The 82732-nt window shown below is 34.4% G+C and carries 74 protein-coding genes and 3 pseudogenes; 40 read left to right on the top strand and 37 right to left on the bottom strand.

From position 1 onward, the window contains the following. Positions 1–105: 105 nt before the first annotated feature. On the bottom strand, positions 106–3174 hold the full coding sequence (gene secD / locus CW751_RS12420; RefSeq protein WP_101335347.1) for a protein translocase subunit SecD: 3069 nt from the start codon (positions 3172–3174) through the stop codon (positions 106–108). A gap of 259 nt (positions 3175–3433) precedes the next feature. Between secD and CW751_RS12415 the strand changes: the two genes are divergently transcribed. After that, positions 3434–5590, top strand: coding sequence for a S46 family peptidase (locus CW751_RS12415; RefSeq protein ID WP_101335346.1), 2157 nt, complete (start codon positions 3434–3436; stop codon positions 5588–5590). A gap of 145 nt (positions 5591–5735) precedes the next feature. Here CW751_RS12415 and CW751_RS12410 read toward each other — a convergent pair whose 3' ends face one another. The 4 genes from CW751_RS12410 to CW751_RS12395 all read right to left on the bottom strand — a co-directional run bounded on the left by CW751_RS12410 (position 5736) and on the right by CW751_RS12395 (position 10400). Then, positions 5736–6962, bottom strand: a complete 1227-nt coding sequence (locus CW751_RS12410) for a DEAD/DEAH box helicase (RefSeq protein WP_101335345.1) — start codon at positions 6960–6962, stop codon at positions 5736–5738. Between the two features lie 233 nt (positions 6963–7195). After that, entirely contained in the window at positions 7196–8164 is a 969-nt protein-coding gene (locus tag CW751_RS12405; protein ID WP_101335344.1) for a deoxyhypusine synthase family protein, read from the bottom strand. Then, entirely contained in the window at positions 8164–9009 is an 846-nt protein-coding gene (speB, locus tag CW751_RS12400) for an agmatinase (protein ID WP_101335343.1), read from the bottom strand. The genes CW751_RS12405 and speB overlap by 1 nt, the downstream gene beginning before the upstream one ends. Beyond that, positions 9009–10400, bottom strand: a complete 1392-nt coding sequence (locus CW751_RS12395; protein WP_101335342.1) for a type III PLP-dependent enzyme domain-containing protein — start codon at positions 10398–10400, stop codon at positions 9009–9011. Before CW751_RS12395 ends, speB begins: the two co-directional genes overlap by 1 nt. A gap of 158 nt (positions 10401–10558) precedes the next feature. Here CW751_RS12395 and CW751_RS12390 point away from each other — a divergent pair, with 158 nt between their 5' ends. From CW751_RS12390 to CW751_RS12350, 9 genes are all read left to right on the top strand, one after another. Further along, on the top strand, positions 10559–11011 hold the full coding sequence (locus CW751_RS12390; RefSeq protein WP_101335341.1) for an Lrp/AsnC family transcriptional regulator: 453 nt from the start codon (positions 10559–10561) through the stop codon (positions 11009–11011). Positions 11012–11457: 446 nt separating this feature from the next. Beyond that, entirely contained in the window at positions 11458–11835 is a 378-nt protein-coding gene (locus tag CW751_RS12385) for a GxxExxY protein (protein WP_101335340.1), read from the top strand. Positions 11836–12691: 856 nt separating this feature from the next. Beyond that, positions 12692–13840, top strand: a complete 1149-nt coding sequence (dinB, locus tag CW751_RS12380) for a DNA polymerase IV (RefSeq protein ID WP_101335339.1) — start codon at positions 12692–12694, stop codon at positions 13838–13840. 163 nt (positions 13841–14003) lie between these two features. Next, entirely contained in the window at positions 14004–16961 is a 2958-nt protein-coding gene (locus CW751_RS12375; RefSeq protein WP_101335353.1) for a DNA polymerase III subunit alpha, read from the top strand. Between the two features lie 132 nt (positions 16962–17093). Beyond that, positions 17094–18368: a T9SS type A sorting domain-containing protein gene (locus CW751_RS12370; RefSeq protein ID WP_101335338.1), complete on the top strand. Its 1275-nt coding sequence runs from the start codon at positions 17094–17096 to the stop codon at positions 18366–18368. A gap of 243 nt (positions 18369–18611) precedes the next feature. Continuing rightward, complete coding sequence (locus CW751_RS12365) at positions 18612–19499, top strand: T9SS type A sorting domain-containing protein (RefSeq protein WP_101335337.1); 888 nt, start codon at positions 18612–18614, stop codon at positions 19497–19499. 190 nt (positions 19500–19689) lie between these two features. Then, a complete protein-coding gene (locus CW751_RS12360; protein WP_101335336.1) occupies positions 19690–19914 on the top strand; it encodes a YtxH domain-containing protein in 225 nt (74 codons plus the stop codon). Positions 19915–19946: 32 nt separating this feature from the next. Beyond that, positions 19947–20291: a hypothetical protein gene (locus CW751_RS12355; RefSeq protein ID WP_101335335.1), complete on the top strand. Its 345-nt coding sequence runs from the start codon at positions 19947–19949 to the stop codon at positions 20289–20291. Further along, positions 20284–20685 (top strand): hypothetical protein, encoded by a 402-nt coding sequence (locus CW751_RS12350; RefSeq protein ID WP_101335334.1) that lies wholly within the window; start codon positions 20284–20286, stop codon positions 20683–20685. Before CW751_RS12355 ends, CW751_RS12350 begins: the two co-directional genes overlap by 8 nt. A gap of 44 nt (positions 20686–20729) precedes the next feature. On the opposite strand, the gene rimO is transcribed toward CW751_RS12350, so the two are convergent. Next, the gene (gene rimO, locus CW751_RS12345) at positions 20730–22049 is read right to left on the bottom strand and encodes a 30S ribosomal protein S12 methylthiotransferase RimO (RefSeq protein WP_101335333.1); all 1320 of its coding nucleotides are present in this window, start codon (positions 22047–22049) and stop codon (positions 20730–20732) included. 144 nt (positions 22050–22193) lie between these two features. On the opposite strand from rimO, the gene CW751_RS12340 reads away from it, so the two are divergent. The 3 genes from CW751_RS12340 to CW751_RS12330 all read left to right on the top strand — a co-directional run bounded on the left by CW751_RS12340 (position 22194) and on the right by CW751_RS12330 (position 24756). Beyond that, positions 22194–23438: a DUF1015 domain-containing protein gene (locus CW751_RS12340; protein WP_101335332.1), complete on the top strand. Its 1245-nt coding sequence runs from the start codon at positions 22194–22196 to the stop codon at positions 23436–23438. Next, positions 23435–24097, top strand: a complete 663-nt coding sequence (locus tag CW751_RS12335; RefSeq protein ID WP_101335331.1) for a YggS family pyridoxal phosphate-dependent enzyme — start codon at positions 23435–23437, stop codon at positions 24095–24097. The genes CW751_RS12340 and CW751_RS12335 overlap by 4 nt, the downstream gene beginning before the upstream one ends. A gap of 65 nt (positions 24098–24162) precedes the next feature. Continuing rightward, positions 24163–24756 carry a DUF1684 domain-containing protein gene (locus CW751_RS12330; RefSeq protein ID WP_101335330.1) on the top strand — a complete coding sequence of 198 codons (594 nt, stop codon included), beginning with the start codon at positions 24163–24165 and terminating at the stop codon, positions 24754–24756. Positions 24757–24768: 12 nt separating this feature from the next. On the opposite strand, the gene CW751_RS12325 is transcribed toward CW751_RS12330, so the two are convergent. The 4 genes and pseudogenes from CW751_RS12325 to porX form a co-directional block, all read right to left on the bottom strand. Further along, positions 24769–25464: a hypothetical protein gene (locus tag CW751_RS12325; RefSeq protein ID WP_205677828.1), complete on the bottom strand. Its 696-nt coding sequence runs from the start codon at positions 25462–25464 to the stop codon at positions 24769–24771. A 35-nt stretch (positions 25465–25499) separates the two neighbouring features. Then, positions 25500–26720: an alanine dehydrogenase gene (locus CW751_RS12320; protein WP_101335328.1), complete on the bottom strand. Its 1221-nt coding sequence runs from the start codon at positions 26718–26720 to the stop codon at positions 25500–25502. Beyond that, positions 26717–27049: pseudogene (gene tsaE, locus CW751_RS12315) on the bottom strand (tRNA (adenosine(37)-N6)-threonylcarbamoyltransferase complex ATPase subunit type 1 TsaE); the annotation flags it as partial. The gene CW751_RS12320 and the pseudogene tsaE, both read right to left, overlap by 4 nt. Positions 27050–27167: 118 nt before the next feature. Further along, positions 27168–28712, bottom strand: a complete 1545-nt coding sequence (gene porX / locus CW751_RS12310; RefSeq protein WP_101335326.1) for a T9SS response regulator signal transducer PorX — start codon at positions 28710–28712, stop codon at positions 27168–27170. Positions 28713–28757: 45 nt separating this feature from the next. On the opposite strand from porX, the gene CW751_RS12305 reads away from it, so the two are divergent. From CW751_RS12305 to rlmD, 5 genes are all read left to right on the top strand, one after another. Next, on the top strand, positions 28758–30008 hold the full coding sequence (locus CW751_RS12305; RefSeq protein ID WP_101335325.1) for an HD domain-containing protein: 1251 nt from the start codon (positions 28758–28760) through the stop codon (positions 30006–30008). 160 nt (positions 30009–30168) lie between these two features. Further along, on the top strand, positions 30169–31197 hold the full coding sequence (gene lpxD, locus CW751_RS12300) for a UDP-3-O-(3-hydroxymyristoyl)glucosamine N-acyltransferase (protein WP_101335324.1): 1029 nt from the start codon (positions 30169–30171) through the stop codon (positions 31195–31197). Positions 31198–31226: 29 nt separating this feature from the next. Then, positions 31227–32636: a bifunctional UDP-3-O-[3-hydroxymyristoyl] N-acetylglucosamine deacetylase/3-hydroxyacyl-ACP dehydratase gene (locus tag CW751_RS12295; RefSeq protein ID WP_101335323.1), complete on the top strand. Its 1410-nt coding sequence runs from the start codon at positions 31227–31229 to the stop codon at positions 32634–32636. After that, positions 32629–33405 carry an acyl-ACP--UDP-N-acetylglucosamine O-acyltransferase gene (gene lpxA / locus CW751_RS12290; protein ID WP_101335322.1) on the top strand — a complete coding sequence of 259 codons (777 nt, stop codon included), beginning with the start codon at positions 32629–32631 and terminating at the stop codon, positions 33403–33405. Before CW751_RS12295 ends, lpxA begins: the two co-directional genes overlap by 8 nt. A gap of 41 nt (positions 33406–33446) precedes the next feature. After that, positions 33447–34877 carry a 23S rRNA (uracil(1939)-C(5))-methyltransferase RlmD gene (gene rlmD / locus CW751_RS12285; RefSeq protein WP_101335321.1) on the top strand — a complete coding sequence of 477 codons (1431 nt, stop codon included), beginning with the start codon at positions 33447–33449 and terminating at the stop codon, positions 34875–34877. 116 nt (positions 34878–34993) lie between these two features. Here the strand turns inward: rlmD and CW751_RS12280 are convergent, their stop codons facing one another. The 7 genes from CW751_RS12280 to CW751_RS12250 form a co-directional block, all read right to left on the bottom strand. Then, a complete protein-coding gene (locus tag CW751_RS12280; RefSeq protein WP_101335320.1) occupies positions 34994–35866 on the bottom strand; it encodes a patatin-like phospholipase family protein in 873 nt (290 codons plus the stop codon). A gap of 54 nt (positions 35867–35920) precedes the next feature. Then, on the bottom strand, positions 35921–36832 hold the full coding sequence (locus CW751_RS12275; RefSeq protein ID WP_101335319.1) for a M23 family metallopeptidase: 912 nt from the start codon (positions 36830–36832) through the stop codon (positions 35921–35923). 98 nt (positions 36833–36930) lie between these two features. Then, positions 36931–37371, bottom strand: a complete 441-nt coding sequence (locus CW751_RS12270; protein ID WP_101335318.1) for a hypothetical protein — start codon at positions 37369–37371, stop codon at positions 36931–36933. Positions 37372–37405: 34 nt separating this feature from the next. Further along, positions 37406–38071 (bottom strand): metal-dependent transcriptional regulator, encoded by a 666-nt coding sequence (locus CW751_RS12265; RefSeq protein ID WP_317045817.1) that lies wholly within the window; start codon positions 38069–38071, stop codon positions 37406–37408. Between the two features lie 102 nt (positions 38072–38173). Next, the gene (locus CW751_RS12260; RefSeq protein ID WP_101335317.1) at positions 38174–40867 is read right to left on the bottom strand and encodes a T9SS type B sorting domain-containing protein; all 2694 of its coding nucleotides are present in this window, start codon (positions 40865–40867) and stop codon (positions 38174–38176) included. A 71-nt stretch (positions 40868–40938) separates the two neighbouring features. Continuing rightward, complete coding sequence (locus CW751_RS12255) at positions 40939–41841, bottom strand: alpha/beta hydrolase (RefSeq protein ID WP_101335316.1); 903 nt, start codon at positions 41839–41841, stop codon at positions 40939–40941. 10 nt (positions 41842–41851) lie between these two features. Next, entirely contained in the window at positions 41852–42574 is a 723-nt protein-coding gene (locus CW751_RS12250) for a hypothetical protein (RefSeq protein WP_101335315.1), read from the bottom strand. 136 nt (positions 42575–42710) lie between these two features. Between CW751_RS12250 and CW751_RS12245 the strand changes: the two genes are divergently transcribed. The 5 genes from CW751_RS12245 (at position 42711) to CW751_RS12225 (ending at position 45565) form a co-directional block, all read left to right on the top strand. Further along, on the top strand, positions 42711–43718 hold the full coding sequence (locus CW751_RS12245) for an amidohydrolase family protein (protein WP_205677827.1): 1008 nt from the start codon (positions 42711–42713) through the stop codon (positions 43716–43718). Between the two features lie 16 nt (positions 43719–43734). Then, positions 43735–44292 carry a hypothetical protein gene (locus CW751_RS12240; RefSeq protein WP_101335314.1) on the top strand — a complete coding sequence of 186 codons (558 nt, stop codon included), beginning with the start codon at positions 43735–43737 and terminating at the stop codon, positions 44290–44292. Next, positions 44289–44516, top strand: a complete 228-nt coding sequence (locus CW751_RS12235) for an META domain-containing protein (RefSeq protein WP_101335313.1) — start codon at positions 44289–44291, stop codon at positions 44514–44516. Before CW751_RS12240 ends, CW751_RS12235 begins: the two co-directional genes overlap by 4 nt. Then, on the top strand, positions 44516–45073 hold the full coding sequence (locus tag CW751_RS12230; RefSeq protein WP_101335312.1) for a hypothetical protein: 558 nt from the start codon (positions 44516–44518) through the stop codon (positions 45071–45073). The genes CW751_RS12235 and CW751_RS12230 overlap by 1 nt, the downstream gene beginning before the upstream one ends. A gap of 309 nt (positions 45074–45382) precedes the next feature. Continuing rightward, a complete protein-coding gene (locus CW751_RS12225) occupies positions 45383–45565 on the top strand; it encodes a hypothetical protein (protein ID WP_101335311.1) in 183 nt (60 codons plus the stop codon). A gap of 1 nt (position 45566) precedes the next feature. Here the strand turns inward: CW751_RS12225 and CW751_RS12220 are convergent, their stop codons facing one another. The 5 genes from CW751_RS12220 to CW751_RS12200 all read right to left on the bottom strand — a co-directional run bounded on the left by CW751_RS12220 (position 45567) and on the right by CW751_RS12200 (position 49851). Continuing rightward, positions 45567–46244 carry a KdsC family phosphatase gene (locus tag CW751_RS12220; protein ID WP_101335310.1) on the bottom strand — a complete coding sequence of 226 codons (678 nt, stop codon included), beginning with the start codon at positions 46242–46244 and terminating at the stop codon, positions 45567–45569. Then, positions 46244–47242, bottom strand: a complete 999-nt coding sequence (aroF, locus tag CW751_RS12215) for a 3-deoxy-7-phosphoheptulonate synthase (protein ID WP_101335309.1) — start codon at positions 47240–47242, stop codon at positions 46244–46246. The genes CW751_RS12220 and aroF overlap by 1 nt, the downstream gene beginning before the upstream one ends. Continuing rightward, positions 47239–48240: a CBS domain-containing protein gene (locus tag CW751_RS12210; RefSeq protein ID WP_101335308.1), complete on the bottom strand. Its 1002-nt coding sequence runs from the start codon at positions 48238–48240 to the stop codon at positions 47239–47241. Before CW751_RS12210 ends, aroF begins: the two co-directional genes overlap by 4 nt. Positions 48241–48242: 2 nt before the next feature. Further along, a complete protein-coding gene (locus CW751_RS12205; protein ID WP_133122212.1) occupies positions 48243–48623 on the bottom strand; it encodes a hypothetical protein in 381 nt (126 codons plus the stop codon). A 160-nt stretch (positions 48624–48783) separates the two neighbouring features. Further along, entirely contained in the window at positions 48784–49851 is a 1068-nt protein-coding gene (locus tag CW751_RS12200; RefSeq protein WP_101335306.1) for a branched-chain amino acid aminotransferase, read from the bottom strand. Between the two features lie 152 nt (positions 49852–50003). Between CW751_RS12200 and CW751_RS12195 the strand changes: the two genes are divergently transcribed. Then, positions 50004–51890 carry a RecQ family ATP-dependent DNA helicase gene (locus tag CW751_RS12195; protein WP_101335305.1) on the top strand — a complete coding sequence of 629 codons (1887 nt, stop codon included), beginning with the start codon at positions 50004–50006 and terminating at the stop codon, positions 51888–51890. A 199-nt stretch (positions 51891–52089) separates the two neighbouring features. Here the strand turns inward: CW751_RS12195 and CW751_RS12190 are convergent, their stop codons facing one another. From CW751_RS12190 to surE, 4 genes are read right to left on the bottom strand one after another with little or no spacing between them, the layout of a single operon-like run. Beyond that, complete coding sequence (locus CW751_RS12190; protein ID WP_101335304.1) at positions 52090–53274, bottom strand: SpoIID/LytB domain-containing protein; 1185 nt, start codon at positions 53272–53274, stop codon at positions 52090–52092. A gap of 28 nt (positions 53275–53302) precedes the next feature. Then, positions 53303–54442, bottom strand: a complete 1140-nt coding sequence (lpxB, locus tag CW751_RS12185) for a lipid-A-disaccharide synthase (RefSeq protein WP_262484533.1) — start codon at positions 54440–54442, stop codon at positions 53303–53305. Next, positions 54436–54744, bottom strand: a complete 309-nt coding sequence (locus CW751_RS15330) for a hypothetical protein (RefSeq protein ID WP_133122211.1) — start codon at positions 54742–54744, stop codon at positions 54436–54438. The genes lpxB and CW751_RS15330 overlap by 7 nt, the downstream gene beginning before the upstream one ends. A gap of 30 nt (positions 54745–54774) precedes the next feature. Continuing rightward, positions 54775–55545, bottom strand: a complete 771-nt coding sequence (surE, locus tag CW751_RS12180; RefSeq protein WP_101335349.1) for a 5'/3'-nucleotidase SurE — start codon at positions 55543–55545, stop codon at positions 54775–54777. A 475-nt stretch (positions 55546–56020) separates the two neighbouring features. Between surE and CW751_RS12170 the strand changes: the two genes are divergently transcribed. The 9 genes and pseudogenes from CW751_RS12170 to CW751_RS12125 all read left to right on the top strand — a co-directional run bounded on the left by CW751_RS12170 (position 56021) and on the right by CW751_RS12125 (position 64664). Further along, positions 56021–56605, top strand: coding sequence for a response regulator (locus tag CW751_RS12170; RefSeq protein ID WP_101335302.1), 585 nt, complete (start codon positions 56021–56023; stop codon positions 56603–56605). Then, complete coding sequence (locus CW751_RS12165) at positions 56562–57632, top strand: histidine kinase (protein WP_240612579.1); 1071 nt, start codon at positions 56562–56564, stop codon at positions 57630–57632. Before CW751_RS12170 ends, CW751_RS12165 begins: the two co-directional genes overlap by 44 nt. Positions 57633–57966: 334 nt before the next feature. Next, positions 57967–58428: pseudogene (locus tag CW751_RS12155) on the top strand (transposase); the annotation flags it as partial. A gap of 86 nt (positions 58429–58514) precedes the next feature. Then, positions 58515–59294 (top strand): hypothetical protein, encoded by a 780-nt coding sequence (locus CW751_RS12150; RefSeq protein ID WP_101335300.1) that lies wholly within the window; start codon positions 58515–58517, stop codon positions 59292–59294. 296 nt (positions 59295–59590) lie between these two features. Next, positions 59591–60067, top strand: coding sequence for a hypothetical protein (locus CW751_RS12145; protein WP_101335299.1), 477 nt, complete (start codon positions 59591–59593; stop codon positions 60065–60067). Positions 60068–60412: 345 nt separating this feature from the next. Then, on the top strand, positions 60413–62299 hold the full coding sequence (htpG, locus tag CW751_RS12140) for a molecular chaperone HtpG (RefSeq protein WP_101335298.1): 1887 nt from the start codon (positions 60413–60415) through the stop codon (positions 62297–62299). Positions 62300–62358: 59 nt separating this feature from the next. Beyond that, positions 62359–63156 (top strand): TerB family tellurite resistance protein, encoded by a 798-nt coding sequence (locus tag CW751_RS12135; protein ID WP_101335297.1) that lies wholly within the window; start codon positions 62359–62361, stop codon positions 63154–63156. A gap of 463 nt (positions 63157–63619) precedes the next feature. Continuing rightward, positions 63620–64228: a hypothetical protein gene (locus CW751_RS12130; RefSeq protein WP_101335296.1), complete on the top strand. Its 609-nt coding sequence runs from the start codon at positions 63620–63622 to the stop codon at positions 64226–64228. Between the two features lie 16 nt (positions 64229–64244). After that, complete coding sequence (locus CW751_RS12125; protein ID WP_101335295.1) at positions 64245–64664, top strand: hypothetical protein; 420 nt, start codon at positions 64245–64247, stop codon at positions 64662–64664. 11 nt (positions 64665–64675) lie between these two features. On the opposite strand, the gene bshC is transcribed toward CW751_RS12125, so the two are convergent. Beyond that, positions 64676–66259, bottom strand: coding sequence for a bacillithiol biosynthesis cysteine-adding enzyme BshC (gene bshC, locus CW751_RS12120; protein ID WP_101335294.1), 1584 nt, complete (start codon positions 66257–66259; stop codon positions 64676–64678). A 446-nt stretch (positions 66260–66705) separates the two neighbouring features. Between bshC and CW751_RS12115 the strand changes: the two genes are divergently transcribed. Next, positions 66706–67137, top strand: a complete 432-nt coding sequence (locus CW751_RS12115) for a peptidylprolyl isomerase (RefSeq protein ID WP_101335293.1) — start codon at positions 66706–66708, stop codon at positions 67135–67137. 281 nt (positions 67138–67418) lie between these two features. Beyond that, complete coding sequence (locus CW751_RS12110) at positions 67419–67766, top strand: DUF4190 domain-containing protein (protein ID WP_101335292.1); 348 nt, start codon at positions 67419–67421, stop codon at positions 67764–67766. A 910-nt stretch (positions 67767–68676) separates the two neighbouring features. On the opposite strand, the gene CW751_RS12105 is transcribed toward CW751_RS12110, so the two are convergent. The 9 genes from CW751_RS12105 to CW751_RS12065 form a co-directional block, all read right to left on the bottom strand. Beyond that, the gene (locus CW751_RS12105; protein WP_101335291.1) at positions 68677–69612 is read right to left on the bottom strand and encodes a 1-aminocyclopropane-1-carboxylate deaminase/D-cysteine desulfhydrase; all 936 of its coding nucleotides are present in this window, start codon (positions 69610–69612) and stop codon (positions 68677–68679) included. Between the two features lie 72 nt (positions 69613–69684). Next, on the bottom strand, positions 69685–71130 hold the full coding sequence (locus CW751_RS12100) for an FKBP-type peptidyl-prolyl cis-trans isomerase (RefSeq protein ID WP_101335290.1): 1446 nt from the start codon (positions 71128–71130) through the stop codon (positions 69685–69687). A gap of 73 nt (positions 71131–71203) precedes the next feature. Next, positions 71204–72160 carry a signal recognition particle-docking protein FtsY gene (gene ftsY / locus CW751_RS12095; RefSeq protein WP_101335289.1) on the bottom strand — a complete coding sequence of 319 codons (957 nt, stop codon included), beginning with the start codon at positions 72158–72160 and terminating at the stop codon, positions 71204–71206. A 76-nt stretch (positions 72161–72236) separates the two neighbouring features. Continuing rightward, a complete protein-coding gene (locus tag CW751_RS12090) occupies positions 72237–72392 on the bottom strand; it encodes a DUF4295 domain-containing protein (protein ID WP_101335288.1) in 156 nt (51 codons plus the stop codon). Between the two features lie 7 nt (positions 72393–72399). Then, positions 72400–72582, bottom strand: coding sequence for a 50S ribosomal protein L33 (rpmG, locus tag CW751_RS12085; RefSeq protein WP_101335287.1), 183 nt, complete (start codon positions 72580–72582; stop codon positions 72400–72402). Between the two features lie 43 nt (positions 72583–72625). Then, positions 72626–72862, bottom strand: coding sequence for a 50S ribosomal protein L28 (gene rpmB, locus CW751_RS12080; RefSeq protein ID WP_101335286.1), 237 nt, complete (start codon positions 72860–72862; stop codon positions 72626–72628). 363 nt (positions 72863–73225) lie between these two features. After that, complete coding sequence (locus tag CW751_RS12075; protein ID WP_133122210.1) at positions 73226–73894, bottom strand: hypothetical protein; 669 nt, start codon at positions 73892–73894, stop codon at positions 73226–73228. A 7-nt stretch (positions 73895–73901) separates the two neighbouring features. Continuing rightward, the gene (locus CW751_RS12070; RefSeq protein ID WP_101335284.1) at positions 73902–74705 is read right to left on the bottom strand and encodes a toxin-antitoxin system YwqK family antitoxin; all 804 of its coding nucleotides are present in this window, start codon (positions 74703–74705) and stop codon (positions 73902–73904) included. A gap of 141 nt (positions 74706–74846) precedes the next feature. Beyond that, positions 74847–75794 carry a glycosyltransferase family 2 protein gene (locus CW751_RS12065; RefSeq protein ID WP_101335348.1) on the bottom strand — a complete coding sequence of 316 codons (948 nt, stop codon included), beginning with the start codon at positions 75792–75794 and terminating at the stop codon, positions 74847–74849. 313 nt (positions 75795–76107) lie between these two features. Here CW751_RS12065 and CW751_RS12060 point away from each other — a divergent pair, with 313 nt between their 5' ends. The 5 genes and pseudogenes from CW751_RS12060 to CW751_RS12045 all read left to right on the top strand — a co-directional run bounded on the left by CW751_RS12060 (position 76108) and on the right by CW751_RS12045 (position 82086). After that, the gene (locus tag CW751_RS12060) at positions 76108–76383 is read left to right on the top strand and encodes a hypothetical protein (RefSeq protein WP_133122209.1); all 276 of its coding nucleotides are present in this window, start codon (positions 76108–76110) and stop codon (positions 76381–76383) included. A gap of 143 nt (positions 76384–76526) precedes the next feature. Further along, a pseudogene (locus tag CW751_RS16130) lies at positions 76527–77273 on the top strand (S8 family serine peptidase); the annotation flags it as partial. 3 nt (positions 77274–77276) lie between these two features. Further along, a complete protein-coding gene (locus CW751_RS12055; protein ID WP_449495007.1) occupies positions 77277–79583 on the top strand; it encodes a PA domain-containing protein in 2307 nt (768 codons plus the stop codon). Positions 79584–79932: 349 nt separating this feature from the next. After that, positions 79933–80802, top strand: a complete 870-nt coding sequence (gene sucD / locus CW751_RS12050) for a succinate--CoA ligase subunit alpha (RefSeq protein ID WP_101335281.1) — start codon at positions 79933–79935, stop codon at positions 80800–80802. Positions 80803–81381: 579 nt separating this feature from the next. Beyond that, positions 81382–82086 carry an SDR family oxidoreductase gene (locus CW751_RS12045; protein WP_101335280.1) on the top strand — a complete coding sequence of 235 codons (705 nt, stop codon included), beginning with the start codon at positions 81382–81384 and terminating at the stop codon, positions 82084–82086. A 91-nt stretch (positions 82087–82177) separates the two neighbouring features. Here the strand turns inward: CW751_RS12045 and CW751_RS12040 are convergent, their stop codons facing one another. Further along, on the bottom strand, positions 82178–82543 hold the full coding sequence (locus CW751_RS12040) for a prealbumin-like fold domain-containing protein (RefSeq protein ID WP_133122208.1): 366 nt from the start codon (positions 82541–82543) through the stop codon (positions 82178–82180). Positions 82544–82732 lie beyond the last annotated feature (189 nt).

Below are 82732 nucleotides of genomic sequence, written 5' to 3'. Positions count from 1 at the left end.
CCCCCACAGTGGACTTTCACCACCTAGTTAATTACCATGCACGGCACACAAACAAAAGTCCCGACAAATTGCCGGGACTTTTAAAAATAAATATATTCATTTTAATTATGCTTCATCAATCTTAGACTTGTCTTTCTTTAATAAATCAGCAACAATTGGTGTTGCAATACAAACTGAAGAATATGTACCCACAATAATACCAATCATCAAGGCAAATACAAACCCTTTAATTGCACCACCATCAAATAAGAAGATAGTTAACAATACAATAAATGTAGATAAAGAGGTATTGATTGTACGTCCTAAAGTTGAATTGATTGCACTGTTAATAATTTCATTCTGTTCCTTTCTGCGGTACTTTTTCAAGAATTCTCTAATTCTATCAAATACGACCACGGTATCGTTAATCGAATAACCAACAACGGTCAATATTGCAGCAATGAAAGCTTGATCTACTTCCATATCGAAAGGAAGAACTCCGTGCAATAAAGCAAATAACCCAAGAACGATAGTAACATCGTGCGCCATTGCTATAATAGCACCTAAACCATATTGCCATTTACCGAATCTAATCAGGATATAAACAAATATGATGATCAAAGAAAGAATAATTGCAATTGTTGAAGATCTTTGTAATTCTTCAGAAATAGATGGTGAAACAGAACGACTATTCTCAATTGTAGCCACACCATATTCACTTTCTACTGTGCTCAAAGCAGCTAATAAATCCTCTCTTACTGTTGCTTCCGAATTAGGTACATTTTGTAAATAATCAGTAGCAATTTCAACTCGATAATCTGAATTTCTAATTTTAACTTCTACAGAAGCTTTAGATTCATCAGTAATTAAAGCATTTCTAAGCACATCTGTTAAGCCTTCAACATCTTGACCAACTGGCTTATCAAAAACAGTTTCATAAGTTCTACCCCCAGCAAATTCAACTGAAGGTTTCAATCCACGTGTTGAAATAGCGATGATACCACCCAAAACAACTATTGCAGAGATTATATAAAATTTCTTGCGATTTTTTATAAACTTTAAATTGATTTTAGTAAATGAATTCTTAGTTAATGGTGTGGAGAAAGCGAATCCTTTGTTTTTTGAAACTTGCGATTCAAAAATCAACCTTGTAATTACTACTGCTGCAAAAACAGAAGTAAAGATACCAATGATTAAAGTTGTTGCGAAACTCTCAATTGGTCCTGTACCAAAAGTCTTTAGCACAATTGCAACTAATAAAGTAGTCACGTTTGCATCTATAATAGAAGAAAGTGCATTTCCGTAACCATCTTTAATGGCCAATTTCATTCCCTTCCCTTCTCTAATTTCTTCACGAACACGCTCGAATATAAGAACGTTCGCATCCACAGACATACCAATCGTTAGTACAATACCTGCAATACCTGCTAAAGTTAACACAGCTCCAAAAGCGGCTAAGAAACCAACAATTAAAACAATGTTCATTACTAATGCAATATCAGCAACTAGACCAGCACGACCATAATAGAAGACCATATAAATAAGAACAAGTGCTAAAGCAAAAGCAAAAGATATTAAACCTGAACGAGAATTTTCTTCTCCAATTGTTGGTCCGACAACAGCTTCATCGACAATAACACACGGTGCGGGTAATGCACCTGCATTAAGTAAATTGGTTAAATTTTGCGCTTCTGCAACTGTGAAATCACCAGAAATCAATGTTTGTCCGCCAGTAATAGGTCCGTTTATTACGGGTGCACTATATACTTTCTCGTCCATGGTAATCGCAATAAAATTACCTACATTTTCTGAAGTCATCTTTGCCCATTCTTCAGCACCTCTATCACTCATATCAATACTCACGCCCCTTCCAGATTGATTTGGATCAATTGACAAACGTGCATTTTCAATGTCCGTCCCACCTACTCTAGCTTTTAAGTCTTCTGGAATTTTTAAAGCATATAAGGTATAATATAATGTATCTTGAATACCGAAATCTTCATTTTTTGCACCCCAAACGAACTTTACATTCTCCATCATAAGCTCTTCTGTCTTCTCGGCTAAAATTTCATTAACTTTAGAAGTATCACTGGCTTTAGAGAATCCTAAACGTGGACTATCCATAAATCGATTGTCTTGATCTAAATTAACTTGGAACATTCTTCCAAAAGAAGAAAGTTGGAATGATGTATCTGCATCTGAAGCTTCCTCTTCCATGGCTAACTCCTCTTCTAAACTTATGCTAGATGTATCTGCTTCTTCAGCTAAAGTAGTGTCAATATCAGTTTCTTCCTCCTCATCGCTAAATAAGTCTTCTAATTCATCGTCACTTACTTCATCGGATTTTTCAATAAGTAATTCATTAAAGAAACCACCTAATTCTTGACCTTTAAATGCTAGGTAGAACTCTAGGTTTGCAGTACTTTGCAAACGTTGACGAACAGTAGCTTGATCTTTTACACCAGGTAGTTCAATATATAGACGGTTAACGTTATTATCTTTTGTAATATTTGGCTGAGCAACCCCAAATTGATTAATACGATTCTCCATAATTGTTTCAACACCATCTAACGCTCCATCAGATAGGCTTCTCAAATATGCTTTTGTCTCTTCGTCTGTTGCCTTATTAGAAATTTTAGACACAACATCCTCAGTAGAAAATTCTCTAATCAATAAACGATCTGGATACATTTCTTGGTGCTTAGCAACAAAAAGATCTATAAAATCTCCTCCTTCAGAATTATACGTTTCCAATGCGCTTTCGTATGGTTTAACAAAATGTAAATCCCTTGGATTCAAAGCTGCGTTTTTCACAAGATCAGACATTGAAAGCTCAAGAGTAACTGACATTCCCCCCTCTAAATCTAGTCCTAAAGAAACACTTTTGTTTTTTACATCGCTAAATGTATTCCCTAGAAAAACCTCTTCGTCGTTTTTTTCTTTCAAAAGTTCGTTGATGTATGCTGCTTTCGCTAAAGCATACGCTTCTCTGTCTGTTTCAAAATTCACATAAGTTCCGTTAGGTAACTTTACCGAATCTCCCTCAGCACTGGCTTTAAGCTCTTCTACTTTCTCAATAGCTCTCTGCTCCGCTTCATTTTCAATATTGCTTCCTATGAAGGAAAATGAGATTTGATATATACTTACTACCAAAAGCAAGATGGTGAAAAACCAAAAAAATCCTTTATTACGCATAGTTAAAGTGTCGTTTATTATTTAATAGCTGGCAAATATAGAATTATCATTTATTAAACACAACCTAAAGTTAAGTTGATATTCATTTTTTTTTGACATTTCAAAAATTTCGTCGTGTTATTTTTGCATTGGTCGAAGCAAAAACCCCAATTATACATGTTCTTAAATAGAGTTTAGTTTATGGTTAAAAATATACTTTAATTATATTATTTTTGCACGTGACTTCATTGGAGTCGTTCAATACTTTAATAAAAACAATATGAAAAAACAGACAATCGCATTTTTATTCTTATTTACCATTCTGTTCTCTGGTGCTGCTAAAGCTGATGAGGGAATGTGGCTACCTTTTTTATTAGGTAGAAATTATGAAGATATGAAAAAACATGGGTTAAATTTAACCCAAGAAGAAATTTACAGCATTAATAATTCCTCCATTAAAGACGCCATTGTATCTTTTGGTGGATTTTGTACTGCTGAAGTAATCTCACAAAAAGGTTTATTGCTCACCAATCATCACTGTGGTTACGATGCTATTGCAGAAGCTTCAACTGAAGAGAACAACCACTTAGATAATGGGTTTTGGGCAAAATCACTAGACCAAGAGATTGCAATTCCAGGATTAACCGCCACTTTTGTAATATCTATTGCCGACGTTACAGAACAAATCACAAACAATCTTACTCCTGAGATGACGGAGGAAGAGCGCGCTATTAAAATTAAAGAGATCTCTGCAGACTTAACAGCAGAGGCTGTTGGTGAATCTGGACATAAAGCATTTGTTCGTGACTTTTTTGAAGGTAATGAATTTTATTTGTTTGTAACGGAAACCTACCAAGATGTGCGCTTAGCTGGTACGCCTCCAGAATCTATTGGGAAATTTGGTCATGATTCTGATAACTGGATGTACCCAAGACACACGGGTGACTTTTCACTATTCAGAATTTACGCAGGAAAGGACAACTCACCTGCTCCGTTCAGCAAAGAAAACAAACCATACAACCCCAAACATTCTCTCCCTGTTTCAATTAAAGGTTATGAAAAAGGAGATTTTGCAATGGTTTTTGGATTCCCTGGATCTACTGATCGCTATTTATCTTCATTTGGTGTGGAGCAAGCCGTAAATTTAGAACAACCAAAACGTGTTGAAATTAGAAAGGCGAAACTTGACATCATGAAGAAATACATGAAAGAAAGTACATCTGTTAGACTTAATTATGCCTCTAAACATGCACAAGTTGCCAATTACTGGAAGTATTTCATCGGTCAATCTGAACAATTGAAAAACAATAAAGTTGCAGATAAAAAGCGTAAATTAGAAGCTAGGTTCACAGCATTTGCTGAAAAGAATCCTGAGTATAAGAATGTTTTAAATACAATAGAAAAAACGTATAAAATTAAGGAAAAGAGTGTTTATTTTGATGTCTATCAAAGTGAATTTATCTACTCCGTTGATTTAAACCTTAATGTTTTTCGCTTTTCGTTTATAGAAGAGTACGAGGAGCAAGGAATGGGAATGATGGCCTATGCTAGTTTCAAAGAAAGAATGATGGATTTTTATGAAACAGCGAATTTAGATTTGGAATTTGAAACGGTTGCTACTGTTTTGAAAATGTATTACAATGACATTCCCAAAGATATGCTTCCTGAAGCAATAAGAGTAGCTGGAGAAAAAGGAAAGCTTGATAAACTCGTGGAAAAGGCACGAAAAAAGTCACTTTTTGCTTCTCAAAAGAAGTTTGAAAAATTCGATAAACTAGTAAAGAAATCAGGGGAAAAATCAAAAGGATTTCCAATTGATAAATTAAAGAAAGACCCTTTCTTCCAGTTGGTCGTTTCCATAAATGATGCTTACACAAAAATTACGGAAAAAGAAGAATATGTAAAAGCAATGAACGACATTAAGCGCGCAAACCGATTATTTGTAAAAGGTTACAGAGAAATGGACAAAGACAAAACGTTCTATCCTAATGCCAATAGTACTTTACGTTTGACATATGGTTCAATTTTACCCTACTCACCAAAAGAAGGTGTCGAATACGATATTTACACAACATTGGAAGAAGGTTTGAAAAAAGAAGATCCTGATAATCCCGAATTTCATGTTTCGGATAAATTAAAAGAGTTGCATAAGAACAAAGATTACGGTCGTTATGCCAATGAAAAAGGAGAAATGGTAGTGAATTTCATTAGTAACAATGATATCACTGGCGGTAACTCTGGCTCTCCAGTTTTAAATGCTGATGGACACCTCATCGGAACAGCATTCGATGGTAACTGGGAAGCTATGTCTGGAGATATTTTCTTTGAAAAAGATATTCAACGTACGATTTCATGTGATATAAGATACGTGTTATTCGTTATTGAAAAATACGGTGAAGCACACAACTTAATCGAGGAAATGGAGATTGTAGAATAGGGATATAATAATTAGGAATTACGAATGATTTAATTACGAATTACGAATGATTTAATTAGGAATTACGAATGATTTAATTACGAATTACGAATTGTCACATTCGTAATTCGTAATTCGTAATTTCTATCCTAACTCGTAATTTCCTTTACCACTCATTCTCTTTACCAGTCCTCTCATTCTCTTCTTCAATCAGCTGTTTCCAATTATCCGTTCCGTCTTCAGAATCTTCTAATATGGCTTTGTAATCTTGTTTTGTTAAATCAAAAACAGCGATTTCGGTTCCATTGTAAGCTTCAATTGCGGAAAGTAAAATCTTTTCATCTTCGCTACAAAATGAAATGGCCACGCCTTTTTCTTTTCCACGACCTGTACGACCAACTCTGTGCGTATAATTCTCTGGTTCTTCAGGTAAATCGTAATTAATTACCGCGCCAATGCCTGGAATATCAATTCCTCGGGCTGCAACATCTGTTGCGATCAAGACGGACACTTCATTGTTTTTAAATTGATTTAGGACTTTAAATCGGTCTTCTTGCTCTACATCTCCGTGAATAGTTACGGCTTGAATGTTGACACGTTCCATGGCTTTTTTGACACGTTCTGCTCTTACTTTTGTTCGCACAAATACCATGATTTTTAAATCATCATTTTCTTTAATGATGTTCTCCAAAAAGAAACGCTTGTCATCCATTTCAACGAAAGTCACCGCATGTTCGATGTTTTTAGCCACAGGATCTTTCGGAGAGATTTGAATACGAATGGCATTTCGTACCAAGTTATAGGCAATTTTCTTAATTTTCTTATCAATCGTTGCCGAAAAGAACAAAGTCTGACGTTTTTGAGGAATATGACGCATCAAGTCCTCTATGTCTTTAATAAAACCTAAGTCCAGCATATGATCTGCCTCATCGAGAACAAGCGTTTGCAAGCGGTCAACCTTTAAAACTCCTTGAGAAATTAAATCAAACATTCTTCCAGGAGTAGAAATCACTACATCCACCCCATTGTCTAGGTCTTCTATTTGATCATCTTGCGAAACACCTCCCATTAAGGAGCGAGAACGAACTTGAACGCCCTTCCCTACTTCAATAAAAACTTGTTCAACTTGTTCAGCCAACTCTCGTGTTGGTACCATAACCAAGGCACGAACATAATGCTCATCTTTCTTCTCAAGCTGATTATGAATTTGATTTAAAATAGGAATCACAAAACTGGCTGTTTTTCCAGTTCCTGTTTGTGCAATAGCTAAAACATCCTCTCCATTGAGAATCGGTTGAATGGCTTTAAACTGAATATCTGTAGGTCTTGACCAACCTAAATTCTTGATTTCAGTCTTTATTACTTTTGCTATTTTATAATCTTCAAATTTCATGGTGTAAAATTACGGTTTATAGTTGGGATTGGGATTAGATGATAATAATAATTACCCATGCGCTGTATTGGAACGCGGATGACGCGGATGCAAGCAGCGCGGATTATAACGGATTTAAAAAAAACAGCAAAAATCAGCGTTCGTAGATCCGCGTCATCTGCGTTCCATCACTCCCAAAAAAAATAACGCAGAACCTAAGTCCCACGCTATCCTAAAAATATAAATCCTCTTTCCTACTGATCCAGCAAGTAAGCAAACACCAACGGCGCTACAATCGTTGCATCCGATTCAATAATGAATTTCGGAGTATCGATGCTCAATTTCCCCCAAGTAATTTTTTCATTTGGAACTGCTCCAGAATAGGAACCATAACTAGTTGTTGAATCTGAAATCTGACAGAAATAACTCCAGAATGGTGTGTCTTCACGTTCTAAATCTTGCGCTAACATGGGTACAACACAGATTGGAAAATCTCCTGAAATTCCTCCACCGATTTGGAAGAAACCAATTCCTTCCTCTCCAGCGTTGTTTGTGTAGTAATCTGCCAACCACATCATGTACTCAATTCCTGACTTCATCGTGGAAGCTTTCAATTCTCCTTTAATACAATATGAAGCGAAAATATTTCCTAAGGTTGAATCTTCCCAACCTGGGACAACAATCGGTAGGTTTTTCTCCGCTGCTGCAAGCATCCAAGAGTTTTTAGGGTCAATTTCATAGTATTGCTCTAAAACTCCTGAGTTAATCAATTTATACAAAAATTCATGCGGAAACATACGTTCTCCTTTATCTTCTGCATCTTTCCATACTTTGAAGACATGATCTTGCAAACGACGGAACGCTTCCTCTTCAGGAATACATGTATCAGTTACACGATTCAAGTGATTCTCCAATAAATCCCACTCGTCTTGTGGTGTCAAATCACGGTAATTTGGAATACGCTTATAACTTTTATGCGCAACCAAATTCATTAAATCTTCCTCCAAGTTTGCACCTGTTGTTGAAATCATATGAATTTTGTCTTGACGAATCATTTCTGCCAAAGAAATCCCTAATTCGGCCGTACTCATCGCACCAGCAAGTGAAACCAACATTTTCTTTCCTTCGTCAAGGTGTTTTTCGTATCCTTTCGCAGCATCTACAAGTGCTGCAGCGTTAAAATGTCTGTAATTGTATTCAATAAATTCTCTAACTTTTCCCATTATGAATTAAATTTATAAGTTAATATTTTATATAATAATTTTGCTGCCATGAAATCTGGCGCTGGAACTCCTTCTACTGGAGCCAATTCAACAATATCAAAACCAACTAAGGTTTTTTCTTCTACTACTCTTCTCACCAAAGTAATTACGTCGTACCAATACAATCCGCCTGGCTCTGGTGTCCCTGTGGATGGCATAATTGAAGGGTCAAAAACATCCAAATCAATTGTCAAATACACTTCTTCACCTAATTGATTAATTACCTCATCCATCCAGCTTGAAGATGAATTAATGCGGTACATATCAAAGAAGTTGTCTTCGTTTACGAATGGTAATTCTACTGAATCCATACTGCGAATTCCAACTTGAACTAAATTCGTGTTTTTTGAAGCTGCATGCATTGCACAAGCATGATTACAGGCCGAACCGTGAAAGTCTGGACGCAAATCTGAGTGCGCATCCAACTGTAAAACAGAAAGATTCTCGTATTTCTTTTTGAATGAACGAATCGCTCCAATTGAAATCGAATGTTCACCTCCAAAAAGACTTACAAATTTCCCTGTCTCTAAATATTTATCAGTAGTTTTTTCTACTGCGTCGCACATTAATTCTGGTGATTTGTCCTCTTTAACTGCTGGAGCAACGAAAATTCCTTTTTCATACACCTCAGAATTTGTTTCAATGTCGTACAATTCCATATTTTCTGAAGCGTCCATTAAAGCTTCAAATCCTTTGTCGGCACCTTTCCCGTAGGTTGAAGTTCCGTCATAAGGTACAGGGATAATTACTACCGCTGCGTTTTCTAATTTCCCTAATTCTTCTGGGATTCCGGCAAATGTTCTCATTAGTATCCTAAAATTTTAAGCATTTCTTCACTTGTTTGCTGTGGAGCAAATAGTTCATCTACTAATTCTCCGTTTTCATCATGACTCAATAAAATGTGTTTTGGACTTGGAATCAAACAGTGCTTAATTCCTCCATATCCTGAAATTGATTCTTGATACGCTCCACAATTAAAAAAACCTACATGCATTGGTTTCTTTTTATTCCAAACTGGCAAATAAATTGCATTGACGTGTTGTTCTGAGTTATAATAATCATCGCTATCGCATGTTAAACCACCTAAAAACACCCGTTCATATTTTTCATTCCATCGGTTAATTGGCAGCATAATAAAACGCTTGTTAATTGCCCATGAATCTGGAAGAGTTGTCATGAAAGAGCTATTAATCATGTTCCATTTCTCTCTATCGTTCTGTTTCTTTTGGTCGAGAATAGTATACACCATTCCCCCTGCTTCTGCTACTGTGAAAGAGCCAAACTCTGTAAAAATATCTGGGTGAATTGCTCCTACGTGGTCTGCCGACATTTTTATTTGTCCTATAATTTCATCCACTAAATATTCATAATCAAAATCAAATGCCAAAGAGTTTTTCACAGGGAATCCACCACCTACATTTAAGTAAGTAATATCTGCATCATTCTTAATCAAATTCTCATAAACACTTAAGAATTTATGCAATTCATTCCAATAATATGCATTGTCTCGAATTCCAGTATTTACAAAGAAATGAAGCATTGACAGTTTAAATTTCTTGTGGTCTTTTAGTTTCCAGTTATAAAACGATACCACATCTTTATATCCAATTCCTAAACGAGAAGTATAGAACTCGAACTTTGGATCTTCCTCTGAGGCGATACGAATACCGATTTCCAGTTTTTGGTCAATTTGTTCATCTAGAATATCAAATTCTTGGAAGTTATCAATTACAGGAATCACTTTCGTAAAGCCCAATTCCAATAATTCTTTGATTTTCTTAATATAAACTTCTGTCTTATATCCGTTGCACAAAACATAAGTGTCTTTATCTAGCTTTCCTTTTTTGTGTAAAGCAATTAAAATATCGATATCAAAAGCTGAACTCGTTTCAATATTGGTTTTGTGCTTTGTACACTCTTCCAACACGAAGTTAAAGTGTGAACTTTTCGTACAGTAACAGTATTCATATTTTCCTTTGTAATCTTGCTTCTTCATACTTGAATGAAACCAATTACGACAACGTTCAATCTGCTTTCCAATTACAGGAAGATAAGTAAAACGAAAAGGAGTTCCATACTTTTCAATCAACGCATTCATGTCAATTCCTCTGTAGGACAATTCACCATTTTCAACACTAAACTCCTCTTGAGGAAAGTCAAATGTTTGTTCTATTAAATCTTGATATTTGTTTTTCATTTTTTATTTCAAAAAAAAAAATTGGTTAAAAAAATCTCACCTAATTAAAAGATTAAATCGCTGCAAATTTGCCCTAAAAAAGTGATATAAAATACTATTAAATAAAAATTAGTATATTTTACTGTTTATGAGTATATTTGAAGTTAAAACAACTAAACATGGATAATATTGATCAAAGAATCCTTGAAATTCTCCAAACGGACTGTTTAAAAACGGCAAAAGAAATGGCATCTGAGCTCTCTTTAACCACCACTCCGATCTATGAAAGGATAAAAAAGCTGGAAAAAGCAGGATATATAAAAGAATATGTCGCTTTATTAGATGCAGATTTACTTGGAAAATCGATTGTTGTTTTCCTCAACCTAACTGTAAAGGACCATCACGCCTCCAAACGAACAGAATTTGTTCAACAAATGGAGTCTTTAGCTTCAATCACTGAATTTTACCACATCTCTGGTTCTTATGATTTCTTGGCCAAGGCTAGGTTTTCAAATATTAAGGAATACCGTGACTTTTTAGTGAATGACGTGGCCTCGATTTCTAACATTAGTGATATTGAATCTCAGATTGTGTTGGAGGAGTTGAAGTATTCTACTCGAGTGGTTATTTAGGTTTTTATCGTAGAAGTTTTTACCGCAGAGGTTCGCAGAGGTTTTTATCGCAGCGGTTCGCGGAGGTTTTTACCGCAGAGGACGTGGAGAGTTCGTGGAGATTGCAAGAGGTTTATCGTAGAAGGTTTTACCGCAGAGGTTCGCGGAGATTTTTACCGCAGAGATTTGCGGAGGTTTTTATCGCAGAGGTTCACGGAGATAGCGGAGGTTTAAAAAAAACAAAGGTTGTGGAGTTTATTCTGTGGATATTCAAATTCTTTGGGAGTCTTCAAATCTCTGCACCCCTTTGCGAAAGCTTTGCGTCCTCTGCGGTTAACATCCACTTCGGTTAAAATTGTTAAAGCTATCTTTCTCCTCAATGCACTTCTTAAACTCATATATTTCATTATCTTAATTTAAAGTCGACCGTTTTAAAATCTAAATATCAACCTTAATCACCATAAATTATGTCAGAAAATGAAATAGCAACCAAAGTAATTGGATGTGCAATTGAAGTTCATCGAGCGTTAGGTCCAGGATTACTAGAAAGCACCTATCAACAATGCTTATTTTATAAGTTAAAAAAGGAAGGATTACGAGTAGTAAAAGAAAAACCCATCCCGTTAATCTTTGAAGAAGTACAACTCGAATGTGGTTACAGAATCGATTTATTAGTAGAGAACAAAGTAGTAATTGAGTTAAAAAGCGTTGATGCTTTACATGATCTCCACATGGCGCAAACAATCACTTATTTAAAACTGGGAAATTATAAACTGGGGTTATTGATTAATTTTAATGTGCTTTTACTAAAAAAAGGAATTCGGCGGATTGTGAATAAGCTGTAGTTCAAATGCAGAAATAGTTTTTTCTACCGTAGAGGTTTTTATCGAAGAGTTTCGCGGAGGTTTCGTGGAGATTGCAAGAGGTTTATCGTAGAAATTTTTACCGCAGAGGTTCGCGGAGATTTTTACCGCAGAGGTTTGCGGAGGTTTTTATCGCAGAGGACGTGGAGATTTCGTGGAGATTGCAAGAGGTTTATCGTAGAAGTTTTTACCGCAGAGTTTCGCGGAGGTTTTTATCGAAGAATTTTGCAGAGGTTTTTATCGCAGAGGTTCGCGGAGATAGCGGAGTTTTAAAAAAACAAATTTTGTGGAGGTGTTGTGGAATTAATTGAATGGATATTCAAATTCCTTACCCTCAATCTCTGCACCCTTTGCGAAAGCTTTGCGTTCACTGCGGTTTCTTCCTCTCTGCGGTTAATTTAAAGAACGACCCACCAAACCAACATTTACCAAAAGTGAATTCTTTGCGCCCTCAAATCTCTTCACCCTTTGCGAAACCTCTGCGCTCTCCGCGGTTTCTTTCTCTCTGCGGTTAACCTACAGTTAGTTTAAACTTAAACCTTTTCTTCAAGAATATATATTGATTATATTTTAACCAAAATAAAGATTATTATATAAACATTTATTACATTTGTGCCTGTAGTTTCTTGGTAAAAATACAAGTTTCTATTCCTCAAAACGATATGCAGTTTTATTGATTTATTTAAGAATAATTGAAGTGTTTGAATTATAAAGTTCAATAGCAAGGCGCACTTTTTTTGAAATCCAAGGAGTTGACTTTTGTCAATGACTGCTTTCAAGATAAAGTGCAACGCAGATATTGGGCTTTATAATTCAAACACAGTAAAACTGAAAAACAATGCAACAACAACACCGTGCAATCGTCCACATGGATCTGGACACATTTTTTGTTTCTTGCGAGCGACTCACAGACAGTCGTTTGATAGGCAAACCCATTTTAGTTGGCGGACCATCCGACCGAGGTGTAGTAGCTGCGTGCAGTTATGAAGCCCGTGAATTTGGAATTCATTCTGCGATGCCAATGAAACTTGCCATGAGACGCTGTCCCGAAGCAATTGTTGTTTCTGGGAATTCGGAAACATACAGCAAATATTCTCGAATGATTACCGACATCGTGAAAGAGGCTGCTCCTGTTTATGAAAAGAGTTCAATTGATGAATTTTACATGGATTTTTCGGGAATGGACAAATTTTTTGGCTGTTTACAATACGCTAAAGAATTGCGAGAACGCATCATTCGAGAATCGGGTTTGCCGATTTCTTTTGGCTTGTCGGAAAACAAAACGGTTTCTAAAATTGCAACAGGAGAAGCCAAACCGAATAACGCCATTAATGTTGATTACGGTACAGAGCGCCATTTTCTCGCGCCTTTATCCATTCGTAAAATTCCTTCGGTGGGATTAAAAACCTACCAGACATTCTGTGGCTTAGGCGTAAAGAAAATTCAAACGCTGCAAGAAATGCCCGTAGAATTGTTGGAACAAGTTTTTGGGAAATCAGGAAAAACGATTTGGAAAAAAGCACATGGAATCGATAACTCTCCTGTTGTTCAGTACAGCGAAAGAAAATCAATGTCGGCAGAACATACTTTTGAAAAAGACAGTATAGATGTTCACCAAATGCGTTCGCTTCTCTGTGCCATGGGCGAAAAATTGACTTATAAATTACGCATCAGTAATAAAGTAACAGCTTGCGTTGCGGTAAAAATCCGCTATTCTGATTTCCAGACGAAAACTTTACAACGCAAAATTCATTACACGGCTGCAGATCATGAAATTATTCCACTGATTGTAGCATTATTCGAACAACTCTACCAACGCCGAGTTAGGATTCGTTTAGTGGGAGTTCGCTTGAGTCACCTTGTGCAAGGCGGACAACAAATCAGCCTATTTACAGATGATGGGAAATATTCAAACCTCTATCAAGCGATGGACAAGATTCGAAATCGCTTTGGAAAGGAAAGTGTGATGTATGCGAGGTCGAAATAATCTGCTGACTTCGACCCATTCGACAAGCTCAGGGATCGCAGTCAGCGGGTTACTCCACTTATCAGCGTTAAGCTTTTTTCGGCGACTGAGCCTGTCGAAGGCACACGAAAAAAGCAGTAAAAGAATCGAAGACACACAAAAAAAAGACATTAAACCTTCAAAAATGCATATCCACACAAAATACAGCATAGGCTACGGCGTAAAATCCCCTGAAGCAACAATTCAGTGGGCTAAGGATTGTGGTTTTCCATTTTTGGCGATTACCGACATCAATTCTACAACAGCAGTTTTAAGCAGTTTGAAATATGCACAAGAAATCAACTTTCCTATTGCCGCAGGTGTAGATGTACGTAACGAAATGCATCACTGCTACCTCATCATTGCGCAAAACAACAGAGGTTTTCATGAAATGAATGCCTTTTTAACACAACATTTACATGAGCAACTCGATTTCCCTAAAATTGCTCCGTATCTGGCCAATTGCAAAGTCATTTATCCACTAAATCAGCAACCCAAGACTTTACGACCGAATGAATTTGTCGGGATTCAACCGCATGAAGTCAACAAAGTAGCTTTTATTAAAAATATATCTAAGGAAAAACTGCTGGCCGCTCCCATCATGACTTTTCAGACCAAACGAGAATACAACACCCATCGTTTGCTGCGTGCTATTGATCAAAACACTTTACTTTCTCAGTTGCCCGAAAGTCAGCAAGCACCAAAAACGGAGCAGTTTTACACTTTAGAAGAACTCAAATCAAAATATGCCAAGGTTGAATTTGTCTTGCAGCAAACTTTTGACATCTTAGCACAATGTCATGTTCATTTTGGTTTTAATGATAACGCTGAACCACAAAACATAAAAACTTATACAGGAACACATCAAGAAGACAAAACGCTGATTGAATCTTTATGTTTGGAAGGTCGAAAAAAGCGTTATCCTTGGGCCGATTTTTCCACCGAAAACGATACCGCCAAAGAAATTACCGACCGTATTGAAAGAGAAATAAGTGTCATTGAACAAAAAGGTTACATGGCTTATTTTCTTGTGACTTGGGACATTATTCATTACGCCAAATCTCAAACTTACTTTCATGTTGGACGAGGAAGTGGCGCCAACAGTATCGTCGCTTATTTATTAGGCATTACAGATGTTGATCCTTTAGAACTAGACCTTTATTTTGAACGCTTCATCAATCTGCATCGGAAAAACCCACCCGATTTTGATATTGATTTTTCTTGGCGAGAACGCGATGATGTACTCCAATATATTTTCAATCGTTTCCCTAATACGGCTTTAATTTGTACTTACAACACCTTTAAATATAGAAGTTGTGTACGTGAGCTTGGAAAGGTCTTGGGTTTACCAAAATCGGAAATTGATAAATTGTCCAAAGGAAAGTTTAAAATGAGCGAACTCGATGAAATGAATCGTTTGGTTTTAAAATACAGTCAATACATCGAAGGACTTCCCTCCCATTTGAGTATTCATGCGGGCGGCGTCATCATTAGCGAAAAACCAACTTCTTGGCTCAGTCCGACTTTTATGCCGCCCAAAGGATTTCCAACGGTTCAATTTTCTATGCTTGAAGCAGAAGATGTAGGTTTGTACAAATTCGATATTTTGAGTCAGCGTGGGTTAAGTAAGATTCGTGAAAGCTTGGACATTATTGCTTACAATCAGCCTGAAACGAAAATGCACGACATTCATGATTTGGTTTTCTTTAAGCAAGACAAGAAAATTCAATCTTTATTGAAAAACGGAGAAGCCATGGGATGTTTTTATGTTGAATCTCCTGCCATGCGCATGTTAATGAAGAAACTCAAAACGACAACTTACCTTGATTTAGTGGCTGCGAGTTCTATTATTCGTCCAGGTGTTTCTAGTTCTGGAATGATGAAAGAATACATCTTGCGACATAAAAACAAGGAACGCAGAAAAGAAGGTCATCCGCTCTTGCTCTCCATAATGCCCGAAACGTACGGAATTATGGTTTATCAGGAAGATGTAATAAAAGTGGCGCATCATTTTGCAGGACTTACTTTAGACGAGGCCGATATTTTACGTCGCGGAATGTCAGGGAAATACCGTTCTCGCAGCGAATTTACCGCCATTCAAGATCAATTCTTTTCTAATTGTAAAGAGAAAGGCTATCCGGATCAACTCACTCAAACCATTTGGAAACAGATTGAAAGTTTTGCCGGTTATGCTTTTTCTAAAGGACATTCTGCTTCTTACGCTGTGGAAAGTTTCCAAAGTCTATATTTAAAAGCTTATTTTCCTTTAGAATATATGGTTGCCACGATTAATAACTTTGGTGGTTATTATACCACAGAGTTTTATATTCATGAAGCGAGAAGATTAGGCGCGATTATCGAACCGCCTTGCATTCAAAATAGTCGGTGGGAAACTACGATCAAAGGAAAGACCATTTACCTCGGATTTCAACTCATTCTGGGCATTGACAGCAAAGAAATCGTTCGTTTATTGCATTTTCGAGAAGAAAATGGGAATTTCAAATCTTTAGATCATTATTTGAGAATGTTACATCCTTCTTTGGAGAACCTTTTATTATTGATTCGCGTTAATGCATTTCGTTTACTATCCGTCAACAAGCAAGCTTTGAAGTGGCAAGCGCATTTATTCTACAAGAAATCTAAAGCAGTAAAACACCAAGAACTTTTATTTCAACAAGAAACCAAGCAATATGAATTACCCACTTTACAGCTTGATGAATTAGAGCAATCTTTTGAAGAATTGGAATTGTTGGGTTTTCCGTTGTGCAATCCTTTTGATTTATTAGCAGCGCCGATTCAAAATCAAATTTCCGTTAAAGATTTAAAACAGTACCATGGTCAGTTTATTACACTTTACGGTTATTTAGTGACTGTAAAAACAACCCGCACCAAACGTGGCGATTTAATGAATTTCGGTACATTTCAAGATCACACGGGAGAAGTTTTCGACACCGTTCACTTTCCACCAAGTATAAAATCCTATCCATTTCGGGGAAGAGGTATTTATCAATTGCGCGGAAAAGTAACTCAGGAATTTGATTATTATAGTTTGGAAGTAATGCAGCAAGTAAAATTGAAGGAGGTGGATGATCAACGCATGTAAAAAACCTCCGTAACAATTACTTAAAAAAAAACATTTAACATACATTTAAAGAAACATTAAATCTAAGATAATATAATTAGCTAAAAAGATAATTTTTAGTATATTTGACTGAATCAAAAATATATAAATACTATGAAAAAAATTTACTTATCGGCATTAGCACTGGTTTTAGGTGTTGGAATTAATGCTCAGGTCTCAAATCCTAGTTTTGAGAATTGGACGACTGGAACACCAGATGATTGGACAACTCTAAATGCAGTTACGGGTATTGGTACTGTAACGGATGAAAACTCTGATCCAGTAACGCCAGCTTTGGAAGTTACAACAGGAGCTACAGATGGAAATAGTTTTATTACACTTACTTCTTTTAATTTAGCTGGATCATCCAATACACAAGTTCCTGATGGAGATTATGGGTCGATAGCAACTCAAGACATTAACTCAACAGATAAATACGAAGATTTTTCAGTAGATGTGATGTATGACATAAAAGCGAACGATACAGCTGTTATTACTTTGCAAGCTTATGATGCAAGCGACAACTTAGTTGGTGTTGGAATTGAAGTTTTTGCGGGAACACAAGCTACTTTTACTACAGTTACTATACCTATGCAATACATTGGTACAGTTGCATCCTACACAATGTTTATTGCAAGTAGTGAAGGGCAAATATTTCAGCAGTCTGCGAATTCAACGATTGGAGTTGGCTCTAAATTATCTGTTGATAACATTGTATTAGGTACAGTTTTATCTGAAGCTGATCCAGCAACAAACATTGTAGCGTCTGACATCTCTGACAACGGTGATGGATCTGACTTGCAAGTAACATTTGATGCAGCAGCTGATGAAAGTACTGTTTCTGAGTACAGAGTTATTGTAATGGAACAAGGTGTGGCATTAACTGATTGGAGTGCAGTACCGGCACAACTATATACAGCGGTTGCACCAGATGGTTCTGCTAACTACTCCGTGACATTGACATCTGCAGACCAATACCTTGCAAGTGCTGGCGGTAATAGTGTTGCTCCACAAGCAATTGTAGAAGATGAGGCAATGGATGTTTATATATATTCTATAGCTGATGGTACAAATGCAACGACAAACCAAATTGCTGGTCCATCAAATACGATAACATTGACGTCTGCAACTTCTTCGCTTTTAAGTTTAACAAAAACTATCAATGTTTACCCTAACCCAGCAACTAACGTTGTTAACTTTAAAGTTGATGGTTTAGAAAATGGTAAAATTGTTATTAACTCAATTACTGGACAAGAGGTTGTAAATACAACAATCAGCAACAGTAAACAAGTTGATGTAAGCAATTTAAACAATGGTGTTTACATTTATACTGTAAGTAATGTAAATGGTGAAGTTGTTAAAACCAACAAATTGGTTATTAGCAAATAGTAAATTCAATCAAAATTAAATAAAAAAGACTGTTCGTAAGAACGGTCTTTTTTTTTGAGAAATAATTTCATTCACAATAAAATGATATCATTATGTTTCAACAATGCATCTCGCAATGGTGTATCACACAAAGTAAAAATCATAAAGTATTTTGATTAAAATCAACAAAAACAACTGTTAAATAAGTAAGATCTTGATTTCTCACAAAAAACAGTTAATTTTTTATCAACCAAATTTATTACTATGAAGAAAATTTACACTTTTACATTATTAGGGCTTTTATCATTAAATACCAATGCACAAATTGCAAATCCTGGATTTGAAGAATGGAATTCAGCGTTGGTAAATGACTGGAGTAGTTATTTTGATTACCAATTTCATGGAGATCTATTTGATGAAAATAATAACCCTATTCTACCCATTGAAAAAATGAGTGATTCACCTACGGAGGGTGAATATTATGTCAAACTCAACTCTTTCAAATTAAATTCCTCCACATCACCAGCTCATCCTGATGGAAATTACGGATCTATTATTAGACAGGTCGTTAGTACCAATTTAATCTTTGAAGAGTTAAGAATGGATGTCAAATACGACGTAAAGCCAGGAGATGCAGCGTTGATATTAATTCAATCCATTGATGTCAATAACAACATATTGAGTAATGGGTCGTTAAAATTAACAGGAACCCAATCTGAATTTTCTTCTGTAACCGTCAATTTAACTACGTTCAATCAAGGTACACCTGAAGAGTATATTATCTCTATCAGTAGTAGTGCTGCCGAAGGAATTGTTAATGCTACAGAACCAATTGAACCTGGATCAACAATAAGCATAGATAATATAGAGATCGGTAACAATTTAGGAACTAAAAAAGAGAAGTATGATCAAGAAAAAATCGTCATGTATCCCAATCCTGCTAAAAATGTCATTAACTTTTTTGTAGAAAAAGAGCAAAGCGGGAAAATAATCATTCAATCACTTCTCGGTAAGCAGGTCATTAATACCACCTTCGAAAATCACAGTCGAAAGATCAATATTAATAAACTAGAAAAAGGAGTTTACTTTTATTCAATTTATGATAGCAAAGGAGTCCTATTAAATAGGCGTCAGTTTATAGTTGAGCATTAAATCTATACCTGAGATGTGTCAAGTATATAATATGATTTATATCCATTCTAACAAAACGATTTTGAGGCTGTATCAATTTTGGCAGTAATACTAAATTTTAATCTTTTTTAAGACTCTAAATTATGCTAAAGCGAGAATTATCAGTATATTGGTGAAAACGAATTATTAACAATAAAAATTATTTAAAATTATGAATGACACATCGAAAGTAGTATTAGCAGCATTAGCAGGAGCAACAGTTGGAGCAGGAGTAGCATTATTATTTGCACCCCAAAGTGGTAAAGAAACACGAGGAATGATTTCTGATAAGGTGGGAGACGCCAAAGATGCAACGATAAACGCACTTGGAAATGCAAAAGACGCAATCGTTGACAAAGGTGATGAATTGCTTAAAAAAGCGACTAATAAATCATAACCACCTATTAAATTCAACACCTTAAAGAAAGAATGAGAGAGCGTAATACAACCAAAAAAGGAATTGATGATGCTAAGGAATTAGCAAACTCATACTTCGAATTAATCAAAGTTCGAGGAATAAAAAAAACAGCAAGTGTTTTTACAAAAGTTTCGTATAACTTATTAAACACAATTTTACTGAAAATGGGCATTTCCTTTTTTGGTTTTGCTTTGGCGCTTTATTTAGGAAGTTTATTAGAATCATATCCTTTGGGCTTTTTAATAGTTGGTGCAATTCCATTTCTGGCGATTTTGCTCATGCGAATATTCAACAGACAAACCCTGCAAGCACTTCTTAATTTTTTCACCCGAATAATGACAAAGGATCATGAGTAAAATAGAAAGTTACAAAGATTTATTATTAGAAGAAGAACGAATTGAAAAGGAAATTGCCCTGAGGCGTTTAAGTTTGGAGACAAATATAAAGTCATACCTTTCTCCTGCCAACCTATATGGTTATTTTGAAGAAGAGTTAGGTAAAAATTTTGGTCATGAATTTACAGGTAAATTTGATTTACAAAAGTATTTAATAAACCTATCCTTAGACTTTCTATATGAAAAAGTTTCTTATCAATTATTGAAAGGTTCAGTAGAAAAAAGTAATGGTTTAGATTGGCGAATTATTGCTAGATCATTTGTTGATCGATTGTATAGTAATAATAAACCGTATTTAACCGAGATTATATCCGCTTACGTTGATAAGTATATTGAAAAATGGACTAACAAGTAGTCCATTTTTTTATGATTTAAATTTAGTTCTTAGCACTTAGAACTTCAATCTGCCAATTTACCATACAAATCGTAATGGTCTGCTGAAGTAATATAAATCGGTGCGAAATCGCCTATTCTTACATAATTGTCTGCCGCTTTAATTAAAACTTCATTATCCACTTCAGGAGAATCAAACTCAGTTCTTCCGATAAAATAATCTCCTTCCGCTCTATCAAATAAGACTTTTCTTACTTGACCTATATGTTTTTGATTCAAATCATAACTGATTCCAGATTGTAATTCCATGATTGTATCCGCTCTTTCTTTCTTAAGTTCAGCAGGAACATCATCTTCAAAATTGTAAGCATGTGTATTTTCTTCATGGGAATAAGTAAAAATCCCTAACCTTTCAAAGCGAGAACGTTCTACCCAATCATACATTTCTTGAAAATCTTCCTCTGTTTCTCCAGGATATCCTGCGATTAATGTTGTTCGGATTGCAATATCAGGAACTTTGTTTCTAATTTCTTCTATCAGTCTTTCTGTTTTTTCACGCGTCGTTCCTCTTCGCATTGCTTTTAGCATTCGAGTAGAACCGTGCTGTAATGGCATATCCAAATAATTACAAACATTACTTCTGTTTTTCATTACATCTAAAACATCCATAGGAAAACCTGTTGGAAAAGCATAGTGTAATTTAATCCATTCGATTCCCTCAACATCTGCTAATCGATCTACTAATTCAGCTAAAGCGCGTTTCTTGTACAAGTCCAAACCGTAATAAGTTAAATCTTGGGCTATCAACATCAACTCTTTAACGCCTTTAGCAGCAAGACTCTCTGCTTGTTTCACCAAATCCTCAATCGGAGTAGATTTATGTCCACCACGCATTATAGGAATCGCACAAAAAGAACACGGTCGATCACAACCTTCAGCAATTTTAAAATAAGCAAAGTGCGAAGGAGTAGTTAATAACCGCTCCCCTACCAATTCATGTTTATAATCTGCCTTTAATGTTTTGAGCATTCTCGGCAATTCACGTGTTCCGAAATATGCATCTACTTCTGGTATTTCCTTTTCTAAATCATCTTTATATCGTTGAGAGAGACACCCCGTAACGTAAACTTTATCTACTTGTCCTTCCTTTTTTGCATCTGCAAAACGCAATATGGTGTCAATTGATTCTTGTTTGGCATTATCAATAAAGCCACATGTGTTAATGATTACAATTTCAGAATCATCTTGCTTTGCTTCATGCTCTACCTCAAACTTATTGGCTTTCAGTTGAGCCATTAATACTTCTGAGTCAAAAATATTCTTTGAACATCCTAAGGTAACAACATTTACCTTATTTTTTTCAATGTTTTCGTCTTCATGATGCAAAGTTACAGCTTAAATAAGATTTTCATGCACTCTCTATAAAAAAGTATTAAAATCAATAGAAAATGATTGTGCGTATTCGGTATCAAACAAATTTATATCTTTGTAAAAGCTGCTTACTATACAATAAAATGAAATATAAAGACGATGACAAAAATTAAAGCTTTTAAAGCTATACGGCCTGTTAGAAGTAAGGCACAATTAGTAGCCTCTAGAGCAGTTGCTGCATATAAAAACTCAATTCTTGAAGCAAAGTTAGAATCTAATCCATACACCTTTATACACATTATTCATCCAGAATTTTTTGAAAATGATGAAACACGCACTGCGCCCAATTCAGAAGAACGTTTTTTAAAAGTAAAAAGCAAGTACGAAGAATTTATTGAACGTGGTATTCTTGCTCAAGATGAAGAAGAATCATTGTATGTTTATCGTCAGACCACTCCAAACCACACTTATCTTGGTGTAATTGGCGGAGCGAGTGTACAAGAATATAAAAATAATCAAATTAAAAAACACGAGGCCACGTTAGCATCAAGAGAAGAAATGTTTACAAAATACTTGGATGTAGTAGGTATGAATGCTGAACCGGTTTTATTAAGTCATAAAAAAAGTGATCAACTAGACAAAATTCTAGCTAAAATCGTTGAGAAGCGTGCTGAATATGAATTTACAACAACAGACCAAATAACACATGAAATGTGGATTGCTAATGCGACTGAGGTGGAAAACATTCAAGCAGCTTATGAAGAAATTGATACTTGCTATATTGCAGATGGACATCACAGATCCGCATCCTCTGTTCGACTAAAGGATTTAATATCAGGTCGTGGAAATTATGATGAACACAAGAACTACAATTCTTTTTTAAGCTTTTTCATCGATGAAGAACGCTTGAACATATTACCTTTTAATCGTTTATGTAAGTCTTTAAACGGACATTCTAAAGAGACGTTACTTTCCTTAACTAAAAAACATTTCTCTATTAAAGCCTTAGACAGACCTTATCCTCCAGTGCAATTGCATGATATTCACATGTTTGTTGACAGGTCGTGGTATAGATTGCGTTTAGATATTGAAAAGCACACTAAACTTGACGCTGTTTCTAGTATTGATGCTGAAATTTTAACACGTTACATTTTATCCCCAATTTTAGGAGTTCATGACTTAACAACTGACCCTAATGTTTCTTTTTTAAGTGGAGAAAATGAAATACTCAATATCGAACATTCGGTGAATTCAGGAAAAAATGAAGTTGGATTTTTGCTCTATCCTGTAACCATGGAACAACTTAAGGCTGTTGCTGATGAAAATGCAATAATGCCACCAAAATCAACATGGATTGAACCAAAAATGCGCAGTGGATTAACCATTTATAAAATAAACGAATGATTAAAGAGAATTTAACCAAGATAAAGAATGAATTACCTGAAGATGTTGAGTTAGTAGCTGTTTCAAAGACTAAACCTAATGAAGATATATTGGCAGCTTACAAAGTAGGTCAACGTATTTTTGGAGAAAATAGAGTTCAAGAATTGGTCGATAAACAAGCCTCACTTCCAAAAGATATTCAATGGCACATGATTGGTCATTTGCAAAGAAAAAAAGTGAAGTATATTGCCCCTTTCGTAAGCTTAATTCATGGTGTAGACAGCTTCAAACTGTTAATCGAAATTAATAAAAGAGCTAAAAACGAAGGACGTACAATTGATGTTCTTATTCAATTTCATATTGCTCAAGAGGATAGCAAATTCGGTTTTTCATTTGAAGAAGCAAAAGAAATGTTTGAAAGCAATGAATTTGTAGAATTACAAAATATTAATGTAAAAGGCGTTATGGGAATGGCAACCTTTACAGAAAACAAGGAAAAAGTTAGAGACGAATTTCGAACTTTAAATAATTATTTTGAGGTTTTTAGAAGTCATTTCTTTAAATTTAAAGACGATTTTTCCATTATATCTATGGGGATGAGTGGCGATTATAAAATAGCCATTGAAGAAGGTAGCAATATGGTGAGAATTGGAAGTACTATTTTTGGTGCTAGAAATTAACTTTAGGTTTGAAAACTTTTGAAATGCCGTAACGAACTATGTTATTCACATAATAATAAATAATTATGAATATAAAAACACTATTTCTTGCAGTTTTAATTCCAATAGGTTCCTTTTTTGCTCAAGATAATTACCTTGATGAAATAAAAAAAGAAAGGTCAGATTTTGAACAAAAATTACTTCATACTGATTCAATTCTTAACACGGATGAACAGAAAAAAATTAACAAACTAAATTACTTCCCAATAGATTCCACATGGGTTTTGACCGCTAAATTTAAAAAGAAGAAAGGAAAAACATTTGGAATGCCCACAACTACAGGCAGAACTCCCAAATACAAACGCATTGGTTACTTACATTTTAAGCGGAACAAAGAAAAGTTCAAATTAGCCGTTTACAAAAACCTAGGCCTTTTTGGAGACGATTATAAAAACCTTGTTTTCGTTCCTTTTAAAGATGCCAATGCGCCAGAAGTAACCTATGGTGGAGGTCGGTATTTAGATTTAGAAATTGAAAATGGGGTAAAACATGTTCGCGTTGATTTCAACAAAGCGTATAATCCATATTGTGTTTACTCATACAGGTATTCTTGCCCAATCACACCCGAGGAAAACCATATTGATGTAAAGATAAATGCAGGAGTTAAGAATCCAAACTAAATCATTTTATCTTTATTCACAGTCTAATTCATAATCCCAATAGAAGTCTTTAAAGGTTATGCGAGATTCAAGCCAGATTGTTTCTGCATTGACAGTTAAGGTGTCGTTTTGTAAAAATTGAATCCGTTGCGTTGCCTTTGTAAGCATTAAATTACTATTTGAAAAATCAACTTTTCCTGTTTCCTTCATGGCAGTGATAATATCTCCTTGCTCTGATGATGCTAGACCTCGTGCTTTACATTGAGTATAATTAGATTTATCTATAAAAACTAAAGCTGAATCCTTCGGCAGACGAGCCATTACGCCAAAACCTTCTAATTGCTCATAACGTTGCGGAGATTCTTCTTGATCAAGCACATGAACAATGCTTATAAAACTATCTTCATAAAGCGAGAATTGCAGTTTTTTGTTTATGGAATCATTTTCTTCGATAATATACACTTTGGGAAAACGATCTTTTAAGCTATTAGAGAAATCTACATCACCATGTACAAGAAATTTATAAATATTAGATTTATTTATTCCTAATTGCTCCAATTTCTTTAATTGATTCTCTGGGAACACAATAATTTTATCTTGAATTGAGTTTTTTACACGGTTTGTTGGCGTCCATGAACACCCTCTGTCTTTAAATAAAATACTCACGAAAACTGTTCCAATCAGGAAGCCAATTAAATAATACCTAAACCTTCTCCAAATTCCTTGCATAGCCATAATATTAAAGCACAAAAATAGGAGTTAAGTTACATCCCCATCAATAAAAGTTCAATTTCTTTATAATCCAAATCAAAAATTTTACCGAGCACTTCACTTGTTAATGTTCCGTTATACATATAAACACCGCTTCTAAAGCCATAATTATGTTTAATCAGCCCCTTACTTCCTCCTTTCTCTCCCATTTCAATCAACACTGGAGCGAAGATATTTGATATAGCAAAAGATGCTGTTCTCGAAACACGAGATGCAATGTTAGGTACACAAAAATGAGTAACCCCATATTTATCAAAGGTTGGTGATTTGTGATTGGTTATTTCTGAAGTTTCAAAGCATCCACCTTGATCAATACTAACATCAATAATAATTGCGCCCTCCTTCATATTGCTAACCATTTCACTTGAAACAACACATGGCGTTTTACCAAAAGAAGAGCGTATTGCACCAATTACAACATCTGCTCTCATCAGTGCTTTGCTCAATACCTTTGGCTGAATAATAGAAGTGTAAATACGATTTCCAACTCCTGTCTGTAATCGTCTCAACTTCCCCAAAGAATTATCAAACACCTTTACTGAACATCCTAATCCAAGAGCTGATCTTGCTGCAAACTCACCTACAGTTCCCGCACCCAAAATTACTACCTCTGTAGGTTGAACTCCAGCGATTCCACCCAACATTACCCCTTTACCGTTCTTAAAAGCATTTAAAAGCTCTGCTGCAATATGAATAGAGGTGTTTCCTGCAATTTCTCCCATAGCACTAACAACAGGAAAGTGACCGTCATTATCGCGCATGTAATCCCATGCAATTGCAGTAATCTTTTTTTCTTTCATCTTTTGCAAGATCATCTCGGGCTGCAAGTTGATCTGTAGAGCTGAAATTAAAGTTTGACCAACTTTCATCATTTCAACCTCTTCTTCTATTGGCGGAGAAACTTTAAATACAATATCACACTGAAAAACTGCTTTCCGATCGTAAACAATTTCTGCTCCTGCCTCAGAATAGGCTTGATCTGAAAAGCTTGCATTTTCACCTGCCTTGGTTTCAATAAGAATTTCATGACCGTTGGCAACGAGTAAAGAAACTGCTTCTGGAACTAAAGCAACGCGTCTTTCTTGGTAGGTATTTTCTTTAGGTACGCCAATTTTTAAGCTCCCTTTTTTACGGGCAATTTCAAGCATTTCCTCTTGTGGAAGTAAACGGCCTTCCTTCATTAGGCTTTTCATTATTTCTGGATCTGTTTTCATAGCTCTACTTCAATCTCACGATCATCTTGATCAATTTTTGTAATATTTATCCATACGCAATCTTCGGGCAAAAGGTTCTGAATATTTTCAGCCCATTCTATAAAAACAATTTCATCTCCATAAATATACTCCTCTATACCAATGTCATACGCCTCCTCTTCCTGTTCAATTCTATATAAATCAAAGTGAAATACTGTTCCATAAAACGGACTCTGATATTCATTCACGTAACCGTATGTTGGAGAACTCACATCGTCTTCAATTCCCATTGCTTTAGCAAGATAAGAAATAAAAGTGGTTTTACCCGAACCCATATCTCCCTTAAAAGCGAAAACGGTATGATCTCCTTTTTTTCAAGTATCTTGGTGCTAACTGCAATCAAATCTGATTCTTTGCGAACGTAAAATTTAAGCATACATCTTTTATTTAATAAATTAAACTTAAAGCTTACTTCTTTCCTCTCATTTCAACATAGGGAATCAAAATCTCTTCCATGGATATCCCACCATGCTGGAATGTATCCATATAATGCTTTGCAAAATGATTGTAATTATTTGGGTAAACAAAAAAGTCATTGTTCCGACTAAAGATATACACATCCGAAATGTTTTCTTTGGGTAAAAACGCCTCGTTGGGATCTTTAACTTCAAATACTTGTTTCTCCTTGTAGTTCAGGTTTTTACCGATTTTATACCTTAAATTTGTGTTGGTTTCTTTTGGACCAATCACCTTTATCGCATTATCCACTTTTACGGTACCATGATCTGTTGTGAGGACGACTTTTGCTCCTGTTTTAGAAATTTCTTTTAAAATATCTTGCAAAGGAGAGTGTTCAAACCAACTTGCTGTTAGTGATCGATAAGCTGCTTCGTCATCTGCCAGTTCTTTTATAACCTTCATGTCCGTTCTTGCATGAGAAAGCATATCAACAAAATTATATACAATCACATTCAAATCGTTATTTTTCAATTGACTTAAATTATCAGCCAATTTCTTTCCAGCTTCAAGATTTGTAACTTTTCTGTATCCAATTTTTTTATCTGCTCCGAGACGTTCCAATTGCTTCTGAAGCAACTCCTCTTCATGGTTATTTTTACCTCCATCGTCTTCTTCTCTTACCCACAAGTTCGGATAACGTTTTTGTATCTCACTTGGTAACAGGCCTGCAAAAAATGAGTTACGTGCATATTGAGTCGCTGTCGGTAAAATTGAAAAGACAATATCTTCATCTTCAAATGAAAAATATTTACTTAAAACAGGACGCAGAACTTGATACTGATCGTATCTTAAATTATCAATAACAATTAAGTAAACTTGCTCTTCTAAGTGTTCAGCAATTCTATTCTTGAACAGCGTGTGAATAAACTGTGGCCCCTCTTCTACTCCATTCAACCAATCTAAATAATTATTCTCTATAAATTTCGTAAATGAACTATTCGCTTCTTTCAACTGCATGTCAAAAACCTCTTGCATACCTTGGTCCTCCATTTTTGAAAACTCCAAGTCCCAATTCACAAGTCTTTTATACATACTCTTCCATTCATCAACAGATAAGCTATCTCCTAGCTCCATTCCGATCTGTCGAAACTCCCTTTGGTAATTGGTATTTACCTGTTCCGAAACTAATTTTGTTTGATCTAAATTTCTCTTTAAACTCAATAAGATCTGATTAGGATTAACGGGTTTTATCAAATAATCCGCTATTTTTCCACCAATCGCCTCCTCCATTATGCTTTCTTCTTCACTTTTGGTGATCATCACCACAGGAACAAGCGGTTTAAGCTCTTTAATTTTAGACAAAGCATCAAGGCCAGAAATTCCAGGCATATTTTCATCAAGAAAAACGATATCATAAGATTCTTCTTCACATTTTTCTATGGCTTCTCCTCCACTTCGAACCGTCTCTACCTCGTATCCTTTCTGAGTTAAGAATAAAATATGCGGTTTTAATAAATCTATTTCGTCATCTGCCCAAAGAATTTTTACCTGCATTGTCTGATTATTTTTAATTTTACGTAATAATATAAAAGTAAAGATTTGCGTCCAAACCTCAACATAAATAATAAAAAGAAAATTATAAACGACCCAGTTTACGGTTTTATTTCCTTACCTAAGGATATAATTTTCGATTTAATAGAACATCCATTCTATCAACGCTTACGAAGAATCAAACAATTGGGAATGTCTCACCTTGTTTACCCAGGAGCTTTACACACACGTTTTCATCACGCCTTAGGAGCAACACACTTGATGACAAAAGCAATTCAGGCTTTACGCTATAAAGGTATTCCTATCACAGAAGAAGAAGAAACCGCTGTGTTAATCGCTATTCTTCTTCATGATATTGGACATGGTCCATTTAGCCATACCTTAGAACACGATATCGTAAGCGGTGTAAGTCATGAAGAAATCTCCTTACTTTTTATGCGCAGACTATCCATTGAATTTGATGGAAAATTAGACCTTGCGATTCAAATATTTGAAGATAAATACAAGAAAAGTTTTTTACACCAGCTTGTTTCTAGTCAATTAGACATGGACAGAATGGATTATCTCAATCGCGATAGTTTTTATACTGGAGTTTCAGAAGGTGTAATTGGTAGCGATAGAATTATTGCCATGCTAGATGTCGTGGACAATCAATTGGTTGTTGAACAAAAAGGTGTTTATTCAATTGAGAAATTTCTCGTAGCTCGCCGATTGATGTATTGGCAGGTTTATATGCATAAAACAGTTGTATCTTCAGAGGTTATGCTGACTTTCATTCTGAAAAGAGCAAAATACTTAACACAATCAGGTACTGAATTATTTGCGAGTCCTGCTTTTAAAATGTTCCTAGCACAAGAACCTTCTTTATCTGACTTTCAAGATAACGCCGACTTACTTCATCAATTCGCTCTGCTAGATGACTTTGATATAATGGGCGCTGTGAAAGTATGGCAATTTAGTGAAGATAAAGTTCTTTCGTTGTTGGCTACGCAGTTAATCAATCGAAAATTGTTTAAAATTGAAATTGCAACACAGCGATTTTCCGACAAGAGAATTCAATATGAATTAGATTTGGTTCAAAAAAACTTCAATCTTTCTGAAGAAGAAGCGCAATTTTTCGTTCATACAGATGCGCTGCGCAATAATGCCTACAACGAAAAAAAAGAAAACATAAACCTTTTAATGAAGGATGGATCGGTAAAAGATGTGAGCCAAGCAGCTGATAATCTAAACATTCATGCTTTATCTGAGCCTGTAGAAAAGTACTTTTTATGCTACCCTTCACATTTTGTGACATAAAAATAAAACCACGAAAAATGGGCTTTATGATAGTACTTTAAGAAACTAAAATTGTTTTTCTTTCACAACTTTAGATATAAAGGTAGATTTGTGAATAGCTTTGTGGAAAAATAAAGCAAATCGAGCGTCCTAGAATAAACTCTTTTTATATTTTTGAAGAATGGAATTTTCAGCAGAACAAATTGCAGGCATCCTAGAAGGTGATGTTCAAGGTGATAAAGACGTAAAAGTGTCTGGACTTTCAAAAATTGAAGAAGGTCAACCCAATACCTTAACTTTTTTAGCGAATAATAAATATGAATCATATATTTATGAAACATCTGCATCTATAGCTATAGTTGCAAAAAGTTTTAAACCAAGTAAAACACTTCCATCAAGTTTAACATTAGTAAAAGTAGAAGATCCTTACAGCTGTTTTGCTAAATTACTTGAGGTTTATGATCAAATGCGTCAAAAATCGCCAAAAATTGAGAAAAATGTTCACATCGCTGATTCTGCTAAGATAGGCAAAGAGGTTTATATTGGTGCGAATGCATACATTGGTGAAGACGCTGAAATTGGTGACCATGCAAAAATTTACCCCAACACATTTATTGGTGACAATGTAAAAGTTGGAGAAAATACAACAATTCATGCCAATGTTTCAATTTATCATGATTGTGTAATAGGTAAATCTTGTCTGATTCATGCTGGAGCAGTTATCGGATCAGATGGATTTGGATTTGCTCCCAATGAAAAAGGAGAGTTTCAAAAAGTTCCCCAAATTGGAAAAGTCATTTTAGAAGATCATGTTGATATTGGTGCGAATGCCACCATTGACAGAGCTACTTTAGGGGCTACAATCTTGCGAAAAGGAGTTAAGATTGACAACTTGGTGCAGGTCGCTCATAATGTTGAAGTCGGTACAAATTCTGCAATGGCTGCTCAAGCAGGAGTGGCTGGATCTACAAAAATAGGTCAAAATGTACTCATTGGAGGGCAAGTTGGCGTAAGTGGTCACATTAAAATTGCAGACCGAACACAAATTGTGGCTCAATCTGGAATTCCTGGTAGCGTTAAAAAACCTGATACAACTTTAATGGGATCTCCTGGAATTCCCATCGATGATTTTAAAAGATCTTACGTAGGATTTAGACGTCTACCACAAATTTTAAAACGTTTACAAGAAATAGAACAAAAACTTAAATAATTTCCGTTATTGTCGGATATTTTATAGATATGATCGAACATCAAAGAACATTAAAAAACACGGTAAAGCTACTTGGAATTGGCTTACACACAGGAGAAAAAGTAACTATCGAATTATGTCCAGCTCCAGATAATCATGGATATAAATTCCAACGTACTGACCTAGAAGGAGAGCCTATTATTGAAGCAGATGCTGATCTAGTTGTTTCTACAGAAAGAGGAACAACTTTGGAAAAAAATGGTACCAAAGTGTATACTACAGAGCATGTTTTAGCAGCCCTTTATGGAATGCAAGTAGACAACGCCCTTATTAAAATTTCAGGTCCAGAAATTCCAATTATGGATGGAAGTTCGCGTCCTTTTGTTGACGCTATTGAATCTGTAGGCTTCGAAGACCAAAAAGCAATTCGAGAATATTTGGAGTTAGATGAAGTTATTCCATGGGAAGACGAAGAAAAAGGTATCGAATTTTTGGCTGTTCCTGATAGTGTTTATCGATTAACCGTAATGGTAGATTACAATTCACCTGTTTTAGGAACACAACACGCTACTATTTACAAAATTGATGAGTTTAAAGATGAAATATCGGCATGTAAAACATTTGTTTTTTTACGTGAATTAGAATTCTTAGCAAAAAACGGATTAATAAAAGGAGGCGACATTGACAATGCCATAATTTTAGTGGAACGTGATGATGTAAAACAAGAAGAATTAGATCATTTAGCCAAAATATTAGACAAAGAAAAGCTTCAAGTTGAATACAAAGGAATTGGTACTTTGAACAACTATGAAATGAAGTTTCAAAATGAGCCAGCACGTCATAAATTACTAGATATTGTTGGAGATTTAGCCCTCGTAGGAAAACCAATTAAGGCGCATATATTAGCTGCTCGACCAGGACATTCTGGAAATACACGGTTTGCTAAGGTTTTAAAAGAACAAATTAAAAAACAGAAGAATAAACCAAGGTATTTTGATTTAGAAAAAGATCCGCTTTACACCATTAACGATATTGAAAAAATGTTACCGCACCGTTATCCATTTTTATTGGTGGACAAGGTGATGGAAATCACAGAAGATAGTATCATTGGGGTTAAAAACATTACCATGAATGAACCTCAGTTTACAGGTCATTTCCCAGGTAATCCTGTTTTTCCTGGTGTTCTTCAAATCGAAGCAATGGCACAATGTGGAGGTATTTTCGCACTAAGTAAAGTAGATGATGCCCACCTCTACTCAACATACTTCATGAAAATTGACAATGTTAAATTTAAAATGAAGATTGTTCCAGGTGACACTGTCGTATTTGAGTTAAAACTTTTATCTCCAATGCGTAGAGGTTTAGTAAATATGGGAGGAAAAGGTTATATTAACGGAAAATTAGCTGTTGAAGCTGAGATGTTAGCACAAGTTATTAAAGACAAAGTAGAAAATGATTAATCCCCTTGCTTCTGTATCTTCAAATGCCAAAATTGGAGAAAATGTTACTATCGAGGCTTTTACATCAATTTATGAAGATGTGAAAATCGGAGACGGAACCCATATTGGACCCAATGTTACCATTTATCCGGGTACACGAATTGGTGAAAATTGCAAAATTTTTCCAGGTGCAGTTATTGGTGCTGTTCCTCAAGATTTAAAATTTGGAGGAGAATATACTACTGTTGAAATTGGAAGCAATACAACTATTAGAGAGTGTGTCACTATCCATCGAGGAACCACTGATAAAATGAAAACATCTGTTGGTGACAATTGTTTACTGATGGGATATGTGCACGTCGCTCACGACTGCCAACTAGGAAACAATGTTATTTTAGCAAATTATGTAGGATTATCAGGACATGTTACCATTGATGATTATGCCATAATTGAAGGTAAAGCCGCAGCACAACAGTTTGTTCACATTGGCGCACATTCTTTTGTTGCTGGAGCAAGTTTAATTCGTAAAAACATCCCACCATTCGTTCGTGCAGCTCGAGAACCTTTGAGTTATGCAGGTATTAATGCAGTTGGGTTAAGACGTAGAAATTTCATTGAGGAAGACATAAAAACCATTGAAGATATTTATAGAATTTTATTTGTTCAAAACAATAATATTTCAAATGGACTACAGGCGCTAGAAAACGAATTACCGAAGAGCGAACTTAAGAAACAGGTAACACAATTCGTAAAAAACAGCGAAAAAGGAATCATTCGCGGATTAATGTAAGCCAATTACATTTTATTTACTCATTCTAAAAGCATTTTCAATTGATTAAAAGAGGTCAAATTATTGAATTAGACATAGAAGATTTAGCCTTTGGCGGAAAAGGTATCGCAAGAATAAATACCGAAAATGGCGCATATGTACTTTTCGTTCAAAATACTTTTCCAGGTCAGCGGGTTCGTGCTCAAATTAAAAAGAAAAGAAAGAAACACGCAGAATGTAGTCTAATTAAAGTTTTAAAAAGGTCACCACAAGAAGAGCTTTCAAGCTATCAGGAAATAAGCGGCGCACCTTACATTCATGTTCCTCCTAAAATTCAAGAAGAACAAAAGCAAAAAGTCACTTTGGAAGTCTATAGAAGACTTGCTGGTCTCCAAAATATTGATGAATTGTTTGATGAGTTTATTCCATCACCAGAACATTATCATTACAGAAATAAAATGGAATATTCTTTTTCATGTATTGAACATGATTTAGAAACAGACGAAGATATTGATGATGCTTTTGCATTAGGTTTTAAACACCGAGGTACATGGTGGAAAGTTGAAAGTCTAAATAAAGCTTCTGGTTTATTTGATGAAAAATGGGAAGTCTTTCTAAAGGAGTTTAGATTATTTCTTGAAAAAACTGGACTTCCAGCTTGGCATCCACCACGAAAAGAAGGCTTTTTTAGACATATCGTTGTCAGGAAGTCATTCTACGAAGACAAATTATTAATCAATTTAGTAACCTCTTCACAGGGTATTTCTGATTTTAACTTACAAAAAGTGGCCGACTTTTTAAAAGAAAAAATGGGAGACCGAATTGCTGGATTCCAACATACCATTAACGACAATGTTGCAGATAGGGCTAAAATAGAAAATGGAGATTGTACCTTAGCTTTTGGGAAAGATCACGTTACAGAAGAATTAAATGGACTTCTGTTTGAAATTAGCATGGAAAGTTTCTTTCAAACCAATCCTAAAAGTGCGGAACGATTGTATAATAAAGCCCTAGATTATGTTTTTGAAGGAAATAGATCTTTAGAAGGAAAAGTAGTTATGGATTTATTCTGTGGTACAGGAACAATTGGACAATTACTAACACAACGCACAGAAGACACTAAAATTATAGGGGTTGATATTGTAGAAGACGCCATAAAAGATGCAAAACGAAATGCAGAAAGGAACAATATTGATGGTGTAGAATTTTATGCCGCCGATGTTGGGAAGTTCCTAAAAGCATATCCTGATTACGCAGGTAAAATAGACACGATTGTTCTGGATCCTCCGAGAGCTGGTATAGCGCCAAAAACACTTTTGAAAGTTATTCAACTTGGTGCGGAAAGAATTGTTTATATTTCATGTAATCCATCAACACAAGCTAGAGATATAAAGACCTTGGAGGAATATGGTTATCAAACTAAGAAAGTAAGCTTAGTAGACCAATTTCCACACACCAGTCATATCGAAGCAATTGCTTTATTTGAAAAATAAAGTTGAAAAATGAAACCATAAATTAATTCATCCGTAAACTACAGTACGGATCAAATATTAACTTCTACAGGTTAATGTATTAAAAGTCTCGACATTTTGTCGGGACTTTTTTATTATTACTTTTTTAAATCTTTGATTAACTGTTCAAATAAGTTCGAATGCTGACGAATATAATTTTCTCCATCCTTTATTAATGCATTAATGTTGTCTGGTGTAGCATTATCCATTTGTGGATCAGCAATATTTAATTCAGGTTGAAACCTATAATATTTCAAATAAGGATCAGTTTCCACTAAACTATTCAACTGGATATCAACCTCTGTTACTTTTTCTTCGATATCGTCATACATATCTCCTTTTAACTTACCAGTACCAAAACTTAACAAGATGATTCGAGTATTTGGATATTGAATATGAGCGATATCATAAGCGATTTTGCTAGGATTTTTGGCCGCCATAATTCCATCAATCAATTCATAGTTATCCAATCGAACTGAAGGAAAGTAGCCTGGTACTGCACTACAAGCAGATAACGCTGTGCTTAAATTTATTGTTTTTACCAGCGGATTTGTATGATCAAAAATAAAAGGTTTACGTGAAATCTTATCATAGCTTACAAAAGCGAAATGAGTATCTAACTGACCTAATTTAATATTTTTAAACTTTCTTTTGAGGACTAATTTTAACCCTTCAGATTGTTCGTGCCCTGGATTAGATAGATTAAATAACTGTGGCCCTTTCAATTTATAAAGATTTAAAAGATCCTGGATAGAAAATAAATACTTATCCTCTTCTTTTACAATCAATCCCGCTGAAATAATAGCACCAGTTGAAGTCCCCGCAATTAAACTAATTTCTTTACTCAGGTCTTCACAAATTTGCTGTTTCATCAATAGGTTATTCAAATGATCGAGTAATAGCAAAGGTAATACACCTCTGATACCACCGCCGTCTATAGACACAACAATTTTTACATTTTCATTAAGCATGATATGAATATAATCAAATTCTTAAAGAAAACCTATTGTTGAATTTCAAATAGGCTATCGCACCCTTAAGGTTCTTCCCAATCTTAATATCGTATTGCTGCTAATATTGTTTAAGCGACAAATTTGACTAATGGTGGTCTTATTCCTTCTTGCAATATGTCCTAAAGTATCTCCTTTTCTAATCCGGTAATAAGCTTCAGTTTTAGCAGCGGAAAAACTTGGTGCAGCCCCAGGATAAAATAACCCTTTGTGGATAAACAAATTTTCATCAACGATACGTTTATTTTTAAAATCAATAACCTCTTCAGGGTTAATTGGGGCATCATAAAAGCGTGTTTCAAAATGCAAATGAGCTCCATAAGAACGTCCAGTATTTCCTCCTAGTCCAATAGGATCTCCTGCTTTGACCCATTGATTAGGAACAACTAATAATTCTGATAAATGCGCATAGAAGGTTTCTAAACCATTGTAATGTCGAATAACAATCAAGTTTCCAAAACCAGATTTATTGTATTTTGAATATCTAACTTTACCATCAAAAGCAGCAACCACAGTGTCTCCTGTTTGCAGGTCAATATCAATTCCGTTGTGATATCGGCCTCTTCTGTAACCATACCGAGAAGTTACTTTTCCGTCAAACGGCATAACAAAATCTGAATATACAGAATCAGTAAGACAAGTCCACAAAGTATCATTGAGTTTTAATAAATCGTTCTTTCGATTAGAAGAGTAACACAAATCGTTATTCCATGGCCATTGAAAGTTTAAAATCGAATCGTTCACAAAATAATTATGAACGTAATCATTAAGTACGCCATCAAAATTAATATCCTCTAAATACTCCCAAGTTCTATTTTCGTAAATTATCATTTTACCGTTCGGGGTATCCAATGTATCTTTAACCTTTTGAGCAATAACAACTTGTATTGATACGCAAAAAAAAGATAGAATAAAAATGAATTTCATTTAGATAATTTTTTAACTCAACTACATTGAGAACACAACAAATTTAATTTATTTCTGCTAACAGCGAGAAAAACTAGGTAATGTTCTTCTAATCTATTTTATGAAAATTGGTCTTCAAATTCTTGAATCGCGTAACTCAGTTTCATTTGTGCCCCTTCCTGAGATCCAAAAAATGATTTTAATACATCGCCAGATCCATTCATCAAAATCCAATGTGGCGTTCCTTCACACCCAAAGTAATCATATAAATCATGAAAATCTTCTCTATAGATTTTAAATGGAGGAGCTTGATTTGTAAATACTGACTTGATTTCTTCAACTGAAATTGGCGTTGTTTTGAAATTGGAATGTAGAATAATCAAATTAACTTTCTCGTGATTTATGTTCAATTCATGCGCAAGTGGTAGAGCTCTTCCCGTACAACCTAAACAATTGGTATTGTAAAAGAGAAGCAGATTCAAATCCTCTTTATTCAATAATTCAGGAAGAAGGAATGTATTATTGTTTAGATCTTTTAAGATTACAGAAGAAAGAGTCATGGTACTGTTAAGGTTTAGAATATAAAAATACTATTTATTTTATTTGAACCGTTATTTTAGAAGATGCTGCCTCCGACAGATTAAGCACTTTTCCATTTATTTCAACTTCAGTTGATAAATCAAATTCAAATCGTTCAATTACTTTAACGGTTAACCCAAGTTCTATATCATACTTATCTAAGTACTTTAAAAAAGATGCGGAACTATCGGCTACACCAATGATTAATGCGACTACACCAACCTCTAAATCGATTAATGTTACGGTTTCTTCTCTCTTTATGATTTCTCCATTTTTATCTGGTATTGGGTCACCATGTGGATCAAATTTCGGAAAGTTTAGGAACTCATCTAAACGATTGGTCAATTTAACAGATTGAATATGCTCTAATTGCTCAGCTATTTCGTGTACTTCCTCCCATCCAAAGTTTAGTTTTTCAAAAAGAAAAGTCTCCCATAATCTATGTTTACGTATTGTCTTTAAAGCTGCTTTTTCGCCTTCTTTTGTCAGTTCACATCCCTTATATTTTTCATAAATAATTAAAGATTTTTCTGAAAGTCTACGCACCATATCCGTTACCGAACTTGCTTTTGTTTCCATTCTTTTAGCTAAATCATTTGTTCCAACTGGCTTTTTGATTTTAGCATGTAAGTAATAAATAGCTTTTATATAATTTTCTTCACTTTGGGTCAAATAATCCATATTTCCAATTACTAAAAATTAAAATATAAAACTATACAAATAAAATGAATGGCATAAAAAAAGCTGCAAATTAATGCAGCTTTTACAATATTATTTATCGGATTACTTTAGTAAGTTGACATAACCATTGAACATATATACTTGGTCTGTATCAAAATCTAAAGCTCTAATTTTCCATACATAAGTACCTTCAGGAGCTATTTTATTATTATAAGAACCATCCCAAGCACCTTCTGGATCATGAGATTCAAATACTTTTTCACCCCATCTGTTGAATACTTCTAATTTGAAGTTATAAACATCCACTCCAAGAATAGTCACCTTCCATTTATCATTTTGTCCGTTTGCATCTGGAGTAAAAGTGTTAGGTGCAAATAAAGTTACTTCATTTTCAACACGTACTAATCTTGTCAAAGAATCAACACACCCAAAACTATTTTCTACAACTAAGAGAAGTGGGTGATTTTTTATTTCTTCTGGATACTCAAAACTTGGATCTTTGAGTGTTGAAAAATCAGGTTTAGCCCCTTCTGCATACCACTTGTATGAAACAATATCGTTACTTGATTGACTAAAAACATCTACAAATGGTTCGTAAAGAGTAACAGGGTTTGGATTAATATAAAAACTAGGTTTTGGATAAGGATATCCTTCAATTAAATCAGGATAAGACTTTTCATATTCACAACCTCTATCAGATACTAATTTTACATCAACATCATACAGACCTTTATAAAAAGTATGTGTGGTAGAATTGAGACTACCAATTGTATCTGTATCTCCATCACTATATTTCCACACAGTATAATCAATTGTTTCGGTTGTATTTGTAATATTATCAAAGTTCACTTCTACTGGAAAACAAGCTCCCGTCGTATCTGGACTAATCATTGGGTCAACTTCACCTGGATATTCAACATTTACACATTGCGTAACGGAAGGAGATCCACAAGCTTCAGTTAGCGTTACACAATACTCCGTAAAAGCGGTTGTTGGTGTAACATAAATAGTATCTGAATTTCCTACAACATTACCGTTAGATTCCCAATTAAAGTTATACGCACTACTTCCACCAGAAGCGTTAGCAAATAACATTACGGAATCACCAATACAGATTACAGTGTCTTGAGATAAAGCACTAAATGAAAGTGGATCAGGTTCTCCTAAAGTTATGTCTTCAGAGGTTACACACCCCTCATCGTCAGTTATGGTCACCGTGGTTGTTCCTACATATAAATCATCTGCCAACGAAGTTGTAGAAGCTGAACCTGTCCAACTATAACTATATGGAGGATTACCATCTGTCACATTTACTTCAACAATTCCATCATTAGCACTATTACAAGTTACGTCATTTTGATTAATTACTTGAATATCCATACCAGGAACTTCTGTCACGGTAACGGTCACTGTATTAGAACATCCTACATCTGAAGTTACTAAACATTCGTATGTTCCAGCCTGTAACCCAGTAGCCGTACTCGTTGTTTGATTCATTGGATCGTTCCATTGATAAGTAACATTTCCGATAGGAGGATCCATAACCACAGTAGCGGTCCCATCTGAACCTCCAGGACAAGAAACTTGTGTTGTACTTGAAGGATAGTTAGCTGGTGTATCTCCAACGGTTACTGTTGTTGTAGACATACATCCATTATCATCTGTCATCTCAACTGTATACGTTCCACTACTCACGTTATTAACGGTGGCAGTTGTTGCATTTCCTAAACCTGGCCAATTAAAAGTGTATGGTGCGTCTCCTGAAGTAGCTGTCGCTGTAACACTACCGATACCTGCAGAACACATATCGTCTGTTGCTGTTGCTGCAACACTAGAGGTTAAACCTGTAATAAAAGTTGTATCTGAAACGGCACCAACTTGTGAATTACAGTTTGCCCCCGAAACAGTCAAAAAGTATCCCGTTGTTCCCTGTTGTATATTGTTTATATTTATAAAACCATTGTTATACGGAAAAGTTTGCCCATTTGTATTCTCCCATTCAAAAGTTGCAGACCCCGAAACAATTAAATGATACGGAACATCTGAGATTCTATAATCGCTTGTGTTTGTTGGAGAAACTGGTGTAAATAGTTTACCGTCGTTAACGGCAGTCCATTGCGTTACATTTCGACCAGGAGTAATATGCGCTATGGAACCATCATTATTTTGTATCCCTTGAATAGCCTTTCCTCCATTCCAACCTGCGTTTACAGTTTTGTTAGAAATGTGCATTTCTATTGTGTTACTTGTTTCATGTAAAATTATAGACATATAGTTACAGTCTGTTGCATTAAACATTGGAATATTAACATAAACAACATAAAAAGACCTATTAGGAGCTGTACCAATTGTTTCATATAGTATTTGACCACCACTATTTGGATTAATATCAGAATAAGCTACCATCACAGCATTGTGTGCATCGTCGAAGCCCGCATCAGGTAAACTCGTTAACCCAGCAAAAGAATAAGCGTTATGCGTTGATGCATGAGACAAATCAAATGAAATTAAACCATTAGACCCAATAACAACTTGATTATAAGTATTTCCATAAAAATCAAAATTAAAGCCTATTGGTATTTGATTTGACCATCTGTCATCACTTAAGTTAACAGAAGTAGGATTTGTTAAAACGGATCCTAACCCACCTGGAATTTGTAATCCACTACAACTCTCCAAGACCAAACTTTCACCTTGGCAGACAATGGTATCGTTACCTAAACAGATATCACTCTGAGCATTAACTGTCAGTGTGAAAAATGATAAAATTCCTATGATAAACATTCTAAATTGCATCAATACTATTTTTTGTTCTTAAATAATTAACGCTTCTTATTCAGAAAGGTTGTTTATTTAATATAATTAATTTAATTATTTTTTAATATAAAACTGTAAACATTGGATATATACGCTTCATACCCCATAAAAGTAGGCACATTACTATGTGAAGCACCTTCAATTGCAGACTTCAATTTCCACGATTTTATATGGTTTTTGTAAACAACTGCACCATGCGTATCAAAAGAAAGGAAGTCATCATCAATACCATGTATCCAATACAATGGAACACTGCATTTTTTCATTTGTTCAGCGTTATCAATTTTTAAATTTACAAAATACGAAGCTGGCATATTCAAAACTGCAGCATCTTCTACCATCACTTCGCTACTGGCAAAAGGTGCTTCTAAGATGATTTTATTAGGAACCAATTCAAATGGTTTGTCTCCAACTGCCTTACTTGTTGGCGCACTCCCCAAAGAATATCCATACATAACAAAACGTTCTTCAGTTAAACCTTTACCTTTTAACCAATGTATTGCACCTCCTGTTGCAGCATACATGTTTTTTTCCGTTGGCTGACCTTCAGATAAGCCGTACCCAGGGTAATCAAACATCAATACACCATAATTTCCTTGTCCTCCAACATGACTTAAAAGCTTTTGTCGTGGCCAGTAATTATCCATATTTCCTTTATTACCATGACAATATAAAATTACTGTGTCTGTTGCAATTGCCGAAATTTCTCCTACAAAAATTGCGGAAATTGATAATTCTTCTCCTTCATCCAATATGGTATATTCGAATTGGTGAATCTGTTCTTCCGGTACATAAAAGCTATTAGGCAAATCTAATTCTGAATCTCCAGAATAACTATCCAGGTAATATGCATCAATATTATTATCGTTATTGAAAAGAAAAGAATCTAATCGTTTTTTGCATCCTGTAAACAGCACAACAACTACCAATAAGAATAAGCTTATTTTTCTCATCTTTTTAAATTTAAAACTTTCTGATTAATCCAAAATATAAACCAGTGGCACCTTTCTTTCCTGTCAAACTAATGTAATCTAAAACAATATCCTCATTCGAAGTAAAAGGAGCAATTAATTTAATTTCAGTTTTAAAAGTCCACCTCTTCCAGTTTAAATCATGTCCAATATTTAACATCGGAACGACAAAAGTTTGTTGCTCCTCATTGTGGGCTCTAGTTTTATCCAATTCATACCAAGTTCCAATACCAGCATACAATAAATTTGCAGCAGGTTTCCCTCCAGAAGTCAATAGATCGTCTTGTTTGAGTGCTTTAAAATTATACTTAAAATAATAATGTGCATCTAACTTTGGCCAAAATTTAATTTCATTTTCAAACACATCCATCGCTGTGTTAAATCCTAATATTGCTGATGCTCCATGCTTTTTGTCCCGACTTCTCCAAAAGCCGTATGTACCATTAACTTCAAATTGGGCAACTCCAAATATTGCAGCAGTAGAATACCAACTACCATGTAGAGTTAAGTTATTGCTTATTCCTCTACCATAGGTAATAGACGAAAATGGCATTGGCATAGGAGCTACACCAGGTATATTTACCAGTGGACCTCCCAAATCAATAGCTACAGCATTTTCTCTTTTCTTCAAGGGTTCAACAAATCGTGCTGGACCGCATGCTGAAAAGAAAAACACTAATATCAAAAGTGTAAAAGAAAATACTATTTTACTCATCGTTGCGAAAATAAGGAATTTATGTAAAAATCGAGCTTTTAATCAGTTAAAGTTAATTCTTTTGTAAAAAAATGACACATTTTAAGTGCAAATTATATTTTTTGGTATTTTGTGAGCAATCCAATAAAATTGAAATATGTTAAAAATTGACATGCATACGCACATCATTCCTAAAACCCTGCCTGATTGGACAAAGAAGTTTGGTTATGGTGACTTTATATTCTTAAAAGAACGTGATGATGGAAAAGCAGACATGATGCAAGGTGGTAAGTATTTTAGAACCATTAAGGAAAATGCTTGGGATGAAACACTTCGAATCGATGAATACCAAAACTTCAACACACAAGTTCAGGTAGTATGTACTATTCCCGTTCTTTTTTCATATTGGGCGAAGCCACAAGACGGTTTGGTAGTCAGTCAGTTTTTAAACGATCACATTATTGAATTGGTAAATAAATACCCTAAAAATTATATTGGGCTAGGTACAATACCAATGCAAGATACTGACCTAGCCATTAAAGAATTAGAAAGAATTCAACAACTAGGGATGAAGGGAATTCAAATAGGCTCAAACATTAATGGTTTAAATTTAAGTGAAGAGCGTTTTTTCCCAATTTTTGAGAAATGTGAAGCTTTAGGTTTAGCCGTTATGATTCATCCATGGGACATGATGGGTTTTGATGAGATGCGCAAATATTGGTTGCCATGGCTAGTTGGAATGCCTGCAGAAACATCTCGTGCTGCTTGTTCGTTAATATTTAGTGGCACCTTGGAAAAATTACCTAACTTGAGGGTGTGTTTCTCCCACGCAGGAGGTTCTTTTATACCTACAATTGGAAGGATAGAACATGGTTTTAATTGCAGACCTGATTTAGTTGCCATAGACAACAAAGTAAATCCAAGAAAGTATCTAGGTAAATTTTGGATTGATTGTATAACACATGACATAGAAATGTTAAGTTATATGTTAAAAAAACAAGGCAGCAAGCGAATTTGTCTTGGCTCAGACTACCCTTTTCCTCTAGGTGATTTAGAGATTGGACAATTTATAGCCGATAGTGAATTTTCACAACAAACAAAAGAGGATATTTTTGCTAATGCTGCCCTAGAATGGCTTGATTTAGATAAAAAAGATTATATTTGATTCAATTAAAAGTGATATGAGATTATTAAATTTAGGACTTTTTGCTAGTATTTTATTTTTTGGAATAAGTTGCAGCAATAGTCAAAAAGTAGAAGCGAAAGCTTCAGACGCGACAATGAACGATTCAAAAAAATCAGAACTTCACCCGATTATTGAATCAGTTGATTTTTATGCTAAAAACGAGGAACAAGGATGGAAACTTTCCATTATATATGATGAACAAATTGTTTTTACTGATACTAAAAATGAAATTTCTTATGTTTCTAAAAATTTAGTAAAAAATGTAGCACAAGGTGCAAACGTAATACAGATTTCTAGTCAAAACGAAACGCACCTTATAAATGTTAACATCGATATTGTTGATTGTATGAAATCAGGCAAAAAAATTAATATCATGTTGCGTAAAATCGATGCTAAAAAAGGAAATGATTATTCTGGCTGTGGTTTTTATAGAGGCACACCTCAATTACATGATATTTGGGCTCTGCACTCTATAAATGGCAAAGAGATTAAAGCAGAACAATTCCCAAAAGAATTACCACACTTTGAATTTAATCTTACAACAAAAAAATGAGTGGCTTCGCAGGGTGTAATCAAGTAAACGGAAACTTACATTTTTCTTATAACAGAATTAAGATTAGCGAACTTGTGTCAACACGTATGTACTGTGGAGATGCATCGGATATTGAAAACCAAATTTTAGGTCTACTGAGAAGTGAGCCGTTTTATCGAATAGACGGTCTATACTTAACTTTAGAAACCACCAAAGGAATTATTAAACTTAAAAAAGTAGATTAATGTCAACAGAAAATAAACCAGCAAAGACAAGTCAACAAGAATCATCAGAAAAAGTAAATTCTTCTACAAAAAAACCATTTTGGAAGAAACATTTTTTAAAATTACTACTACTCCTATTATTAGTTGTAAGCGTTGCTTGGGGATATTTTCAAAATAGATCTACAGTTTCACAATATGAAAAAAGAATCACTGAACTAAAAGAGACGCATACTGCTGAATTAAAAGAAATGAAAACCGCGCATATCAAGCAATTAACAAACACCTTGATACTCGCCGTTAGAAGTGAATTGATTGCAGAGAATGTCAATCAAGTGAACAAATACTTTGAACAGACATTAAAAACATTTGATGTTGAAAAAGTTATGCTCGTTGATCGAAAAACAAGTGAAGTAATTTTAAGTACCAACAAAAAGGACGAAAAAACACAGTTTACGAACAAAAAGTTGGTGGAAGCTCAAGAAGCCCTCAGTCATACCTTCGAAGGACACACTTATGCAGCAGCACCGGTAATGGGCTATAGTTCTCAACTAGGTGTATTGATCATACAAATAGATTAAAAAGTTATAACGATAGAGATTCTTTAAAGATTATAAACGCTGACTTTTCAGTCATTTAGAAGAATATTATTCTCTGATTTTACCTTAATTCCAAATTACTGATATTAAGGGCCATCACCATCTTTTTACGAAGTGAATTGTAAATACCAAGAAAATAAAGACACGATTACCCTAACAGTTCTATGCGATTATTAAGAATAAACGGGTTAAGAAATCACAACCCCCTAGTAATATCAATAACCTAAAGCTCTTTTGCGTTCAACCATATTCTTTGGAATCATTATTGTAAATACAACAATAAAAACAATTATGGAATTACAAGAATTGAAAAAACCGATTTGGAAGATAAAACAAGAAAAGCGTAAACAGGTATCATTCGATGAGGCTTTTGAGCAGCTAGGAGCAAATGGTGAGTTTTTAAACGCTAAAAAAATAAAGAAAGAAATTATATCTCCTACTCAAAGAATCAAACTCCACGATCAAATAAAATGATCTAAGGAGTGATTAAAGGTTGCTCTAGCAAATAATAGTCAATAAATTCACGAACACACCCCCTGCCTCCTTTTGATTGCAACACTAAATCTACATTTTCTTTAACAACAGGAACTGCATCTGAAGGCGCTACAGAAAAACCAACACTTGTCATGACCTTCAAATCATTAATATCATCCCCAATTATCCCCACCTCCGAAAGGTTTATGTTAAGTTTTTCACACCATTCATTTAAAATTTGAAGCTTTGGATCTCTTCCTACATACAAATGTTCAATTTTTAAAAGTTCAGCGCGCGCTTTTACCATCTCTAGTTTAAATCCAGATGAAATAATCCCCACGTCTACCCCTATTTTTTTAAGGGCCATAATCGCCATTCCATCCTTGGCGTTATATTTTTTAATTTGATCACCATTTTCAGTAAAAAACATTCCAGCATCGGTCATAACACCGTCAACATCAAGAATAAGTAATTTGATCTTTCTTGCTTTTTCTTTATCTACCGATAAGTCATAAGCCATTAAATTTTGAAAATCAATGTTTTCTTCATGACAAAACAACATTAAATCTCCCAAAGTGAGATCTGCAACTTTTCGTGCATTATGAGCAGCTAAGAATGCTTCAAGCGTAGTATTTCTACGATTTAATAATGCCTTAAGATTGGAGGATAGTAATTTCATCAAACTATTTTATAGCCTACACTTGCAGCTACAGGTGATATGGCAGATTTTAACTCAATAAACTGTTCATGTGTTAGTTGTTGGGCTGCATCCGATTTAGCTACACTTGGATCTGGGTGTGCCTCGATCAATAAACCATCAATTCCCATCGCAACACAAGCCTTTGCTAATTTTTCAATACCATATCGGTATCCTAGCGCATGACTTGGATCAAGAATGATAGGCAAATTGGTATGCTCTTGCAAATAAGCTACGCCACACAAGTCAAGAGTAAATCGTGTTTTGGTTTCAAAAGTACGAATTCCACGTTCACATAAAATGACTTGATGATTACCACCAGACAATATAAATTCAGCGGCTTGAACAAACTCCTGTAAAGTAGTACCAAAGCCTCTTTTCAATAAAACAGGTTTATTAATCTTTGCACAGGCACGCAAAATCCCCTGATCATACATTGCTTTTGCTCCAATCTGAATAATGTCACTATGTTCAATTACCTCATCTACATGAGTTGCATCTCGTACTTCTGTAATTACTTTTAACCCGTGCTCTTCCCTCATTTGTGCTAACAATTTCAGGCCTTCCAAACCTAATCCTTGAAAACTATAAGGGCTCGTTCTCGGCTTATAACAACCTCCACGTAAAGTAGTAAGTCCTTGTGATTTTATCAATCGTGCACTTTCTTGAATTTGATCTAAAGATTCTACAGAGCATGGTCCGCCAATCAAGATTGTATTCTTGGTATTTCCACCAATGGTTAAATCTCCAATCTTTATTGTCCGAGTTTCCGCCTGAAATTCACGCGATGCCAATTGCATGTCATTATCAAAAACCCAATGTTTGTCTACCTTACCTTTAAGTGAATCTGGCACTTCTTTAACAGAAGAAGAAGTAATTAAATGTTGTGATTCTTGATAATTAATATGAAAAGCTTTATGTTTTTCGGCTAATTTTGAAGCCTCCTTTTCATCTATTGAAGTATTTAATTTTAAAATCATATTTCACCTTTTATTAAGTTTACAAAGGTAACAATTCCTTCGGCTTTATTATCTGAGTTAATTACTGGTAAATACATTACCGGAAAACTTTGTTGACGAATAAGTTTCAACATATCATCTACATTCGCCTCTGCATCAATTGTTATTGGATTGTGATTGATCATTTCAGTAACCGCCAATCCTGCGATATCTTCAAAATTCTTAATCATTGATTTGCGCACATCAGCATTGGAGATTATCCCTTCAAATTCACCCTCTTTTTCAATAATTGTAAAACCTAACCTCCCTTTATCAATGGATTCCAACACTTGTTTAAAAGTCATGCTTTCCATGGCCACAATTGGACATTCCTTATGTGGAATCATAAAGTCTTTAATTTTAAATTGAGATTGAATGGCGCGTTTTGTAAGATCCATCATTGCTTGTCCAACACTCGCTCCTTTAAATAAAAAGCTGCCTGAAACGGAAGAATGGACTCCCATATTGCGTAAAATAAAAGAGACTTCTCCATTAACACCTCCATCCACATGCACATTTTTCTGTGGATACTTCTTCTTAAATTCTCTAATTTTACGAAAGTTTTCTGCGTCAAAAACCCCACCACTTTGGCCTGGAATGGTGGCCATAAAAAGTACAAAATCAAACGAACTGTACTCATCAAAAGCAGAAATAGGTGTAGGTGTTATCAAGGCTAATCCTTTTTCTCCTTTAATGTCTTCCGGGATATTGAGCGGTTCATTTAATTGCTCATATTGAAAGGTTACAAATTCAACAGGGCAATCTCTGAGTGGTTGAAAATATTTCTCTGGTGTTTCTGTTATGATATGTAAATCAATGGGTAAGTTACACCAATTTCTAATTTGTTTAATATCATCAAAAACACTTAAATCATCATTACAATCTACATGAAGCATATCTACTTGATGTGCTTCTAAATCTTGAATAGTCTCTTTTAAACTTCTATTTTTATCGGAATATATTGATCCTGAAATTTTCATATTTATTTTTTTAAAATCGGGCGGAAGGTATTATCTGTTATTAAAATCTTTGTTTTGACATGAAAGACTTCTTTGCTTAGCTCTCGTTCTAAATCTTGCAACAAAGCTTCTTCAGTAATTGTCAAATGATCACTATGAAACTCTTCATTTTCAATTAGTTTTACGATTATTTGTCGTTCTTTTTTTTCTAATTGAATGGTTTGTTTTTTTGTCCCTATAAAACCGTTACTTTTCCAAAAACGTGCGAACTCCAAAGCCTTTTCTTTGGGTACTTCGTCGAGAAAATAAACACTTAAGTTTTTAGTATCTATACGGTCCCCCATAGATATTCCACAGCCAATAATTAGCAAACTAAACAGAATAAAGACTAAAATGTTTTTCATGAGTTTCAAAAATATAAAGATAAATCTTAATACTTCTAGAAAAAGAAATTAAATATGGAATATTTCTTTGATGAATACTTCAGGCAAAAAAAGTTTATTCAAAACTAAAAAAACGACCTATCCACCAGGTCGTTTTTAATTCTTTATATTTTCATTAGGATTAAATCTTCTTAATCCAACCGAATCTATCTTCGATTTTCCCGTACTTCATGTTGTCTAATTCTTCCACAACTTTTTTCGAGAAAGTACGTTTTTCTTCACCTGGAAGATTATATTCTTTTCCTTTGTAGCCGATCATTTTTACAGGGGCAATAGTTGCTGCAGTTCCTGCTCCGAAAGCCTCTGTCATTCTTCCTTCTTCGATAGCTTCTACAACTTCTTTTACAGAAATTTTGCGCTCTTCTACTTCCATCCCCCAGTCTTGGGCAACTTCAATAACACTTCGTTTGGTAATTCCTGCCAAAATCGTATCAGACTCTTTTGGTGTAACGAGTTTTCCATCAATAACGAATAGAATATTCATTGTTCCAGCTTCCTCTACATATTCATGAGTATCAGCATCTGTCCAAATCAATTGATGAAAGCCTTCATCCTGTGCTAATTTTGCTGGATATAAGGAAGCTGCATAGTTACCTGCTGCTTTTGCAAATCCAACTCCACCGTGAGCAGCACGCGTGTAATCTTCTTCAATTTTCAAGTTAATTGCCTCGGTGTAATAAGAACCTACTGGACAAGTAAAAATCATGAAACGGTAAGTGTCTGAAGGTTTAATTCCAGTATATCCGTCAGTTGCAAACATAAATGGACGAATGTACATTGAATTGGTATCCTTCTTAGGCACCCATTGTTCATCAAAACTCAGTAACTCATTCAAGCAAAATAAGAAAAGCTCTTCTGGAATATCTGGCATACACATTCTTTCTGCCGATTTTCTAAAACGTTGTGCATTTTTCTCTGGCCTAAATGTCACAGGATCTCCATCAACTGTTCTATAGGCTTTCATTCCTTCAAAGATGGATTGTCCGTAGTGAATTGCAGATGTAGCTGGATGCAATGATAAGTCTTCAAAAGGAACGATTTCTGGTTCTCCCCATTCTCCGTCTTTGTAATCCATGATAAGCATGTGATCTGAAAATAACTTCCCAAAAGGAATATTATCCCAATCCACTTCGTTTATTTTACTATTCTTCGTTCTTGTTTTCTTGATTGTATATTGTGATGTTTCCATATTTTTTTTTGATATGTTGCGAATATACTGATTTTTCGATAGATTGTCTAACGACTCGTTATATTTACTACATAAAATTAACTACTTTTGTCTTATCAGATGACTTATAATATCCACAAAAAAAACCTTAACAATACGTAAATTTTCAAGCATTGACAGCAACAGAAATTCTAAAGAAATATTGGGGCTATGACAGCTTTCGAATGCAACAAGCAGACATTGTTCAGAGTGCAATTAATGGTCATGATACTTTTGCTTTATTGCCTACAGGCGGTGGTAAATCCATTTGCTTTCAGGTCCCTGGAATTGCAAGAGAAGGAATTTGTTTGGTTATCTCTCCTTTGATTGCGCTTATGCAAGACCAAGTAAACAACCTAAAATCTAAAGGATTAAAAGCTGCAGCGATCACTTCAGGCATGTCTAGAAGAGAAATTGACATTATTTTGGACAATGCTAAATTTGGCGGTTTAGACTTTCTTTATGTTTCTCCAGAACGTTTAAAAACTGATATTTTTATCGCTCGTTTTAAACAAATGAATGTTTCTCTAATCGCAATAGATGAGGCACATTGCATTTCACAATGGGGACATGACTTTAGACCTCCTTACTTAGAGATTTATAAGTTAAGAGAAATTCATGAATCTGTTCCTATGATTGCCGTAACGGCAACTGCAACACCTGAAGTTCGTGAAGACATTATTGCGCAACTTCAAATGAAGGAACCCAAATATTTTGAAGGTGACTTCGCCAGAGACAATATTTCTTATGAAGTATATGCTGTCGAAAATAAGAGAAATGCAATTTTAAGAGCATGTAAAAGATTTAATGGTACTACGGGAATCGTTTATTGTCAAACCAGAAGAGAGACCAAAGAAGTGGCCAGATTGCTCATTGCTCACAATTTCTCTGCTGGAATTTACCATGGAGGTTTATTAGCAGAAGAAAGAAACAAAAAGCTCGAGGCATGGCTAAAGGATGAAATTAGAATCATCGTTGCAACTAATGCATTTGGAATGGGAATAGACAAACCTGATGTCCGTTTTGTTTTACACTATGAAATTCCGAATAATATTGAAGCTTATTTTCAAGAAGCAGGCCGAGCAGGTAGGGATGGAAAAGCCTCTCGAAACATGGCTTTTTATGCGCCTAGTGACCTTATCAAACTTCAACAGCGTATTGCGAAACAATTCCCGCCAATAGATTTTATTAAAACAGTTTACAGAGCACTCTGTAATCATTTTAACATTGCCATAGGTTCAGGGCTTAACGAAAGTTATGGACTCGAAATCAAAGATTTGGTTGCAAAATATGATTTTGAACCATTAAGCACATATAACGCTTTAAAGATTTTAGCGCTTAACGGATCAATTCTTTTAAATGAAGCCGTTTTTCATCCTACAAAATTAAAATTCATTGTAAGCAATAAAACACTCTATAATTTTCAATTAAAAAATGAAAAATACGATCCATTAATTTCTTTTTTATCACGTGCCAACCCTGGAATTTTTTCAAATTATTATCAACTTAATGAAAGTAAAATAGCACACCGCTTAAAGAAAACTAAACCCCAAATTATAAAAGAATTACAATACTTAGAAAGACAAGGTTTAGCAGATATTTCTTGGCAATCTGAACTTCCTCAAGTTACACTTTTGCATGAACGTTTACCGGATGAATATATGCAAATTGATAAGAAGGTATATCAAAACAGAAAAGATACTGCTTACAAAAAACTTAAAGCCATGCTGAATTTTGTGCAAGAACCTACTTGTCGTTCTATTCTTTTGTTAAAATATTTTGGTCAGCAAGGAGAAGCATGTGGAAAATGTGATGTTTGTCTAGCTGAAGAACGATCAAATTATACTGCTGAGGAACTACAAGAAATAATCCTTAGTTTATTAAAAGAAAAAAAACACAGTTTAGATGAATTGCTAAGTGCAATAAAAGGAGTAGAACGCCCTAACCTTACTGGACTTTTAAACTGGATGATGGACGAGGATATGATTAACTATGACGACGGTGTTTTTTATTTAGAATAAATCATTTTTAAATTTGCATACAATGTTGCCAAATCTCTAAAATCGCTTTTCTGTATTTCAAATGGTTTTATACCGAAAAACATATTATGATTTCTTCAGTATCAAAACTTGAAGTTCCATTTAATTTCTTCTTTCTTATCAGAATACGATTACAGTTTTTTTATACTACTTGCAGTATAATATCGATGAAATGTTCAAATTAAAAATCAACAACATCATAAGGTTTTTGATTAAAAAACAGTTTTTCAAAGTAATGTTTAAAAGCAATGCCCTCAAAGTAGAAAGAAAGAATTTGTTGATATGTTAAGCCTTTACTAGCCATATTCATTGCACCTTCCTGACACAATCCAACTCCATGACCAAATCCTCTTCCTTTCAAAACTACATATTGACCTTCTGGATAACACGAAAAAAAAGTTGATTTCAATTTGAAATGATACCTTAAATCACGCAGCGGAATTCCTAAACGTGGACTTAAATAAAAGGCTTTTCTATCTTGTTGGGTAAAACGATAAATTACAGCCCGATACGCACTATCTTCAATCGGATAAAAATAATTATTAATTAAAAACTTTCGCCAAGCAACTTTTGGAATACGTTTTTCCCATTTTGCTTGACGGGTATAAATACAAAATGTATCCTTAAATGGCTGTAAGTATGGAATATTTTCTCGCCACACATAATCAGAGCTACTCGTTTGACCGCCGCAATTGGCATGAAAAAAACCTTCTACCAATTGATTTTTTACAGTATCCTCAATATAAATTCCCTCTGTAGCCTTTACCGCTTTTCGAATATCATCTGTGTAAATCAATTTATTGTGATAAGCCTGACAATGCACCTGATCACACAGGTTAAATCCTTCCGCTTTATGTCTATTCAAATATTTTAGAGCATACGTACGTGAAATTACGGCTTGGGCTTTATAATACTCAATGTGTTTCCCGCCTCCTCCTTCAGACTCCACTACTCCACCTAAATAGTTATTGTAAGAAACCTTATTGACAATCGTGAGTCCTTTTTCACCAGAAAAAACAGAGAAAGCATCGTTATATTTTCTTTCTCTAACGATAGGACTTCTAGGACGCAACCGAATAATATGATTTTTAGCGGTTGGTATCAATCGAACTTGATCAAACAAACCTAAGTGATTAACTCCTTTTCTTAATTCAACCTTGTCTCCTTTTTTTATAACTGAAATATATTCATTTGGTAATAAAGCCCCGTAGGAAACTGAATCTCCGTAAATCATATAACTACCTTTATTGTAGGAAAAATCAATATGATAAATATTATGCCCTCGATATACACCGATATTTATATCGTTTCCTGAAACAGCTAGTGAAAGAGCAAAAAATATAAACAATAAAAGATATCGATTCATGCTACGAAAATAGTACTTTTTTTAAGTGTTAATTGTCAATGTTGTCTGTCAATTGCAAAAGTACTTCTTTCGCTGCAGTAGCACTCGCACCTCCTTCTCCTAGAACTTTCAACAATTCAGTATAGTCCGCCTTCATTTTATCATGTTTTTCTGCTCTAGGTAAAATCAACTTTAACTCTTGTTCTATTTGCTTTGCATTGCACTCATTTTGAATCAACTCCTTAACTGCTTCTTTTTTAAGAATTAAATTGACTAAACTGATGTAATCAACTTTAATTAAGCGCTTTGCAATATGATACGAAATAGCAGAACCTTTATAACAAACCACCTCGGGAACTTCAAACAATGCCGTCTCCAAAGTCGCAGTTCCAGAAGTTACCAATGCCGCTGTGGCTATGGTGAGCAAGTCGTAAGTCTCTCCATAAATAATTTTAACATTTTCGGAACTTTCCAAAAATGGTGCATAAAAAGTATCAGGCAAGGCTGGCGCTCCTGCTATCACAAATTGATAATCATCAAATGCGGATAAACTATCTAACATAATTGGAAGTAAAGTATTAATCTCTTGCTTCCTACTTCCGGGTAAAAGCGCAATTACAGGACGCTCATCCAAACTGTGTTTAGCATACAAATCAACTTTTTCAGCCTTCGATTTAAAAGATTCTATGGCATCCAAAAGCGGATGTCCTACGTAAGTAACCTCCATGTCAAACTTGGCATAAAATTCTTTTTCAAAAGGCAGAATAACCATCATTTTATCGACTACCTTTTTGATTTTGTGGACACGGTTTTGTTTCCAAGCCCAAACTTGCGGAGAAATGTAATAAATCACCGGAATATCATGTGCTTTTGCCCATTTTGCAATTCTTAAATTAAATCCAGGATAATCAACCAAAACCAAAGCATCTGGCTTATATTCTTCAATGTCTTTCTTGCAAAACTTAATGTTCCCTAAAATGGTTCTCAGATTTGCTACCACTTCAATGAAGCCCATAAAAGCAAGATCTGCAATATGTTTAACTGGTTTTCCAGCCACTGCAGACATGTGATCTCCACCCCAAAAACGGAAGTCAATATCATTATCTTCGCGTCGTATTTCCTTCATTAAATTGGAAGCATGAAGATCTCCCGAAGCTTCTCCTGCTATGATGTATAGTTTTTTCACAATAAAATTAATAAAGCAACAATTACCGTTAAAACAATCGTTACAGCAACTAAACCAGTCGTAAACCGATCCCATCGCCATTGAAAATTGGTAAAATAAAACAACAAAAGATTAGGTATAATAGGAAAAATAAGCAAGGAATTTCGATTAGAAGAGCTTGACGCCATAAAACTAAACACTTCATTTATGGTCCTTTCTCCATGTTTCCATTGCCAAAAAACAATAAAGCCGATGATTGGCAAAACAACTCCAAATATGAGACCTACCGCACGATGATCTAACTTATTTCCTAATTTATTAATCACTCCCATTTTATTTTTATTCTGTTTAATTTTTTAAAACTCCCACTCCGCTATTTCGCTGATCGTATGGTAAGCCGTCATATCAAATTGTGTAGGCACAACACTTACAAAACCATTATCCAGCGCCCAGATATCGGTATCTTCACGCCAATCATCACGATTAAACTCACCTTTCAACCAATAATAAGGTTTTCCAAATTGATCATGTCGTTTATCAAAACTGTCGTTCCAATACGCCTTTGCTTGTCGACAAACTTTAATTCCTTGAATCTCCTCCGTCTTTAGTTGCGGAATATTGACATTCAAACAAATGCTTTTAGGAAAATCACCACCTAATGCGCGTTTCACAACTTCCTTTACCGCCCATTGCGAACCTGTAAAGTCTGCATCTGTATCAAAATCTAAAAGCGAAAACCCGATTGAAGGAATGTCCTCCATCGCACCTTCCACCGCTGCCGACATTGTTCCAGAATACAACACATTTGAAGCACTATTTTCACCATGATTAATTCCAGAAACCAACAAATCAGGTTTGCCTTTTATAACCTCAGCAATAGCAAGTTTCACGCAATCAACCGGCGTTCCCGTGCAGGTAAAAGCATTATACTCTTCATACAAAGGCGAAGGATTCAATCGCAAAACATCATTTACCGTTATCGCGTGTCCCATCCCTGACTGAGGTTTATCTGGCGCAACAATCACGATATCACCAAAAGGCTCTACCGCTTCAATTAAACTCTTCAAACCTTTCGCTTGAATACCATCATCGTTAGTAACCAAAATCAACGGACGTTTTTTCGACATTTCTTTCATTTTTGATGAGTTGCGAAAATAAACATATCTTTTGTGAATGTGTGTTTTGTAGAAAGGAATTTCAGTTTATCTAATTCATTTTTTGGCCACCAATTCCGCCTACAACCTAAAGTTTATTCCTTCTTTTTGGCAGTCAATGCAATTTGTGGGAGCTTCACAAGGTCGCTCCACAAATTCACTTGCCTTGCAAAACAAAAAGAAGTTCACAAAGCTACCGGTTTTCGTCGGGGTGGAAATCGAAGCTTCGTGTTGGAATATTAAGCGTAGAATTAAACGTTTATTATACGTATAATTATTCGGGTAGGAAGTGGGTTAAATATTTTACTTTTTTTATAATCAATTGAAAAGACCTGTTGTAGTTGAGGTTTTGTGTTGAAATTAATGTTATATTTGGTGGGGAAATATATAGGTGATATATGCGTAATTGCGTATAGCCAATTGTTGGGGCTAATGTAAAAAAAGACAAATGGAATATATAATGAACAACTACGAATGGATATTTAGTGGAATTGGAGTAGCCTTAATTGGTTGGATAATTATTGCATTTACCAAGAGCAAGAATAAAAAGACCAACAAAACAAATCAAACAAATAACAATGTAATTACCATAAACAATGGAAATACAAGTCACTCGGAATCGACACAACATTCAAAGTCAAAAGACTTACAACGTAAAGAAGACTACCGCATATTGTTTATAGACGACAATCACACGGATTTCAAAATGGTTTCAATTCTAAAGAAAGCAGGTTGGACAAATACCAAAGCTATTAAAGACCTCACTGACCTTGACGACATAAAAGCAAGAGAAGCTTCAATAATCTTTGTTGATATAAATGGTGTAGGAACACAAATGTTTGAAGATCAGGGCTTAGGCCTCGCAGCAGCTTTAAAGAACAAGTATCCAAAGAAAACTATAATTCTATACTCCGCTGAACCCACAGGAGACCGATTTGACAAAAAACTAAAGAAAGTTGATGACTCTCTCCCAAAAAATGCTGAGCCGTATGAGTTTATCAGTCTCATTGAACAATACAGCAATATTTCATAAAATGAAACACCTCCAAGTTTTAAGTTCTTCGGGAGAATTAATCGTAGATAATTTAACTGATAATTGCAGGAGTTGCCTAGCAAACTGTGATTTTGAAGGTAGACAAATCACTGATTGTCCTGAATATGGGGGAACACGTAGACAAGGGATAAAGTCAACTAGTAAGTGTCAAACTTTTTTTTGCTGCGACAAAACGAAGACAACCAAACTTTTCAAAGGTAAAATAGAATCTTTATGCTACTCCTACCCTGACATACGCCTTCCTATCGAACAAATAAAAGCGGAAGAACAAAAAAAGGTTAATCGACTAGTGCATAATTTGACTTCAATAAACGCACATAATATTCAAGAAATCTACGACTTAGTCCCACAAGATGTATTAGCTCAAAATTGGAAAAGTCAACTAAAATATATCAAAGAAGAAATTACTAAAGACCCTGATAAAGCAGCTTTGATGTTCCTTAGAATAGCAAAGCATAATACACATATGAAATCTGAGTTTTCAATTTATAAAAAGATTGAAAAGGATGAGCAATCTCAACTTGAAAAGAGACAGCACAAATTAAGAAATGTGTTGCTAAATACTTTACATACCTTTTTTTCTGATTTCTCAAAAAGAGATGTCTATGTTGAAGTTACTGACTTCTTTTTTCAATTAAGATTTGACTATGAAACGATTCAAGTTGCTTTTTATCACTTACTCGAAAATGCAGCTAAATATACCTTTCCAAAGTCCAAGGTTACGGTCTCCGCAAATGAAAATGGAGAGTTTGTCAGCTTGATATTTGAAATGACTAGCGCATATGTTTCGCCTGAAGAAAAAGAAGAAATAATGAAAGAAGGCGTTTCGGGTATTATGGCTCGCAAGATGAATGCAAATGGAGATGGAATTGGTATGTGGCGTATCAATCAAATGATGGAAATTAATGATGGGAAATTCCATGCCGATTTCGGACCAATAAAAACAAGTAAAATGGGTTTTGACTTTGCAGATAACAGATTCGAATTAAAATTTAAAAAACACTAGCCACAATCGAGTAGACGGGTGACGACTTAAAAGTCGCCACTGCGCCTCTCACACCACCGTACGTACGGGTCTCGTATACGGCGGTTCGTACCTTGAAGGGTTAAGCGATAAATGACCGCCGAAGGCAGTAGCGGAGCTAACTTCCAACATTGCTACATAACCACGCTTCTTCAGCCTTGAAATAGTGATTGTTGTCAATAAAATAGGACTTTGTGCGACTGCCCATCCTCCCATTATTCATTCTTGTTTATTTTTATTTGTATTCATGATTCACTTCGTTTAATTCGGGTTAGTCTAAATGCGTATGCATGGTCTTGGTCAACTCCCAATCGAATACAAAGCTAGAAACTACCGATTTAAACAATACAAAACCAAGTTATGTAAAACCTGTCCTGTTCGCAGTGAGTGTACCACTTCAAAAGTAAACGGAAAAGTTATTCAGCGCTCTGAATTTACTCAAAACATACTGAACAACGCCAAACGTGTGGCTGAAAACATTGAACTATACAAACAACGGCAAGCATTGGTTGAACATCCTTATGGAACCATAAAAAGACAGTGGGGATTTGATCACATCATGACCAAAAAAGGACTTCAAAAAGCAGAAGCAGATTTTGGTTTAATTGCATTGGCTTACAACTTAAAAAGAGTGCTGAATCTGGGAGTTACAGCCAAGGAAATAGTCAAATATGTGCTAAATCGGCTCAAAAAGCGGTTCTTTTTACCCAAAACCGCTCTAAAAGTGCTAAAGTTTCATTTTTACAAATCATTAGCTTTGGGGTTGAAAACGCTGTAAATCATCGAAATTTTCTTATTTTTATAGGATGAATTGGTGGTTATGAGACAGACTGCCGTTATCAACAATAATAACACGACAAAACAATGAAAAAATTAATCTTAACAACCATCATTTTGACCCTTATAACAATTCAAGGGTATGGACAAAAACAGTGCGACATCAAGACTCATTATGAAGACTTCATTTCGATTCAGAAATCCATTTACAATGAAAAAGCTTATTTGACAAAGGGAGTTATTGAAACGCAGAAGAAAAGTTGTTTTTCAGATTTAGTGAATAATAACCCTATGTTCATCGATTACTTACTGACAAACTTTTCATCAAATGCAAACTACCAAAACCTCTTAGACTTACCCGACAGTATAGCAATTAGAAACAGGTATTTCAATGACCTTAAAAAGGACAGTTTATTTAATTCTGTTATGACGGATTTAGTTAATAAGACAATTGACAAGACGACACCCAAAGACAGAATTTCTATGGATAAATTGCTAAATGTGGCTGTGAAATACTTTTCAATAATGAGACTTACTGACGAAGGACATTATGTTGGTAAAGTTTGTGTTGGCTTAAACGACATTAAGAAGACAGAAAGTGAAAGGAAACCATTTATTGAAGCTTTTTCATTTTCATCAATTTTTAAACATTACCAAAGTGAAGAGTATAGTATGTATGATGAATTTGTAAAGGCAATAAAAGAACTGTATAAAGTAAATCTCGGAATAGACAAAGACGAAAAATTATTACGAGCTCAGGGAGCGATGTTTCTACTAATGAGAAATAATGAAAACCTGAAAAAGATGTTGAAAAATGAATACGAAAAACAAAAAGACCATTTACCTTTCGTACTGACAGACAATTAATTACTGTTGCTAACAGGCGTTTGGCTCAATGGCGGGTGAAGTGGTAAATCGAAGGTCTGTGCTTCTAAGAAACTTTGTGCTAAATGGACAGGATAGTGCTTCTAATCCGCTACTGCACATACACGCAAAACGTTAGTGGCAATCAGATGAAGACTCAAATACTATGAGAGCAACTTTAATAATATTGACGTTTATCATAAACCAAACGATATTTGGACAATTTGGATTTACTGAAGACAAAGACGGATATGTAAATATTAGATATTAGAAGCTCATCCAAGAACATTATCGACACTTTGGCAAGCGGACAAATACTTTATTGTTTTGAGCTAGAAGGAGAATGGTTTCCTATTGACTATGATTTAAGCAGACAAAATAAAAGTGGTTATGTTCATAAGTCACGTGTAAGAATTATTGAAGATTTTGACAGTTTTCAGGCTAGTGAAATAACAGACACTTCAATAACTTTTAAAACTGAGGCTTTTACACTCAGAATTACAAAAGTTGCGTTCAATCCAAAAGTAAACAACTTAGAATATCACAAGGCAAATCCTTCAGAAAATGTAGCAATTTACTTGGAAAGAATTAATGATGAAGAGATTTGGGGTACAGATGGAGAGATTCCAAAAATGCAATATGGGAAATTCATTCTGCAGATAGGTAGCGATATGGTAAACTTGCCAACAGACAATCTATTTGAACCGAATCTTGATTTTACATCTGTTTACATTGATAAAAAAAAACAATATTATTTATGTTTCTGCATTAAATAGTGACGGAGCCGGTGGTTATGCAGTTTTGTGGATAATTGAGAATGGGGAGTTTAAACAAAGAATTACAACACTACCGTTTTGATTAAGAAACAGCCACTAACATAGCCTTTGTCGTCAGCCTGTAAAAAACTTCGATTTTACATTAACGTAAATCTAAATGTTTGTATCTTCGATAAAACATCAGCATATTCTTTTCTAAAAACAACAATCGTCAAAAAGTCCGAAAACAAAATCTTAACATTCGAGTTTCGCACAATATGATCACAACTTTTGCCATTTTGACAGTCCAAACCCACTGGCACAAAGATTGACTAATGAGGATTGTCAACAAAAAATTAAAAAACAATGAAAAAAGGTCATATTAATGTAGAAACGGAAAATATATTTCCGATCATTAAGAAGTTTTTATACTCAGATCACGAAATTTTCTTGCGTGAGTTGGTTTCCAACGCTGTAGATGCTTCACAAAAACTTAAGGTTTTATCTAAAAGTGGAGAATACAACAAAGAGGTTGGAGATTTAAAAGTGGAAATTCTTTTAGATAAAGACGCTAAAACGCTTACGGTTAGAGATTACGGAATCGGGATGACTGCCGAAGAAATTGATAAATATATCAATCAAATCGCTTTTTCTGGGGCCGAAGAATTCGTTCAAAAATATAAAGATTCAGATAGCAAAGAATCAATCATTGGACACTTTGGTTTAGGGTTCTACTCTGCTTTTATGGTGGCTGAAAAAGTTGAAATCATTTCTCTTGGTCGTCACGATGATGCTACACCTGTTAAATGGGTAAGTAACGGAACGACGGAATATACAATTGAGGAAACAGAAAAGGAAAAACGCGGAACTGACATCATTCTTCACATCAATGAAGAGTCGGCTGAGTTTTTAGAAGAAGCTAGAATCAGTGGGATTTTAAATAAATACTGTAAGTTCTTACCAATTCCTGTGATTTTCGGAACGAGAACAGAAAAAATTGACGATCCAAAAGGTGAGAAAGACGAAGAAGGAAATGTTAAGCAAATTGACAATGTTGTTCCAGATCAAATCAACAATCCTTCTCCAGCATGGACAAAAATGCCAGCGGATTTAAAGAAAGAAGACTATTCATCTTTCTACAGAGAATTGTATCCAATGACCTTTGAAGATCCATTGTTTCATATTCACTTAAACGTAGATTATCCATTTAATCTTACCGGAATTTTATATTTCCCTAAGATTAAAGAAAACGTAGAAATTCAAAAGAATAAAATTCAATTGTACTCTAATCAAGTCTTTATTACAGACAATGTAGAGGAAATTGTACCTGAATTTTTGACACTTTTACACGGAGTGATTGATTCGCCAGATATTCCATTGAATGTTTCTCGTTCTTACCTACAAAGTGACAGTAATGTAAAGAAAATTAGTTCTCACATTACGAAAAAAGTAGCGGACAAATTGAAGCAAATGTTCAATAAGGACCGTGAAGACTTTGAAGCAAAATGGCCAGATTTAAAGATCTTCTCTGAATACGGAATGTTATCAGACGATAAATTCGCAGACAAAGCAAAAGCTTTCCATTTAGTAGAAACTACAGACGGAAAATTCTTTACTGCTGAGGAATTTAAAGAAGAAGTTAAAGCTACGCAAACAGACAAAGACGACAAAACGATTTTCTTGTACACAAGTAACAAAGAAGAGCAATTTAGTTTTGTGAAAGCAGCAAACGACAGAGGTTATAAAGTTTTAGAGCTAAAAAGTCCATTAACTGCACACTGGATTCAGAAAATGGAAACTTCATTAGAAAATGTAAGTTTTGCGCGTGTTGATGCGGACACTTTGGATAAATTAATCAACAAAGAAGAAGATATTCCATCGAAATTAAGCGAAAAAGAACAAGAAGAATTAAAGCCAGTTTTTGAAGGAATTGTTGATAAAGACAAATTCAAAATTCAGTTCGAAAGCATGTCTGAAAGTGAATCTCCAATTGTGGTAACACAGCCTGAGTTCATTAGAAGAATGCAAGAACAGCAGCAAATGGGAGGCGCAGGATTTATGGGTGCTTTTCCAGAAACATATAATATGATTGTAAACAGTAATCATCCGAAAATTTCAGCTATTTTAGCGGCAAAAGGTGATGAACAATCGGAAAAAGCGAAACAATTAACCGATTTAGCAATGCTTTCTCAAGGCATGTTAAAAGGTGAAGCGCTTACCAACTTCGTGAATAGAAGTATTGAATTAGTATAAATTACAAAGGAGCGAGTTCCAATCATTGCGATGAAACTCGCTCTTTTTTTTTTAGTGTTATGACAGGATATTTTAAGTGGATTGGAGCAGGATTAGGTTTTTACCTGACTGGATTTCGTTTTTTTGGTGCATTTTTCGGTTTTTTAATCGGTACGTTTATCGATAATTTCTCGCGAGCTGCAACTTACCTCAACGAAAGGCAGGGTCAAGGCAGACAACAGAACTTCAGATCTTCGCAAGACATTTTTGATTTTTATCAACGTCAGACTCAACGTTATGATTTCCCAACAATGCTTTTGGCTTTATCTGCAGCAGTTATGAAAGCAGATGACAAAGTAATGAAATCAGAATTGGAATATGTTAAGGCATTTTTGCAGCAACAATTCGGCAATCAATTTACCACGAATCATTTAAAAACGCTAAAGACATTTATTGATCAACCTCAAGCGCTACCACTTCAAGAGATATGTAGCGATGTCAGAGCAAGAACACGTCCAGAAGTACGTGTTCAATTGTTGCATTATCTTTTTGGGATTGCAAAAGCAGACGGCTCTGTTTCTCAAGTTGAAATGTCTGTTTTACAGCAATTGGCCAGCATGATGGGTATTCCAAACATGGACTTTACGAGCGTTCAAAACATGTTCCACAGAGACACAGAAAGTGATTATAAAGTTTTGGGAACAAGTAAAGATGCCACAGATGCTGAAGTCAAAAAAGCATATCGAAAAATGGCCATTCGTTATCACCCAGATAAAGTAGCACAAATGGGCGAAGAATATCAGAAAGGAGCAAAAGAGAAGTTCCAGAGAATTCAAGAAGCTTATGAAAGCGTAAAAAAAGAGCGTGGAATGAGCTAGTGGTTTTGGTTTAAATTCGATTGATCAAAACAACTAATGCTCATCTGGGAGTATACTTGTAAATATTTATGAACCAATAAGTATTATCCCGCATTATTCATGCATTTAATTTTGAATCTATTTTAGGCACAAGCCCTAAAGGAATATATGCATATTTCACGGGGCTTGTAACGACAAATAGGTCAAAATTAAATCAAAATCTTGCAAAATTATTAGTACCCAAATTTGGGGTTCTTAAAAATTGAATGAAACACAATCAAATACAAGAATATTACTGGTTTATAAATTTAAAGATTAAGATTGGTGAATAAAGCGGGTTATATTTAATCGCTATTATCAGCTAACAAAATACACGCTTGTACGTATTGTATAAAATGAATTTCGTTAGGAAAAACGGCTATTCAATTTGGAAAACCACATATTTTACTATTTTTGTGTTTAAATTCTATAATTTATTGAATACATGCTACTTAAAAAGCCATTTAGAATTATTGTTTGCGTTCTTATTCTAACCCAATTGATAGAAAATGCTAACCATTTAAAAGCTCAGCCAATTGTTACCAATCCTTTATCTGGAAGTTATTTTCAACCCAAATTTGGTATAAATGCTGCCACTTTCTTTAATCATGAAGATTTTTTACTTGACTTTGGAATCGGATTAGAAGAATTGGGTTATGATTTTAGTGCCACATTTAATGGAAGTTTTCGTCCTTATTACAAAACTGTTTTTATTGAACAATCTCAAAATTTATATTGGCAAATTGAGGAAAAAGTAGTTCAATTTTCTTTAGACTTAGAAAAGCGATTTTATTTCTTAGAGTTTATGAATAGAAATAAGTTTGGACTTTATGCGCACTTAAAAGTTGGTTTCTTTTATGGAACATATAAAGGTTTGAGTGAAAACAGAAATCAACATTTTGGAATTACACCAAGTGGAGGTCTTTCATGGCAGTTTGCCTCTAACGCTAGAATTTCTGCAGGATATCTTTATTTTAATCAAAATCCTTATGCCAATCCTCATACTTTCAATTTAAAATTAAGTCTTTATTTCGGTAGTGAAGACACGCAATAAATAAAAGCTCATTAAAATGAATCGATTTACACAAATTCCATTAATCCTATTTTTAATACTCATCGCATCATGTTCAAAAACAAAAAATGACATTTGTGATGCAAGTCAAATTTGTTATACGCAAAAGCCAGATGAATTGTATGTTAAGATAGCACTCACCAATACTCCCACTTCTGAACCAGTGGAGGTTAAACTTTACATAGGCAACTTGGACGATGGTGAATTATACGATAATTACTATTCTGCAAACAATAATGAGTATCATTTAATGCCTGTTGACGAAAGATATACCGCTACAGCCAAATACGTGAAAGATGGAGATACAATTATTGTTATCGATAGTGATAAGTTAGCGGCGATTTCATACAAAAATTGCGATGAAACATGTTACGATTACGACGATGAAATCATTCTCAACTTACAATTAGAAAAGTAAAATTTAGTTGCTTATTCTTCTATTACAAGAATAAGATCTTTCTCAAACGGATTAATTAACTCATGAAGTTGGTGAACAAATTCTTTCGCTCCGTATTTCGCTAAAAAAGGAATCATATTTTCATAACGCTCTTGCAATCCGTGTTCTGGAAACAAACGTTTATAAATACTTTCAATTTGTTTCATAGCATCCTCGTTTTTCTTCTTTGAATGACGAATTAGCTTTTCTTCAATGCTTGAAATTTGCTTTTCTATTTTAGTAGATTCGCTTTTAGCATATTGCTCTAAATTTTTATCTGTAAAAACGACAACCGCTTCAAGAACACGTTGTAGATCTTTCATTTTTTGATCTAATTCTGAAAAATCTAATTCAACTTCAGCATTTTCCAAGACATATTCCTTTTTGATTTCATGAATAGATCGAAAGACATCTGTAAACGCTAAATCTAGTTTATTAATCTTTTTATTGGTGCCCTTATCAAACCATTGCAAAGAGTTACGTACCTTTAAAAGTGGAAATGGAACGCTCGTTTGATCGAACATACCTTTAAATTGAAGCCAATAAGCCATCTCTCCTCCTCCAATATAACAGAGGTTCGGTAGAATATATTCTTGATACAAAGGTCTTAGAATCACATTCGGAGAAAATCGTTCTGGATGTTCTTTTAATTCTTGTAATAATTCGCTTTTGCTGAGTGTTTTTGTTCCAATTTCAAAATCATTTTCATTTATAGGAATGATGCGTTCCCTAAACTGATCTTTAATATAAAATAAATTAATAGGTCTTGCCATGGCTTGCCCATGAAACCCATCTTCTTCGAGCTGTTTTGTTGTTTTCGTAACTTCTTTTTCTGAAAATTGAGTTTCAATTTCTTTTTGAAGTATGGGTGCAAAAGATTGCTTAAGTCGCGCATCATCGGCGTCAAGTATTATTAATCCATACTGACCCAATAAATGCATTAAAAATGAAGAATTTGCTTGACTTAAATTTTCTTCGGTATAAAACTGATCTAAAAAATTCACAAAATCTGGATTATTTGTGAACTTCTCTTTGAGTTCGCCTTTAAATTGATCAATATTCTTTAAACTAAATCTTCCTACTGGTCCTTTTTGCTCTGTATTCCAAGATATTTTATCATTAAACAGATGAACATGATTGATTTCTTCAAAATCATGATCTTCAGTCCCCATCCAAAAAACGGGCACAAAATGATTTTCTGGATATTTAATAGATAACTCTTCTACCAACCGAATGGTATCCATGATTTTATAAATTAAATATAACGGCCCTCCGTATAAATTTAATTGATGTCCAGCGGTTACGGTAAATGTATTCTCCTTTTTTAACAATTCTACATGCTGCGCTACTGGCTCAATTGATAAATAATTGGTCATCTGCTCTTTCACCACATCGTAAAGTAAAGCACGTTGGTCACTTGAATACTGATTTTGTTTAAGCGCTATTTGATTTCCAAAAGTTTCAAGATTAAAAGGAGATTGGATATATTTTGATAAACCTTCTTGATGATCATTAATTTGATTGGCTAATTCACTAAAAAAAGTGGTGCTTCTTCGGTTAATCGTAATTGTTTTCATAAAATTTAATCGCTTTGCTCTTTGAATGATTACAAAGATAGAAGGATAATGTTTGAAAATAAAAAATATAGATAAATCTAAATTTTAGGAATACAAGAATGAATTTCTATCCGTGAAAATGATAATGGGTTAATTCTTTAACTTTCAGAATGTAAAGAACAATTTGTTCATGCATAGCATTACACGTTTACGTTGATTATTTCCACCTTGGTTTCTGTATTTATTATAATATTAAGTCAATCCACATTCTTTATGTTATTAAATAAATATGTTTTTTTTAAGTTTCCGACGAATGTAAAGGATAGAGATGTTATGAACAGAAAAAGCAATCTTTAATTAGAATTCATCATTCGATTTGTAAAATGCAAGCTTTAATCAAAGTATGAAGCCGTTATAGTTTATAATTATAGTTGAAATATGTATCTTTGCTGCAAAAATTGAATATTATGAAAGGAATTATAAGAACAAACAAAGGAGATATGCACGTTGATTTTTATGACAATGATGCTCCAAAAACTGTAGAGAACTTTGTAAAACTATCAAAAGATGGATTTTACGATGGATTAAAATGGCACCGTGTCCTTCCAGATTTTGTAATTCAAGGAGGTTGTCCAAACGGCACCGGAACAGGAGGTCCAGGGTATAGCATCGATTGCGAGTTAGATGGTGAAAAACAATATCATGAAAGAGGGGTTTTATCGATGGCACATGCCGGTAGAAACACTGGTGGTTCTCAGTTTTTTGTTTGTCACAGTAGAAATAATACGGCACATTTAGATGGAAACCACACTTGTTTTGGAAAAGTTACTGAAGGATTAGACGTAATTGACAAAATAAAAGTGGGAGACACTATTGATAAAATTGAGATTTTAGATTAAGTACATTTCCAGAATAAATATTACTACGGTAAAATTTTAGGCTGTATAACAAGCAGTTCATATTTGTTAATATTCACATTAAAAAATCAGCTAGGTTAAACGTGTGAAATTACAATTGAATATGACATTTGTATAAAAAAGTAGATAAATGATTGTCGCAAAGTCAAACATTTATCTACTTCAACCCATCGTATAATTACCTGATAAATAAAACGATAATTCATTGAGATATTCATCTTTTATATTAGTTTTATCCTAAAATTAATTAAAACTATTTATTTATGAGTGAAAATTTAGATGTTCAAAAAACCAACAATGGTATGGCTACTGCAGCTCTAGTGTTGGGAATCGTATCAATTGTATTCAGTTTTTTCTGGTTTATTGGTTTAATCTGCGGTATTCTTGGCGTAGTATTAGGCATAATTTCGAAAAATAAAATAAAAACAGATCCTAATATGGGCGGATCAGGTGCCGCTACAGCTGGTTTAATTACAGGAATAATTGGTATAATCATTTCGGTAATCGTTATCATAATCGGAATCTTATTTGTCGGTGCTATAGTTGAAGCAGGCGATGAAGGATTTGAAGAAGTACTTCGAGAATTAGAGAAATATGAAGAGTTAAATTAATTCGATTAACTAAATGAACAGATTAACGCGTTTGATCTGTTCATTTTTATTTTAGTGATATCATCCTTCCATCTATTACAATTTGATATAAGCTTGCACTGTGTTTAGCATATTATATTTTAAAATCTATTTGCATTTTGTCTGGAATGGATGATTAATTATATATCTCCTAAACCGCTTCTCTCACTAGCAACAATTTACAGCATAAATAGAAACGTTTTTTTAACATAAACAGGGTGAAAATGCTTTTTTTAAACAAAAAATTACGCCCTTCGATAAGTAAAACGGTACGTTGGAAAATTAAGAAGCACCAGTCACGAAGTTAGCCCCGAATGATCAATAAGTATTCACTACATTTGAAAAGGTCTTATGAAACAAATACGAAAATTAAAATATTAAAAATATACTGTTCCCTAAATCAAAGGTGTTAAAAACACAAGGTGCTTACGCCTTACTTCCGAAAGTAAAAGTAAGAATATTTTTATAGTATAGTTTAGCGTGGAAAGATTGACTTTTAGTCAGTCTTTTCGCTTTTTATATAAAACACATTACTACTGAAATTGTTTAAATTGATTTTCGATGTTGTACAAACATTACAATAATGGCTTACGAAAAAATAATATGCTTTAACTCCGAATACATTTCTTGAGACATGCATCTGAAAGTTTATAAAATTCAAATCATAATTATTTTTGTGATTCCCTTCGACTATAACAGTAACATTTTTATAGATTTCTCCATCCCAAAATCTTTGATTTTTGGGATGACGAGAAATCTTTATATATATCTTTTGAATTTCATTTTTTACAATAAAAGTCTTACAGATTGAAGATTTTAACTTAAAGGTTAACGATCAAGCAAGATATCCATTAAAATTCTTAGTGGTAAGAAGGCGGAGAATCAATTATATTTAAAGAATATCAATAGAATAATCAATCTTATCAATCCATTTTTTTGCTCCTTGCAAGCCTCCAGTATGGATAAAGAGTATTTTATCTGTTGATTTAATCTTGCCCGATTTATAGTCACTTACCATTGCGAATAAAGCTTTTGAAGTATATATTGGATCTAATTTCAATTTTGTAGCCTGAAACACATAGTTGATAAAATCAATTAGCTCTTCATTTACTTTTGCATATCCTCCAAAATGATATGCATTAACCTCAAATAATGATAACATATACTCTTCGACTGATGCCTTATTTTGTAAAACCATCATGAGTAATTCTTTAACATTTTGCCTCATAAAATTGCCTTTTAAAGCAGAAACTACATGCACTTTGGTTTTTTCAGGAGCGCTCAACAAAACGCCTGCTGCAGTTGTCCCCGTTCCTCCGGCTAAGTATACATGATCATAAACAATAGTTGCTTCGTTGAGGATATGTTGACAACCAATAACCCCAAAATAATTCTTTCCTCCTTCTGGAATTATAAAATAAGATGAATAAAGGTTTGCCAATTCTTTCTGATAATCTAACTCATCTTTTCGTTTGTATTCGCTTCGTGAGATAAAAATGAGCTTCATACCATAACGATTACAAGCGCGCAATGTTGGGTTACTTTCAACATTAAGTTCATCACCACGAACGATACCAACAGCAGATAAATCTGCATCGGCAGCGGCTTTTGCAGTTGCAATTAAGTGATTAGAAAAAGGTCCGCCAAAGGTTAACACCCCTGATTTCCCTAATTGTTTAGCCTTTTCAAGACTGTACTCCAATTTTCTCCATTTATTGCCGGATATAATCGGGTCGATTAAATCATCGCGTTTTACATCAAATGAAAAAAGTTCACCTCCCTGAATTGGAAGATGAACTTTTTGTATAATTGAATTAGACGTGTTCAAAGTATTTCGTTAAGACATCTAAAAATATGCTGTAGTGTATTTAATTCGTCCATAAATCAATGGTACTTAAAACTACTGCTGTTCCATTTCACCCTGCTGCTTTTGCAGTTGTTCTTGCAATTGTTTCATTTGCTCTTCAGTAAACTGTTGTTGTTGTTGCTGACGAGGCTGAACCAATGAACCAGGTTCTCCTGATTTTATTACTTCAATTTCAAATGTAAGGGTTTCATAAGGTTGTATCCCTTGATTCCCTTGTTCTCCATAAGCCAAATCATAAGGCAATACTAATTTATAACGACCTCCTTCACGCATTTGTGGAATAGCCAATTGCCACCCTTTCACAACACCATTTAATGAAAATGAAGGTGCAGGTTGATTACTTTGAGCTGCTCCCATGTAACTATTTTCAATAACTTCACCATTTGAATTAGAAAGTATATAGTGTGCTTGAACATCAGCACCTTCCTCAACTTTCTTTCCTTTCCCCTCCTCTATGGTGGTTAAAATATAACCTGATGGATCAACAAAGGTGTTTGGTTTATTTTTAGCGTTTTCAATCACCTTTCTACCTTGGGCTTTAACTTTAGCAAAACGTTCATCTTGACTTAAAACTCTTGAATAAATAATTATAGCTGCGTAAGGTTGAATTACATAAGTTGGTGAGTTTGGTGCACGTAATCCCTCTTCACCGAATGCGTATTCGTAAGAAGAATAAATAGTGTAACTACCGCCAACTTCCATAAATTCAGCTGCTTTCTTCCACACTTCAGGAAATACGATATCATCTGCGTTTACAACTTGAGAATTTTGTGCCTCTGGAAGGCTTGGGTCTTGATAAGTTGATATAATTGTATCTCCTTTAATATTAGTTAAAGTATAAACCACATCATACTCCATTGATAAATCAATTGGCGTTCCATTTCCAGCTTCATTTTCAATTAAGATATACTCATCATCTTTAACGTCATCTGCGTGTTTTTTGGCCATATCCATCATGAATTCTTCTCCAACAAATTTATTCAGGTCGTTATTGAAATTCATGATCATTGTTTGTCTTTCTTCAAGTTCAATTAAGGTATCTGTTTTATCAAGCGCCATTGCAAATCCCATTTTTGCTACCTCTGGATTAATTTCGTCCATAGCTTCCTTTGAAGTTAAAGAGTTTCGCATCATTTCACCAAAAACAGACCCGTAACAATTTGAAACCTCACCCATACTGTGTTTACTAGTATCAATTCCAGCAGGATTAGATAATGCTGTTTCTAAAATTTCGCGACATTCAATAGATTTTAAACTTTCATCAGTAAGTAATGTATAAAATCCAGCTTCAAGTTCAGATTTATCAAGCTGTTCATAAATTTCCTCTGGAATATTATATAAATTAGCTCCCATATCTGCTCCTAAAGCATAAGAAATACGGTGCTTAAAGTTATCTAAATCAATTTCTGAAATGTTTTTAGGCGATGATTCACATGCTGCAAAAAGCGCTAATAGGGGGATAAAAAATATTTTTTTCATATAAATAAAATGTATTTAAAAATTTAAGTTTGCAATGTAAAAAGTAATATTGAAATAATACAATATATAGGCATTATTCTCCAAATAATGAATTCACGAAAGCTTGTTTATTGAAGGCCTGTAAATCTTTCATTTGTTCACCAACACCGATATATTTCACTGGAATTTTCATTTGGTCAGAAATACCTATCACCACACCACCTTTAGCTGTTCCATCTAATTTAGTTATGGCTAATGCATTGATTTCTGTAGCTGCAGAAAATTGTTTTGCTTGTTCAAAAGCATTCTGACCTGTTGATCCGTCGAGAACAAGTAAAATTTCATGAGGTGCGCCAGGAACAACTTTTTCCATAACACGTTTTATTTTAGTTAACTCGTTCATCAAATTAACCTTGTTGTGCAAACGACCAGCCGTATCAATAATTACAACATCGGCATTTTTAGATTTGGCTACCTGCAATGTTTCATAAGCAACCGAAGCGGGATCTGCCTGCATTCCTTGCTCAACGATAGGTACTCCAACACGTTCCGACCAAATAATTAACTGATCTACTGCAGCTGCTCGGAAAGTATCAGCGGCACCTAGGTAAACCTGCTTACCCATTTCCTTAAATTGATAGGCTAATTTACCGATAGTAGTTGTTTTACCAACTCCATTTACCCCAACTACCATAATCACATGTGGATTCCCATTTTCATGCGTAGGAATATCATATTCGATGTCGCTGGTATTGTTCTCTTCTAATAAACCCGCAATTTCATCTCTCAAAACCGTTTGTAATTCTGAGGTGTTTACGTATTTATTCTTAGCAACACGTTCTTCAATTCGTTCTATAATTTTCAAGGTAGTTTGAACCCCCACATCCGAAGTAATGAGAACCTCTTCGAGTTCATCTAAAACATCATCATCAACCTTTGAATTCCCAACAACAGTTCGGGTTAATTTTGATAAAAAGCTTTCTTTTGTCTTTTCAAGACCCTCATCTAGCTTTTTCTTTTTGTCTTTTGAAAACAGTCCAAATAATGCCATATAATTATAAAATAGAAAAGCTTCCTACATAATGTAAGAAGCTAAATAATAAATATTAATTTTTCGAACGCGAAAATTATTTCGTTTTGGCGAACCAATCTTTCACTTCGTCATTAAGAACCATTTCCTCACGGAATGAGTAAGATCCTTTTTCGTTTTTCACCATCTTAATTACTTTCGTGTGGGCTTTACCACCTCCAGTCTGTATCGATGCTACTGATTTCTTTGCCATGTTCTAATTATTTAATTTCTTTGTGAATTGTCATTTTGTTAAGAATAGGGTTGAATTTTTTCAACTCCAAACGCTCTGGCGTATTCTTTCTATTCTTCGTACTGATATATCTAGAAGTTCCTGGTTTACCAGACTCTTTATGTTCAGTACACTCTAAAATTACTTGTACTCTATTTCCTTTCTTTGCCATCTTAAAAATTATTTTTAGTCATTAACTAGGGATAAACCTTCGACTACTTTAAAAAACCTTTTGCTCGTGCTTCTTTAACACATGCAGTAATACCATTCTTGTTAATAGTACGCAATGCAGACGTTGAAACGCGCAATGTTATAAACTCTTTCTCCTCTGGAAGGTAGAACTTTTTCTTCACTAAATTAGGGTAAAACTTACGTTTTGATTTAATATTTGAGTGAGAAACATTATTCCCAACCATTACTCTTTTCCCTGTTAATTGACAAACTCGTGACATAATTAAATATAGTTATATGCTAAATACAAAAGCGGCTGCAAAGAAAATAATATTTCCCCTATTAGCCAAAAAAAAAACCGCTTTTTTTATTTATTTCTTTAAAAAAAACAATTTCTTCGTTAATGAGGCGCAAATATAAAGGAATTCTAGAAATAAATACAACTTTTCAGGTGTTTTTTAACTTACTTCTTTTAATCACTTAATCTACACACACTTATAGGCAAGGCAACATTCTATCATTATGTTTATGGATAAAATTTTATTAGCATAATTAGTAACTAGCCATAGGTTATTAATGTTTTACTTCGATCATAACAAAAATCTTATGCGTAAATTTGATTGATTTAAGATTCTGGTTTGCACTTAATTCCCAAATTGAATAACATCATAATGAATCTCAGTCCCCTGAACAATATCTAATGTATCAAAGTTTTGGATGCTCAAATCTTTAAAGCTACGCTTAACAAGGCCAACACCTTTTGCATAAACTTCATACTTCATGCGATAGTCAACTAAAGAAAAGAAATCCTCATAAGAAATTTTAGATGTTGACTCGAATTCTAAATTGTCAAACCTCCGTTCTTTATCGACATCTTCAATGTGCACAATGTTTTGTGGTAGTATATTAAAAGCATTTACATCCCATTGCCTATCTTTCTTTACTGCAAAAGTCAAACGAATTTTTCTTTGATTTTCTTCAACCACTTCTCCCCTCCCTTCATCAATAATCCTAGTCCAAACACGTTTTTCTAATAATGAGTCATTAATTGGATGATACTTAGATTGAATATATTTTCTGGCTTGCCTTCCAGAATTATCTATGATTATTTCACCGATCTCTGTTCTTAGTTTATAGCGAAGTGTATCGTGTTGCGGACTTAAGTTAACATCGTGAAAAACTTCCATTACGTTATATATTACGAAATGTCCCTCTTGCATCGGGAAATAATCATAGCCAAAGTCTACTTTTTCTTTTGATTTACACGATGCAAACAAAATAATGGTAAACAATATCCAAAAGCTTCTATTCATACTCCAATCATTGATTTGGATTAACTCCGCGTGATTTTAAGTCTTGCAAATGTTCCTCAAGCTTTTTTCCTTCTAAGCTTTCTCCTTTGTAATAATATTTTCTACCTAATTCCTTTCCACTTTCATCATAGGTTTTCCACCAGCCATGTTTTGTTCTGTTTTTCCACCTTTCCTTTATCATGATTTTACCATTCGGGTGATATTTTTCTATGACTCCGTCACGAACACCGTTTTTATATTGTCCTTTCTCCTTTTTTACACCATCTGGAAAGTACGACATGTAAGGACCATTCAAACGACCATTTTTATAATTTGCTTCTCGTAAAACTATTTTGGTTTTCGTATCTGTCACTTCTGGACCATAAAAAGTTATTCGTTTACCATTTAGTTTATCATTGCGATAAGTTTCAGTATAGCTATAATGTCCCGTAGGTAAAAAATGCGTCCAAACACTGTCTTTTTTCTTGTCCCTATAAATTCCATGCGCTATCAACTCTTCATTCTCATGATAAAAGAAAGCTTCTGTTCGATTACTCCCTTTATCATGAATCATAATAGTTCTAACACTGTTCGATGGATAATAATAAACAAATTTACCGATGGGTTCATCATCTTTAAATTGACCCTTATACCTTACAACAGATGAATTCTCATAAAACTTAACCCATTCACCTTGTTTCCTACCTTGACTATCTATTTGATTTCTCTGGGCATTGATATTAAAGGAGGTAAAAGAAAAGCTAAGAATTAAAATAATATAAAAGGGTTTAAAATTATACATAGAATATGTTTTTTTAAATAGTTCAATCATACGTTATAGTTGTTTTAAAAGAAAAGTCAAAAAGCATTCCATCATTGATTAAAAGAAGCAATTCCTATTTTTTATAACGCAATTACCAATTAAAAATTACATTATTTAAGAAATGTAACTCACATTTACTATTCTTATTTGTTAAAGCTCTTTCTCTATTAAGTAATTGTTTCTTGATGAAGAATTTCTTCCGATTAATTCTGCAATAAAGCCAGCTAAAAAGAATTGACTTCCAATAATCATAGCAGTTAATGCAATGTAAAACTCTGTTCGTTGTGCGATGAGTGGAGAAAGATGATCTGAAAAATAGCTTACAATTTTATCTATACCTAAGTATAGGGCAAAAGCAAATCCAATGATAAAAAGCAAAGTTCCTATTGCACCAAAAAAGTGCATCGGTTTTTTACCAAACTTTCCGATAAAAACAACAGAAAGTAAATCAAGCGGGCCATTCATAAAGCGATTCAACCCAAATTTGGTTTTTCCGAATTTCCGAGCTTGATGCTGCACAACCTTCTCACCAATTTGGTTAAATCCTGAATATTTTGCCAATGCTGGAATATAACGGTGCATATCCCCATAAATTTCGATGCTTTTTACAACAACTTGCCGATAAGCTTTTAAACCACAATTAAAATCGTGTAGATATATCCCAGTAAGTTTTCTGGCTGTCCAATTATATAATTTCGTAGGAATAGTTTTTGAAAGTGGATCATATCGCTTTTTCTTCCAGCCAGAAACCATATCAAGGTCTTCTTCTTTAATCATTCTTACCATTTCTGGTATTTCCTCCGGTGAATCCTGCAAGTCAGCGTCCATTGTAATAACGTATGTTCCTACTACAGCTTCAAACCCCTTTTGGAGCGCTGCACTTTTGCCATAGTTTCGTTGGAATTTAATTCCTCTAACAAAAGGATCTGCTATTTTAAGATCTTCAATTACTTTCCATGAATGATCCTTACTTCCATCATCAACAAAAATAATTTCATAAGTAAAGTTATTTTCATTCATTACTGATTGAATCCATTTATGCAATTCAGGCAAAGATTCTTCCTCATCGAAAAGAGGAACTACAATTGATATTTCAATATTTTCTGACATACAAAAACAAATATAGAAATTTCTTCTTTTAAATTACCCACAGGACTTATTCGTCTTATAATTATTTTGATTTAAAATAAAGTGTCATTTTCCGCAATCTGAATTGTAAAAATTAACTGGCTTTAACCATAAACTTATAAATACTTTAGTTTTAAAGTCATGTGGTATGCCACAGGTCATGCTTATTTTTTTTAAAACAGCTTTGAAAAATAGTATTTTGTCATTAATAAAACATGTTATTTTCACGAAATTACATTATATTGCATGCGTACATTTCAATTTTAAGCAACTTTCGATTCACATGTTAAAATCTTTCATTCTTTCATTTTTTGGTTTATTTATATTATTTATTAATACCGCACTGGGACAGGTGAGAGAATCAAAATCAGCGATAAAAAATGAAGTAATGGTTCGTATGCTGGATGATAAAAACCCAACCTACATTTTAAAATCTATACCACAACATTTTAACGTTAAAATTGATAGGGTGCTTTCTCCACAGTCAGATATTTGGCTTTTAAAATTTGATACAAATCAAGTTAACCTTGAAACGGTTATTGCGGAAATCAAAAAGTGAGGCAGGTACTTTATGTTCAACCCAATCGTGAAATTGAATTAAGAGCTGCACCAAATGACCCCTTATATAGTAGTCAGTGGCAACATGAAAATATTGATTCAGAACTAGCTTGGGAGATCACAACTGGAGGACAAACACCTAGCGGTCATGATATTGTTGTCGCTTTGATTGAAAGTGCTGACATAATCAACCATGATGATTTAAAAGATAATAGGTGGATAAATACAGCTGAAATTCCAAATAACGGCATTGATGACGATGGAAATGGTTATATAGATGATTACAATGGTTGGAATGTTTCAACACAATCAGATGACATTGGAGCTGGGAGCCATGGTACTAGTTGCGCTGGAATGATTGGCGCAAAAGGCAATAATAATCAAGGTGTTTCTGGCATCAATTGGGACATTAAAATTATGGATATTGCTGGATACGCAAACCCATACACTGAAGCCAATATCATAGAGGCTTACAATTATGCGCTTAGCGCAAGAGAACTTTGGAATCAAACCAATGGAGCACGCGGTGCTTTTGTAGTTGCAACAAGTGCATCTTGGGGTTCTGACGGCAGTGATCCCAATGATTTTCCTATTTGGTGTAGCTATTATGATGACCTAGGAATGGCTGGAATTTTAAATGTTGGTGCGACAACAAATCAGGATCAAGATGTAGATATTTGGGGTGATGTTCCTACAGGGTGTGCGAGTGATTACATGATAGGCGTTACCGCATCTAATCAGTTTGATGTTATTGATTTTGCTGGATATGGTAATCAAACAATAAATGTTGCTGCTCCTGGATCGGGAATATATACCACAGCTTCCAACAATGGATACACCTCAACAAGCGGAACCTCTTTTGCATGTCCTTTGACAGCGGGACTGATTGGATTGATGTATAGTATTCCCTGTTCTGATCTAGAATCAATGGCTATATCGAATCCACAATCAACTGCTGATATTGTTAGAAACGCACTTTATGATGGTGTGGATCAAAACAATCACTTAATAGCACGGACCATTTCAGGAGGAAGAATTAATGCGAAAAACTCACTAGATTTACTTATGGCAGATGTATGTAATTCTTGTTCTATTCCGAGTAACATCACTACAAATGTAATTAATGAAAATGATGCACATATTACATTTGACATTGAACCTATAACAGACAGCGTAAAATTAAGTATTCAAGTTGCTGGCTCCGGTAATTGGAATGAATACATGATCACAGGAAATTCTTTTACTATTCCGAGTTTGTTAAGCTGTACGAACTATGAGTATTATCTCACAGCTTATTGTCAGAATGAAATAAGTACGCAATCCATAACAAAAGCATTCACTACATCGGGATGTGGAAACTGTATTGATCTGAATTATTGTAATGCATTAGCGGTTAATCCAGCTACATCCTTATTATTAACAAAACCTGCAAGTATTTCAGGTAACTATGCTTTTACACCTACAAGCAATTTTGGAGGAGATATAGAAAATGGTTATAATTATGGTGAGTTAATCTTGGTTGATGATGGAACGGCAAATTCTAACGAAGGGTGTGCCCCATTAATAAATGCTCTTGATATAAATGGAAATATCGCTGTTGTGTATCGCGGTTCATGCAACTTTACAGACAAAGTTTTAAACGCGCAAAATGCAGGAGCCTTGGCAGTCATCGTTATTAATAATGTCTCAACAGCCCCAATTGAAATGGGTGGGACAAATAACAGTATCATTATTCCTGCAGTCATGATTTCACAAAGTGATGGTACAATTCTAATGAATGCTATAAATAATGGTGACAACCCTGAAGTTATTTTAGGCAAGCAAAGTGAATGGAATGAATCATTTGAGATAAACGGACAACAGTTTACAACAGGAAATAATAACGGATATTACTTTAATGATTTTACAATTCAGCTTAGTCGAAATACAACTAATAGTTTTACGCTTACACCAGGATTTGAAGGTCAACCTTTGGAAGTTTATTACAAAATTTGGCTTGATGAAAATCAAGATGGTGTGTTTGATAACACTGAGATCATTTACGATCAGGTAACACCAGCAACAAGTAGTATTACTGATCTTTTTACTGTTCCACCTACTGCGCAACTTGGGAAAACGAGAATGAGAATACAAATGTCGTTTCAAGGTTATAATACGCTTGATTTACCCGATGTATGTGGTAGTTTCAATTCAGGAGAAATAGAAGACTATTGCGTGAACATTACATCAGGAAATATTTGCGGTATGTCTGTTACATCAAGTGTTAACAACCCAACTTGTCAAGGTGTGAACGATGGTTCAATAGCATTAAATGTTACAGGAGTAAATGGACCTTACACCTATACATGGAATAATGGTAGTACAACAGCAAATATTAATAATTTATCTGCTGACAACCTTTTTGTAAATATTTCTGACCAAAACACCTGTGATACAACTATCTATTTTGAACTTAATTTTGAAAAGGAATTAACACTTAGTGAAACAATAGTACCTCCTTCATGTCCTAATTTAGCCGACGGTTCGATTGATGTACATGCTTCGGGAAGTTCAAACTTCACCTATCAATGGGTAAATGGGCCTTCAAACAATCTTTGGAATAATATAGGGATGGGAACGTATGATATTATTGTAACCGATTTTGAAGGATGCTCAATCACCAAAAACTATTCACTTCAAAATTCTCAAAATCCAAATCCAACATTAATTGCCGATTTTGATCATGATAATCAAGACTTAAACGTAAACTTTATTAATAATTCTATTAATGGATCATCCTATATTTGGAATTTTGGTGATGGCAATTCGAGTACGCAGATTAACCCCTCACATACCTATCCCCAAGAAGGTACATATGAAGTTTGTTTAAAAGTACAGTCATCATGTGATACAGTAAATCTTTGTAAAGCTATAGAAGTTTTTGAGCAAGAAGCTGCGCTTTCAAACAACTCGAAAAATACAACAATCAAAATATACCCTAACCCTGCAAGTGAACAGATAATTATTAACAAAGGGGCAAGTCAGGCAGAAAAAGCATTTATTTACAACACTATAGGGGCTTTAATTGAAGTGTATGATTTGAGAGATGTAAATACAAGTCTTGATTTGAATCAATTAAACTCAGGCATCTATTTTATTCAAATAAGAAATAATAAAGGTGATTCAATTCTTATCGATAAAATTCGAATAAATCATCAATAAAAAATAAAAAGAGGAAAAAATGCTGAACACTTTTTCCTCTTTTTTTTAAACCATGCTAAAACTATAAAACCAGATTATCCACTATGAATAAATAACCTGCTACAAATATACTATAAAATTATTTAGTACAACAACATATTTATCTTATTTTCTTCTTTAATTAAATCTAAACAAAAGTACAAGAGCACAAATACGCCAGAGAGATTACTTAATACAATATCTCTAAGTAAATAAAGATGTTATGAGATGCTCTTCTGTCCTATTTTAAATTTTTTAAGTCTTTTACTTGTCTTTGACCTCAGTAAACTCTATTTTTGGCCAATAATTAACAAGAGAAATTCCGCAAAAAATGAGCGTACTAGTAAATAAAGATTCAAAAGTAATCGTACAAGGATTCACAGGAAGTGAAGGAACATTCCACGCAGGTCAAATGATTGAGTTTGGCACAAATGTAGTTGGAGGTGTAACACCTGGAAAAGGTGGACAAACTCACCTTGACAAACCGGTATTTAATACGGTTCAAGATGCAGTAGATAAAGTTGAAGCAAATGTTTCAATAATATTTGTTCCACCAGCATTTGCAGCAGACGCTATAATGGAGGCTGCTAACGCAGGAATAAAAGTTATTATTTGTATTACAGAAGGAATTCCTGTTAATGATATGATCAAAGCAAAAGAGTATATTGCTGCTTATGATTGTACCTTAATTGGACCCAACTGTCCTGGAGTTATTACAGCAGGTGAAGCAAAAGTAGGGATCATGCCTGGTTTCGTTTTTGAAAAAGGATCTGTCGGAATCGTTTCTAAATCAGGTACTTTAACTTATGAAGCAGCAGATCAGGTTGTAAAAGCTGGATTAGGTATTACAACTGCTATAGGAATTGGTGGAGATCCAATTATTGGAACCACTACCAAGGAAGCTGTAGAGTTATTAATGAACGATCCTGACACAAAAGGAATCGTAATGATTGGTGAAATTGGAGGTAATCTTGAAGCAAAAGCGGCAAAATGGATTAAAGAAAATGGTACTAAACCTGTGGTTGGATTTATTGCTGGAGAAACAGCACCAGCAGGAAGAACAATGGGACACGCAGGTGCTATTGTAGGTGGAGCTGATGATACTGCTCAGGCCAAGAAAAAGATTCTAAGAGAAAGTGGCGTTCACGTAGTTGATTCCCCAGCTAAAATTGGTGAGAAAATGGCTGAATTGTTATCGTAATAACCATAGATAAGATTAAAGATAAGGGAGCCCAAAAGGTTCCCTTTTTTGATTAAAAAAAATCAAACATTAAATTGAATGACCTTCAAAAACTCCTACTACTTTAAATTATTTGTATGGTAAATTTAATACAACTCAATTACAATTCAATACATAAAGTTTTTTAGATTCTTCTCCGCTATTTTAAACAAAACTATTATTATATTACTGGGCTACCAAGCTAGGTTGTTAATCCTAGTTTTAAGGTTATGTTTTTTCAATAATTACAGCCGAGAACTATATCAATTAATTTTATCTAGTGTTACACTTTATCAAAAAAAGGAAGAAGAGATTCCTCAGTTGTTAAAATATTAGATTTTAACAACTATCGGAATGACAGCTCATAAGGAGGTCTTCGGGGTAAAATTTGCTCAAGCAAAGCTTGAGCAAATTTTACCCCGCCAAAGCCAACAAACACCTGTCATTCCGATGGAGTCCCGAGAACTCGGGGCGACGAGGAATCTCTTTTTAAATAATTACGACTTATCTTGGTAACCCAATTATATTCTTATATTTAAATCAATTACTAAAAATAAAATAATGAATTTAAAAGATAAAATTGTTTTAATAACAGGTGGCAATTCTGGTTTAGGAAAGGCAACTGCACAAATGTGTATGGAAAAAGGTGCTGAGGTAATCATTACCGGAAGAGACGATGCCAAAACAGAAGCTGTTGCTAAAAAATTAGGAGTAACTTCATTTAATTGTGACGTAACTAAAGATGAAGAAATTGATGAGTTATATGCTTTTATTCAAAAAGAATTTAACGGTTTAGATGTATTAGTAAACAATGCTGGAATTGGAATTAAAAAAGAATTAACGGAACTATCAAGAGCTGAATTAAAGAAAGTATATGATGTAAATGTATTTGGTGCCGCAATGGTTGCACAAGGTGCTGCAAAATTGTTTATTAAACAAAATAAAGGTGATATTATAAATGTTGCTTCAACGGCGTCAATCAAGGGGTATCCAACCGGATCAATATATGCATCTTCAAAATTTGCTTTAAGAGGTATGACCCAATGCTGGCAAGGAGAATTAAGAAAAAATAATATTAGAGTAATTCAAATAAATCCAAGTGAGGTTCCAACAGCTTTTGGAGATGAGCAAAACAGAGAAGAGCGTCCTTTAGAGGAGAATAAATTAACACCCTACGATATTGCCAAAACAATTGTAAACTCTTTAGAAATGGATAGAAGAGCATACATACCTGAAGTAACTGTACATGCTACAAATCCTTTTTAAACAAGTATTTAAAAGTCCTCAAAAAAAGAGATATTAAACTATCTCTTTTTTGTTGATCATTCTTCAGAAAAGAATTTTATAAAAAATGTAACTACGGCTGAATCGTTATTTCCGTTTCATACCCGCTAGAAACTGAACCTTGGCCAGTAATTGTAGTTACTCCACCATTCATATTTTCAAAATCACAATCAACATAATAAACTCCAGGAACTAAATTCAAAAATGTTACCCGGCCGTTACTATTTGTTATTAGGGATTTGGAATAAATCACATTATTAAAGTCGGCCTCATTATTATACAAATAAACTGTTTCATTATCTAATGGAGTACCATTGATATCTATTGCGTTAACAATAAGGTCTCCTGTTGTTTGTTCAATACTTTCTTTTTTACAACCAGAAGTAATAGAAATTATTAAAAACAATGTCAGGCTTAAAAAAATAGAAATGTTTCTCATCTTTATACATTTTTATACATTAGGATTAATACTGTTATCAAAATTAAAAGAAGTAACGTATTCAATATTTAGAGATTAAAAATACCAAATTATCTTATACGAACAAATACAAAACCTCCATAAACTAAAAAACCTCACACAAATAAATGTATGAGGTTTTAAAAAAGTGGCGTCGTCTTACTCTCCCAC

The sequence above is a fragment of the Brumimicrobium salinarum genome (genome assembly GCF_002844555.1).
GTDB lineage: Bacteria > Bacteroidota > Bacteroidia > Flavobacteriales_D > Crocinitomicaceae > Brumimicrobium > Brumimicrobium salinarum.
Note: the sequence above shows the minus strand (reverse complement) of the source record. Positions and strands in the feature narration are given on the sequence as shown.

Coding starts and splice junctions, on each gene's coding strand:
- secD (WP_101335347.1), bottom strand. CDS start 3,174: ATGCGTAATAAAGGATTTTTTTGGTTTTTCACCATCTTGCTTTTGGTA.
- CW751_RS12415 (WP_101335346.1), top strand. CDS start 3,434: ATGAAAAAACAGACAATCGCATTTTTATTCTTATTTACCATTCTGTTC.
- CW751_RS12410 (WP_101335345.1), bottom strand. CDS start 6,962: ATGAAATTTGAAGATTATAAAATAGCAAAAGTAATAAAGACTGAAATC.
- CW751_RS12405 (WP_101335344.1), bottom strand. CDS start 8,164: ATGGGAAAAGTTAGAGAATTTATTGAATACAATTACAGACATTTTAAC.
- speB (WP_101335343.1), bottom strand. CDS start 9,009: ATGAGAACATTTGCCGGAATCCCAGAAGAATTAGGGAAATTAGAAAAC.
- CW751_RS12395 (WP_101335342.1), bottom strand. CDS start 10,400: ATGAAAAACAAATATCAAGATTTAATAGAACAAACATTTGACTTTCCT.
- CW751_RS12390 (WP_101335341.1), top strand. CDS start 10,559: ATGGATAATATTGATCAAAGAATCCTTGAAATTCTCCAAACGGACTGT.
- CW751_RS12385 (WP_101335340.1), top strand. CDS start 11,458: ATGTCAGAAAATGAAATAGCAACCAAAGTAATTGGATGTGCAATTGAA.
- dinB (WP_101335339.1), top strand. CDS start 12,692: ATGCAACAACAACACCGTGCAATCGTCCACATGGATCTGGACACATTT.
- CW751_RS12375 (WP_101335353.1), top strand. CDS start 14,004: ATGCATATCCACACAAAATACAGCATAGGCTACGGCGTAAAATCCCCT.
- CW751_RS12370 (WP_101335338.1), top strand. CDS start 17,094: ATGAAAAAAATTTACTTATCGGCATTAGCACTGGTTTTAGGTGTTGGA.
- CW751_RS12365 (WP_101335337.1), top strand. CDS start 18,612: ATGAAGAAAATTTACACTTTTACATTATTAGGGCTTTTATCATTAAAT.
- CW751_RS12360 (WP_101335336.1), top strand. CDS start 19,690: ATGAATGACACATCGAAAGTAGTATTAGCAGCATTAGCAGGAGCAACA.
- CW751_RS12355 (WP_101335335.1), top strand. CDS start 19,947: ATGAGAGAGCGTAATACAACCAAAAAAGGAATTGATGATGCTAAGGAA.
- CW751_RS12350 (WP_101335334.1), top strand. CDS start 20,284: ATGAGTAAAATAGAAAGTTACAAAGATTTATTATTAGAAGAAGAACGA.
- CW751_RS12340 (WP_101335332.1), top strand. CDS start 22,194: ATGACAAAAATTAAAGCTTTTAAAGCTATACGGCCTGTTAGAAGTAAG.
- CW751_RS12335 (WP_101335331.1), top strand. CDS start 23,435: ATGATTAAAGAGAATTTAACCAAGATAAAGAATGAATTACCTGAAGAT.
- CW751_RS12330 (WP_101335330.1), top strand. CDS start 24,163: ATGAATATAAAAACACTATTTCTTGCAGTTTTAATTCCAATAGGTTCC.
- CW751_RS12325 (WP_205677828.1), bottom strand. CDS start 25,464: ATGCAAGGAATTTGGAGAAGGTTTAGGTATTATTTAATTGGCTTCCTG.
- CW751_RS12320 (WP_101335328.1), bottom strand. CDS start 26,720: ATGAAAACAGATCCAGAAATAATGAAAAGCCTAATGAAGGAAGGCCGT.
- porX (WP_101335326.1), bottom strand. CDS start 28,712: ATGCAGGTAAAAATTCTTTGGGCAGATGACGAAATAGATTTATTAAAA.
- lpxD (WP_101335324.1), top strand. CDS start 30,169: ATGGAATTTTCAGCAGAACAAATTGCAGGCATCCTAGAAGGTGATGTT.
- CW751_RS12295 (WP_101335323.1), top strand. CDS start 31,227: ATGATCGAACATCAAAGAACATTAAAAAACACGGTAAAGCTACTTGGA.
- lpxA (WP_101335322.1), top strand. CDS start 32,629: ATGATTAATCCCCTTGCTTCTGTATCTTCAAATGCCAAAATTGGAGAA.
- CW751_RS12280 (WP_101335320.1), bottom strand. CDS start 35,866: ATGCTTAATGAAAATGTAAAAATTGTTGTGTCTATAGACGGCGGTGGT.
- CW751_RS12275 (WP_101335319.1), bottom strand. CDS start 36,832: ATGAAATTCATTTTTATTCTATCTTTTTTTTGCGTATCAATACAAGTT.
- CW751_RS12270 (WP_101335318.1), bottom strand. CDS start 37,371: ATGACTCTTTCTTCTGTAATCTTAAAAGATCTAAACAATAATACATTC.
- CW751_RS12265 (WP_317045817.1), bottom strand. CDS start 38,071: ATGGATTATTTGACCCAAAGTGAAGAAAATTATATAAAAGCTATTTAT.
- CW751_RS12260 (WP_101335317.1), bottom strand. CDS start 40,867: ATGCAATTTAGAATGTTTATCATAGGAATTTTATCATTTTTCACACTG.
- CW751_RS12255 (WP_101335316.1), bottom strand. CDS start 41,841: ATGAGAAAAATAAGCTTATTCTTATTGGTAGTTGTTGTGCTGTTTACA.
- CW751_RS12250 (WP_101335315.1), bottom strand. CDS start 42,574: ATGAGTAAAATAGTATTTTCTTTTACACTTTTGATATTAGTGTTTTTC.
- CW751_RS12245 (WP_205677827.1), top strand. CDS start 42,711: ATGTTAAAAATTGACATGCATACGCACATCATTCCTAAAACCCTGCCT.
- CW751_RS12240 (WP_101335314.1), top strand. CDS start 43,735: ATGAGATTATTAAATTTAGGACTTTTTGCTAGTATTTTATTTTTTGGA.
- CW751_RS12235 (WP_101335313.1), top strand. CDS start 44,289: ATGAGTGGCTTCGCAGGGTGTAATCAAGTAAACGGAAACTTACATTTT.
- CW751_RS12230 (WP_101335312.1), top strand. CDS start 44,516: ATGTCAACAGAAAATAAACCAGCAAAGACAAGTCAACAAGAATCATCA.
- CW751_RS12225 (WP_101335311.1), top strand. CDS start 45,383: ATGGAATTACAAGAATTGAAAAAACCGATTTGGAAGATAAAACAAGAA.
- CW751_RS12220 (WP_101335310.1), bottom strand. CDS start 46,244: ATGAAATTACTATCCTCCAATCTTAAGGCATTATTAAATCGTAGAAAT.
- aroF (WP_101335309.1), bottom strand. CDS start 47,242: ATGATTTTAAAATTAAATACTTCAATAGATGAAAAGGAGGCTTCAAAA.
- CW751_RS12210 (WP_101335308.1), bottom strand. CDS start 48,240: ATGAAAATTTCAGGATCAATATATTCCGATAAAAATAGAAGTTTAAAA.
- CW751_RS12205 (WP_133122212.1), bottom strand. CDS start 48,623: ATGAAAAACATTTTAGTCTTTATTCTGTTTAGTTTGCTAATTATTGGC.
- CW751_RS12200 (WP_101335306.1), bottom strand. CDS start 49,851: ATGGAAACATCACAATATACAATCAAGAAAACAAGAACGAAGAATAGT.
- CW751_RS12190 (WP_101335304.1), bottom strand. CDS start 53,274: ATGAATCGATATCTTTTATTGTTTATATTTTTTGCTCTTTCACTAGCT.
- surE (WP_101335349.1), bottom strand. CDS start 55,545: ATGTCGAAAAAACGTCCGTTGATTTTGGTTACTAACGATGATGGTATT.
- CW751_RS12170 (WP_101335302.1), top strand. CDS start 56,021: ATGGAATATATAATGAACAACTACGAATGGATATTTAGTGGAATTGGA.
- CW751_RS12165 (WP_240612579.1), top strand. CDS start 56,562: ATGAGTTTATCAGTCTCATTGAACAATACAGCAATATTTCATAAAATG.
- CW751_RS12150 (WP_101335300.1), top strand. CDS start 58,515: ATGAAAAAATTAATCTTAACAACCATCATTTTGACCCTTATAACAATT.
- htpG (WP_101335298.1), top strand. CDS start 60,413: ATGAAAAAAGGTCATATTAATGTAGAAACGGAAAATATATTTCCGATC.
- CW751_RS12135 (WP_101335297.1), top strand. CDS start 62,359: ATGACAGGATATTTTAAGTGGATTGGAGCAGGATTAGGTTTTTACCTG.
- CW751_RS12130 (WP_101335296.1), top strand. CDS start 63,620: ATGCTACTTAAAAAGCCATTTAGAATTATTGTTTGCGTTCTTATTCTA.
- CW751_RS12125 (WP_101335295.1), top strand. CDS start 64,245: ATGAATCGATTTACACAAATTCCATTAATCCTATTTTTAATACTCATC.
- bshC (WP_101335294.1), bottom strand. CDS start 66,259: ATGAAAACAATTACGATTAACCGAAGAAGCACCACTTTTTTTAGTGAA.
- CW751_RS12115 (WP_101335293.1), top strand. CDS start 66,706: ATGAAAGGAATTATAAGAACAAACAAAGGAGATATGCACGTTGATTTT.
- CW751_RS12110 (WP_101335292.1), top strand. CDS start 67,419: ATGAGTGAAAATTTAGATGTTCAAAAAACCAACAATGGTATGGCTACT.
- CW751_RS12100 (WP_101335290.1), bottom strand. CDS start 71,130: ATGAAAAAAATATTTTTTATCCCCCTATTAGCGCTTTTTGCAGCATGT.
- ftsY (WP_101335289.1), bottom strand. CDS start 72,160: ATGGCATTATTTGGACTGTTTTCAAAAGACAAAAAGAAAAAGCTAGAT.
- CW751_RS12090 (WP_101335288.1), bottom strand. CDS start 72,392: ATGGCAAAGAAATCAGTAGCATCGATACAGACTGGAGGTGGTAAAGCC.
- rpmG (WP_101335287.1), bottom strand. CDS start 72,582: ATGGCAAAGAAAGGAAATAGAGTACAAGTAATTTTAGAGTGTACTGAA.
- rpmB (WP_101335286.1), bottom strand. CDS start 72,862: ATGTCACGAGTTTGTCAATTAACAGGGAAAAGAGTAATGGTTGGGAAT.
- CW751_RS12075 (WP_133122210.1), bottom strand. CDS start 73,894: ATGAATAGAAGCTTTTGGATATTGTTTACCATTATTTTGTTTGCATCG.
- CW751_RS12070 (WP_101335284.1), bottom strand. CDS start 74,705: ATGATTGAACTATTTAAAAAAACATATTCTATGTATAATTTTAAACCC.
- CW751_RS12060 (WP_133122209.1), top strand. CDS start 76,108: ATGTTAAAATCTTTCATTCTTTCATTTTTTGGTTTATTTATATTATTT.
- CW751_RS12055 (WP_449495007.1), top strand. CDS start 77,277: ATGTATAGTATTCCCTGTTCTGATCTAGAATCAATGGCTATATCGAAT.
- sucD (WP_101335281.1), top strand. CDS start 79,933: ATGAGCGTACTAGTAAATAAAGATTCAAAAGTAATCGTACAAGGATTC.
- CW751_RS12045 (WP_101335280.1), top strand. CDS start 81,382: ATGAATTTAAAAGATAAAATTGTTTTAATAACAGGTGGCAATTCTGGT.
- CW751_RS12040 (WP_133122208.1), bottom strand. CDS start 82,543: ATGAGAAACATTTCTATTTTTTTAAGCCTGACATTGTTTTTAATAATT.